At 65.0% G+C, this 99,425-nt stretch carries 74 protein-coding genes, 2 tRNA genes and 1 pseudogene; 28 read left to right on the top strand and 49 right to left on the bottom strand.

The window, feature by feature from the left end:
- Positions 1–686: dTDP-glucose 4,6-dehydratase (locus WMN78_RS19355; protein WP_340535381.1), on the bottom strand; the 686-nt coding region annotated here is incomplete at its 3' end.
- A 103-nt stretch (positions 687–789) separates the two neighbouring features.
- On the opposite strand from WMN78_RS19355, the gene rfbA reads away from it, so the two are divergent.
- Entirely contained in the window at positions 790–1,662 is an 873-nt protein-coding gene (gene rfbA, locus WMN78_RS19350; protein WP_340535380.1) for a glucose-1-phosphate thymidylyltransferase RfbA, read from the top strand.
- A gap of 18 nt (positions 1,663–1,680) precedes the next feature.
- On the top strand, positions 1,681–3,660 hold the full coding sequence (locus WMN78_RS19345; protein ID WP_340535379.1) for a DUF6541 family protein: 1,980 nt from the start codon (positions 1,681–1,683) through the stop codon (positions 3,658–3,660).
- Between the two features lie 14 nt (positions 3,661–3,674).
- On the opposite strand, the gene WMN78_RS19340 is transcribed toward WMN78_RS19345, so the two are convergent.
- A complete protein-coding gene (locus WMN78_RS19340; RefSeq protein WP_340535378.1) occupies positions 3,675–5,792 on the bottom strand; it encodes an acyltransferase family protein in 2,118 nt (705 codons plus the stop codon).
- A 183-nt stretch (positions 5,793–5,975) separates the two neighbouring features.
- Here WMN78_RS19340 and WMN78_RS19335 point away from each other — a divergent pair, with 183 nt between their 5' ends.
- On the top strand, positions 5,976–7,109 hold the full coding sequence (locus tag WMN78_RS19335; protein WP_340535377.1) for a polysaccharide pyruvyl transferase family protein: 1,134 nt from the start codon (positions 5,976–5,978) through the stop codon (positions 7,107–7,109).
- A 59-nt stretch (positions 7,110–7,168) separates the two neighbouring features.
- Here the strand turns inward: WMN78_RS19335 and WMN78_RS19330 are convergent, their stop codons facing one another.
- Genes WMN78_RS19330 through glf form a run of 5 tightly spaced genes read right to left on the bottom strand, consistent with a single transcriptional unit; the run spans position 7,169 to position 12,519 of the window.
- On the bottom strand, positions 7,169–8,071 hold the full coding sequence (locus WMN78_RS19330) for a glycosyltransferase family 2 protein (RefSeq protein WP_340535376.1): 903 nt from the start codon (positions 8,069–8,071) through the stop codon (positions 7,169–7,171).
- The gene (locus WMN78_RS19325; protein ID WP_340535375.1) at positions 8,068–9,693 is read right to left on the bottom strand and encodes a glycosyltransferase; all 1,626 of its coding nucleotides are present in this window, start codon (positions 9,691–9,693) and stop codon (positions 8,068–8,070) included. The genes WMN78_RS19330 and WMN78_RS19325 overlap by 4 nt, the downstream gene beginning before the upstream one ends.
- Before the next feature lie 44 nt (positions 9,694–9,737).
- Positions 9,738–10,469, bottom strand: coding sequence for an ABC transporter ATP-binding protein (locus WMN78_RS19320; protein ID WP_340535374.1), 732 nt, complete (start codon positions 10,467–10,469; stop codon positions 9,738–9,740).
- The gene (locus WMN78_RS19315) at positions 10,469–11,335 is read right to left on the bottom strand and encodes an ABC transporter permease (protein WP_340535373.1); all 867 of its coding nucleotides are present in this window, start codon (positions 11,333–11,335) and stop codon (positions 10,469–10,471) included. Before WMN78_RS19315 ends, WMN78_RS19320 begins: the two co-directional genes overlap by 1 nt.
- Positions 11,332–12,519 carry a UDP-galactopyranose mutase gene (gene glf, locus WMN78_RS19310; RefSeq protein WP_340535372.1) on the bottom strand — a complete coding sequence of 396 codons (1,188 nt, stop codon included), beginning with the start codon at positions 12,517–12,519 and terminating at the stop codon, positions 11,332–11,334. Before glf ends, WMN78_RS19315 begins: the two co-directional genes overlap by 4 nt.
- A 198-nt stretch (positions 12,520–12,717) precedes the next feature.
- Between glf and WMN78_RS19305 the strand changes: the two genes are divergently transcribed.
- Positions 12,718–16,773, top strand: a complete 4,056-nt coding sequence (locus tag WMN78_RS19305; protein ID WP_340535371.1) for an FtsK/SpoIIIE domain-containing protein — start codon at positions 12,718–12,720, stop codon at positions 16,771–16,773.
- Here WMN78_RS19305 and WMN78_RS19300 read toward each other — a convergent pair.
- A complete protein-coding gene (locus tag WMN78_RS19300) occupies positions 16,730–17,236 on the bottom strand; it encodes a hypothetical protein (protein ID WP_425341181.1) in 507 nt (168 codons plus the stop codon). The two genes, WMN78_RS19305 and WMN78_RS19300, sit on opposite strands and share 44 nt — an antisense overlap.
- Positions 17,237–17,476: 240 nt before the next feature.
- Between WMN78_RS19300 and WMN78_RS19295 the strand changes: the two genes are divergently transcribed.
- Positions 17,477–17,725 carry a WhiB family transcriptional regulator gene (locus tag WMN78_RS19295; protein WP_003804966.1) on the top strand — a complete coding sequence of 83 codons (249 nt, stop codon included), beginning with the start codon at positions 17,477–17,479 and terminating at the stop codon, positions 17,723–17,725.
- A 98-nt stretch (positions 17,726–17,823) separates the two neighbouring features.
- Here the strand turns inward: WMN78_RS19295 and WMN78_RS19290 are convergent, their stop codons facing one another.
- The 4 genes from WMN78_RS19290 to WMN78_RS19275 are packed head-to-tail and all read right to left on the bottom strand — an operon-like array spanning position 17,824 to position 26,190.
- Entirely contained in the window at positions 17,824–19,293 is a 1,470-nt protein-coding gene (locus tag WMN78_RS19290; RefSeq protein ID WP_340535370.1) for a PAS domain-containing sensor histidine kinase, read from the bottom strand.
- A 34-nt stretch (positions 19,294–19,327) separates the two neighbouring features.
- Positions 19,328–24,181 carry an NAD-glutamate dehydrogenase gene (locus tag WMN78_RS19285; RefSeq protein WP_340535369.1) on the bottom strand — a complete coding sequence of 1,618 codons (4,854 nt, stop codon included), beginning with the start codon at positions 24,179–24,181 and terminating at the stop codon, positions 19,328–19,330.
- A gap of 57 nt (positions 24,182–24,238) precedes the next feature.
- A complete protein-coding gene (locus tag WMN78_RS19280) occupies positions 24,239–25,549 on the bottom strand; it encodes a chromosome partitioning protein (RefSeq protein WP_340535368.1) in 1,311 nt (436 codons plus the stop codon).
- Positions 25,546–26,190 (bottom strand): SAF domain-containing protein, encoded by a 645-nt coding sequence (locus WMN78_RS19275; RefSeq protein ID WP_340535367.1) that lies wholly within the window; start codon positions 26,188–26,190, stop codon positions 25,546–25,548. Before WMN78_RS19275 ends, WMN78_RS19280 begins: the two co-directional genes overlap by 4 nt.
- A 154-nt stretch (positions 26,191–26,344) precedes the next feature.
- On the opposite strand from WMN78_RS19275, the gene WMN78_RS19270 reads away from it, so the two are divergent.
- The gene (locus tag WMN78_RS19270) at positions 26,345–26,560 is read left to right on the top strand and encodes a helix-turn-helix domain-containing protein (RefSeq protein WP_317780238.1); all 216 of its coding nucleotides are present in this window, start codon (positions 26,345–26,347) and stop codon (positions 26,558–26,560) included.
- Positions 26,561–26,619: 59 nt separating this feature from the next.
- On the opposite strand, the gene WMN78_RS19265 is transcribed toward WMN78_RS19270, so the two are convergent.
- Positions 26,620–27,192, bottom strand: a complete 573-nt coding sequence (locus WMN78_RS19265) for a hypothetical protein (protein WP_340535366.1) — start codon at positions 27,190–27,192, stop codon at positions 26,620–26,622.
- Between the two features lie 159 nt (positions 27,193–27,351).
- Between WMN78_RS19265 and WMN78_RS19260 the strand changes: the two genes are divergently transcribed.
- Both WMN78_RS19260 and WMN78_RS19255 read left to right on the top strand, forming a co-directional pair.
- Complete coding sequence (locus WMN78_RS19260) at positions 27,352–28,116, top strand: LysM domain-containing protein (protein ID WP_340535365.1); 765 nt, start codon at positions 27,352–27,354, stop codon at positions 28,114–28,116.
- 57 nt (positions 28,117–28,173) lie between these two features.
- A complete protein-coding gene (locus WMN78_RS19255; protein WP_340535364.1) occupies positions 28,174–28,722 on the top strand; it encodes an Rv3235 family protein in 549 nt (182 codons plus the stop codon).
- A 145-nt stretch (positions 28,723–28,867) separates the two neighbouring features.
- Here WMN78_RS19255 and secA read toward each other — a convergent pair whose 3' ends face one another.
- The 7 genes from secA to mtrA all read right to left on the bottom strand — a co-directional run bounded on the left by secA (position 28,868) and on the right by mtrA (position 39,294).
- Positions 28,868–31,606: a preprotein translocase subunit SecA gene (secA, locus tag WMN78_RS19250; RefSeq protein WP_340535363.1), complete on the bottom strand. Its 2,739-nt coding sequence runs from the start codon at positions 31,604–31,606 to the stop codon at positions 28,868–28,870.
- Between the two features lie 70 nt (positions 31,607–31,676).
- Complete coding sequence (locus tag WMN78_RS19245) at positions 31,677–32,924, bottom strand: winged helix-turn-helix domain-containing protein (RefSeq protein WP_340535362.1); 1,248 nt, start codon at positions 32,922–32,924, stop codon at positions 31,677–31,679.
- A gap of 49 nt (positions 32,925–32,973) precedes the next feature.
- Entirely contained in the window at positions 32,974–33,699 is a 726-nt protein-coding gene (hpf, locus tag WMN78_RS19240) for a ribosome hibernation-promoting factor, HPF/YfiA family (RefSeq protein ID WP_340535361.1), read from the bottom strand.
- Between the two features lie 178 nt (positions 33,700–33,877).
- Positions 33,878–34,591 carry a ComF family protein gene (locus tag WMN78_RS19235; protein ID WP_340535360.1) on the bottom strand — a complete coding sequence of 238 codons (714 nt, stop codon included), beginning with the start codon at positions 34,589–34,591 and terminating at the stop codon, positions 33,878–33,880.
- A gap of 365 nt (positions 34,592–34,956) precedes the next feature.
- Complete coding sequence (locus WMN78_RS19230; protein WP_340535359.1) at positions 34,957–36,678, bottom strand: LpqB family beta-propeller domain-containing protein; 1,722 nt, start codon at positions 36,676–36,678, stop codon at positions 34,957–34,959.
- Positions 36,675–38,522, bottom strand: coding sequence for an MtrAB system histidine kinase MtrB (gene mtrB / locus WMN78_RS19225; protein ID WP_340535385.1), 1,848 nt, complete (start codon positions 38,520–38,522; stop codon positions 36,675–36,677). Before mtrB ends, WMN78_RS19230 begins: the two co-directional genes overlap by 4 nt.
- A gap of 97 nt (positions 38,523–38,619) precedes the next feature.
- Positions 38,620–39,294, bottom strand: coding sequence for an MtrAB system response regulator MtrA (gene mtrA / locus WMN78_RS19220; protein ID WP_137323296.1), 675 nt, complete (start codon positions 39,292–39,294; stop codon positions 38,620–38,622).
- A 459-nt stretch (positions 39,295–39,753) separates the two neighbouring features.
- Between mtrA and WMN78_RS19215 the strand changes: the two genes are divergently transcribed.
- The 6 genes from WMN78_RS19215 to WMN78_RS19190 are packed head-to-tail and all read left to right on the top strand — an operon-like array spanning position 39,754 to position 45,935.
- A complete protein-coding gene (locus tag WMN78_RS19215; RefSeq protein ID WP_340535358.1) occupies positions 39,754–40,917 on the top strand; it encodes a glycerophosphoryl diester phosphodiesterase membrane domain-containing protein in 1,164 nt (387 codons plus the stop codon).
- Entirely contained in the window at positions 40,914–41,639 is a 726-nt protein-coding gene (locus tag WMN78_RS19210; RefSeq protein ID WP_340535357.1) for a DUF4129 domain-containing protein, read from the top strand. The genes WMN78_RS19215 and WMN78_RS19210 overlap by 4 nt, the downstream gene beginning before the upstream one ends.
- Entirely contained in the window at positions 41,636–42,871 is a 1,236-nt protein-coding gene (locus WMN78_RS19205; protein WP_340535356.1) for a DUF4350 domain-containing protein, read from the top strand. Before WMN78_RS19210 ends, WMN78_RS19205 begins: the two co-directional genes overlap by 4 nt.
- A complete protein-coding gene (locus WMN78_RS19200; protein WP_340535355.1) occupies positions 42,868–43,896 on the top strand; it encodes a MoxR family ATPase in 1,029 nt (342 codons plus the stop codon). Before WMN78_RS19205 ends, WMN78_RS19200 begins: the two co-directional genes overlap by 4 nt.
- A 4-nt stretch (positions 43,897–43,900) precedes the next feature.
- The gene (locus tag WMN78_RS19195; RefSeq protein ID WP_340535354.1) at positions 43,901–45,193 is read left to right on the top strand and encodes a DUF58 domain-containing protein; all 1,293 of its coding nucleotides are present in this window, start codon (positions 43,901–43,903) and stop codon (positions 45,191–45,193) included.
- A gap of 28 nt (positions 45,194–45,221) precedes the next feature.
- Positions 45,222–45,935, top strand: a complete 714-nt coding sequence (locus WMN78_RS19190) for a DUF4166 domain-containing protein (RefSeq protein ID WP_340535353.1) — start codon at positions 45,222–45,224, stop codon at positions 45,933–45,935.
- Here the strand turns inward: WMN78_RS19190 and WMN78_RS19185 are convergent.
- From WMN78_RS19185 to WMN78_RS19160, 6 genes are all read right to left on the bottom strand, one after another.
- Positions 45,932–46,957: a hypothetical protein gene (locus WMN78_RS19185; protein ID WP_340535352.1), complete on the bottom strand. Its 1,026-nt coding sequence runs from the start codon at positions 46,955–46,957 to the stop codon at positions 45,932–45,934. The two genes, WMN78_RS19190 and WMN78_RS19185, sit on opposite strands and share 4 nt — an antisense overlap.
- A gap of 3 nt (positions 46,958–46,960) precedes the next feature.
- Positions 46,961–47,404 (bottom strand): chorismate mutase, encoded by a 444-nt coding sequence (locus tag WMN78_RS19180; protein WP_340535351.1) that lies wholly within the window; start codon positions 47,402–47,404, stop codon positions 46,961–46,963.
- 135 nt (positions 47,405–47,539) lie between these two features.
- Positions 47,540–49,234, bottom strand: a complete 1,695-nt coding sequence (locus tag WMN78_RS19175) for an ABC transporter ATP-binding protein (protein WP_340535350.1) — start codon at positions 49,232–49,234, stop codon at positions 47,540–47,542.
- Positions 49,231–50,256 (bottom strand): ABC transporter permease, encoded by a 1,026-nt coding sequence (locus WMN78_RS19170; RefSeq protein ID WP_340535349.1) that lies wholly within the window; start codon positions 50,254–50,256, stop codon positions 49,231–49,233. Before WMN78_RS19170 ends, WMN78_RS19175 begins: the two co-directional genes overlap by 4 nt.
- 1 nt (position 50,257) lies before the next feature.
- Positions 50,258–51,349: an ABC transporter permease gene (locus WMN78_RS19165; protein ID WP_340535348.1), complete on the bottom strand. Its 1,092-nt coding sequence runs from the start codon at positions 51,347–51,349 to the stop codon at positions 50,258–50,260.
- Positions 51,350–51,480: 131 nt separating this feature from the next.
- A complete protein-coding gene (locus WMN78_RS19160) occupies positions 51,481–53,115 on the bottom strand; it encodes an ABC transporter substrate-binding protein (RefSeq protein ID WP_340535347.1) in 1,635 nt (544 codons plus the stop codon).
- 294 nt (positions 53,116–53,409) lie between these two features.
- On the opposite strand from WMN78_RS19160, the gene WMN78_RS19155 reads away from it, so the two are divergent.
- Positions 53,410–54,237: a caspase family protein gene (locus WMN78_RS19155; protein WP_340535346.1), complete on the top strand. Its 828-nt coding sequence runs from the start codon at positions 53,410–53,412 to the stop codon at positions 54,235–54,237.
- Between the two features lie 23 nt (positions 54,238–54,260).
- Here WMN78_RS19155 and WMN78_RS19150 read toward each other — a convergent pair whose 3' ends face one another.
- Together WMN78_RS19150 and mnmA are read right to left on the bottom strand one after the other, a co-directional pair.
- Positions 54,261–55,901 (bottom strand): hypothetical protein, encoded by a 1,641-nt coding sequence (locus WMN78_RS19150; protein WP_340535345.1) that lies wholly within the window; start codon positions 55,899–55,901, stop codon positions 54,261–54,263.
- Between the two features lie 161 nt (positions 55,902–56,062).
- Entirely contained in the window at positions 56,063–57,184 is a 1,122-nt protein-coding gene (mnmA, locus tag WMN78_RS19145; protein WP_425341182.1) for a tRNA 2-thiouridine(34) synthase MnmA, read from the bottom strand.
- A 252-nt stretch (positions 57,185–57,436) separates the two neighbouring features.
- On the opposite strand from mnmA, the gene WMN78_RS19140 reads away from it, so the two are divergent.
- Positions 57,437–58,687: an NAD(P)/FAD-dependent oxidoreductase gene (locus WMN78_RS19140; protein ID WP_340535343.1), complete on the top strand. Its 1,251-nt coding sequence runs from the start codon at positions 57,437–57,439 to the stop codon at positions 58,685–58,687.
- Here the strand turns inward: WMN78_RS19140 and WMN78_RS19135 are convergent.
- Positions 58,666–59,895: a cysteine desulfurase family protein gene (locus tag WMN78_RS19135; protein ID WP_340535342.1), complete on the bottom strand. Its 1,230-nt coding sequence runs from the start codon at positions 59,893–59,895 to the stop codon at positions 58,666–58,668. The genes WMN78_RS19140 and WMN78_RS19135 overlap by 22 nt on opposite strands.
- A 57-nt stretch (positions 59,896–59,952) precedes the next feature.
- Here WMN78_RS19135 and WMN78_RS19130 point away from each other — a divergent pair, with 57 nt between their 5' ends.
- A complete protein-coding gene (locus tag WMN78_RS19130; protein ID WP_340535341.1) occupies positions 59,953–60,831 on the top strand; it encodes a DMT family transporter in 879 nt (292 codons plus the stop codon).
- Here WMN78_RS19130 and WMN78_RS19125 read toward each other — a convergent pair.
- Positions 60,818–61,480 (bottom strand): helix-turn-helix transcriptional regulator, encoded by a 663-nt coding sequence (locus tag WMN78_RS19125; protein WP_340535340.1) that lies wholly within the window; start codon positions 61,478–61,480, stop codon positions 60,818–60,820. The genes WMN78_RS19130 and WMN78_RS19125 overlap by 14 nt on opposite strands.
- A gap of 88 nt (positions 61,481–61,568) precedes the next feature.
- Between WMN78_RS19125 and WMN78_RS19120 the strand changes: the two genes are divergently transcribed.
- Positions 61,569–61,988 carry a hypothetical protein gene (locus tag WMN78_RS19120; protein WP_340535339.1) on the top strand — a complete coding sequence of 140 codons (420 nt, stop codon included), beginning with the start codon at positions 61,569–61,571 and terminating at the stop codon, positions 61,986–61,988.
- 8 nt (positions 61,989–61,996) lie between these two features.
- Here WMN78_RS19120 and WMN78_RS19115 read toward each other — a convergent pair whose 3' ends face one another.
- Together WMN78_RS19115 and WMN78_RS19110 are read right to left on the bottom strand one after the other, a co-directional pair.
- Positions 61,997–62,650: a hypothetical protein gene (locus WMN78_RS19115; protein WP_340535338.1), complete on the bottom strand. Its 654-nt coding sequence runs from the start codon at positions 62,648–62,650 to the stop codon at positions 61,997–61,999.
- A 147-nt stretch (positions 62,651–62,797) separates the two neighbouring features.
- Positions 62,798–63,706 carry a diacylglycerol/lipid kinase family protein gene (locus WMN78_RS19110; protein ID WP_340535337.1) on the bottom strand — a complete coding sequence of 303 codons (909 nt, stop codon included), beginning with the start codon at positions 63,704–63,706 and terminating at the stop codon, positions 62,798–62,800.
- 124 nt (positions 63,707–63,830) lie between these two features.
- Between WMN78_RS19110 and WMN78_RS19105 the strand changes: the two genes are divergently transcribed.
- From WMN78_RS19105 to WMN78_RS19085, 5 genes are all read left to right on the top strand, one after another.
- Positions 63,831–64,778, top strand: coding sequence for a J domain-containing protein (locus tag WMN78_RS19105; RefSeq protein ID WP_340535336.1), 948 nt, complete (start codon positions 63,831–63,833; stop codon positions 64,776–64,778).
- A gap of 25 nt (positions 64,779–64,803) precedes the next feature.
- A complete protein-coding gene (locus tag WMN78_RS19100; protein WP_340535335.1) occupies positions 64,804–65,271 on the top strand; it encodes a tRNA (cytidine(34)-2'-O)-methyltransferase in 468 nt (155 codons plus the stop codon).
- 216 nt (positions 65,272–65,487) lie between these two features.
- Complete coding sequence (locus WMN78_RS19095) at positions 65,488–66,093, top strand: sigma-70 family RNA polymerase sigma factor (protein ID WP_340535334.1); 606 nt, start codon at positions 65,488–65,490, stop codon at positions 66,091–66,093.
- 1 nt (position 66,094) lies between these two features.
- The gene (locus WMN78_RS19090; protein ID WP_340535333.1) at positions 66,095–66,955 is read left to right on the top strand and encodes an anti-sigma factor; all 861 of its coding nucleotides are present in this window, start codon (positions 66,095–66,097) and stop codon (positions 66,953–66,955) included.
- 45 nt (positions 66,956–67,000) lie between these two features.
- On the top strand, positions 67,001–67,762 hold the full coding sequence (locus WMN78_RS19085; protein WP_340535332.1) for a MerR family transcriptional regulator: 762 nt from the start codon (positions 67,001–67,003) through the stop codon (positions 67,760–67,762).
- 18 nt (positions 67,763–67,780) lie between these two features.
- On the opposite strand, the gene WMN78_RS19080 is transcribed toward WMN78_RS19085, so the two are convergent.
- The 4 genes from WMN78_RS19080 to WMN78_RS19065 all read right to left on the bottom strand — a co-directional run bounded on the left by WMN78_RS19080 (position 67,781) and on the right by WMN78_RS19065 (position 72,261).
- Positions 67,781–68,557 (bottom strand): PIG-L deacetylase family protein, encoded by a 777-nt coding sequence (locus WMN78_RS19080; RefSeq protein ID WP_340535331.1) that lies wholly within the window; start codon positions 68,555–68,557, stop codon positions 67,781–67,783.
- Positions 68,558–68,561: 4 nt separating this feature from the next.
- A complete protein-coding gene (locus tag WMN78_RS19075; RefSeq protein WP_340535330.1) occupies positions 68,562–69,515 on the bottom strand; it encodes an electron transfer flavoprotein subunit alpha/FixB family protein in 954 nt (317 codons plus the stop codon).
- A 13-nt stretch (positions 69,516–69,528) separates the two neighbouring features.
- Positions 69,529–70,329 carry an electron transfer flavoprotein subunit beta/FixA family protein gene (locus WMN78_RS19070; protein ID WP_340535384.1) on the bottom strand — a complete coding sequence of 267 codons (801 nt, stop codon included), beginning with the start codon at positions 70,327–70,329 and terminating at the stop codon, positions 69,529–69,531.
- Positions 70,330–70,602: 273 nt separating this feature from the next.
- The gene (locus WMN78_RS19065) at positions 70,603–72,261 is read right to left on the bottom strand and encodes a trypsin-like peptidase domain-containing protein (RefSeq protein WP_340535329.1); all 1,659 of its coding nucleotides are present in this window, start codon (positions 72,259–72,261) and stop codon (positions 70,603–70,605) included.
- A 299-nt stretch (positions 72,262–72,560) separates the two neighbouring features.
- On the opposite strand from WMN78_RS19065, the gene WMN78_RS19060 reads away from it, so the two are divergent.
- Positions 72,561–74,597: a TPM domain-containing protein gene (locus tag WMN78_RS19060; protein WP_340535328.1), complete on the top strand. Its 2,037-nt coding sequence runs from the start codon at positions 72,561–72,563 to the stop codon at positions 74,595–74,597.
- Positions 74,598–74,708: 111 nt separating this feature from the next.
- Complete coding sequence (locus tag WMN78_RS19055) at positions 74,709–75,500, top strand: PspA/IM30 family protein (protein WP_340535327.1); 792 nt, start codon at positions 74,709–74,711, stop codon at positions 75,498–75,500.
- Positions 75,501–75,593: 93 nt separating this feature from the next.
- Here WMN78_RS19055 and WMN78_RS19050 read toward each other — a convergent pair whose 3' ends face one another.
- A complete protein-coding gene (locus WMN78_RS19050; protein WP_340535326.1) occupies positions 75,594–76,835 on the bottom strand; it encodes a hypothetical protein in 1,242 nt (413 codons plus the stop codon).
- Between the two features lie 208 nt (positions 76,836–77,043).
- Between WMN78_RS19050 and WMN78_RS19045 the strand changes: the two genes are divergently transcribed.
- On the top strand, positions 77,044–78,468 hold the full coding sequence (locus tag WMN78_RS19045) for a deoxyribodipyrimidine photo-lyase (protein ID WP_340535325.1): 1,425 nt from the start codon (positions 77,044–77,046) through the stop codon (positions 78,466–78,468).
- 63 nt (positions 78,469–78,531) lie between these two features.
- On the opposite strand, the gene WMN78_RS19040 is transcribed toward WMN78_RS19045, so the two are convergent.
- The 5 genes from WMN78_RS19040 to WMN78_RS19020 all read right to left on the bottom strand — a co-directional run bounded on the left by WMN78_RS19040 (position 78,532) and on the right by WMN78_RS19020 (position 84,641).
- On the bottom strand, positions 78,532–79,470 hold the full coding sequence (locus WMN78_RS19040) for a hypothetical protein (protein ID WP_340535324.1): 939 nt from the start codon (positions 79,468–79,470) through the stop codon (positions 78,532–78,534).
- Between the two features lie 339 nt (positions 79,471–79,809).
- A tRNA-Met gene (locus WMN78_RS19035) sits at positions 79,810–79,886 on the bottom strand.
- A 112-nt stretch (positions 79,887–79,998) separates the two neighbouring features.
- Positions 79,999–80,072, bottom strand: a tRNA-Met gene (locus tag WMN78_RS19030).
- 231 nt (positions 80,073–80,303) lie between these two features.
- Positions 80,304–83,321, bottom strand: a complete 3,018-nt coding sequence (locus WMN78_RS19025; RefSeq protein ID WP_340535323.1) for a UPF0182 family protein — start codon at positions 83,319–83,321, stop codon at positions 80,304–80,306.
- A 159-nt stretch (positions 83,322–83,480) separates the two neighbouring features.
- Positions 83,481–84,641: a YlbL family protein gene (locus WMN78_RS19020; RefSeq protein WP_340535322.1), complete on the bottom strand. Its 1,161-nt coding sequence runs from the start codon at positions 84,639–84,641 to the stop codon at positions 83,481–83,483.
- Between the two features lie 220 nt (positions 84,642–84,861).
- On the opposite strand from WMN78_RS19020, the gene WMN78_RS19015 reads away from it, so the two are divergent.
- The gene (locus WMN78_RS19015; protein WP_340535321.1) at positions 84,862–86,292 is read left to right on the top strand and encodes a zinc-dependent metalloprotease; all 1,431 of its coding nucleotides are present in this window, start codon (positions 84,862–84,864) and stop codon (positions 86,290–86,292) included.
- 20 nt (positions 86,293–86,312) lie between these two features.
- Here the strand turns inward: WMN78_RS19015 and WMN78_RS19010 are convergent, their stop codons facing one another.
- The 3 genes from WMN78_RS19010 to nudC all read right to left on the bottom strand — a co-directional run bounded on the left by WMN78_RS19010 (position 86,313) and on the right by nudC (position 90,286).
- The gene (locus tag WMN78_RS19010) at positions 86,313–86,948 is read right to left on the bottom strand and encodes a M48 family metallopeptidase (protein WP_340535320.1); all 636 of its coding nucleotides are present in this window, start codon (positions 86,946–86,948) and stop codon (positions 86,313–86,315) included.
- Complete coding sequence (locus WMN78_RS19005; RefSeq protein ID WP_425341180.1) at positions 86,948–89,128, bottom strand: ATP-dependent DNA helicase UvrD2; 2,181 nt, start codon at positions 89,126–89,128, stop codon at positions 86,948–86,950. Before WMN78_RS19005 ends, WMN78_RS19010 begins: the two co-directional genes overlap by 1 nt.
- A gap of 81 nt (positions 89,129–89,209) precedes the next feature.
- Positions 89,210–90,286 (bottom strand): NAD(+) diphosphatase, encoded by a 1,077-nt coding sequence (gene nudC, locus WMN78_RS19000; protein ID WP_340535319.1) that lies wholly within the window; start codon positions 90,284–90,286, stop codon positions 89,210–89,212.
- A gap of 200 nt (positions 90,287–90,486) precedes the next feature.
- On the opposite strand from nudC, the gene WMN78_RS18995 reads away from it, so the two are divergent.
- Entirely contained in the window at positions 90,487–91,713 is a 1,227-nt protein-coding gene (locus tag WMN78_RS18995; protein ID WP_340535318.1) for a macrolide 2'-phosphotransferase, read from the top strand.
- Here the strand turns inward: WMN78_RS18995 and WMN78_RS18990 are convergent.
- The 4 genes and pseudogenes from WMN78_RS18990 to WMN78_RS18975 all read right to left on the bottom strand — a co-directional run.
- Entirely contained in the window at positions 91,685–95,251 is a 3,567-nt protein-coding gene (locus tag WMN78_RS18990) for an ATP-dependent DNA helicase (protein WP_340535317.1), read from the bottom strand. The genes WMN78_RS18995 and WMN78_RS18990 overlap by 29 nt on opposite strands.
- Positions 95,248–98,607, bottom strand: coding sequence for an ATP-dependent DNA helicase (locus WMN78_RS18985; RefSeq protein WP_340535382.1), 3,360 nt, complete (start codon positions 98,605–98,607; stop codon positions 95,248–95,250). Before WMN78_RS18985 ends, WMN78_RS18990 begins: the two co-directional genes overlap by 4 nt.
- Before the next feature lie 116 nt (positions 98,608–98,723).
- Positions 98,724–99,140, bottom strand: coding sequence for an MGMT family protein (locus tag WMN78_RS18980; protein WP_340535316.1), 417 nt, complete (start codon positions 99,138–99,140; stop codon positions 98,724–98,726).
- A gap of 100 nt (positions 99,141–99,240) precedes the next feature.
- Positions 99,241–99,425 (bottom strand): annotated as a pseudogene (locus WMN78_RS18975) (IS110 family transposase); the annotation flags it as partial.

Below are 99,425 nucleotides of genomic sequence, written 5' to 3'. Positions count from 1 at the left end.
TCGATGATCGCCAGCACGGCCGAGGAGTGGTCGTTGGCGTGGATCCAGTCGCGGACGTTCTCGCCCTTGCCGTAGAGCTTGGGGCGGATCCCGTCGATCACGTTGGTGATCTGGCGCGGGATGAACTTCTCCACGTGCTGGTACGGGCCGTAGTTGTTGGAGCAGTTGCTGATTGTGGCCTGCAGCCCGAAGGACCGCACCCAGGCGCGGACCAGCAGGTCGGAGCCGGCCTTCGTGGAGGAGTACGGGCTGGAGGGGTTGTACGGGGTGGACTCGCTGAACCGTTCCGGGTCATCGAGTTCCAGGTCGCCGTAGACCTCGTCGGTGGAGATGTGGTGGAAACGCTTGTTGTGCTTCCGGGCGGCCTCGATCAGCGTGTAGGTGCCGATGATGTTCGTATCCAGGAACGGGCGCGGGTCATGCAGGGAGTTGTCGTTGTGCGATTCCGCGGCGTAATGGACCACAACGTCCGCGCCGGCCACGAGCGTGTCCACCAGTGCGGCGTCGCAGATATCACCCTGCACGAAGCGGAAACGGTCCTCGGGGAGCCCCCTGAGGGATTCCAGGTTGCCGGCGTACGTCAGCTTGTCCAGGACAGTGACGTGATCCTCGGTGTTCTCCAGAACGTAGTGGACAAAATTCGAACCGATGAAGCCGGCACCGCCGGTGACAAGGAGTTTCTGCATTCAGCCAGCTTAGCGCGGCACGCACCGGGACTTTCAGCGCCGGGCCTCCACGACAGGACTTACTGGTTTGCTGGCCGTGACAATGCACGCAATGATAGAGCGCATGCGTGGAATCATCTTGGCTGGCGGCACAGGCTCGCGGCTGCACCCGATCACCCTTGGCTCAAGCAAGCAACTTGTGCCTGTTTACGACAAGCCCATGATTTACTACCCGCTCTCCACCCTCATCCTGGCCGGCATCCGGGACATCCTGATTATCACCACGCCCCACGACGCCGAACAGTTCCAGCGACTGCTCGGCAATGGCTGGCAATTCGGCGTCAATATTACGTACAAGCAGCAGCCGAGCCCGGACGGCCTCGCGCAGGCGTTTGTCCTCGGAGAAGAGCACATCGGCAACGAACCGGTGGCACTGGTGCTGGGCGACAACATCTTCTACGGCCAAGGCATGGGAACCCAGCTGCGCCGTTTCAAGGACATCCAGGGCGGTGCAGTGTTCGGCTACTGGGTCTCGGACCCGACAGCCTACGGCGTTGTGGAGTTCGACGCCGACGGCCAAGCGATCTCCCTGGAAGAGAAGCCGGAAAAGCCGCGCAGCCACTACGCCGTTCCCGGACTGTATTTCTATGACAATGACGTTATTGACATAGCAAAGAACCTTAAGCCTTCCCCCCGCGGTGAACTTGAGATCACGGACGTCAACCGTACATACCTGGAGCGCGGTCAGCTGAAGGTTGAAATCCTTCCCCGCGGCACGGCGTGGCTGGACACCGGCACGTTCGACTCCCTCAACGATGCGTCGAACTTCATCCGCACGGTGGAGCACCGCCAGGGCCTGAAGATTGGCGCGCCGGAAGAGATCGCTTGGCGGCTTGGATTCCTCAGCGACGAGGAACTGCGCGAACGTGCCGAGCCCCTGGTCAAGAGCGGCTACGGATCTTACCTGCTGGAGCTACTCCGCAGCGCAAACAACTAAGAACAGGTATATCCCTACATGTCCTGGTGGAACACCCTGCCCGCACTTGCCGTCGCTCTCCTCATCACTTTCGGCCCCGGCGGGGTGCTCGCCTACTTCATGGGTGCCCGGAGGCTTCCCCTGCTCTGCCTTGCGCCCCTGCTCACCGTCGGCATCGTCGGCGTGGCCGGTATCGCAGCCGGCGCTGTTGGCCTCCGCTGGAACCTCACGCCGTTGCTGCTGACGACGGCGGGTGCCTCCGCGGCGGCATGGGCAATTCGGCGGTTTGTGTTCAAACCCGACTTTTCCGCGCCGCAGCCGGCACCTTTCCTTGCCTGGGCGGGAGCCGCCACGGGCATGGCCCTCGGCGGAGTCCTGACCGCGAGGCGGCTCACGGAGGTTATCGGCAGCCCGGAAAACTTCGCGCAGCGCTTCGATAATGTGTTTCACCTCAATGCCATCCGCTACATCATCGAGACCGGCAACGCGTCCTCGCTGACGTTGGGCGGCATGGCAGGAGGTGAAGGCGGCGGCGCGATCTACCCCTCCGCGTGGCACTCCGTCGCAGCCCTGATAGCCCAACTGTCCGCGTCGGATGTGGTTGTTGCTGAAAACGTCTTCAACATCACTATCGGCGCGGTGATCTGGCCGGCGGCGCTGATCCTGCTGGTGCACCAGATTGTCGGTCCCCGTCCCGTGGCACTGGCTCTCACAGGTGTCTTCGCCGCAGGGTTCACGGCATTCCCGATCTCGATCATGGACTTCGGCCCCCTGTACCCGAATATCCTGTCCTACGCGCTGCTGCCGGCGGCCCTGGCAGTCGTCATTGGACTGTGCCGGCTTGGGTTCGACCACCGTGAAGACCAGACCACGTTGTGGATGGCTCTCACCGTGGCCATCCCGGCGCTTGCCCTGTCACAGACCAACGGCCTCCTGTCCCTGGTAGCGTTCTCACTCCCCCTGGGCCTGTGGGTCGCAGGACGCGAGTTGTTGAGCCTCCGCGGCCGCCCGTTCCGTCCCATGCGGCCGCTGATCATCATCGGTGCAACCCTCGCGGGGCTTCTGGTGTTTGCACTGGTGTGGCGCGTATTGCGCCCCCTCGTGGATTACGACGGGTGGGCGCCGTTCACGGGCCTGACCGGTGCGGTGGGCGAAGTCATCTTGAATGCGCCCATCGGCCGGCCAGTCGCGTGGGCGCTCTCCATCCTCGCCCTCATCGGCCTTCAGCAGGTGCTTCGGAAAACCCGGAACTTCTGGATTGTCCTGTGCTGGCTTGTGCCGGTGATCCTTTACGTCACCACTGCCTCCACACCCAAGGGCTTTTGGCGGATGCTGCTGACCGGCGGCTGGTACCAGGACAGCTACCGCCTTGCAGCGCTCCTTCCCATCTTTACCGTGGTCCTCGCAGCCATTGGCAGCTTGTTCCTCTGGGACGTCCTTAAGGCTCCCGTGACCAAGGCCGCTGCCCGCGTCAGCGGGACGCTGGGCCGCAAGTTCCCGGCTGCGGCCCCGGCAGGACTGGCGGCACTCATCATTTTCGCGGCAGTCGTCGCAACCCAGACCGGAACCATGCGCGGAATCACGGAGGAGGCGTCACGGGCCTACGTTTTGGACTCCTCTTCGCCGATCGTCGACTCCGACGAGCTGGCCGTGATCAACCGCCTGCCGCAGACTGTTCCCGACAACGCGACCATCGCCGTGAACCCTTGGAACGGCGGATCTCTGGCCTATGCCCTCACGGGCCGCAAAGTGAGCACATACCATATGTTCTCCACTGACGACCCTGAGCTGGCGGCCATCAACAAGGACATCGGCGCCGCACTCCCGGGTTCCACCGTGTGCTCGATCGCCAAGTCGCGGCACGTCGAGTACATCCTTGACTTCGGATCCACTTATCTGGCCAACGCAGCGGCGGCCCAGGGCTTTAGAGGCGTCGTGGATGTCAAGGCATCACCGTCAGTAAAGGTTGTGGACAGCCAGGGGGACGCCAGGCTGCTGGAAGTTGTCTCCTGCGGCTAGGCCGTGGAATCCGCTTAGAGCCGATCTTCGATCATCGGCCCCAGGAGCCGGCTGAACTCGACGTTCAGGTGGTTGACGTCGAAATACACCACCACTCCCCCAACCACGCTGTAGCACCGGCTGTTGTCACAAAAATAGTCAGTCAGGTCCACGAGCTTTAGTCGTGGGTGTTCATTGGCGCGGGCCGCGTAGACCATAGGATCCGGCGGAGCAGCCGCGGCCCGGTCCACAGCGCACCGGGCCGGGTCTTCCACGTTGAGTAGGGCACAGTCCGGAGCCCGGACGTCGACGTTGTAGGGAGGATCCGCCAGGACCACCACCGTGCTGCCGGCGGAGGTCCAGGCCCTCCAGTACTTGCCGAAACCTTCGGCGTACTGTTCATTCTGGGACCGTCCCGAACCGTCCTCGACCCGTTCCCTTCGGGCAAAGGCAGAGGTGAAGACGTAGGCTGGCTTGTCTGCGGCCACGGCCTCGGACACCGCCTGTCCCCACGACCTGCAATTCTTGACGCTAGCCTGGTCCGCCACTGACGCATAGAAGCCCGCATACGTCACCGCAGCCGGCGGGCACCCGCCCAGGAAGCTGATTTTGAGCAGCCACTTTTTCCGTTTGGCCAGGTCGAACAAAGGCGCCTGCCACTGCTGGGCATGGGAGTCACCCACCAGCCAGACAGTCGGGGCGGCCGGTGCGCCGCCGCTGAAGTCGCAGATTCTGGTGGTCTTCTTGTCCCCGGCCATGAGGATGTCCAGATTATCTGTACATTCGGAAGCCGTCTTATGGTAGGCGTTAGCTTCGCTCATGGTCGGCACAAAAGCCGGACCGAACCTGTCGCCGCACTTGGCTGCGTGGTCCATGGCCCGCGGGCCGTAGCAGACGGACGTCTTCTGGTTGAGCATGATCTGTTCTGCCTCTGCCACCCGTGCTTGCTGGCCCAGGTAGACGCCGCCGGTGCCGGCAGCTATCACGGCCATTCCCAGCACCATGGCCATGACGGTCTTCACGGCAGGCTGGGACTTCGGCCGGAACTGCAGCCCCTTGTCCTCTACCCATACTTTGGTGGCCCACGCCAGGGGAACTGCTATCGCCAACAGAACGAGCTTGTCGGGGCTCCGGAGTTCGGCATCGATCAGGAACGGACCGACGACGATCAGCGGCCAGTGCCAGAGGTAGAGCGAGTAGGAGATATTTCCCAGAAACTGCACCGGCGGAAGTGAGGTCAGCCGGCTGTGCCACATGGCGTGGCCCGGGGTTCCGCCCGCAATGACCATTGCGGTAGCCATGACCGGCAGCAGCGCGGCCGTGCCCGGGAACGGTGTGGCGGCATCATAGAGGACGGCAGTGGCGATCAGCCCGCCGAAGCCCAGCAGGGCGAGTAGGTTTGCGGCGGCTGGGGTGAATTTGAGCCTGTTGACCATCAGTGCCAGCCCGGCACCAACACCGAATTCCCAGAGCCGTACATGCGTATAGAAGTAGGCCTCGTGGTGCCCCGCGCCGGAAAGGTAGGCGGAGAAGGCGAATGAGCCGGCAGCTGCCGCGGCGATCCCCGCCGCAACGACAACCCGGGGACGCACCTTGAGACGCACAGCCAGCGTGACCAGGCCTACCATCAGCAGGGGCCAGAGCAGGTAGAACTGTTCTTCCACGGACAGCGACCAGTAGTGCTGGGCCACCGTTGCGGATGCGGTTGATGCGGAATAGTCAACGGCGTTGGCCGCCAGCACCCAGTTCTCCGCATAGAGCGCACTTGCCAGGATCTGCTGAGCGGTGTCCGTCCATCTGGAGTACGGAAGGATCATCACGGCCGCAACGAGGGACACGGCAAGTACGGCGAATGCCGCCGGAAGGAGCCGCCGGATGCGCCTGGAGTAGAAGGCCGCCAGGCGCAGCTTCCCTGTCGCGAAGAGTTCCTTCGACAAGTGGGACGTAATGAGGAAGCCTGAAATGACGAAGAATACGTCAACTCCGACGTAGCCGCCGGTGAGCTTACCCGGCCAGAGATGGCTCAAGACCACCAGCCCCACCGCAATGGCACGGAGGGCTTGGATATCGGCGCGAAATCCGCTTTTCGTTCCGGTTGCGCGCCGCGGACGCCGTTCGTGCTGCTGGAACTGCGCCCCTTGCCCCAACGGCACAGTTCGACTAGTCGACAAACCCACCCAACTCCTCAGACCTTTGCATAAGTGGGTCGCGTAGAGCCGGGCCCATGGTAGCTTATGCCATTGTCAGCTACGGGCCCAAGTTGGCGGCCGCCGGGATGCCCGTTTAGGAGCTGTACCAATTGGGTTGGCGCCAACGGAAAGTGTTAACCTTGGCCGATGACTGAGAACCTCTATCTCGTTGCCTCCGGTGGAAATCCGAACTATGGCGATGAGCTGATCGTTGCTGCGTGGCTGCGGTTCCTGGCCCGCGTCCGGCCTGACGCCGCTGTCTGGCTGGACTGCCCGCAGCCGGGCACCGCAAGTGCCCTTTTCGCCGGGATTCATCCTGGGTTCCGCGCCACGAATACGCTCTGGCGGGCCTGCGCAGAGGCTCCGGATCAGTCTGCCCAGGGCGTATGGGAGCACGTGGGCAAGATGGTTGCCCACGGCGGCACCCCTATGTACGACGTCGGGCTGATGGTGCTGGGCCAGGCCGACTCAATCCACCTGCTTGGCGGTGGCTATGTCAATGGTGTCTGGCCGGACCACGTGGGACTCGTCGCAGGTATGGCGGCCACACGCAAGCTGAACGGATGCAGGCTGGTGGGTTCCGGGCTCGGCTTGATGCCGCTGCCTGAAAACGCCGAACTACTCGCGAAAACCTTCGCGGACTTCTCGGCGGTCAGCGTCCGTGACGACGCCAGCGCGGAGTTCCTCGGCCTCGAAACGGGGCTGGATGATGTCTTCCTGGGCCTGCTCCATGAGCTGCGCCGGAGCGCGGATTCAGAGCGTGTCCAGGCACGCGCCAAGGATGTGATGTTGTGCATCCAGAGCGACATGACCGATGAAGCGACGTTCTCCCGGCTCCGGGACAAGCTGCGGGTTGTTGTCGAAAACTCCCTCGCAAACGGTCTCTCGGTGGGCTACGTGGAGGCGATTCCGGGATCGGACCGTCGAATGTTCGATGCCCTTGAAGGACTAATCCCCGAGGAGAACTTCACCCCGTTCACACAGGTGTGGAGTGAAGGCCTGCCGGTCCGCCGGGGACAGCAGTGGTACACCTCCCGATTCCACCCGCACATGGTTGCGGCCGCCGCAGGCGCCAGGGGCGTCGCCATCGGCATCCTTGACGACTACTACGACATCAAGCACCGATCGCTGCTGGAACTCGGCTCCGGTTGGACCTATGCCGCTGCAGGCGGCGACGCGGAACTTCCGGAAGCAACCGGCTCGGCGGGCTTTGAAGCAAGCGCCATTCGGTTGGCGGGCAGAAAGAGGACCGAAGCGCTGGCTTTGTATCCGGTCCGCTAAGCCGGGGACAGAACAAAAGGGGGCCCGTCCGGGCCCCCTTTTGCTATGCCGTTGGCGCCTCAGCGGACGCTTCTGGCCATTTTCGGCTTGGGATCAAACTTCAGGCCTGCCAGGATCTGTTTTGCCACCCGAAGCTGCAAACGGCGCCCCACGCCGCCCTTGACCATCCAGGCGTACGTTGTGACCACAAACTGCAACCAGGCCAGCTTGTCATCGTGATGCCAGCGGTATGACGATTCGTTGCGCGCTCCATAGAGGAACTTCCAGGCATTCCCGGGGTTCAAGTCGCCGAAGTTCACGCCGCGGTTTGTCGGCATGTCGTGGGTCACCATGCTATCGAGGATCTGGACTCCGGGTCCCTCGGCGCTGATCCTGAGTGTGTACTCCATGTCGTCGAACCAGATGAAGTACTCAACAAGGGGCAGTCCATATTTGGCGATGGACCGGCGCGGAATGAGGACTGAAACGAAGGAACAGTTGGTGATCAGCACCGCACGCTGGCCTTTGGCGATCAGGCGTCCCCAGTCCCAGGTGGCGCCGGCGTTGTTCATCTCGCAGATCGAGCCGTCGGTGTAACGGACGACGGAGCAGCTGTACGGTACATGGCGTCCGAGTTCCTGTTCAGCTTCTGCATGCCCTGAAAGAAGCTTCTCCAGGGCATTTTCCTCGGTGTAGCAGTCATCGTCCATGATCCACACCCAGTCGGCGCCGCGCTCGTAAGCTCGCTCCATGCCGGCAGCAAAACCCCCGGCACCGCCCGTGTTGGAATCCAGGCGGACGATCTCCACCCGCGGATCGTCTTCGTAAACTGCCAGCAGTTGCGGCGTGGAGTCCGTGCTGGCGTTGTCGATGACAATCAGCCGGTCAACGGGCCGGGACTGGGAGAGGATCGAGTCGAGAACCCTTCCGAGCTTGTCAACACGGTTGTAGGTGACGACTACGGCTGCGACCTGGTCGGTCATGCTTTCCATCCTTCGTAAAGTTCTGTGGTCCATTCCCGTGCTTCCGGGAGTTCCTTCAGTGCGGCGATTTTCTGCCTTTGCTCTTCAACGATCTGTTCGCGCAGTTCCTCCGAGGCCATGATCGCCTTGGTGCGCTCGACAGCTTCCTTGATGAAGGCCAGGGGCTGCCTGGGTACCAGCACCTTGTCGGACACGAGCGACGCCTGGGAGCCAACGTCTGTGGACAGGACCGCGACGTCCTGGGCTGTCGCCTCAAAGGTCGTCAGGGTGAGTCCCTCATTGTCCGAGGAAATCACCAGCAGGTCCGACTCAGCCAAGGTGTCATCAACGGAACGCGGCGGCTGACGCAGCTCAAGGCAGTCCGACAGTCCGTACTTCGCAACCAGCCTCGACGTCTCTTCAGCCAGGGCCCCTGATCCGTGCAGGATGAACCGCACGTCCTGTTCCGTGGAGCGCCGGAGCTGGGCGGCGTACCGGAGGAAGAGGTAAGGGCGCTTCTGTTGGCTGAGCCGCCCGATGAAAGACACCGTGAAGGGACGCCCGGGGTCCTTTTCAACATGTTCCGCAGTCCCTACCTCGCTCAGGCCGTACAGCGGAGCGAGGGCGACCCGTTCCTTCGGCACATCCCGCTGCAGGACCATGTAGTCCCTCAGCTGTGGCGAGATGACATGGTGCATATCGATGGCATTGGACAGTTTGACTGCCACTTCGACGAAGCCTCCGGTCCTCCATTCGATGACGTGGAGCGAGTCAGCCGTCCGGATCCCCGGGTCCATGGCTTTGAACCACGCAAGGCGGTGGTAGAGCCACCCGTTGTGATGGACGTGGATGCCGTGGATCGAGAACTTCGTCAGCAATGCCAGCAGGAGTTCCGATTCCTCCTCGTCCGAAACGGGGAGCGTCAGCGGCAGGACCAGGGCGCCATCAAGTTCGGGGCGCACGATCCACGGGTGGGCCGACTCGCGGTCGGTCAGCACGATGGGCAGGAAGCCGGCCTCACGCGCCAGGGCGATGGTTTCAATGGCCCATCGTTCCGCCCCGCCCATTTCCAGCCAATGCAGCCCGAAGATAATGGCGGGTTCGCCTTGTTCGGACGGGCTGCGCAACGGCGCAGCGGATTCGATCGGGGCCATCCGCGGCGGCCGGCGATTCGGAGTGACACGCTTTTCGTAGTAGTCGGTCAGTCCCTGCCGTAGTGCGTCGAAGGCGATCGGCGCGCCAAACCGGGCGCGGCGAAGAATTTTCGCTTTGCGGCCCGGACGGTCATAGTAGGTCGCTCCGCCTTCTGCGCGCTCCCCGCCCAGATCGAGCACCAGGGGAACAAGGGCCGAGTCTGCGGCCACTGTCGATGGAACCGTGCTCTTGACCCCCACGGTGCACACCACAGTGCGGTTCGGCTCCCACTCGTGGCGGTGGCAGGCGTGGCCCGTCAGGTGCGGAAACTCGCCGTCCGGGGCGCGGAGGACGATGACCTTGAATTCACGGCCAGGCTGGATCAGTGAGTGGTAGTTCAACCCGCCAACGAGCAGGCCGAGTTCCCTATCGGAGAGTCGGCCCTCTCCGCCTGCCAGGCCTGAACCGCCGTCGTCTACAACTTCGAAGAGCTTACGGGCCCTACTCATCTAAACTCCCTACTGCAATCGTGTTCATATGCGTCAGCTCCGTCTCAGCCTTCCCGGAGAAGGCGTACTGCTTCCCCGATAGGCCCGTCTGCGACCTTTTTGCCCTGCCGCAGCACGACACCCCTGTCACAGACTTTGCTCACCATGTCGAGGTCGTGGCTGACGACAACAAGCGTGCAGCCTGACTCCCGGAGTTCCTGGATGCGCGCCAGGCACTTCTTCTGGAACGGTTCGTCGCCGACCGAAAGAATTTCATCAATCAGGAAAACGTCGGGATTCGTGTGAACGGCGACTGAAAACGCCAAGCGCAGGAACATTCCGGATGAGTAAAACTTCACCTCGGTGTCGATGAATTTTCCGATTTCGGAGAACTCAACGATCTCGTCAAAGCGCGCTGCTGTTTCCTTCTCGGTCATTCCCAGAAGTACACCGTTCAGGAACACGTTTTCACGGCCGGTCAGGTCCGGGTGGAATCCGGCGCCCACTTCAATAAGCCCCGCAACCTTGCCGCGCGTCCTGACACTGCCCGTGTCGGTGCTCATGACACCGGAGATGAGCTTCAGGAGGGTCGATTTTCCAGAACCGTTAAAACCCAGCAAGGCCACGGACTCGCCGACGCCTACCGTAACGTCCACATCGTCCAGCGCCATGAACGTCGAGGAAAGGTCCCCCCGGCGTCCCTTGAAAAGCCAGACCACGGTCTCCTTCAGAGACCGTGTGTGCCGGAGGTTAAATCGTTTGGATACCTTTTCTACGATGATTGCTTCAGCGGCCATCACAACTCCTGCGCGAATCTGCCCTCAAGGCGACGAAATACGGTCTGGCCAATTGCGAGGAGCACCAACGAAATCAACAGCCCGACCGGCAACCACAGCGAGATGAGGTTGTCCGGCATTCGGGCGCCTTCGGCGGCAGTCCGCACCGCCCCGGTCGGTGCCCAGAATGCGAAGTGGAACAGTTCGACGGCGATCGTCATCGGGTTGAGCTGGTAGAAGAAGTAGAACGTCTCCCCCAGAGTGTCCCTGACCAGGTACCAGGCATAGAGGACAGGCGAGAGCCACGTGGCCATCATGAGCATCAGGTCAACGATGTTTTCGGAGTCCCGAAACATCACATTGGCGGCTGCAAATAGGAGGCCCAGGCCAAGCGACAGCATCGAGACAATGACGAATGCACCTACGGCGCCCAGAAGCTGCACGATGCTTGGAGTCCACCCGAAGAAGAAACAGGCCACCAGCAGGATCAGGAACTGGGGCAGGAAGTGGACCATGGCCACCCAGACGGAGGCCACCGGGAACAGCTCCCGCGGGAGGAAGATTTTCTTGACCAGCGCACCATTGGCAACAATGGACCGTGTCGCGTTGCTGAAGGCCTCGGAAAAGAAGTTCACGAGGATGATGCCCGAGAACATGTAGATCACGAAGTTGGGCTGCTTGTTCAGGCCCAGGAAGACTCCGAGCGCGAAGTAGAAAACGATGAACTGCACGCCCGGCTTGACGTAGCTCCAGAGCAGGCCCAGCACCGAGCTGCGGTAGCGGACCTTGAGTTCCTTCCGCACGATGAGCCGGAGCAGTTCCCGGCGGCGGAGCACGTCGAGAAGGCCGCCGCCCTTGTCGGGAGCAGCCAAAAGCTCAGCGCTCATGCGTCCACTCCTCCACTTTCCAGCATGGCGCCAGCTTCAAAATGCGGCCGGATCTGGTTGTCGAACATGGTCAGGGCTGAACCGATCGCCATGTGCATGTCGAGGTACTTGTACGTTCCGAGCCGGCCGCCGAACAGGACATCCTTCTCCGCAGCCGCGAGGTCGCGGTACTTGAGCAGGCGTTCCCGGTCGGCTGCGGTATTGATCGGGTAGTACGGCTCGTCACCCTTCTCAGCGGCCCGGGAGAACTCACGCATGATCACGGTCTTCTCGGTCTGGTAGTCGCGTTCCGGGTGGAAGTGGCGAGGTTCGATAATGCGCGTGAAGGGGACATCGTCGTCGTTGTAGTTCACTACAGACGTACCCTGGAAGTCCCCGACGTTGAGGACTTCCTCTTCGAAGTCAATGGTCCGCCAGGACAAATCGCCTTCCGAGAAATCGAAGTACCGGTCAACCGGTCCGGTGTAGATCACCGGGATGTTGCCGACAACCTTGTTCTTGCTGTACTCGTGCGACTCATCGAAGAAATCTGTGTTGAGCCGGACCTCGATGTTCGGGTGGTCCGCCATCTTTTCAATCCACGCGGTGTAGCCGTTGGTCGGCAGGCCCTCGTAGGTGTCGTTGAAATAGCGGTTGTCATAGTTGTATCGCACCGGGAGCCGCGAGATGATCCCTGCGGGCAGGTCCTTTGGATCCGTCTGCCACTGCTTGCCGGTGTAATGCTTGATGAAAGCCTCGTACAGGGGCCGGCCGATCAGCTGAATGCCCTTGTCGTTCAGGTTTTGCGGATCAGTGCCTGCGAGTTCGCCGGCCTGCTCCTGGATAAGCGCCTGCGCCTCGCCCGGAGTCAGGTTGGAGCGGAAGAACTGGTTGATCGTGGCCAGGTTGATCGGCAGCGAGTACACCTCACCCTTGTGGACCCCGTAGACCTTGTGCACGTAGTTGGTGAACGTCGTGAAACGGTTGACATACTCCCACACGCGTTCGTTTGACGTGTGGAACAAGTGGGCCCCGTAGCGGTGCACCTCGATGCCGGTCTGCTCTTCCTTTTCGCTGTAGGCATTCCCGCCGATGTGGTGGCGGCGGTCGAGAACAACGACCTTCAAGCCCAGCTCAGTGGCGGCCTGTTCTGCGATTGTCAGGCCGAAAAAGCCCGACCCTACGATGACGAGGTCAGCGGTCACAAAATCTCCTGATTCGAATGCGGGCAGCCCAATGTTGTGCATTGGCTGCTGCTCTAGCCTACCCGAGGCTGCACCGCCACCAGTGAATCCCCGGCACAGGCCGGGCTTTTCCACATAGACCTTTTCGGGCGATGCCCCCGCAAGGTGCCCGCCGGTAGCTTGGGCAGAAACCGTCTCCGTCCCAAGGGAAAGCACCCGATGACGCTCCACTGCACGCTGGTCCGCGGACCCGAGGCCGGCAGCCCTGGTCCCCCGCTCGAACTCACGATCGAGGCGCGGCCGGGATGCGCCGGGTCCGCGCTGCAGCATGCTTTGGAGCGCGAATACGGCGCAGGCGAACTCTCGGTTGCCGGCCTTCCGCTGTCCTCTCTCGTACTCGGTGTACCTCCCCTCCTTTCCGGGGCCGTCATCGTCGACGGTGCCGGCGGACGATCTTCGCAGATCGGTGCGGAAAAGGCCGCCACCTTGCTGGTTGCCGTTCACAGCGGACCCGCTGCGGGGACACTGGTGCCGCTGCGGCGCGGTACGTACCGGATCGGCCGGAGCGGCACGGATATCGTCCTGCCGGACCCTGCCCTCTCGCGTGAACACGCCAGGCTGGATGTGACTGACACAGCTGTCACCATCGCCGACCTGGACAGCGTCAACGGATCGTTCGTGGACGGGAAGCGGGTGGCGCAGGCCGAGGTCTCAACGGACTCGGTCATCAGTTGCGGGAGTTCGACGCTGTCGGTCGTGTTCGGCCCCGCGCCCGCCGGACGGCTCCCGGAGTGGGACGCTGCCGGGTCCAGTGTGGCTGACCCAATCAAGATTCCGCATAGGCCGGAAGGCGGCAACAGGGGCCTGCTCCTGGTCACTGCGGTGCTGCCGCTGCTCATTGGCGTAGGCCTGGCTGTCATCACCGGAATGTGGATGTTCCTGGCCTTCACGGCAGTCTCTGCCGTCTCCATGCTCGTCCCCGTGATCGCCGGACGCCGCCAGCGGCGTCGACTCAAGTCGCTTGTGGCTGCCGCCGTCCGAGAAGACAGGGAACGACGACGACGCTCCGCACCGTCCGCGGCCGAACTCGCACTGAGAGGGCAGGCACCACATGCCAGCCGGCCGGCCACCCCAGCCGTACCCGACGACATCGGGCTGCGGCTCGGACGTGCGGAGCAACTGGCCAACATTCGCCTGGATCCGGTCGACCCCGATTTCGAGGCGCCGGCGGTCGGACTTATGCCGCTCATCCTGCAGCTTTCAGACCATACATTTGTCCGTGGCCCGCGGCAGGACGTCGCCGGTCTGGCGCGGTTCCTCATCATGCAGCTCACCAGTTACCGTTCTGCGGCACGGACCCGCGTCCTGGTGCACGGGTCACCCTGCACCCTGCCGCTGACCGCCCGGTACCTTGCACAGGTCATCCTCTCATCCAACCGACGGACGACGGCGACCCTTCTGGAACGTGGCATCGACCGGGCCCGGGAACGGGGCGTGCTCGTCCTGACTGGCAGCGTCGATGTCCCGGCGGAAGTTCCGGACCTGTCAGACGTCGCAGTCAGCCACGGCTGGCAGGTGCTTGACTGCACACTGGATGGTGCCGCGGAATCCGGCGATGTCATCGAACTGGGCGGAGCCACCGCCAGGGTATGCGGTACGAATTCCCCTACGGACTTCCTGCCTGACCTCGTTCCGGAGGGGGTCTTCGACCGGTATTGCCGGAGTATGGCGCTGCAGCTTGAGTGCAGTCCCCAGGCTGAACCTGCTGTGCCGCAGAACTGCTCGCTGGCCGACATCCTTCCCTGGTCCCCTGCAGACGTGTCGGCCCGCTGGCTCGCCGGAGACCTGAGGCCGGGGCTCTCCGTCCCTATCGGGATGGCCGCCCTGGGCCCCCGCACGCTTGACCTTGAGTCGGACGGTCCGCATCTGCTGGTGGCCGGAACCACCGGCTCCGGAAAGTCCGAACTTCTCCGGAGCCTGACCGCAGGCCTGGCTCTCAGCTACCCGCCGACCAGGATCACCTTCCTCTTCTTTGACTTCAAGGGCGGTTCGGGCCTCGGACCGCTGACCGGTCTTCCCCACTGTGTCGGAATGCTCACTGACCTCACCCGGAATGAACTGGACCGCGCACTGAGTTCCCTGCGCGCCGAAATCCGGTACAGGGAGGAAGTCCTTTCGGCCGCACAGGCACCGGATCTGGGCGGTTACAGGGCCGCGGGCTCCCCGGCCGGTCCGCTCGCCCACCTGGTCCTCATCATCGACGAATTCAGGATGCTCGTCGAAGACGCCCCCGAGGCCCTGAAGGAGCTCATGCGGATTGCGGCCATCGGCCGGTCGTTGGGAATCCACCTGATTATGGCCACGCAGCGACCCCAGGGAGCCCTCACGGCGGACATCCGCGCGAACGTCACCACCAGTATTGCGCTGCGAGTCCAGTCAGAAATGGAATCGGTCGACATCATCAACACCAGGGTCGCCGCAGGCATAGGGGTGGGCAGCCCAGGCCGCGCATACCTTGCCCGCGGAACGGAGGACCCGGTCGAGTTCCAAGCTGCCTCCCTGGCTGGCGCCAGTGGAGCGGTGAACTCTTCCACGGTCCGGGTCCGCCTCGCAGCGGAGGCCGCCGGCACGCCGGCGCCGGAGCGCGACGGACGAGACGTCGGCCTGCCGCTTTCCCCGGCCCAGGCGGCTGTTCCCCTTGTTGAATCGCTGGTGGACCTCTGGAACGGCATGGGAGGCGCTGCGCCCCGCCGCCCGGTGGCACCTCCGTTACCTTCGAAAGTCGTCCTCACCGGAACTGCAGGCACCGGCGGATCCACGTCCGGTGTCTGGTCAGTAGAGCTCGGATTAGTCGACGAGCCGGAGCAGCAACACGTTTCCCTGCTGACGTGGCTGCCGTCCGACCATGGCCACCTGGCTTTCGTCGGCGTGACGGGCAGCGGGGTGGACGAAGCCATGGACCTGGCGTTGCAGCAGCTGATCGGGCATGACGTGGAATCCCACATCTACCTGCTCGACGCGGGAAACTCATGGAGCTCCGTAAGTTTCCAGCCGCGGGTGGGAGCGTCCGCCGGCCTTCACGAACTCCGCCGCGCAGTTCGGATCCTTGAGCGCGTTGCCCTCGAAATCTCCCTGCGGCTCAACCGGCCGGCAGACGTAAGTTCGCCGCCGATTGTCCTGGTGCTTGGCGGCTGGGGCTCGTGGGTTTCGTCGCTCCGGGCGGGGCCGCTGGCCTGGGCGGAGGACCTGGTCCAGGACATCGTCCGGGACGGCGCCAAGGCAGGCGTGACGGTGCTCATTGGCGGCGACCGGGAGGTTGTAACAGCCCGCTACTTCGCATCCGTCCCCAATCGGGCCTACTTTCCCACGGGCTCCACCGACGAGGGCCGGCTTGCGTGGCCACGGCTGCCGGACGTCACGCGGCTCCGGGGACGCTCGGTGGTCTTCGGCCCGCTGACGGCCAGCCCGGGCTCGGTGGCCCAGTTTTATGATTCGGCCCCGGCTGGATTGGCCGACGCGGCCATGGCCAAGGAACCTGCTGTCAGGCCGTTCAGAATTGAAGCCCTGCCGACGCGCCTGGGTGTGTCCGACATCCTGTCGCGTGTAACGTGCCACCCGGTGTCATCCGCCGGCAGCGCGGCTCACGCCCGGGGCGGAAACAAAAACCGCAACATCATCGTCGGCCTCGGCGGTGACGAACTCATCCCGGCAACTCTCCAACTCCTGCCAGCCGGCGTCGTGCCGGTTCTGGGAGGCCCCTCGTCCGGCAAAAGTTCCCTGCTGGCAACTATTCCGTTCCTGAACCCTGACGTTCCAGGATGGCTCTTTCCCGGCCCGGAAGATGATGTCGCCAGCTACTGGGCGGAGGTTGTGGCGAGCGCTGATGCAGGCAGGCTCAACAAGGACTCGATACTGCTCGTGGACGATGCGGATCTGCTGTCACCGGAAACCGGCCGTCATCTCGCGACCCTCCACGGACTGGGGTTGGGGGGAATACTGACGGCGGGGTTCAGCCCGTCACTTGGCCAGCGCGTACCGCTGGCCGCCCAGGCCCGCGGCCAGGGAACCGGAATCCTGATCGCGCCGCGCAACGTGATGGACGGGGATTTCTTCGGTGTTCGCTTTGAGGTGGAGCCCAACCCGCCGCCCGGACGGGCCGTCCTCATTGCCGAAGGCCGGGGAACACCCGTTCAGCTGGCAGCCGCGCCGGGACCGCCTCTCACGCCGCCAATCACAGCGCCGGAGGCGCTCCCCCGGCACGGGAGGCATAACTGATCACGCCTTTGTTGAAAAGCAGGACCACGGCCACGAGCGCCGGAACCAGCATGGCGAATCCCGCAGCAACATAGCCACCCGTGAGTGTCGGAAATCCGATGGTCAGGACAAACAACTGAGCCACCAGGGCCCCCGCCCGTGGCCAGCGGTATCCACGGAACAGGAAATAAGCAACGGCGTATAGCCACGCTGCAAAAGAAACCAGGAGCACCAGGGTGAATACGGCCCCCCAAAATGAAAGGACGGGCGCTCCGGTGACCAGTTGGGTCGCGTACCAGGCCGCAGCCCCGAGAAGGGCTGTTGCTTCAGCGGCCACAATCAGCGACAAGACGGTGACCGCCGGTGGACGTGTGGCCCGGGCTTCCGGGGAAACAGGGCTCGGAGATGCACCTGAAGCGTCAGTGGAGCCGGGAAGTCGGGGCTCGGGGGTGGAGTCGGAGTGGTCCTCTGGGGGTCTTGACACACTGGCACCATACCGGACATAGTCGACACCGGGGAGAGCGCCGGCGAGCTATGTGACGTATCGCTCACGCTTAAGAGGCACTTCGTGGACGATTACCCCTTGTTTACACAGCGTTAACATGACACGCTTAATTCAGATGACCAAGGGGACCCGGCAGGGTCCCTTTCTTATGTAGCCTCTAGTGAATATTTTCACAAGAGGTCTTTTAACGAGTTCCCAGGAATGGAGTGACTGATCAGCATGGATTGGCGTAACCGCGCAGCGTGCCTCGACAAGGACCCGGAGCTGTTCTTCCCGGTAGGAAACACCGGGCCTGCTCTCCTGCAGATCGAGGAGGCCAAGAGCGTGTGCCGCCGCTGCCCGGTGGTGGATACCTGCCTCCAGTGGGCCCTCGAATCGGGACAGGACGCCGGAGTCTGGGGCGGAATGAGCGAAGACGAACGGCGGGCCCTTAAGCGCCGCGCCGCTCGCGCACGTCGGGCTTCCTGAACGAAGAATTCCGGCCTCAGGGCTAATAAAGGCGGCCGCGGACTTCACAGTCCGCGGCCGCCTTGTATTTTAAGCTGCCTTGTCTTGAGGGGCCGGCGTCACCGCTTTTGCAGGTTCAAGACGATCTGCACTGCAGTGCCGCCGCCCTCGCGGGGTTTCCACTGAATGCTTCCGCCGAGCTCGCTGGTGACGAGGGTCCTGACGATCTGCAATCCCAGGCCTTCCACGTGGGGAGTCTCCGGAAGCCCGACACCGTCATCGGCAACGGTCACGGTCAGGAATTCGTCGCCGTCGTCGCCCTCCGACCGGTCAGCCAGAAGCCAAACAGTTCCGGTTCTCCCTTCGAGTCCGTGTTCGACGGCGTTCGTCACCAGTTCGTTGATCACCAAGGCCAGCGGAGTGGCGAAGTCGCTGGGCAGCTCACCGAACAGGCCGGACCTGGCAGTCTTGACCTGCTGCGACGGCGAAGCGACTTCGGCGGAGAGCCGGAACTGACGGCCGATCAGCTCATCGAAATCAACGCTTTGGGTCAACCCCTGGGACAGCGTCTCGTGGACGAGGGCAATCGTTGCGACTCTCCGCATGGCCTGCTCGAGGCCCTGTTTGGCCTCATCGCTGACCATCCGGCGCGACTGCATGCGCAACAACGCAGCAACAGTCTGCAGATTGTTCTTCACCCGGTGGTGGATCTCCCGAATGGTGGCGTCCTTCGTCACCAGTTCCATCTCCCGGCGCCTGAGCTCCGAGACGTCACGGCAGAGCACCAGCGCCCCGAACCTCTGCTGCTCATCGCGCAAAGGGATGGCCCGGAGTGACAGGCTGACTCCGCGGGATTCAATTTCGCTGCGCCACGGCATACGTCCTGTCACTACCAGCGGCAGGGTTTCATCCACCATGCGGCGGTCCCGCAGCAGTCCCGCCGTGACTTCGGCCAGGGACCTGCCCTCGAGTGATTCGCCGTCACCCAGGCGCCGGAATGCGGAGACACCGTTCGGACTGGCGTACTGCACAATCCCGTCTGCATCGAGCCGGATCAGACCATCGCCCACGCGGGGAGCGCCGCGGCGGGAGCCGGTGGGCGAAGCGAAATCCGGCCACAAGCCGAGGGTTCCCATCCGCAGCAAATCGTAGGCGCATTGCCTGTACGTCAGTTCGAGCCTGGACGGCATCCGTGAACTCGACAGGTCCATGTGGGTGGTCACGACGGCCAGCGTCCGGCCGTTCCGAACCATGGGGACAGCTTCAACCCGAAGGGCCATGTCGCTGCTCCAGTTGGTTTCGCTGGAGCGCTCGATGGTGCGGCTGCTCCACGCCTTGTCTACCAGCGGTTGCAGGTCCGACCTGATCCCCTCCCCCACGAAATCGGCGTGGAACACCGTATGCGTGGTGGAGGGGCGGACGTGGGCCAGGGCCACATAACCGAACTCAGGATGCGGAAACCAGAGGGCCAGGTCGGCGAAGGCGAGGTCGGCGACCATCTGCCAGTCACCCACCAGGAGGTGCAGCCACTCGGCATCCCCCGGCCCGAAATCAGCATGTTCCCTGATGGGGTCCGTAAAGATTGCCACTACACCTCCAGATTCGGCGCTTGGAACGGGATCCCTAGCGCCGGACGATTGACCTCAAGAGCCTCAATGCTACCGACAGTGAGGCCATATCGTCCGCTTCAAGCGAGTTGACCTCGTCAAACATGCTCCTGGCACGGTCCAGCTGTTCGGCATTCAGGCCTTCCCAGTTCACAACGCGGTCCTCCGCCGAGGCTCCGGGCGACGTCGACTCAAGCACCGACGTCGTAATGTCCGAAATCGTGGAGTAGAGGTCATCCCGCAAGGCAGCGCGGGCCAGCGCCTGCCAGCGGTCCCGCCTCGGCAGCTTGGTGATTCGTTCCAGGAGGGAGTCCACGTGGAAGCGGTCGAAGACCGTGTAGTAGACATGCGCAATGCTTTCCACGGGCTCCGGGTTGGCGTGGGCGATCTTGGCAATGTCGAGCAGCACGAAACTTTCGAACAGTTCCGCCCAGCGATGGGCGAGATCCTCAGGAAGGTCCCAGCTGCGGGCCTTTTCCAGCCACGCAGCCACGCGGACACGGTCATCGCCACGCAGGTAATCGAGAAGGCGGGCTCGCATCGGATCCATCAGCGGCTTGAACTCGTCCACGATCTCCGAGATGGGCCGGGAGGCACCACCCTGGCCGAGGACCCACCGGACAGCCCGGTCCAGCAGCCGTCGAATGTCCAAGTGGACGGTGCTCCAGTGCTCGGTGGGGAAAGATGCCGGCAGTTCATTGAGTTCGCCCACCATGATGTCCAGCTCGTAGACTTCGCGGAGGGCCACGAACGCCTTGGCCACGGCGGCTTCATTAGCTGATGTCTCTTCAATGGTGCGGAACGCAAACGTGATGCCGCCCAGGTTGATCATGTCGTTGGCCACGACAGTGGCAATGATCTCGCGCCGCAGCGGATGGGTGTCGAGCTCGGCGTCGAACCTTTCCCGGAGCTGCTGGGGGAAATAGGACCGGAGTGTCTGCCTGAACCACGGGTCGTCGGCGAGGTCGCTCTCCCGCAGTGCCGTTGCAAGTTCGATCTTTGCGTAAGCCGCGAGCACTGACAGCTCCGGCGAGGTCAGCCCCTGACCCTGGGCCAGTCGTTCCCTCAGCGTCTCAGTGGTGGGCAGGGCTTCGAGGTCGCGCTTAAGGTCGGCGGATTTCTCCAGCCAGTCCATGAGCCGTTCGTAGCTGGGGCTCCACTCCGCCACACGGATGCGGTCATTGAGCAGCAGGATGTTCTGGTCAATGTTGTCCTCCAGCACCAGCCGCCCTACTTCGTCCGTCATGGATGCCAGGAAGTCCGCCCGCTCTGCGGCGTCGATCTTGCCCGCCGCGACCATCCGGTCCACAAAGATCTTGATGTTGACTTCATGGTCCGAGCAGTCAACGCCGGCCGAGTTGTCGATGGCGTCGGTATTCAGGATGACTCCCTGCAGTGCGGCTTCAATGCGTCCGCGCTGGGTCATGCCCAGGTTTCCGCCTTCTCCAACCACCTTGACGCGAAGGTCGCGCCCGTCGACGCGGATGGCGTCGTTGGCTTTGTCCCCCACCTCAGCATGCGTTTCCGTGCTTGCCTTGACGTAGGTGCCGATGCCGCCGTTGTACAGCAGGTCCGCGGGCGCCAGGAGAATGGCACGAAGGAGTTCCGGCGGGCTCAGTTCGGTGGTGCCGTCCGGCAGGCCGAGGGCCGTACGCACTTGCTCGGAGACGGGAATGGATTTTGCCTGCCGGCCGAAGACGCCGCCGCCTTCGCTGATGAGGCCCTTGTCGTAGTCGTCCCAGGAGGACCGGGGCAGATCGAAGAGCCTCTGCCGCTCTGCAAAGGACGCGGCCTCATCGGGATTCGGATCGAGGAAGATGTGGCGGTGGTCAAACGCTGCCAGCAGCCGGATGTGCTGCGAAAGCAGCATCCCGTTGCCGAAGACGTCCCCGGACATGTCGCCCACGCCCACCACGGTGAACGGTTCCGACTGCGTGTCCAGGTCCAGCTCGCTGAAGTGGCGCTTGACCGATTCCCACGCGCCGCGGGCGGTGATCCCCATTGCTTTGTGGTCGTAGCCCACGGAGCCGCCGGAAGCGAAGGCATCCCCCAGCCAGAAGCCGTACTCCGCCGAGAGCCCGTTCGCGATGTCCGAAAACGTTGCGGTTCCCTTGTCCGCGGCGACAACAAGATAATTGTCGTTGTCGTCATAGCGGACGACGTCGGACGGCGGAACCACGGCTTCGCCGTCGGGAGTGGTGATCAGGTTGTCCGTCAGGTCCAGCAGGCCGCGGATAAATGTCTTGTAGCTTTCCACGCCCTCCGCCATCCAGGCTGTCCGGTCAGCGGCAGGGTCCGGGAGCTGTTTGGCGAAGAATCCGCCTTTGGCGCCCGTGGGGACAATAACGGCGTTCTTGACGGTCTGCGCCTTAACAAGGCCAAGGATCTCGGTGCGGAAATCCTCCCGGCGGTCAGACCAGCGCAGTCCGCCGCGGGCCACCTTGCCGAAGCGCAGGTGCACGCCCTCGACCCGGGGCGAGTAGACCCAGATCTCGAACATGGGCCGGGGGAAGGCCAGTCCGTCGATCGCGGCCGGATTCAGTTTGAAGCTCAGGTACGGCTTCTGCTGGTAGAAGTTCGTCCGGAGTGTGGCCTCGATGAGGTTGGCAAAAGTACGGAGCACGCGGTCGGCGTCGAGGGTGGCGACCTGTTCGATGGCAGCTGCCAGCTCGGCGCGGACGGTTGCTTGGCGCGCCGCACGGACGTCATCCTCGAGGGCGGGGTCAAAGCGCGCCGCGAACAGGGCGCCCAGCGAACGGGTCACCTCGGGATTGGCAAGCAGCGTGTCGGCAATGAATCCGAATGAATTCGTGTTGCCCATCTGGCGCATGTACTTCGCGTAGGCGCGGAGGACCACAATCTGGCGCCAGTGCATGCCCTCGCGCAGGACCAGCCGGTCAAAGCTGTCCGACTCGACGTCGCCGGAAACGGCGGCGCCGAAGGCTTCCGCCAACAGCTGGCCCGTTGCAAGGGGAGCCACGCCTGCCGGGTACTTCAGTCCCAGGTCGTACAGGAAGAAGTCCCGTTTGTCCGCCGTCTCGATTTCAAAGGGCCGTTCATCGAGCACTTCAAGGCCAAGGTTATGGAAGTACGGCAGGATCTGGCTGAGGCTCTTCGGCTCCAGCATGTAGAGCTTGACCCGGGCGTCCTCTTCAAGAGTGGCTCCTGCCCCCTCGGGAAGGTAAACGTGGACGCCGGGCCTCTCGTGCAGGCCCTTTTCAGCCAGTTCAGCAGACGACCCGTACTTCTCGAACCGCTCAATGTCCGCCAGTGCGTCTTCGACCTCGTAGTCCACGCGGTAGCTGACCGGAAAGGCTTCGGCCCAGGCCGAGGCAAGTCCCTTGTTGTCGCCACCGGCGCCGCTGTCCCGCAGCACTTCCGTGATGCCTTCGCTCCACGAACGCGCAGCCCGGACGAGCCGCTTCTCCAGCTCTTCGACGTTGACGTCGCTGACGTCTGCATCCTTCGGCAGCCGGATCCGGAAGAACAGCCTAGCCAGCGCCGATTCGGTCATCCTGGCTTCGTAGTCGATGGAGACGGCGTGGAAGGTCTCGCGGAGTTCCTGCTCGATGCGGAGGCGCACGTTCGTTGTATAGCGGTCGCGGGGAAGGTACACCAGCGCGGACATGAACCGGCCGTAAATATCGGGCCTCAGGAACAGCCGGGTGCGCCGCCGTTCCTGCAGCCGCTGAATTCCGGTGGCTGTCGCGGCGAGGTCGGAAACCTCGATCTGGAACAGCTCATCGCGGGGGTAGGTCTCAAGGATACCCAGAAGGTCTTTGCCCGAATGGGAGTGCGGCGGGAACCCGGCGCTGCGCAGGACAGCCTCCACCTTCTCGCGAACAACAGGGATGTTCCTGACGGATCCCGCATACGCGCTGGTGGCGAAGAGCCCAATGAACCGCTGCTCACCGTTGACGTTTCCGGCAGCGTCGAAGCTCTTCACCCCGATGTAGTCGAGGTACGCCGGGCGGTGCACCGTGGAGCGGGAGTTGGCTTTGGTGATAACCAATGCGCGCTTTTCACGCGCCTTCTTGCGTCCCGCGACGGTGAGGTGCTGGACGTGGTGTCCTTCGGCGCCGCTGCGGAGCAGTCCAAGGCCGCTTTCTTCCCGCAGCTCCAGGACGTCCTCGCCGGACTCGTTAACGAGGTCGTATTCACGGTAGCCAAGGAATGTGAAGTTGCCGTCGTCGAGCCATCGCAGGAGCTCCTGTGCCTGGCGCAATTCCTCGATCTGTGAGGGGTTGGCCACATTGTCCAGGTCCTGTGCGATCTGCAGCGCCTTGTTGCGCATCTTAGGCCAGTCTTCTACAGCCGCCCGGACGTCCCCGAGGACACGTTCAATGCCTTCGACGAGCCGCCCGTGTGATTCCTCGCTGGCGGGGCCGATTTCGACCGCTATCCACGATTCCATGTGCGAGGCGTTGTCACCCTGGGCAATCAGGTGTGACAGGCTCGGCATCGCCGCAGTGTCACCGCTGGAAATGCCGATGCTGGACGGGACCCTGTCCACTTTTGTCATCCGCGCGCTTTCGCGGTTGCGGGTGACAACAAAAAGCGGGTGGAGGACAAGGTGGATTGCAGAGTGCTGCCGAACAAGCTCGGCATTGACGGAGTCCACCAGGAATGGCATGTCATCCGTGACGATGTACACGACGCTGCAGTCCGCTTCGTCCACAATCCTGATGTTGGCCGTGCCGGGAACTCGGACAGTGGCAACGTCGCGGTGGGTTTCCGCGCGGGCGGCCAGGACGTCCGGTGAATAGGCCCGGAAATCTTCCTCCGGAAGGTGCTCGTAGTAGTCTCCGAAGTACCCTTCACGGGCTCCGAGTAAAACGGACTGATCCTCCACGCTGGACCCAGACGACATCGACAAACGCCTCCATCACAAGTTCATAGCTGCCTCTTTGCAGCCCTTATGGTGAGCCTAGCCCTTTAGATGACGCTTCGCTGTGGAAGAAAAGATAGAGGATCGGCGCTTTTGCTGGACAGGTGCACAAACCAGTTCGCCAATTGCCAGGCGCAACCCGGACTCGGGGGCGGCCTCCAGCAAAAGGCTCCCGGACAACAGCGCTGCGTCGCTGGCCGCACCGTCGAAGGGGAGGAATGCGGTAATGCCCTCCGCAGGTCCGTACCTTTCCCACGCGTCCCGGAGCTGGCGCTCAGGAAAGCGTCCGGCGGCCGAAGCACGGACCTTGTTCAGGATCACCCGCGGTGACGCCTGGGGAACCGCTGCCTCAAGCTCGGAAAGGCCCCGGACGAGCCGGGGAACGCCGATGGAGTCGGCCGATCCCACGGCATAAACAGTGTCCGCCAGTTCGAGGCTCCGGAGGGTGGCGGCGTTCCTGCGCGGAGCCATGGTGTCAAAGCTGAGTTCCTCGTCTGCCTCCAGGCAGAATCCGGTGTCCACGACCACGTAATCCGCCACCTCCCGGGCCTTCTCAAAAACCACGCCGAGGGCAGACGCGCGCAACTCGGTCCACCGGTCCGCGCGCGTGATCCCGGTAAGTACGCGGAGCGTTCCCGACTTGAGGGCGACGGGCGTGGCAACCTTGAGCAACGCCCCGGCGTCCAGTTGTCCGAGGTCGGCCAGTCGGCAGGCCTGGGCCAGCCCTGCGGATTCGTCCAACAGCCCCAGTAATCCCGCAATGCTTGCTCCGTAGCTGTCAGCATCGACCAGGAGCACTGAGTTGCCTGCGGCAGCCAGTTCACCGGCCATGTTGGCTGCCACCAACGTCCGGCCGGGAGAGCCCGCGGGACCCCAGACGGTGATGATCTGTCCGGTTCCGGCCGGCTCCGCCGGGATGTCATCCTCTTCCCCTGGCAGGGTCCGGATCGCGGCACCGGTGTCTGCATAGTCGCTGCCCCGTGCCTGAAACGACCCGGGACGGGCCCGCTGGGCAACCGCGCCCGAGATCCTGCCCGCGAGTGCTGCGGAGTCCACGCCTGCCGGGGCAACCGTCACGCCGATCGCCGTCAGCCTCGCCGATTCGGTTGCACTATCTGTCAGTGCAACGATCACGACGCCCACGGCGGTGAGCCGATCGACCAGCGAAGCAGTCAGCTCGTCGCTCCCTTCCGCGACGACGGCTGCCCGCGCAAGGCCGCTCTGGCAGGCGGCCAGCAGTTCAGTCAGTTCGGAGCACCTCCTCACCACGGTGACTGGTCCGTGGAGGCGTTCCAGGCCGCCCACCAGGTCCTCCCGGGATTGCCCGACTGTCACCACCGGAATACTCATGGTGTTCCACCTCCCGGGTTCCAGACCACGGAGATCTTGGCCTTGTTCGCCTGGGCACCCAGCAGCCTTGGCATTTGCTCGTCCGTGACAAGCACCATGACCACTGTGGACCGCGAGGATCCGAGCGTAGTCGAACCAGGGGTGACTTCAGCGATCTCGGCGCCTGGAAGCAGCAGCGTCGGCTCACTGAACCCGTTGCGGGCATCTGGCAGCGCCACCCAGGCGTCCACGCGCGAACCGGCGGCTGCCTGCTCCGGCAGGGCTTCGTCGATGGTGATGGCCACCGGCTTGCGGTCCAAGGCGTCAGGCTTGCCAAGGCTGTCCCGTGGCACCAGCTGGTCCGGGCCTATCCGCTGGACTGCAACCAGGCCTTCCGGAAGTCCGGCCTCAGCGGTGACATAGTGCGGTTCCACGTCGCCGAGCCTGACTTTCACCCGGTTGACGTTCTCGGCCGTGAGTTTCTCCCCTACGGCTATCGGCCCTTTTGCGGCGTACACCTCGGTAGTCCGGTCGGCTGCACCGACCAGCGACACAACGCCGGCAACGGACGCCAGAACCAAAAGGAATCCGAGCAAGAGCCGCGGATCCTTCCAGGACGGCTTCTTCAGCCTGGCTGCCGTAATCGTCGTTCCTGCACTCACGTACCGCTCCCCCCATCGGTGCCGACGGAACTGGTTTGTGCGCCGGGCTCACTCATTCTTACGGCAAAACGACCGGACCGAAAGTCACAACATCAAACAACGCCAAACTGTGGATAACCTCATCATTCGACAACAATGGTGGCAAAATAGAACCATGCCCCGATTCCTAACCCTCGCAGACGTAGCTGAACAGCTGCAGATCAACTCTCCGGCGGCTTATGCGCTGGTGCGAAGCGGAGAACTCAAGGCCATCCAGGTGGGTGGCCGCGGGCAGTGGCGCGTTGAAGAAAAGATGCTGGAGCAGTACATCGAAGAGCGTTATGCCGAGGCAGACCGCATGATCCAGGAAGCGAAATCCAAGTCGGTCTGAGCTCGCCCGCCTGAAAGAGTCCGCCCAGCTGCGACGGCGCGAATGCACCCGGGGTGCTTTTAGAATTCCGTGCCGCGAACGGACCGGAGTGCACCGAGCGAGGAAAAGGGCACGGACGCGACCTGGCTGACGTTTGCTGCGCGACGGACTTCTCCCGGCCGGGTCAGGGCCAGATCGAAATAATCCCGGCCCACCCGGTCGATAACGCCGCTTAGCCCCGCCACCCCTTGCGTGGCACCAGCAAGAGTAACCGCCACATCAGCCCTGTCACGCGCCAGGCCACGAAGTGCGCTGGCCAGCCCCAGTTTCCGCCTGACTGATGATGGCTCCGCCAAGGCGAACCTCCCCAGACCGTGGTAACGGGACACGGCTGCAAACGGAATCAGAACCTGGTGACGATGATCGTTGAGCACCAGGCTCTCCGCTCCCACGTGGCCCAATGTTCCTTCAAAGACGGTTCCCGATCCCAGATGGACCGCCACCATGAGGCCTAGGGATCCGCGCAGCCTGTCCGCCACATCCACGCCCGCGACGTCCGCCCGCGACCGCTCGCCGATTTCCGACTCAAGCTCCAGCCGGCCCACCGAGGCCAGCTGCGCCTCCATGTCCTCAAACAACGCATCCCAACGCATCCCGCAAATCTAGGCCCGCACCGGTCCGGGGTCAATTCGCGGACCCCCACCGGGGGACAAAAAACAAAACACTGGACAAAAGGCTCACAATGGGATCAAACTGGACTCAGGTGTATCAAACAACATCAAAATGCATCAAACAGTCTTAGGGGCCGAATCATGGATGTTTCACGCGGCAGGCTGCTCGGCTCGGACGCAACGCTGGCTGTGGCAATTCTCCTTCTTGGCACTTTCCTGGCGGCGACGGGGGCGGCGCAGGTCGAGCGCTGGCAACGGTCATCTGCGCGGGCGCAGTCGTTGGCCTTCGAAGACCTTCTCGGGTTTGTCGTCAACACCACGGGACTCATCATCGTGGCGTGGTGGGTTTTGTCGATGTTGATCGCATTCACGTCCGCCGCCCTCGAGCAGGCGGGAAACAGCCGGGCAGCGGAAATCACCGGAAAATTCAGCCCGAATTTCATGCGCCGGCTCGCCCTGGCCGCAGTGGGACTTCAGCTCCTCGGCGCACCGCTAGCCCATGCCGCTACGGACACTACGGACCCGCAATGGCATCCAACGTCCGGCCCAGCCGTTGCAGCGGATTGGGCACCATCGGATCAGGCGGCTCCACGAGCCAAGCCGAGTCCCGGCGGCATGGATCCTGGGTGGAAACCGAATGCCCTTGTCGTGAGCCCGGGTCCATTGGCCGCACAACCTTCAAGGTCTGCCCGCCAGCAGCCCATTGACGAAAACGGAAACGTCACCGTGATGGCAGGGGACTCGCTCTGGAGCATTGCGGCAAGGCATCTGGGCGGCTCCCCCGCCTCTGACCTGGACATCGCGGTGGAGTGGCCGCGCTGGTATCAGGCCAACCGGGCAATCGTGGGAGAGAACCCCGATGTCCTGCTGCCGGGACAAATCCTCAAGCCCCCATCCGCAACCTGATCCGCAGCCCGTCCCCGGAAAAATCTCAGAAATCCGATATCAATCAGAGGAAACGTCATGAGCGCATTGCATCTGGTCCCCGCATCACCGGCAGCGGAACGCCCCGTCGCCGGCCCCTCACCGGTCCGCAGGCTGGCAGCGGTCCCGGCCACCGATACTTCCTCCCCGCGTCCGCGTCAGCCTGACGCGGAGCCGGCGTCCCGGCCGGCCACCCGACAAGCAGCCGCTGACGCCCGCCGCGTCCTTCAGATAGCGGGCGAGAACAGGGAAGTCTGCGCGATCACGCGAGGGACCGTGCAGGCCGCCGTCGAAGTGTTGGCCGGAACGCGTCCTATCCAGCAACTTTCACGGCGGCTTGACCAACGCTGCCTGGCCTCGCTGCAGCACCGAGCTGCGCTGACCCGCCGGCTTGCAGCAGGGTCCTCGCCGACAGCAGGACGCCTACACCGAAACCCTGCCGTCCGGTCAGTCCGCGCCTGCGAAGTCGCCGACGGAATCTATGAGGCAAGCGCCGTCGTGGTGGATGAGCTGAGGGTCCGGGCAGTCGCCGTGCGGCTGGAACGCAGCAACCAGGTGTGGCGGATCACGGCTCTGGAGATCGGCTGACAGGTGTCACGAAGGGCATGGTCCCGCCACCCCCTCATGCGGAATGCTTCGGGAGCGTTCAGACGCAAATACAGGTGAGGACCGGAACCTGGTTCCGGTCCTCACCCGTCTTCACGGTGCTGCCGCTCGGGCAGCCGTCAGTTTACTACCGCTTTTTCTTCTTCGGGGCCGGCTTCCGTCCGCCGTCCTGGGCCGCCTTGGCCGGATTGCCTGAACGTCCCGAAGACCTGCCCTCGACGCGCGTCTGGCTGGCGCCGTCTTCGCCCGGTGCCGTGTACTGCAACTGGGCAGGCTTCTCCGGGGCTTCCAGGCCGGCCGCCCGGATCTGCGGCTCGTGGTGCTCCGTGTGTTCCCCGGCGCCGTCGGCAACCACGACGTCCTCCGCGGGAGTCACCTCGACCTCCAGGTTGAACAGGAAGCCCACACTTTCCTCGCGGATGGCCTCCATCATGGCCTGGAACATAATGAATCCCTCGCGCTGGTATTCAACGAGCGGATCACGCTGTGCCATGGCCCGGAGGCCGATGCCTTCCTTCAGATAGTCCATCTCGTAGAGATGTTCCTGCCACTTCCGGCCGATCACGGACAGCACGACGCGGCGTTCCAGTTCGCGCATGCTCTCGGACCCGATGGCCTGTTCCCGGGCCTGGTAGACCAGGCGGGCGTCGGAAAGAATCTCTTCCTTGAGGAAATCCACTGTGATGCGGGACTTGCCGCCGGCCTCGTCGATGACGTCGTGGGATGTGACGCTGACTGGGTAGAGCGTCTTCAGGTTCGTCCAGAGCTGGTTGAAGTCCCAGTCGTCCCCGGTGCCTTCGGCGGTCGCTTCGTCGATGAGGGCCGTGATGGTGTCCTCCAGGAAGAACTGCACCTTCTCGTGGAGGTCGTCACCCTCAAGGATGCGGCGGCGGTCACCATAGATGGCTTCACGCTGGCGGTTGAGGACATCGTCGTACTTGAGGACGTTCTTGCGTTGTTCCGCGTTGCGGCCTTCAACCTGGCCCTGGGCCGATGCAATGGCCCTGGATACCAGCTTTGATTCCAGCGCGACGTCGTCCGGAACGGAACTGTTCATGAGCCGTTCGGCTGCACCGGAATTGAACAGGCGCATCAGGTCATCCGTCAGGGACAGGTAGAACCTCGACTCGCCGGGATCGCCCTGGCGTCCGGAACGTCCCCGGAGCTGGTTGTCGATGCGGCGGGATTCGTGGCGTTCGGTGCCCAGGACGTAGAGTCCGCCGAGGTTCAAGACTTCCTCGTGCTCGTCCTTGACGGCCTGCTTGGCCGCTTCGAATGCCGCAGGCCACGCGGCCTCGTACTCTTCCGAATTTTCTTCCGGATCCAGACCCTTGGACGCCAGTTCGGCTACGGCTGTGAATTCAGCGTTTCCGCCCAGCATGATGTCGGTGCCGCGACCGGCCATGTTCGTGGCGACGGTCACGGCGCCCTTACGGCCGGCCTGCGCGACGATCGCAGCTTCCCGGGCGTGGTTCTTCGCGTTCAGGACCTCGTGCCGGATGCCTTCCTTGGCCAGCAGGCGTGAGAGATACTCGCTCTTTTCCACGCTGGTTGTTCCCACCAGAACGGGCTGGCCCTTTTCATGCCGCTCAGCAATGTCCTTGACGACGGCGTCAAATTTGACGGCCTCATTCTTGTAGACGAGGTCCGACTGATCGATGCGCTGCATGTCCCGGTTGGTGGGAATGGCCACCACCCCGAGCTTGTAGGTGCCCATGAACTCTGCGGCCTCGGTCTCCGCGGTACCCGTCATGCCGGAAAGCTTGTCGTACATGCGGAAGTAGTTCTGCAGCGTAACGGTGGCGAGGGTCTGGTTCTCCGCCTTGATCTCGACGCCTTCCTTGGCCTCGATCGCCTGGTGCATGCCCTCGTTGTAGCGCCGGCCTGCCAGAATGCGGCCGGTGTGTTCATCAACGATCAGCACTTCGCCGTCGAGGATGACGTAGTCCTTGTCCCGTTTGAAGAGTTCCTTGGCCTTGATGGCGTTGTTGAGGAAGCCGATCAGCGGAGTGTTGGCTGACTCGTAGAGGTTGTGGATGCCGAGGTAGTCCTCAACCTTTTCGATGCCTGCTTCGAGCACACCTACAGTGCGCTTCTTCTCGTCAACCTCGTAGTCGATCTCGGGCTTGAGCCGCAGGACCACCTTGGCGAACTCGCTGTACCAGCGGTTCGTGTCGCCCTGGGCCGGACCGGAAATGATGAGCGGGGTGCGGGCCTCGTCGATGAGGATGGAGTCCACTTCGTCAACAACCGCGAAGTGGTGGCCACGCTGGACGAGTTCCGACTTGTCCCAGGCCATGTTGTCGCGCAGGTAATCGAAGCCGAATTCATTGTTGGTGCCGTAGGTGATGTCGGCGGCATACTGCTCGCGGCGCACGGCAGGGTCCTGGTTGGACAGGATGCAGCCGCTGCTCAGGCCCAGGAAGCGGTAGACCCGGCCCATGAGGTCCGACTGGTATTCAGCGAGATAGTCGTTCACGGTGACGACGTGGACGCCCTTGCCGGCGAGGGCGTTGAGGTAGGCCGGAGCAGTGGCCACGAGCGTTTTGCCTTCACCGGTCTTCATTTCGGCGATGTTGCCCAGGTGCAGGGCAGCGCCGCCCATCAGCTGGACGTCGAAGTGGCGCAATCCCAGAGTTCGCGAGGAGGCCTCCCGGACGGCGGCGAAGGCCTCCGGCAGGAGATCGTCCAAGGTTTCGCCGTCCTGGTGGCGTTCCCGGAGCCGGTCGGTTTCTTCGCGCAGTTCGGCGTCCGTGAAGGTCTGGAAAGAGCTCTCCAGGGCATTGATGGAATCGGCATAGTTCCTCAGTTGCCTCAGGGTTTTTTTGTCACCCGTACGGAGAAGTTTTTCGATAAGTGATGCCACGTGAAGTTGCTCCCAGTCTCAAGCTGCCGAATTCTGGCGTGTTCAGTCTACGGGAGACACGCACGGCACGTTACGCCTGTTCCCTGAGAGCTGATAGTCCCGTTCCGTAGGCGGCGACCGCCTCGGCAAGGGCTGGCGCCAGGTCTCCGGCGGGCGAAACAACCACTTCGTCGAGCCCCAGCCATTCGGCCATGAGGTGTAGTTCCGCTGCGAGTTCGACGGCGGTGTCAGCGGGGGCGCCCGGTTCGGCGTGCGCAGCCCTCGCCAGCAATTGCCCGGCCGCCCTGTCAGCTTTGAGGTCCACGCGCGCCACAATGCCGTCCCGCAGCAGGAACGGAAGGACGTAGTATCCGAAACGCCGTTTGGCTTCCGGTGTATAGATCTCAATCCTGTAGTGGAAGCCGAAGAGCTCCTCCAACCGCCGGCGCTCAAACACGAGCGAGTCGAAGGGGCTCAGGAGCGCCCGTCCGGTTGCCTTCCGGGGAAGCCGTGACTCGACGTGACGGTAGACCGGCCTGTTCCAGCCCCGGACCGAGACGTGTTCAAGGGCGCCGAGGTTCACCAGGTTCTCCACCGCGATGGCGGCGGCCTTCATGGGCGTGCGGAAGTAGTCCGCAAAGCAGCCGACGGTGCCAATGCCGTGGGCCCTGGCAGCGGCATCGATGAGCCGGTCCATCGCCGCGGCGGGATCAGCGTGCGTTCCTCCCCCGCCGTCGAACGTTGCATAGACCTTCTCGGTCAGCGTGTAGCGGCGCTCAAACTGATCCGTCCGGGAGGAGGCCGAGACGAGCCCGTCTTCGAAAAGGTGCTCCAGAACGCGTTTTACGGCATTCCAGTTCCAGCCCCAGTTGTCCGTCCGGCGGTCCTCTACGTGCCCGATCCGTGCGGTGATCTCGGCGGCGGTGAGGGGTTTTCCCTTCGCGAGCTCGTCGAGGATCTTAGTGGCAACGCCGGTGCGCAGCTCCGGGTCCATGCCTGCCGCGCCGACCCATTTCCGGTTCTGCCACAGCAGCAGGTCCGGAAAGTGGTCGGGCCGGATGAAGCTGGCTTCGTGTGCCCAGTACTCCGTCATCCGGCGCGGGTGCGAGGAGGCCATCCGATGCAGAATGGCGCGGTCGTAGTTTCCCAGCCGGGAAAAGAATGGCAGGTAGTGGCTGCGGGCGAGGACGTTGACGGAATCGATCTGCACCAGGTGGAGCCGGTCAAAGGTCCGGCCCACCGCCCGTGCAGTCACGGGTCCGGCGGGCCGTCCTTTGTCCAATCCCTGGGCTGCCAATGCGATCCGCCGTGCCTGGTCGAGGCTCAGCGATGCGCCCATGTCAGTCCTTCCCTTGGCTGGTCAACACCAGCTGAGACGGACGCGCAGCTCAGGCGCGCGCAGGTTCATCCTCCGAGCGGTAAGCGAGGATCTTCTCCTCCACGGCTGCTTCACCCGGTTCGCATGTCTGGTCAAGGCTGATGACGCCGTAGGTCCATCCGTCGCGACGGTAGACAACGGAGGGCGCCTTGGTTTCCTTGTCCACAAACAGGTAGAAGTCGTGGCCCACGAGTTCCATGTTGTCGACGGCGTCGTCGAGCGTGAGGGATGCCGCCGGGAACACCTTGCGGCGGATCAGGACCGGCGAATCCCCTGCAGGGATGTCGTTGTCGACGTCGTACGGCGACCTTTCGACCGGTGCGGGCCGGGGCTCCTGGTGATTGCTTGCCTCGACGTAGAGAGGCTCGGTGGCGCTTGCGGGCTCAAGACTGGCCGTCGCCTCGCGGACGGCTTTGGGTGTGTGCCGGCCGTGGTGGACCTTCTTCCGGTCCTTGGCCCGGCGCAGGCGCTCAAGAAGCTTGTTGTAAGCGAGATCGAACGCGGCGAACTTGTCGGCGGCGCTGGCCTCCGCACGGATGACGGGGCCGCGGCCCAAGACAGTCAGCTCAACCGTGAGCAAGTCTGCGGTCTGGCGGGCCTTGGTCTCCTTGGAGACCTTCGCGTCCACCCTTTGGACCTTGTCTCCCAGCGATGCGATCTTTGAGATCTTCTCGTCGGCGTATTCGCGGAAGCGGTCTGAAACCGTCAAATTCCGTCCGCTGATCATGAACTCCATGGTGCCCTCCAAATGACTTCGGTGACACGACGGCGGCACTTCCCGGGGGCCGATCTGACTGACAGTCGAGCCCCTTTCCGAGCCGCTATCGACAGGTACAACTGATCTTGGTACCCACAACCGACGTTAGTTCATCGCTACCCGTTATTCACCTTTTCTTCGTTTATTTTTTTCCAAGTCAGCCGCCCATCGCTGCCCTGGCGCCGGGAATAGACGGCGGATCGGCGACGTCGGGCGGGCGTGTCGCCGCCAGGACAACGGCACCCACCACGACACCTCCCGCCTGGTGCACAGCCCGCGCCGCTTCCGCCAGCGTGGCGCCGGTGGTGAGGACGTCGTCCACAAGGATGCACCGGCGTCCCGTGATGTCCGGCGCAAGGAGCGGGCGCCTTACCCGCATGGAGCCACGGACGCGCCTAACGCGGGCGCCGCGTCCCAGGCCTTTCTGCCCTCCGGCCATGGCGTGGGCTGGAACCAGCGACTGGAGGCGTTCGGACAACCCGCCGGCGGCCCGCGCTCCCTGTGTGAGGATGCCTCCCTTGCGGAGTGCGTTGGCGACGCTTCCCGCATCCAGGGTCCCGCTTCCGGCCAAGTTCCGCAGCATGAGATGCACAGGGCTGAAACCACGCCTCCTGAACGCGCTGTTGGTAGTGGGAACGGGCACCAGGCAGAATCCGGCCATAGTCCCGGCCGCCGCTTTGATGGCCCTTCCCAGCGCTTTGGACAACACCGACTCGAGCTGGCCCTGGCCGTGTTTCTTAAAGGAGAGCACTGCCTGTGCGAGCTCTTCCCGGTAAACCCCCGCCGCCACGACGGGCAGGATCACCGAACCGTTCACGTCCATCAGGGCGGGAGCCTGCCCTTCAGCCCGGAACGGAGTCCTCGTGAGCACACGCAACGCCCGCTCACAGTGGCCGCAGAGTGAGAAGTCTTCCGTCCCGCAACAGACGCATTCCACCGGGGCGGCAAGTGACAGTAGCTCGCGGCCGGCGTTCGCTGCACCATCCGCCGCCCGTGCCCACCACCGTGCATAGTCGCTGCGGTGCTTTGCCTGCGTTGGTGCGGGCGGTTCGAGATCCGGGTCGGAGCTTCTCATGGCATCATCAAGGCTGCCAGACGGGATACCCACGCGGCAGCTCCCCATCCGCTTATGTGGACGGGTCCGCCCATGTGGACAGGTCCTGCTATGTGGACAGGTCCGCTTACCTGGACAGCGCAGCTAGGCGGACAGAGCCCTGTGGTGGAGGTGCCGCGGCGTCAGCCGGGGAAAGACGGATCCACAGGCCCTTGCAGCTGGGGCGACCAGCCGTTTCCGAGTCGCTGGAAAATGCCGTCAGCAGACTGTCCGAAAATTTCTTCCGGCCCGTTGCCTGCACTGATTGCCGTAAGCCCTGGCCAGGGTGCCAGCTGCTGGGTCTGCGTTGATGCCAGGGAGAGCAGTTCCGGTGTGACGTTGTCAGTGGCCGATGCCTTCATAACCACCACGGTGGTGTCGCTGACCCACACACCCTGGTCCGGCTGCCGGTCCGTCAGCAGAGTCGTCGGCGCTGTCAGGTCCCGGGGCGTGCCGTCGGCATTGCGCACGATGCCCGTCACCTGTACGCGGGTCTTCCCGTTCTGCTCCGAAATAACCAAGGCACGCACCCCTTCACGCGATATGCGGAACTCCTTGACTGTGCGTCCGGCAAGCCAGGCAGGGGCCAGCGTGACTGTAGGCACGGCGGCTCCTTCCGTCACGCCTGCGGGACGGTAGGCAAGTACTTCCGTGGCACCGTTGGCTCCGGGGCCGGCCGTCCAGACCCAATCCTGCTGGCCGAACGACGGATGAGTCAGGGTGGACCGTGTGGTCAGCGCACGCGCGGGCTGGCCAGGCACGATCGAGTACAGCGTGGTCCGGCTGCCGTTGAGGAACGCCACCGACTGTGAAACCGGCGATTCAGCAGGGGAAACGGGGCCGAGTGCCCCTACCGGCTGGATATCCGGCAACGGCGAGATTCGGTTGTTCTCGTACCGGACCAGCTGGCCGTCGTTCACGGCAATCTGCCGGGCCGGGACGTTCTTGTCCCGGACCGGAGGCAGCACGGACCCGTTGTCCTCGACACGGACGAGGTCCTGGTTTGCCCGCAGCTCCACGTTGACGACATCCGGCTGGCCTCGGAAGGTGAGAGCCAGTTGGGTCTGCATCCTCAGCCTGTCCTCGTTGGAGGCTTCCACGAGTTCTTTTGCCGAAAGGTCCACCTGGGCTGCGCCGGAGACGACGGGAACGGACTCCCGTGTGAGCTTCATCCCCGACGGGAAGGCACTGACCACGGCGCCCTTGAGGTAGGGGGCCGGGCCGCTGAGCAACGCGCTGGTCATCGCCTTGACCGTTTTTTTCTTGTTGAACCATCTGATGTCGGGCACGGCATAGGTGAAGCCGGGATCGTAGAAATAGATGGGGTAGGCGCCGTAAATCACCTTGAAGGTCTGCTCGGGGATGGCGATTCCGTCAGGAACCGCCGAAATACGCCATTCGCCGTCAACCTGCGTGAGCGTGACGGGGATGTTCTCCTTGGTGCCTTCGGGGAACTGCGTGGCGATCCCGTCCGCGTCGACCGAGTAGGCGACGTCCAGTTCGTAGTTGAAGACATTTTCGACTCCGGTCCGGACCACCCTCGTTGAGCGGAAAACCAGGGTGCGCTGGTCCGGTTTCCAGGCTACTGAGGCCGCCTGTGTCAGGTATTCCCGCGCCACGGCGTAGTCGTCCTCATAGCCACTGCCGGCGAGGTAGAAGTCTTCGATGACGGAATCAGGTCCGGCGCCCTCGCGCGGCGCCACCGGAAAGAACACGGGGGCGTTGTTTGGCTTGCCGGCACTCTCATCCGTACTCTTACCGACGGGCCCGGAGCGCGGAATCTGGGCGCACGAGGTCATCACCAGGAGCAAGGCTGTCATCAGGGCCGCGACGAGGGCGCGCAACCGAGGTGATCCGCCGGTCATTTCGTTTCTTCCCGGCCCGCGGCGGGCTTCGGCGCGGGGGCGCGGACCGCCGGCGCGGCTGGCTTAGGCTCAGCCGGACCAGGCTCGGTGCCGTTCCCTCCGTGCTCTGGCGACGCGACACTTTCAAAAAACAGCATGGTGCCCTGCCCCGATCCACCTGGCAATTCGACGTCGGCAGGTTCCAGCTGCAGCGGTGACTTGGAGATGGCCTCGCCCTGCCTCAGCGGAAGCGTCAGCCTGAAGTTGGATCCCGTTCCTTTGCTGCCCCATGCCTGGAGCCATCCATTGTGGAGTTTCGTATCTTCCGCGGCAATGGAGAGGCCCAAACCGCTGCCCCCTGTGGTCCGGGCTCTGGCGGGGTCTGCACGCCAGAACCGGTCGAAAACCCTGGCAGCCTCGGCCTGCGTCATTCCGATGCCGTGGTCACGGACGGCGACGGCGACGGCGGTCTCGTTGGCAGCTACGGAAATGTTGACCGGTTTCCCTTCACTGTGTTCGAGGGCGTTAAGGACGAGGTTGCGGAGAATCCGTTCGATGCGCCGGTCATCCATCTCCACCACGACGCTCTCTTCCCGCGAATTGATGGTGACTTCCGAGCCGTACTCCGCCGCGACGGGCTGAGCGTCTTCCACGACATTCGCCACGAGCTGCAGGATATCGGTAGGTTCGGCGTCGAGTACGGCCACGCCTGCGTCGAAGCGGGAAATCTCCAGGAGATCAGCCAGCAGGGACTGGAACCGCTCCACCTGGTTGTAGAGCAGCTCGGCCGAGCGCTTGTTGATGGGGTCGAAATCATGCCGTGCGTCGTACAGGACTTCCGCGGCCATCCGCACCGTGGTGAGGGGCGTGCGCAGTTCATGGGACACATCCGAGACAAATCGCTGCTGCATCTGGGACAGCGTTGCCAGCTGGGTGATCTGTTCCTGCAGGCTGGCGGCCATGTGGTTGAATGATGCGCCCAGCCGCGCCACCTCGTCTTCGCCCTTGACCACCATGCGTTCCTGGAGCTGCCCGGCCGCCAGCTTCTCCGACACCACCGCCGCGTGGCTGACCGGGCTGACCACGTTCCGGGTCACATACCACGCGATGGCGCCGATAATGAGCACCAGGACCGCCCCGCCGGCCAGCAGGACGTTCTGGATTTCATCCAGGGTTTTCTGCGCGGTATTCAGGTCGTAGATCAGGTACAGCTCGTACACGGTGCCGTTGAAGGTGACCTTGTTGCCCACAGCGATACCCGGCCGGTCTTCCGTACCCACCGGGAACTCAGTGGACGCCCAGAACTGGTCTTTCCCCGATTCCTGTACGGCCTTCCGCAACTCCGGCGGGATCACACTGATAGTGAGCTGGTCCGAGGCCCGCGATTCCACCCAGCGGTTGCGGGGCTTCGTCTGTTCCGGCATCGCTTCGAAAACATACCGCCGCTGGATGACGTTTCCGCGCCCCTCGACGGCATTGAGGGTGTCGTAGACCAGCGTAATGACACTTGACTGGTCGGTGACCTGGGCGCCGTCGAAGGTGTCCTGGACCTGTTTGACGTGGTAGAGCGTCTCCGACTCCGCTTGGGTCAGCCGTTCCTGGAAGAGGTTATTGGCGATCTGGTTCGACAGATAGGCCCCGACCACGGCGAAGGAGCCGATCGAGAGCAACAGGGTGGTGAGGACCGTGCGGAACTGCAGGGACCGGCGCCAGCGCCGGTGCAGCGCGCGCAGCAGGAACCGGACACCGGGCAGGAGCCGGATCAGGCCGGTCCGGACGAGCCGCAGGACCCGCAATCCCACGATCCGGGCGCGGCGGAACCAGATGCGGGTCCGGAACGGCAATTCAGAGAACACTCCGGCCATGGCGTCGGTATGCTCCGGAGCGCTGTGGACGTGGGCGTGTTCCGTTTTGTGGGGCCGGGCTACCTCCGGCTCATGGCCGGCTTCGCCGCTGGACGGTTCAGGAACCTGCTTTGTAGCCGACACCACGGACCGTCAAAACTACTTCGGGGGCTTCGGGGTCGCGCTCGATCTTCGACCTCAGCCGCTGGACGTGGACGTTCACGAGTCTCGTATCCGCTGCGTGCCGGTATCCCCAGACCTGTTCCAGCAGGAGCTCCCGGGTGAAGACCTGCCACGGTTTGCGCGCCAGGGCTACCAGCAGGTCGAACTCGAGTGGTGTCAACGAAATGCGTTCGTCGTTCCGGCTCACCAGGTGGCCGGCCACGTCAATGGTGATGTCGGCAATGCGCAGTGTTTCGGGCGCCTTCTGATCGCCGGGCCGGAGCCGGGCCCTCACCCGTGCCACCAGCTCCGCGGGCTTGAAGGGTTTGGGAACGTAGTCGTCAGCACCCGATTCCAGGCCGCGGACCACGTCCGAGGTATCCGACTTGGCGGTGAGCATGACGATGGGCGAATCCGACTCCGCACGGATCTGCCGGCATACCTCGATGCCATCCGTGCCGGGGAGCATCAGGTCCAAAAGCACAAGATCCGGTTTGGAAGAACGGAAGACTTCCAGCGCCTGCCCGCCGTCTGCGCAAAAGACCGGCTCGAAACCGTCATTGCGCAAGACAATCCCGATCATCTCGGCCAACGCCTCGTCATCGTCCACTACCAGAATGCGTGCCTTCATAGTTATATATTCGCCTATTGAATGGGCTTTGTCCCGTTGAGCGCCGACACGGCATGGCGCGGCAACCGCCGGCCAGAACGCGGTCAAGGCCGCGGACCGGCGCCACAGCGGGAAGAATCAGCCGGAAGCTATGAGGCCTGCGGGCAAAACTATAGGCTGGGAGCGGGCCGGACAGTGCACGACACTGCCGATCCTGGGTCATCGGCCGGGAGATCCCGCCGGGCGGCTCGCGGACAGCGTCTTTTGGGGAGGAACAGGTTGTCAGAGCAGGATCCGAACGCGTGGCCCGGGGAGGGCCGGCAGCAGCCGGTGCAGCCACTCCCCTGGGACGCCCCCGCTCAGTGGAACGCACCGCCGCCCGCCTACGGGAGCCAGCCGGCGTGGGGCTCTTCCCCCTACTCCGGGCAGCAGACCGGGCCCCTTCAACCGCAGTATGTAGCCCCGCCCAAGCCCGGAATCGTGCCCCTGCGACCGCTGTTGTTCGGCGAACTCCTGGACGGCTCATTTCAGACCATCAGGCGCAACGCGGCGGCAATGTTGGGTGCGGCGCTTCTGGCACAGACCCTGGCAACCGTCGTCGGGGAGGTCTTTTCGGCGAATGCCGAATCCCGCGGAGAGTCGATCGGCCTTTGGCTGGCAGGACTCGCTCCCCCGGAAGTTATCGACGTCGGCGGGGGACTCGTCATTGGCGCAGCTTTCCTGGCACTGGTGTCCTTCTTCATTTCCATTGTGCTTCAGGGTGTGATGGTGGTTCCGGTGGCCCGGTCCGTCCTCAACCGGCGTACCGGCTTCAAGGAGATGTGGCGGCTGTCGAGGTCAAGGATCGGCTCGTTGCTTGCGTTGGGCGGGATGCAGATCCTCACCGGCGTCACCCTCGGCGTCGTCCTCGTGGGCGGTACCTTGCTGCTGGCCGATGCCATGGGCGGAACGTCGGCGCTGATCCTCGTCCCCTTGTTCCTGGGAACCGTGGTGACCGTGGTGTTGGTATCCGTCCGGCTCGCCGTGACACCGGCGGCGATGGTTGTCGAGGAGCAGGGCGTCATTGACGGCGTGCGGAGGTCCTGGCACCTCACCCGGCACAACTGGTGGCGTATCTTCGGCATCCTGCTCGTCACGTCCCTCCTCGTGGGCATCATCAGCCAAATAGTCCTGATCCCCCTCGGGCTCGCGTCCCAGGGCCTCTCCTCAGTCCTCGCGCCCCACGGCGGCGACGGGGAGCGCGCCCTCGACGCGGGCATCGAGATCGCGTCGATCATTGTTACTGCCCTCATCGCTGCAGTCGGATACGCCTTCCAGACTTCAGTCATGGGCCTCTTGTACATGGATCTCCGGATGCGCAAGGAAGGCCTGGATCTTGCCCTTCAGCGGCAGCTCGAATCAGGCAAGGACGCCGACGGCGTTCCCGGACGCGGTGTGGCACCGGAGGCGCACTTTGGCGGCCGTCCTACCTTCACCGACCGGCCCGGTCCCGCTTACGGCCCGCCACCGGGTTACGGAACGCCACCGGGTTACGGAACGCCACCGGGTTACGGAACGCCACCGGGTTACGGAACCTCACCGGGATACGGCCAGCCGCCCCCTTACGGTCCGCCACCGGGCTATCGGCCACCGGGCGCCGGATGAGCCGCCTTTCCACATTCGATGCGGCATCCCTGCCGGGAACGGTGCTTCATGGGACCGCAGGCCGCGCGCAGGGCGGGACTCCGGTGGACCCCGACAGGCAGGAAGCCCGCCGGTGGGCCGCCGAGGAGCTCGCCAAGCCCGTTTACCAGGATGCGCAGCCCGACTGGCTGACCGATCTGTGGCGGCAGTTCTCTGAATGGCTTGGATCCCTGGGCAGCGGCGACCCTGCGGTAGACAGCGGTGTGGCCGTACCGGTTATCGGGGTGACAGTTGTGGTCCTCATCGCTGTGGCCATCCTCGTCGCGCGCCCCCGGCTGAACGCCCGGCGCCGCCGCACGGCCGTGGACGACGTCGACGTCGACCCTTCGGTCACCCCGGCCGAGTACCGCCAGCTGGCCGCAGCTGCGGCAGCACGTGCTGACTGGCGCGCCGCCGTCGTCGAACAGTTCCGCGCCATCGTCCGGTCCGCGGAGGACCGCACGGTGATCGACCCGCTGCCCGGCCGGACGGCGGACGAAGTGGCCGGACAGTTGGCCGGCGCCTTCGGCAGCCATGCCGCTGAGCTCCGGCGGGCCGCCGTTGTCTTCGACGCCGTGAGGTATGGCAGCGCCGGGGCTTCCGCCGCGGACCATGCCGGAATGCTCGCCCTGGACCAGCTCCTCGAAACAGCGAAGCCCGACTTCGGCCGGCCGGCTGCGGACCGACTGGCTCTGCCGCGATGACCCCCGTACTCGAGTCTGAGAACCGGCCGGCTCCGGGCGGGCTCCCCGCCGCGGCCGGACGCACGGGGCGACCCCTGACCGCATGGATCCGACGGCACCGGACGTGGACCGTGCTCATTCTGGTCTTCTCCCTTGGAGTAGGGCTGACATTCCTGGCCCAGCTCTCGCCCCGGGGGGACAGCAATCCCCTCTCTACGCGCAACGCCGCTCCCGAGGGTGGAAGGGCTGCTGCGGAAATCCTCAGAAACCAGGGTGTGGACGTCCGCCAGACGGACAACCTGGCCGACACACTATCCGCGCTGGACAATGCCGAACCCGGGCTCAGCGTCGAACCCGGCGGGAAGGGGGCCACACTGCTGCTTTATGACCGGAACGGCTACCTGGACCGCGAGCAGTTGCAAGCGTTGCAGCAGGCCGCAGACAAGCTGGTAGTGATTACGCCCCGGCTCAACACCCTGAGTGCCTTCGGCGACGGTATCCGCCCGGCCGGGGTGGTTCCGGCCGGACTGGCAACCCTGGATCCGGGCTGCGAGCTGGACGATCCAGCAGCCGCCGGGTCGGTCACGGCGGAGTCCGCCTATCTTTACGAGGCGGACCGTGCCTGCTATGAACCCGCTGAAGGCCTGGGCGGCCTGTACGCCAGCAGTGACGATGGCCGCCTGGTGGTGCTGGGAAGCACACGGATCGTCAGCAACCGCGCGCTTGACGAACACGGCAATGCAGCACTGGCGCTCAGGACGCTTGGGGCCTCGGACACCCTGGTCTGGTACCTCCCCGGCATCGCCGACGTCACTGTTGAGGACCGGCCGAAGACCCTGGACGAACTTGCCCCGCCGTGGGTGGCGTTCCTCGGCCCCTGGCTGGCCCTGGTGGCGGTGCTGGCCATGGTCTGGCGGGGACGGCGGCTGGGCCCCCTGGTCTTCGAACCGCTTTCGGTGGTGGTCAAGGCCGTCGAGACCGCCGAGGGCCGCGCCCGCCTGTACCACGACGCGCACGCCGTGGACCGCGCAGCCGATAACCTCAGGGCGGGAACCCTGGTCCGGCTCGCGCGCTTCCTCCGGCTGGGACCGGACGCTGAGTCCACGGCAATTGTCCACGGCGCCGCACGGCACCTTGGCCGCACTCCTGAGGAGATGGCCCAGGTGCTGGAGGCCCGTCCCCGAACGGAAAGCGAGCTGGTCCGTTGGGCCCAGCAGCTGGAATCACTAGAGAAAGAGGTAACCGCCCGATGAGTGAGCAGACCAACGGATTCACGCAGGGCGGCCCCGGCGGTCCGGCGCTGGCGACGGCGGAAGCCACGCCCGGCACCGATCCCGTCCGCCAGGCCCTGCTCGATGTGCGGCACGAGGTTGCCAAAGCGGTAGTGGGCCAGGACTCAACCGTTACCGGGCTGCTGATCGCGTTGCTGTGCCGCGGGCATGTCCTGCTGGAAGGTGTCCCCGGCGTGGCCAAGACCCTGCTGGTCCGCACGTTGTCCGCCGCCCTGAGCCTGGACACCAAGCGCGTGCAGTTCACTCCCGACCTGATGCCCGGGGACATTACCGGTTCGCTGGTCTTCGACTCCCGAACCTCTGAGTTCAGTTTCCGCGAGGGCCCCGTCTTCACGAACATCCTGCTCGCCGACGAGATCAACCGGACACCGCCAAAGACGCAGGCATCCCTGTTGGAGGCCATGGAGGAACGCCAGGTTTCGGCGGACGGCGTCTCGCGGCAGCTTCCCGTGCCGTTCATCGTCGCAGCCACGCAGAACCCGGTGGAGTACGAGGGCACCTATCCCCTGCCCGAAGCCCAGCTGGACCGTTTCCTCCTGAAGCTCGCAATGCCGTTGCCCGGGCGGGCCGACGAAATCGAGGTCATCCGCAGGCATGCGGCCGGCTTTGACTCGCGGAACCTGGCCGCCGCCGGCGTCCGCGCGGTGGCGGGCGCAGCCGAGCTGGAGCAGGCGCGACAGGCAGTGGCTGCTGTGACGGTGGCACCGGAGGTGGCCGCCTACATCGTGGACATCGCGATGGCCACGCGGGCGGCACCGTCGTTCCAGCTCGGTGTATCCCCGCGCGGCGCAACAGCCCTGCTGAGCGCCGCCCGCGCGTGGGCATGGCTGTCCGGCAGGGAGTTCGTGACACCGGATGATGTGAAGGCCCTGGCGCTCCCCTGCCTGCGCCACCGCGTAGCCCTGCAGCCGGAAGCGCAGATGGACGGCGTGAACGTTGACGGGGTCCTTGCCAGCATCCTGGCGACTGTTCCCGTGCCGCGCTGACGACATGGCCATTTCCGGACGGTTCGTACTTCTGGCGCTTGCGGGGCTGGTGCCCGTATTGCTGTATCCCGGGTGGGGCACGGTCCTGCTGGTCTGCCTGGTGCTGTGCGCTTTCCTGCTGCTGGATCTCGCCCTGGCGGGATCGCTCCGGAAGGTCACCCTGGACCGCGCGCTGCCCGGCAACGTCACGCTGACGGGCAATTGCGAATCCGTCCTGACCATCGGAAACACCGGTTCCCGCCCGCTCCGCGCCCTGGTGCGGGACGCCTGGCAGCCGTCCGCCGGTGCGCAGAATCCACGCCAGCGCATCGACGTTCCGGCCGGTGAAAGGCGGCGCATGAAGGTGATGCTGAAGCCTGCCCGGCGGGGTGACCTCAAGGCACCGCACGTGACCCTTCGCGCGTTTGGCCCGCTGCAGCTCGCCGCGCGGCAGCGGACGCTCCCGTGCCCCGGCGCCGTGCGCGTGCTCCCGCCGTTCCACTCACGCCGCCATCTTCCGTCCAAGCTCCGCAAGCTGCGCGAGCTCGATGGAAAGGCGGCGGTCCAGATCAGGGGGGCCGGCACCGAGTTCGATTCCCTCCGCGACTACGTCCGCGGGGACGACGTGCGTTCCATTGACTGGCGCGCCAGCGCGAGGCGGTCCGCCGTCGTCGTCCGTACCTGGCGTCCCGAACGGGACCGGCGCGTGGTGATCATGCTGGACACCTCACGGACTGCGGCTGCGAGGATCGACGACGAACCCCGCCTCGACACCGGGATCGAGGCGGCCCTTCTGCTGGCCGTCCTCGCGGAACGCGGCGGAGACCGCGTGGATTTCTTCGCCTTCGACCGGCGAACCCGGGGACGGGCCGGATCCGCGTCGAAAGGAAACCTGCTCGGACAGCTCGTGCAGGCCATGGCGCCGCTGGAACCGGAACTCATTGAGCTGGACTGGAGCCAGGTACCGGCCCAGATCCGGCAGATCTCCGCGCACCGCTCGCTGGTGGTGCTGCTGACCACGCTGGACGGCGGTGCGCCCGAAGAGGGACTGCTGCCGATGGCCGCGCAGCTGGCGCAGCAGCATGTTGTGGTGGTTGCCTCCGTGCGGGACCCCATGCTCGGTACGATGCAGAAGGAACGCACCACGGCGGCACAGGTGTTCCGCGCGTCGGCCGCCGAGCGGGCGCTGCTGGAGCGCGAGGCAGTGGCCATCCAGCTGCGCCAGATGGGCGTCGAAGTGGTGGACGCCGAGCCCCATCAGTTGCCGCCGGCGCTGGCCGACGCCTACATCCGCCTGAAAGCGGCGGGAAAACTATGACCGATGTGTCGAAAACCGGGAGGCTACCGTGAACACGCCCATCTACGAACGTGCCCTGGGCAGCGACTTCGCCCGCCTGCAGCCCGAGCTCCAGGAGTACTTCTCGCTGGCTCCCGGCTCCGGTCGCTTTGGCGTGGGCGAGGGTGTGTTCGACGTCGTCGGGTGCCGGCAGCAATGGCTGCGTCCGCTGTTACGGCTTACCACCGGGGAGGAGGCGTTCTTCCCGGAATATGGTGAGGGCGTTCCGTTCCGGATCGAAAACCACGCGCACCTCGACCCGTTCGGACGATCGAGCCTCACCGCCAGGCGCGAAATCCACTTCCCCGGCCGCACACGGTTGTTCCATGACACCACAAGCTTTGACGACTCCCGCAGCACCCCGGGGCTGGTGGACTACGTCGGCCGTTACCGGCGCCTGGTCACGGACCTCAACCTCAGCGTGACCGCCGAAGGCAGGCTGCGCGGCGTCTCCGAAGCGTCCCGGCTGTTCCTGGGTCCCTTGCGTATACCGCTGCCGGCGGCTCTGGATGCCAAGGCTTACGCGGAGCAGTGGTGGGAACCGTCCGCCGGAACACAGGGCAAGCACCGGATCCAGGTCAAGGTGATCCAGCCCCAGCTGGGACTCGTGCTGGTTTACGCCGGGAGCTTCGATTACAGGCTCCGCTCCTATCCCGGCGGCGCAACGGCGCCGGGCCACCTCCCGGGCTACGCCCGCCCGGACAGGTGGGAGAGCCGCCTCTAGCCGAGCGTCAGCTGGTTGAGCCCGTCGGCCACCTGGGTGAGGCGGGTCAGCACGGCGGTCGCAGACGACGGCGTGTACCCGGCCAGCCCCTCGGACGGCGTCACCCGGATCGAGCCGAGCGAGGAAGCCGGAAGACCCAGCTGGCGCCAGGGCCGCCACACATTCTCTACCGCATCCTGCACGCGCGGCAGGGCGGCGGAGGGGTTGCCAACCGGCAGCACGCCGGCCCACAGGCTCTTTCCTGCCTCTACCGCACCTGCAAGCTGTTCCCATTGGCGGGAGGTAAGCGCCTTGAGCGGGACCGCTATCCCGTCGGCCCCTGAAGAGAGAATGCGTTCGAACGGCGCCTCAATTTCGGCCACCGCGATGACCGTTTCGGCGGCACCGGCGTTCCTGACCGCATCGATGACCAGACGCCACGCCTCCGTCACTTCCTGACCGGGAACGGCGCGCAGGGTCCGGTAGCCGCTGGAGGTGGGAATCGTGCCGGCCAGGACAGCAGCAATATCAGGTTCATCGATCTGGACCACCAGCCGGGCACCGGGAACGGCAGTGCCCACCCGGGCCAGGAACTCCCCGACGCCGGCCGCCAGCGATTCGGCGATATCACGCCGGGCGCCGTAGTCGAGCAGCGCCCGTTCACCGCTGTGCAGGTGCAGTCCTGCGGCCAGGCTGAGCGGTCCGCGCAGCTGCACCTTGAATTCCCGTGCCGGACTTTCTTCCGTCCCGGCGACGTCGGCAAGGACGTTGATATCCGTGGACAATGCCGACTTGGCCCGCATGACGTCTTTCCCCGGACGATCGACGATCCGCCATCCATGGGGCTGGACATCGACGGAAAGGTCCACCAGGAGGGACGCAGTCCTGCCGAGGGCATCGGAGCCGACGCCGCGTTCCGGCAGCTCCACCAGGAAAGGCAGGTGGGGACTGCCGAGTTCGCCGCGGACTATCCGGGTTGCTTCCACCGGGTCCTCACCGGGCCACGGCCCGAGGGCGGTGGCAGTTACCTGTGATTCCGGCATGGCCTAGGCGTCGACGGCGGTGGACGGTGCGGGCGAGGAAAGCAGCGGCTGGTTTGCACCTGGTCCGTTGTTCTCCGCGGCCTGGTGATCCTCGGCAATGGCTTCGTGGTGCCGGATGACCTCGCCGATGATGAAATTCAGGAACTTCTCCGCGAAAGCCGGATCCAGGTGGGCCTCCTCGGCGAGGCGGCGCAGCCGTGCAATCTGGGCGGTCTCCCGGCCCGGATCCCCTGCGGGCAGCCGGTGCGCGGCCTTGAGGAAACCGACCTTCTGGGTTGCCTTGAACCGTTCGGCCAAGAGGAAGACAAGCGTGGCGTCGATGTTGTCGATGCTGGACCGGATGGACAGCAGTTCCGCCATCACCGATGGGTCAACCTGTCCGGCCAATGAGCTGGCTGAGGGGTCGTAGGATTCGGCGTCCGGAAAATCTTGGTTCTGCTCGGTCATGGTTCCAGTCTATGGGCACCCCGCCGATTCCCTGTGGCTGTTAAGCGTCCGCGAAATCTTGCCCAGGGGCGGGACCTCCTACGAAAATGCCCGCTGCCCGGAAGGGGCAACGGGCATCTTCACGACCGAATCGGGCTAACCGGCCAGGAGCGCACGGTTCGCTTCCCGGCGCTTGGCCTGTTCGTCCGGGTCAGGCACGGGCAGCGACGCGATCAGCCGGCGTGTGTAGTCATGCTGCGGCGCCCCCATCACCTGGGTTCCCAGCCCCTGTTCCACGAGCTTGCCCTTGTAGAGCACCCCGACCCAATGCGACAGGATGTCCACGACGGCGAGGTCGTGGCTGATGAAGAGCGCCGCGAACCCGAACTCTTCCTGGATGTCCTTGAACAGTTCCAGCACCACGGCCTGGACCGAAACGTCCAGCGCCGAGGTCGGTTCGTCGGCAATCAGCAGCTTCGGGTTCAGGATCAGGGCCCTGGCCAGTGACGCACGCTGGCGCTGTCCGCCGGACAGTTCGTGCGGGAACCGGTCAGCGTACGACGCCGGCAGCTGGACCGACTCGAGCAGCTCACCGACGCGCTTCCGCGCCTGGGCCGGCGTGGGATTGCTGTGGATGATGAGCGGTTCGGCAACGCAGTCGCCGATGGTCAGCTGCGGGTTGAAAGACGCCGCCGGGTCCTGGAACACGAAGCCGATCTCCTTGCGGAGTGGCTTGAACGTCCGCTCCTTGAGGTTCAGCATCTCGTAATCCAGTACCTTCAGGCTGCCGCCGGTGATGCGGTTGAGGCCGGCGATGGCGCGTCCGATGGTGGTCTTGCCCGACCCTGACTCACCGACGAGGCCGAACACCTCGCCTTCAGAGAGCGTAAAACTCACGCCGTCCACGGCCTTGAAGCCGGGGCTGCCCAGCCTGCCGGGGTATTCGATGGTCAGTCCCTTGGCTTCCACCAGGACCTTCCGGTCCTGGTGGGCCCGCGCCGTCATTCCCTGGGAAGCGGAATTCCTGCCCAGGTGTGGCACGGCGGCCAGGAGTTTCCGCGTGTACTCCTGCTTCGGCTCGGCGAACAGGACCTTGGCTGTAGCCTCCTCGACCACGTCGCCTTGGTACATCACCACTACCCGGTCGGCCAGATCCGCCACCACGCCCATGTTGTGCGTGATCAGCACGATCGAGGTGCCGTACTTGTCCCTCAGGTCCCTCAGGAGCTGGAGGATCTCCGCCTGGACCGTGACATCCAGGGCTGTTGTGGGTTCGTCGGCAACGATCAGGCCCGGGTTGAGTGCCAGCGCGGCGGCAATAACGACACGTTGCTTCTGACCCCCGGAAAACTGGTGGGGATAGTAATCCACCCGCTTTTCGGCGTCAGGGATCCCTACTTTCCGGAGGGCTTCGACGGCACGGGACTTGGCTTCCTTGGCGGATACACGGCCGCCTTTGCCGTGTGCATGCGCGCGGATCCCTTCGGCGATCTGCCACCCGACGGTGAAGACGGGGTTCAGCGCGGTGGACGGTTCCTGGAAAACCATGGCGACATCCCTGCCGCGGATTTGCCGAAGCTTGGCCGGGCTGACGCTGATCACGTTGTTGCCGTTGATCAGGACCGCTCCGGAGCTGATGGCCGTCTCCGGAAGGAGTCCGAGGATTGTTTTCGCCGTGACGGTTTTGCCGGAGCCTGACTCGCCGACGATCGCCACCACTTCGCCCGGGTTGACCTCGAGGCTGACGTCCTTGACTGCATAGACGTCTCCAGCGTCGGTGGCGAAAGTGACCTTGAGGTGGTCAATATCGAGGACCGGGCCCGCGCCGCGCTTGTGGATGTTGGTGGTCATGAACTGCTCACTTCTGCTTGGATTCCTGCCTGCGCGGCGACGTTCGAATCAGGCCCGCCCTTGCCGGAAGCGGCCTTCTTGCGTCCGCGAAGCCGCGGGTCGTTGAGGTCGTTGATGCTCTCACCCATGAGGGTGAGGCCGACGACGGTCAGCACCATGGCAAGGCCGGGGAAAACGCCCGTCCACCAGATTCCGGACGTGGTGTCGGCCAGCGCCTGCTTCAGGTCGAAGCCCCACTCGGCGGCGGAGCTTGGTTCGATGCCGAAGCCCAGGAAACCCAGGCCGGCCATCGTGAGGATTGCTTCGGAGGCGTTCAGTGTGAAGATCAACGGCAGGGTGCGCGTGGCGTTCTTATAGATGTGCCGGCTCATGATGCGGACGTTCGAGGCACCCACTACCTTGGCGGATTCCACGAAGGGTTCGGCCTTGAGGCGGATGGTTTCGGACCGGATCACCCGGAAGTACTGAGGAATGAAGACCACCGTGATGGAGATTGCCGCGGCCATGATGCCGCCCAGCAGGCTGGACTGGCCGCCGCTGATGACGATGGCCATGACGATTGCGACCAGCAGCGAGGGGAAGGCGTAAATGGCGTCCGCGATGACGACGAGGATCCGGTCCAGCCAGCCGCCGATGTAGCCGCTGACGAGTCCCAGAATGACGCCGATGAAGATCGACATCAGGACAGCCACAACGATCACCATGATGGCCGTCTGCGTTCCCCAGATAACCCGGGACAAAACGTCGTAGCCGCCCACCGTGGTCCCCAGCAGGTGCTTTCCGCCCGGTGCCTGTTGGGCGGGGAAGCTTCCGTCGGCGTCGGAGAGCTGGGAGTACCCGTACGGCGCCAGGAGCGGCGCGAAAATGGCTGTCAGCACAAAGGCGCCGGTCAGGACGAGTCCTGCCACCAGCATTCCGCGCTGCAGGCCCACGCTCTTGTTGAAGTGCGAGATGACCGGCAGCCGGCGGAAGAGCGAAGCGCGGGGATCCGCTGCGGGTTCAACAGTTGTAGGGGAGCTCATATCAGTACCTCACGCGGGGGTCGATCAGCGCAGCAGCAATGTCCACGATGAAGTTGGTCACGGCCACGATGACGGCGAGGAGGACCACGATGCCCTGGACCGCGACGAAGTCGCGTGCCGTGAGGTACGTGGCCAGCTGGAACCCCAGCCCTTTCCATTCGAAGGTTGTTTCAGTCAGCACGGCGCCTCCGAGCATCACGGCGATTTGCAGGCCCATCACCGTGATGATGGGGATCAGCGCAGGCTTGTAGGCGTGCTTGGTGACAAGTCGGAATTCGCTGACGCCGCGGGAGCGCCCGGCCTCCACGTAGTCCCTGCCCAGGGTTCCGATGACGTTGGTGCGGACCAGCCGGAGGAAGATGCCTGCGGTCAGCAGGCCCAGGGCGACGGCCGGCAGGACCGCATGGGCCGTGACGTCGGCGAGTGCTGCCATGTTGCCGCTGCGGATGGCATCCAGCCAGTAGATGCCTGTTGGCGACTGCAGCGAGGTGAGCGCCAGTTCGCTGGAGGTCTTGGCGCGGCCGGCCACAGGCAGCCACCCGAGCCAAACGGCGAAAGTGAGTTTCAGGAGCATGCCGGCGAAGAACACGGGCGTGCCGTAGCAGACGATGGCGAAAACGCGCAGCACGGCGTCGGGGGCGTGGTCCCTCCGGTAGGCGGCGACCATGCCCAGCGGAATGCCCACCAGCAGGGCCACCAGCAACGCGTTGATGGTCAGTTCCAGAGTGGCAGAGCCGTAGGTGGCCAGCATCTCCGTGACCTGGCGGTTGTCCGAGAGCGTAGTGCCGAAGTTGCCTGTGGCCAGTTGTCCCAGGTACTCGAAGTACTGCACGAGGATCGGACGGTCATAGCCTGCCGCAGTGATCCGCTCCGCCAACTGCTCCGGCGGCAACCTGCCGCCCATGGCCGCAGTGATGGGATCGCCGGTGATGCGCATCAGGAAGAACACCAGCGTCACAAGAATGAAAATTGTAGGAAAGATCAGGAGGAACCTGATCAGGATGTATTGGCCCAGTCCCCCGCCGGACGACTTCTTCTTTGACGGCAGGAGGCCGTCGGCGTCGGTTGGCGGCGCCTCGATAAGTGTTGTCATTGGTACCTAAATGTGTGCTTCCGGCGGCCTCGTGAGCCCCGGAATCTGTTGCCCTGCTTCCGCACGAAAGGCGGGACGCCCTACAGGCGCCCCGCCTCCGCGGCCGGTCAGGACCGGATGGAGAACTGGACCTACTTGGAAATTACGCCAAGACGGGTCTTGAACGAAGCGTCGAGGGTCTTTTCAACGCCCTTGACGTCCGCACCGGCGACCATCAGCTGGGCACCCTGGAGCAGCGGTAGCGTGGACAGGTCCTTGGCGACGGCGGTCTGGGCTTCGCCGAGCACCTTTTCACGCTCTGCCTTGTCAACCGTGGTGAGCTGCTTCTTGATCAGCTCGGTGACAGATGCATTTTCATAGTGGTTCTTCAGGAAGTTGCCCGGAACAAAGAACGGGGTCAGGTAGTTGTCCGCGTCCGAGTAGTCGGGGAACCAGCCGAGCTGGTACACCGGGTAGGCGTCGGCCGTGCGGTCCTTGGAGTAGGTGACCCATTCGGTGGACTGCAGGTCAACCTTGAAGAGGCCGGACTTTTCCAGCTGTTCCTTGATCATGGCGTACTCGTCACCGGAGGACTTGCCGTAGTGGTCCGGGTTGTACTGCAGCTTGATGTTGACGGGTGCGGTGACGCCTGCGTCGGCAAACGCCTTCTTGGCCTTGTCCAGGCTGGGCTTGCCGTTGCCGTCGCCGTACATTTCCTTGAGGGGCTGGATTGCGCCGACAAAACCGTCGGGGACCACCGAGTACGCCGGCAGGTAGGTGCCTTTGTAAACCTGGGTTGCGATGGCGTCGCGGTCCACGACATTGGCCATGGCCTGGCGGACGGCCAGGGCCTTGGCGGGATCAGCGTCGGCAGACTTTGCACCAAAAGGCATGGTGTCGAAGTTGAACACGATGTATCGCAACTCGCCACCGGGACCCTTGTGGACCTTGACCTTGGAGTCCTTCTCAAGGTCAGCGGCGTCGGTTGCGGTGAGGCTGCGGCCGGCGACGTCGATGTTGCCCTGCTGGACGTCCAGCTTGAGGTTGTTTGAATCGGCGTAGTACTTAATGGTGGCGCCGTCATTCGCGGGCTTGCCGAGGAGGCCCTTGTAGTCCGCATTGACCTTCAGGCTGACTAGCTCGTTCTTCTTGTAGCTCTCGATGGTGTACGGGCCTGCGAACGGCTTGCCCTTGACGATGTCGTCGTCGGTCATCAGCTTGTCCGCCGGAAAGACCTCTTCATCGATGATCGGTCCGGAGTTGGCGGCGAGGACGCCCGGGAAGACCTGGTCGTTGCCGGCCTTGAGAGTGAAGACCACCGTGGTGTCATCCTTTGCGGTCACGGTCTCGAGGTTGCCCAGGAGGGAGGCCGGACCATTCGGATCCGCGATGCTGACAACGCGGTCGATGGAGAACTTCACGTCTGAGGACGTCAGTGCGTGGCCGTTGGCAAATTTGAGGTCCGACTTGAGCTTGACGGTGTACTCCGTGGGGCTCGTGAATTCCGCGGATTCCGCGATGTCAGGCGTGGCGTCTGCCGTGCCGGGCTTGGCGTTCAGGAGGAACGGATAGATCTGGTTCATCACCATGAAGGAGCCGGCATCGTAGGAGCCAGCGGGATCGAGGGTAACGACCTTGTCCGTGGTCCCGTAGGTGATAGTTCCGCCTCCGGCAGCGCCGGTGGTAGTTCCGCCGCCGCCGGACGGGCCTGTGCAGGCTGTCAGTGCAAACGCGGAAACACCCGCGAGCGCGATAGCGCTGTGCAGGGCCTTTTTATTCATTGCCATCTGTGGACTTTCTGTTCGATGAGTACACGCGCGCCGCCTCGCAACTGGATCAGTTGGACTCGGTTGGCGGACGGTGTCCTGATCACCCGATTCAACCAGACAGCCAGCCGCTGAATCGTTGCAAAGAGTGAGTTGAGACACAAAATTTATCTGATTGGGGCAAAACTATCGTTTTCTTCAGCGTTCCGGCCGGATCAGGGCCCGGCGGAATGATTGCAGAAGGCTTGGGCGGTTGCCATTGAAGAGGCTCAAACACGGGAATAGAGTTGCCCTACCTGGCCGAAGGAACACATCATGAGCAAAGCCGCCCTCTGTGTGGGGATCAACGAATTTGAACATCTGCCGAAATCCAGCTGGCTCCAGGGCTGCGTCAATGACGCCCGCGACCTCGCCGGACTGCTGCAGGCCGGATACGGCTTCGCCCCAGCGGATATCTCCCTGCTGCTCGATTCCCAGGCCACGAAGAAGCAGGTCATGGCGCAGCTTGATTCAATGCTGGACCGCGCCGCCGCCGGCGACCTCCAGCACATCGTCTTTACGTTCTCCAGCCATGGAACGCAGATTCCGGACAGCAGCAACGACGAGGCTGACCGGCTGGACGAAGCCTTCGCCTGCTACGACATCAACAACACGGGCGACTCGTGGGATCCGGCCACCGTCATTTCGGACGACGAATTGTTCGCCCTCTTTGCGCGGCTACCTGACGGGATACTCATGGACGTTGTCCTCGACACCTGCCACAGCGGTACCGGCCTGAAATCGCTGGACCTCCTCCCCGGGAGGCGGCCACGCTTCCTGCCGGCACCGACGGCGCGCGGCGTTGCCGCCACCGAATTCAGCGACACCAGGGCGCTCCGGGATCTGGTCAAAGCCGGGCGGGGCGTCAAACCGGTCCTTCTGGCTGCCTGCCGGGCCGACCAGACCGCCGCCGATGCCTTCCTGGAAGGCCGCTACAACGGCGCCTTCACGTACAACTTCATCAAGGCCGTGACGGGAGACGGCACTCTCGGCCGGGCGGACATCCTGAAGCTGGTCAGCAAGGGCCTCCGCGCCGGCGGTTTCGACCAGGTGGCGCAGCTGGAGGGCTCGACGGCGGCGCGGAAAGCTCCCTGGGGAAGCTGACACAGGGGGCCGCTGACGGAGGCTCACTCCTGGCGTTCGTCCTCCGGGTGGAACGTTGCAGCGGGCATTCTGATCCCGGCTTCCCTTTTGATGGTTTCGAGCTTCTCCTGCTGCCACTCCGCGTCCATCACCGGCTTGAGTGCGGCGAAACACAGCCGTCCGCCCTCATCAAACCGCAACAGGCCCCCGCCACGGACGGTGTAGTAATCGGTGTCCACCCGAAGGCCCAGCTTGTTCCTTGCTTCTGATTTGGACAAGGTGACTGACTGCACGTACGAGGCTCCGATTTCGGAGACGACGAACCCGTCCGGTCCTACGCGCGTACTGGGGCGCACCCGGTTCACAACAATGCTGGTGTTCTGATCGATGCCGGACGCCTCGATAAGCCGCGGATTCTCCCAGATGAACCGGTTGACCTCCTCAGGGTCGGCGGCCAGGGCTGACAACCTGACCGGATAGCGCAGGTCGCGGAGGTGCTTCAGCCCGTCCAGGAGTTCATCGGGTTCCGTGGACAGGTCGATGTCCCAAAAAGCGTCGCGTACAGCCTGCCTGAATCCCATCATGTCCGTCGGCACCAGCACCGCGTCGGCCGCGAGGATTCCGCGCAGCAGGTCCTCCCAGCCCGGGTCCACCGGCGGCATATAGGCAAGGCCCCGCAGCACCATCCCCAGCATCTGATGCCCAAGATGCGCCCCGGCTTCGGCCACCTGGTACCGGCTGGAGCGCCCGCCTGGCCTTTCCAGCCGCTGCAGCCAGAGTTTAACGACGGCGTCCAGCACCGCCTTCACGGCAATTTCGCCTCGCCGGTGGGGTTCAGGATCCAGCCGCCACTCGAAGGGCACGTCCATGGCGAGCGGCCGTCGGGCGGCGCCGCGGGAGAACAGACCGTCAGCCAGGCCGAACAGCCCGGACGCCAGGACTTTCTGTTCCATGTTCCGGGCGGGCACGATTCCCCGCCTGCCGTCGATGCCCGGAACGGCCACTGACAACTGTTGCTCCACCCGCTCAGGCGACGAAAACACGCTCAGCATTGCCACGAGATCCGCGATGCATTCGTGCAGGGCATAGCCGTCGAGTAAGGCATCGCTGTCCGTCCACAGCCGCCGGTAGCCGTCCAGGACTGCGTGCGTCACCTCATGGGCCACGAGGTCGTGATACAGGGCCAGCGGCACGGAACGCTTGGAACGGTCGTCGGTCCTGTGGCCAAAGCGGATCAGCCCGCGCTCGCGGTCGTACCCGGTGGAGGTGTAGGGGATCTTGTCGTACACACTGATGACCAGCCGGTGGCCCGAGGCCCAGCCCATCCGGCGTCCGAGGGTGGCTTCAAAGGCCTGAAGGGTGGCCGTCGCCACCGCATAGACATGCTGCGCCAGGAACCGGCTGTCTGCCAGCAACTCGTCGAGCCCGGAAGGTGCGGCCTGGTCGTCAATGCACCATTCGTTGCGGTCTACGGACAGGGAGATAGGCCGGGGCCCGTCAGCTCCGGGGGCCCGCACCCGCAGCGCCAGCCGTGCCCCGACCGGGCCGTTGGCAAGCCTCTCCACGGGAACCCGGATGCTGGTGGTGAGCGGCTTTCCTGACTTGCGGGTGAAGGGGCCCTCAGCGAGCGCAGTCAGCGCGACCATCTCAAGGCCATGCCCGATTCCGAGCGCTGCAGAGACCATAGCGGGCCCGCTTTCCTCAACTGTGCAGAGCCGACCTGGCAAGGCGTCGGTCTGCATCAAGTCTGGTTCCCCAGGCCTCAATTATTGCGGTCGCAGGCCTCATTGACTATGGCCCGCTGCGGCGGCGCCCTTTTTTCGGTTAGAGTGCTGCGCGTTTTCGGCTAGAGTGCTGCGCGCTGCAGCGACCGCGCCGCGTCGATGGTGGCCTGCCCCAGGACCCTGCTTCCCTGGTAAAGCACCACGGTCTGCCCGGGAGCCACTCCGCGCAGCGGGGCGGTCAGCGTCACCACAAGGTTCGTCCGCTCCGCGCCGTCGTCGTCCGTCAGCAGTTCCGTATGGGCCGTCGCGGGGACGGGATCCCCGTGGGCGCGGACCTGCGCGTGGCAGTCGAACTCTTCACCGGTGGCAATTTCCGCAATGGGCAGGCCCGCCCACGAGACTTTGATGCCGCGGATCTCGTCGATGGCCAGGAGCGCCTCAGGCCCGACTACCACCTTGTTTTCCTTGGGCCGGATCTCCAGGACGAACCGCGGTTTGCCATCGGCGGCCGGAGTGCCCAGCTTGAGGCCGCGGCGCTGGCCGACGGTGAACGCGTTGGCGCCGGGGTGCTCACCCACCTTGGACCCGGTTTCGTCCACAATGTCGCCGGTGGTCATGTCGATCTTTTCCGCCAGCCACCCGGCAGTGTCGCCGTCCGGAATGAAGCAGATGTCGTGGCTGTCCGGCTTGTTGGCCACGGACAGCCCGCGGCGTTCGGCTTCCGCGCGCACTTCAGCCTTGGAAGGAGTGTCCGCCAGCGGGAACATGGAGTGCTTGAGCTGTTCGTGGGTGAGCACACCGAGCACGTAGCTCTGGTCCTTGGCCCAGTCGGCCGCGCGGTGGAGTTCCGGGTTTCCGTCCGCGTCCGTGATCACTTTGGCATAGTGGCCGGTGCAGACGGCGTCGAACCCCAGCGCGATTGCCTTTTCCAGCAGCGCCGCAAACTTGATGCGTTCGTTGCAGCGCATGCAGGGGTTCGGGGTGCGTCCGGCGGCGTACTCGTCGATGAAGTCCTGGACCACGTCCTCCTTGAACCGTTCTGAAAAGTCCCACACGTAGTACGGGATGCCCAAAACGTCGCAGGCGCGCCAGGCGTCGCGGGAGTCCTCGATGGTGCAGCAGCCGCGGCTGCCGGTCCGGAGCGTCCCGGGCATCCTGGACAGCGCCAGGTGGACACCGACGACGTCGTGTCCCGCCTCGACGGCGCGGGCGGCTGCTACGGCGGAATCGACTCCGCCGCTCATGGCTGCAAGAACTCGCATGCTGGCTTTCTTTAGGGGAAGGTGGGGTTGTGCGGCTGCAGCGCATCCCGGGCCGGCGCGTGGCACGCCGGCTGGACACACTGCATGCCCGTCTATTCTACTGCCTTGGCAAAGAGGGACCGGAAATCGCCTCCGCGCCCTTGACTGCCCGCCCCGCGGATTCTATTGTCAAGATTACTATTTTTAGAACCCCCCGGCCCTCAGCGCCGGAGCTTCCAGGAATCGAGCGTCACCATGACTGTGGAACGCAGCATCCAGAGCATCGTCATCGCAGGAGCCGGCCTGGCGGGCGCCACTGCGGCCCGCACCCTGCGCGGCGAAGGTTTTTCCGGCCGGATCACCCTCGTCGGTTCCGAGCTGCACCGCCCGTACCTTCGCCCGCCGCTATCGAAGGACTACCTGCTGGGCACAGCGGGCGAAGACGCCGTGCCGGTGGCACCGGAGGCCTGGTACGCCGAGAACGACGTCGACCTTCGGCTGGGCGTGCCCGTCGCCGCCGTCGACCCCGGCCCGCACACGGTGCATCTCCGCAGCGGCGATTCTGTGGAGTACGACGCGCTCCTGCTGGCTACGGGCGCCCTCCCCCGGCGCATGCAGCTGCCAGGGAGCGGGCTGGACGGCGTCACCACGTTCCGGACCCTGGATGACAGCCGCCGCCTCCGGGAACAGATCTCGCCGGGCGGAAAGAACGTGGTGATGATCGGCTCCGGCTGGATCGGGATGGAACTCGCGGCTGCGGCCACCACTTACGGCAACCATGTGACGCTGCTCGGACTTGAGGATATTCCGCTGGCAGCCGCCATCGGACCGGAACTGGGCGCTTTCTTCCGCTCGGTTCACGTAGCAAACGGGGTCAGGTTCCGGCTGGGCACCACGGCGTCTGAACTCCGTGGCGACGCCGGCCGCGTCACCGGCGTGGTTACCGGTTCGGGCGAAGTGCTGCCGGCCGACATCGTGGTGATCGCCGTAGGCGTGGTTCCGGACACTGCACTGGCGGAGGCGGCCGGTCTTGCCGTGGACAACGGCATCGTGGCGGATGCCTCCTTGCGGACCAGTGCGCCGGACATCTTCGCCGCCGGGGACGTGGCCAACGCCCTGCACCCGTTCACCGGGCAGCAGCACCGCAGCGAGCATTGGTCCAATGCACTCAACGGAGGAAAGATCGCCGCTAAGTCGATGCTCGGCCAGGACGCGCAACTGGACACAATTCCGTATTTCTATACGGACCAGTACGACGTCAGCATGGAGTATTCGGGGTTCCCCATGCTGGCGGCGGGCGCCGAACCGGTCATCCGTGGCTCGCTGGCCAGCAAGGAATTCATTGCGTTCTGGCAGCAGGAGGGTCGGGTGGTGGCAGGCATGAACGTCAACGTTCCCCGCACCCAGAAAGCCATCAAGGCCCTGATCTCCAGCCGCGCCACTATCCCGGCCGACCGTTTGGCCGATCCCGCCGTCGCGTTGGATCAGCTCCTGGCAGAGGACTGACGCGCCGCAGTGGCCGCGGTCTGGATGGACGATTCATGCCCGGCCATCCCCGCCTGGCGGGCACGTTCATAGGCGCCGGGCAGCGCAGCCAGCAGGGCATCGACGTCGGAGTCCGTGGAAGCGTGCCCCAGTGAGAAACGCTGTGCTCCCCGGGCGGCCTCCTCATCGAGCCCCATGGCCAGCAGTACGTGCGAGGGCCGCGGTACGCCGGCGGTGCAGGCGGAGCCCGTGGACGATTCGACGCCGGCCAGGTCCAGCAGGAACAGCAGGGAGTCACCCTCGCAGCCCGGGAAGGTGAAGTGCGCGTTTCCGGGCAGGCGTCCGTCCCCCGGCGCGCCGCGCAGCACAGCTTCGGGGACGGCATCCAGCACGCCGGCAATCAGCCGGTCCCGCAGCCCGGCGATGCGTGCCGCTTCCCCCGGAAGGTCCCTGGTCACGGCTTCTGCCGCGGCGGCGAAGGCGGCAATCGACGCAGTGTCCAGCGTCCCTGAACGGACATCGCGCTCCTGGCCCCCGCCGTGCTGCACCGGCGTCAGCTTGACGGAGCGGCCGAGCAGCAGTGCGCCGACGCCCACCGGCCCGCCGATCTTGTGACCGGAGATGGACATGGCGTCCAGCCCGCTTGCCCGGAAGTCGACTGGCACGGAACCGAAGGCCTGGACGGCGTCGGAATGGACCGGAACGCCCACGGCGTGGGCCGCTTCAACCACTTGGTGCACTGGCTGGATGCTGCCAACCTCGTTGTTGGCCCACATCACCGAAACGAGTGCGATGGACTCCGGATCCCGGGAGAGCTCGGACTTCAGCACATCAAGGTCAACAACGCCGCTGGAATCCACGGGCAGCCAGGACACTTCCGCCTGCTCGTGACGTTCCAGCCACTCAACAGTGTCCAGGACAGCATGATGTTCGACGGCGGAGCAGAGGATCCGCGTGCGTCCCGGATTTTCGGCGCGGCGGGACCAGTAGAGGCCCTTGACAGCCAGGTTGTCAGCCTCCGTGCCGCCCGAGGTGAAGATGACCTCCGACGGATGGGCACCGGCTGCGGCGGCAATGGCTTCCCGGGCATCCTCCACCGAACGGCGCGCGCGGCGCCCGGAGCCGTGCAGCGACGACGGGTTTCCGGTCCTGGCAAGCTCACGCGTGAGTGCCGCCAGGGCCTCGGCGGCGATGGGCGTGGTGGCGGCATGATCGAGGTAGACGGACACAAGCCAATTCTAGCCGCGGACACACCGCACGCTCCGGCCCCCGTGTAGATTCGAGCGGTGAAAGCCTCGATTTACCTGGTTCTGGCCACCCTGTTCTGGTCCGGCAACCTTGCGGTGGGACAGGCAGCCGTGAACACCCTGACGCCGCTGGAACTCACCTTCTGGAGGTGGGCACTGGCGGCGCTTCCGCTTGTGGCGCTGGCCCACTTCGTGGAACGTCCCGACTGGCGCGCCGTCCTGGGCCGCTGGCGGGTGCTGCTGCTGCTGAGCGCCCTGGGCATGGGCTGCTACACCCTGCTCCTCTACACGGCCCTCCAGCACACCTCCGCACTCAATGCCTCGCTGATCACCGCCGCCAACCCGGCGCTCATCGTGGTGATGGCCATTTTCATCCTTGGAGAAAAGCCGGGCATTTTCGGCTGGCTGGGCATAGCACTGGGCCTGGCGGGCGTACTCCTGGTCCTGACCCGCGGCGAATTGCACCGGGTGTTCAGCATTACGTTCAATGTCGGTGAGCTGCTGATGCTCGGGGCCATCACCGTGTGGGGCTTCTACACCATCATTTCCCGCAGGCTGGGGCTGCCGGCCATTGCGTCCACGGCCGTTCAGGTGGTGATGGCCACTGCCCTGATGGCTCCGGCCGCCATCGCCGCGGGAGCCGGATTTCCCTCGACAGCAGCCGAAGGATGGTCGATCGCCTACATCGCCGCGTTCCCGTCGCTGGGGGCATACTTGTGCTGGAACCTCGCACTCAAGACGACGCCACCGGCGACCGCCGGCAATTACCTGAACCTGATCGTGGTGTTCACGGCGGTCATCACGGTGATGATGGGCATTCCGGTCACCCTGCCCCAGGCCATCGGGGGCCTGCTTGTCATAGCGGGCGTCCTGCTGGCCGGCCGGACCCATAAATCCCCGGAGATCAGGGCGGCGTAACCCGGGCGCAGCATTGGCCTGGCGTTGTGTTACCCACGATGCGGCCTTCTTCAACACCACAGCCGGCCGCGGCGCCGCTGAGGAAAGCACCGTTCATGGCGCAGACCACTTCCGCATGTCCGTCCGCGAGGCGGTGGAACGGGCAATTTTGCAAGGCAAAGCCTCCGGCGCCGTCGGGAACCGGCATGTAGCCCTCCGCCGCGAGGAACTCCTCGAGGCTTCGGCTCCCCTCAGCCATTGCCAGGCCCTTTGCATGTGAGGTGGCCAGCAGCGCGCTCCGGACTGGCTCTCCGGCTGCAGTGGAATGTTCGATGGCGGTGGCCATGAGTTCACCGGCGAGGTCGTAATTGCGGTCAGGCACGGAGGCTCCCACCTCCGGTTGGGCCGGCCGGTACATTTTCGCCGGCCTGCCCGAACCGGGCCCGGCCTTTCCGCCCAGCTTGCGGAACTCTACGGTGAGCACGCCGTCCTGCACCATTCTGTCCAGGTGGAACGACGCCGTGCTGCGCGGGATTTCCAGCGCAGCGGCCGCTTCGTCCCGTCCTACCGGCCGGGCCGATGATGCAACGAATCCGAAGAGATTTCTGCGGGTCTCGTCGCCAAGCGATGCCACGGCCGCGAGCCGGCGGGCCCAGGAAAGTCTGCGCATGGAACACCCTAACTCTAAAAGCAAGATTCATTGCTTAATGCTGTCACGCTCTCTAAAATTAGGATACCTACTTTTAGAAGGAGTCGTCATGAAATCGTCCTCGGTGTTGAGTCCGTCCGGCCGTACGCTGGCTTCTGAACCGGGCAGGCAGGCCTTCCTGCTGCTGCGCACGGTCTTCACGGTCGCCCCGATCCTCTTCGGCCTCGACAAGTTCACGAACCTGCTCACCGACTGGACCATGTATCTGGCCCCGGTGGCGACGGCGGTGGTTCCGCTCCCGGCCCAGACCATCATGTACGTCGTGGGCGCCGTGGAAGTTGCCGCCGGTATCGCGGTTGCAGTCCGGCCACGCTTCGGATCGATGCTGGTGGCCGTGTGGCTGCTGGGAATCATCATCAACCTGCTGATCCTGGGCAGCTTCTTCGACGTCGCGCTTCGCGACTTCGGCCTGCTCGTGGGCGCGCTGGCCCTCAACCGGCTGTCACCCCGGAATTCCCGTAACCAGTAGCGGCTAACTCAGTTTGTTGGCGGAACAACAATCAGGCGTTCCGCCACGTCCGCCCGGGCCGCTGTGAGAGCGGCCGGGTCCGGGCACGAGAGAGAAACATATACGGACGAACCCGCTTTGCCAAAGAGCCTGGCCAGCACTGCGGTCGACTTTCCGCCGGGCGCAGATCCGCCCTCGTAGATCAGCACCTCGGTCCTGGGCCCGGGCTTGTCCGGCTCACCGCCCCAGCGCATGGTGTCAGTCTTCAGGTAGCCGGGGAGGATGGTGGGGTCCAGGTATTTGAACAACTCAACGGTGGAGGCCTTGTCATCGCCGGTGACGGCCAGTGGCTCCTGGTTCACGCTGACCCGGGCGGAGGCAACGCATCCGTCGGCTTTGAGGTAACGGTTCTCCCCCGCCACGTCCTCCTTGACTGCCTTCCAGCCCGGTGCCTCCCGGAGCCCGTCGGACAGGCCGACGGGGACTCCTGCGGCCAGCGAGTCTCCGGCCGTAAAGGGAAGGTCCTTGGCCGCCACCGCCGCAGCATCGTGGCCCGGCGTAATGGTGGGCGTTGCGAGCGCGGGCGTGGTTTGAACGGTACGCGGGGCGGCGGGGTCCGGGATGCCCACGCTGCAGCCGGCCGCGCCGGCAAGCACCAGGGCCAAGGTCAGGGGCCACGCCATCCGCCGGGTGGCCCCCGGTACGCATCGCGGCCCGCCCGCACCGGGTCTCCTGCCTATAGACTGCACTTTGCCCCCAGATACCCTCTGCCGGCGGCACTGCGCCGGCCGGTCCTCCGCAAGAGTTTAGACGGTTCGGCAGGCACGCCGTCACGGCGCGGCCAGAACCCTGATCGCGCCAGGCACCACCTCTACGGTCAGCGGCAGCGGGCCTACTCTCTCGCCGTCGGCATAGGCAACAACGTTCGCGGCAGAGAGCTCAACCCGGCGGACCTGCCTGATGTGCACTGCCCGGTGCCCGGTGTGCCGGCCGGAAAAGACCTTCGGGAAGACGGCAAGGAACTGCGCGCGGGAGAGCGGCTTGACGATGAACAAATCCAGGAATCCGTCGTCCAGCAGGGCGTCAGGTGTCACTTTCATGCCGCCCCCAATTGACTGGCCGTTCGCTACCGAGATGAGCATGGCCCCCTGCCGCCAGGTCTCGCCGTCGGCCGTCACGGTGTAGTCGATAGCCCTGAAGGTGGCCAGTTCACGGAGCATGGCCAGGTTGTACCTGCTTTTGCCGCGGGGCCAGCGCCAGCCGTTGGCCCGTTCATTGACGGCGGCGTCGAAGCCGGCGGAAACCACTCCGGCAAACCAGCGGGTGGTGCCGACGCCTGTAACCCGTCCCGCGTCAATAAAGCGCCCGCCGGACTTCAATGCCTCCCGGATCAGTTCACAGGCGGCAACAGCATCGTTCAAAGGAAGCCCGAGTGCACGGGCCATGTCGTTCCCCGTGCCGCTGGGAACGATCCCCAGCGGCACAGTACCGTAAGGGGCACCTGATCCGGCGAGCGCGTTGATGCCCAGATGGACCATGCCGTCACCGCCCACTACAACCAGGGCGTCGCAGCCTGCCTCCAGCGCCTCACGCACCGCAGATTCCAACCGGTCATAGTTGGCCTTCCTCAGCACCACGACACGTGCACCGGCGGCGCGGAAATACGCCACCACGGCGTTGCCGGTGTGCTGCCTTCCGCCGAACGACGCCCGGGGGTTGACGGCGACGGCGATGATCATGCGCTGAATTATGCCAGCCGCCGGGAACCTGGGCCGCGGGCACGGACGTTGAGCCTTTACACGGTTAAACTGGGCGGACCGGACTGCCTGAGTGGACTGGAACCGACAAGAAAAGGATCAGTGCTTGACCCAGGGCAGCAGCTCCCATTACCAGGTCCTTCGCCTTCCTGTGACGGCGACCGACAAAGAGATCAAGGTGGCATACCGCAAGGCTGCCCGGCGGGCACATCCCGACCACGGCGGGGACGCCGCCGTTTTCCGGCAGGTGACGCTGGCCTACGAGACACTGATAGATCCGAAGCGCCGGGCTGCCTATGACCGCTCCTACGCACACGGGACCACGGGCGCGGCAACGGCGGAAGGCGCCCATTTCGACGCTCCTGCCGCTGGCAGCCGCGCTTCGGCGACCGTCCATCGGCCCAACACCCCGCGCAACACCGCAGGGGACCCGCCGGTTTACGTGCCGCCATTCGAGCACCCGGAGTCCGGCACCGTCCCGCTGATTCCGGAAGAGATCGCCGGCAGGCAGGTCCACGGCATGCCACGGAAGCGGGGTATCTTCGGAGCCGAAGCCCGGATCCAGCGGGAGATGCGGACCGTCCAGCTGATCAGCAGGCAGATCCTGCCCGCCATTCCCGCGGCCAGGTTGATCAACGGGCTGCAGTCCCCTGCGGACAACAGCCACATCGACCACGCGGTGTTGTCCGGCTACCGGCTGGCGCTCATCGGCTCGATGCTTTTGCCGAAGGGAGCCTACGCCTGGAACGGCAGCACCCTGACGCACGGCGGCCGGGCCATTGCACCGCCGCAGCTGGCTCATATTGTCCGGCGCATGCAGGACATCTTTCCTGAGCTCAACGTGACCGGCTGGACCGTCATTCATAGTCCCGACGGCAACCTGCATGAACCTGTCATTGACCACCACCGGCGTGCACAGCGCGGCCATGAAACCGTCCAGGTGGTCAACGGGGCAGGGCTGGTCCGCGGACTCAAGGAGTTCCTGAGCTCCGGTCCAGCCCCGAATACTGTCAACGTCCCCGCCCTGGCCAGGCTGCTGCGAGGAATGCACTAAGGCCGGCGGTGGCTAGGATGGGACGGTGTTCCGCATCCTTTTCCACACCCCTGAAATTCCCGGCAATACGGGCAACGCCATCCGGCTGGCTGCCATCACAGGCGCCGAACTGCACCTGGTGGAGCCGCTGGGCTTTGATTTTTCCGACGCCAAGCTCCGCCGCGCCGGGCTGGATTACCACGACCTCGCCGTCGTGACGGTGCATAAGAGCATCGAGGCCGCCTGGAAGGCTCTTCAGCCCGAGCGCGTTTACGCGTTCACGTCCGACGGCGAGACCTCCTACACCGACATCAGTTACCTCCCCGGCGACGTGCTCCTCTTCGGCCCGGAATCCGTGGGCCTTCCGGAGGAACTCAAGCACGACCCGCATGTAACGTCCCGGGTGCGGCTGCCGATGCTGCCGTCCCTGCGGTCCTTGAACCTTGCGAACGCGGCGTCAATTGCGGTTTTTGAAGCCTGGCGCCAGAACGGCTTCGCGGGCGCCAAGCTCTAGGCGGCACCCATCCCTCCGCGCATCCGCTCCGAATCACCCGTGAAGGCCAATCCGGGCCATTAACAGGATCGTGAGGAGCGGCAGGTGACTACATTGCAGGTCCGCAGGTCCCCGGGCCGGAACAGTGAGACCCAAGGCGACATTCCGGTCGCTCCTGCCGCCATAAGACCCGCTGCTGCGAAAAGTACGGCCCGAGTCGACTTATGCTTGGGAGTGATGGAAACTCCCAACGCCTCAAATCCGGAGGCCACTGCTTCTCCTGGCACTTCAGCCGACGTGAACCGGCGGCTCGGTGACCTGTTGGCGCGTATCGCCAACGGAGACCAGGAGGCCTTCGCAGAGTTCTACGAACTCACGTCCCGGCGCGTTTTCGGCATGGCCCGCCGCGTCCTGATCGATCCCGAACTCAGCGAGGACACCACGCAGGAAGTATTCCTCCAGGTCTGGCAGAATGCAGCAAAGTTCAACCCTGAGGCCGGCAGTCCCCTGGCGTGGCTGATGACCATTTCCCATCGCCGGGCAGTGGACAAGGTCCGGTCCTCCCAGTCGTCCACCGACAGGGAGGCCAAATACGGGGCCAGCAGCCAGGAGATCGACCATGACTCGGTTTCAGACGAGGTGGGAAGCAGGCTGGAAGCCGAAGCTGTCGTCAGATGCCTGGACACCCTCACCGAGACGCAACAGCAATCCGTCCGGCTGGCATACTACGGCGGGCTGACGTACCGCGAAGTCGCCGAGAAACTGAACGCCGCCGTGCCCACCATCAAGTCCCGCATCCGCGATGGACTGATCCGCCTGAAGACCTGTCTGGGGGTGAGTTGAGATGACCGACATGAACCAGCCGAACAGCAGCAGTTCCTCCGGGACGTTTGCCCACGCTATCGCTACTGACCTGGCCTCCGGCCGGGCCGTGGAGCTGGCGGAGGTGTACGCACTCGACGCCGTGAGCCCTTCCGAGCGGACGGCCATAGAAGACTACATCTCGGCCGCGCCAAAGCCGGAACGGGATGCTTTCGATGAGCGCGTCCGGCAGGCGCGGGAAACGCTGGCCGTTACGTTTACCGCAGAGGAGGAACCGCCTGCGGGGCTCTTCGACCGCATCGTGGCGCAACTCCCGGCGCAGCCGGGCACGATTCCCCTCGCCTCTCCCCCGGTCCACGGACATCCTCAGGAACCGGGCCGGACTCCCGGCACCGATGAACTCGGTGCAGCGCGCCTGCGCCGGGAAGAACGGCGCCGGGCACCGGGACTCCGCAACTGGCTCGTGGGCGTGGCCGCTGCCGCCGTCATCGCCTTGGGCGGCGTGGGCGTGGGCGCCTACGTAGCCAACCAGAACGATCCACTCAACCAGGTACTCCAGGCCCAGGATGTCCGGGAGGCAACCGTCGACGTCAGTGGCGGAGGCACGGCCACCGTCGCCATTTCGACATCCAAGGACGCAGTCGTGGTCAAGATGAACGGCGTCCCGGCTCCTCCTGCAGGGAAGGTGTACCAGATGTGGCTGATCCCCAAGGACGGCTCCGCTCCGGTTTCGCAGGGGCTCATGGACGCCGAGGCGCTGTCCAAACCGGCAGTGGTAAAGGGGATTCACTCGGCGGCATCGCTGGGTATCACCGTTGAGCCGGTGGGCGGTTCCGCTTCGCCCACGCTGCCTACAGTTGCCGCGGCCCCTCTCGGAGCCTAACGCGACTGTTGACTTTGACGTTGCGTCAACTTCTACGATGAAGGAATGAAGCAGGAGCAACCCCGCAGCTGGTCCATTGCCGAAGTGTCCCGGGAGAGCAATGTCTCGTCCCGGACCCTGCGGCACTACCACCAGCTGGGCCTCCTTGTTCCTGCCTACACGGGGCACAACGGCTACCGCTATTACGGCCACGCGGAGCTGCTCAGGCTTCAGCGGATTCTCCTGCTGCGGGAACTGGGGCTCGGGCTCGAGACCATCGCCGGTGTACTGGCCGGACAAACCAGCCAGCTGGAGGCCCTCGGTGTGCACCGCAGATGGCTACTGGCCGAACGCGACCGCCTCGACCGGATGGCCGCCACCGTGGACGCCACCATGACAGCGCTCAGACAAGGAGACACCATGTCCGCCGAGGACATCTTCAAGGACTTCGACAATAATCCCTACGAGCAGGAGGCCCGGCAACGCTGGGGCGACCGGACCATTGAGGACAGCAAGGGACGCCACGCCGCGATGACTGACGCCGAGAAAAAAGCGTTCCTTCAGGAAGCCCGGGACATCAACGAGGAACTGGCCCGCTGCTTCGACGCCGGCCTGAAGGCTGACGCGCCGGACGTCCAGGCCGCCGTCGACCGGCACTACAAGTGGGTGTGCGCCAGCTGGACCCCGGACGCCGAAAGCTACGTCGGCCTTGGCCGGATGTACGTCGAGGACCCGCGGTTCACCGCCTTCTACGATAAGAGCAGCGCAGGCCTGGCTCCCTACCTTTTCGAGGGGATCAAGGCTTACGCGACGTCACGGCTCACCTAAACCGGGGCAGGGCGGCCCCTAGAAGCCGGCAATGGTCGTTGGACCGTTCACGGTAACGACGTGGAAGGCCTCGGCACTGTGTCCCCGGGGCAGGCCGGCCCGTTCGCCGGTGGCCAGCATGAGGCTGCGGACCGTGCGGTCCATGGCCTCAAGGTCCGGGTGCTGGCTGGCGTGCACGTGGATGGCCTCGAGTTTGGTGTCCACGTGGGCGGTGATGTCCACAAAGTGGTTCTCCCGTTCCTCCGGCCCGGCAAACAGCCACAGCCACGGGAGCTTGTAGGCCGCGAGCCCGGCCTCGGCGAGATCCGGGTAGGCGAAAGGGTTTTCCAGGGCGGGATATACTGCCCGGGTCACTGCCTCGCCTGCGGCCAGGTGGTCCGGATGGCTCTTCTGGATACGGTTCCAGTTGCGTTCGGGATGCATGGAAAGAACGACGTCGGGCCGGATCTCGCGGATCAGCTTCACCACTCCCCTCATCACTTCGTGCGTGGGTTCCAGATGGCCGTCACGTTCGTGCAGGTAATGGATGTCCGTGACGCCCACCAGCGCAGCAGCCCGGCGCTGCTCTTCGGCCCTCGTAGCCACTATCTCCTCGCGCTGCGCGGGATCGAAGCCGCCGGCATCGCCGTCGGTCATGATGCAGTAGCTGACCTCAACCCCTGCCTCGGTCCAGGCGGCGATGGTGCCGGCGGCCCCGAAGTCGATGTCGTCCGGATGGGCGGTAAAACAAAGGACCCGCTCAACCCGGTGGTGGTCCGGGTTGAACGGGCTTTGCGCCGTGGCGTTGGTGCTCAACTCATCAGCCTTTGCGCTTCTTGATCTCTTCGGTCGCCTGCGGGAGGACCTCGAAGAGGTCCCCGATGATCCCGAAGTCGGCGATTTCGAAGACCGGCGACTCGGCGTCCTTATTGATGGCGACAATGACCTTGGCGGTCTGCATGCCTGCCTTCTGCTGGATGGCGCCGGAGATGCCCGCGGAAATGTACAGCTGCGGGGAAACGGTCTTGCCTGTCTGGCCCACCTGCGCATCGTGGCCGATCCAGCCGGCGTCCGTGGCGGCACGTGACGCACCGACGGCGGCACCGAGGGCGTCTGCGAGTTCCTCCACCGGGCCGAAGTCGCCGTCGACGCCGCGGCCGCCTGCCACCACGATCCGGGCCTCGGTGAGGTCCGGACGGCCGCTGGCGGGCTTGTCCTTGCGGCCGGTAATGCGGGCCGCGCCGGCTGTAGCGGATTCCGGGACGTCAACGGTGAGGACCTCGGGGGTCGCTCCTGCGGCTGCGGGTTCCGGGGTGACGCTGTTCGGCTTGACCGTCAGCACGGACACCGCCGTGGTGGCTTTGGCCGTGGTGGTGTAGGACCCTGCCAACACGGACTTGTGGGCGGTGCCGTCTGCTTCTACGCCGACGACGTCCGTGATCACGCCGGCGCCGAGCTTGATGCCCAGGCGGGCCGCGATCTCCTTGCCGTCGAAGGAGTTTTCCAGGAGAACGGTGGTGGCACCTGAGGCTGCAACGGCCTCGGCAAGGAAGGAGGCTTTGGGACCGACCAGGTACGCGTCCAGGTCGTCGGACGAGGCCCGGAAGATGGCCGTGGCTCCGTTGGCACCGAGGGCGCCGGCGGCGTCGTCGGTCAGGGGGCCGTTGACGGCGACAACCGTCTCACCCAGCGAGCGGGCGATCGTCAGCAGTTCCAGGCTGCTCTTTTTGAGGGCAGCGCCGGGGTTGTCTATGAATACAAGTACTTTTGCCATGTCGGGGTTCCTCTTAGAGCAGCTTCTGGGCGGCCAGGAAGTCCACCAGCTTGATGCCGGCGTCGCCTTCGTCGGTAATGATGGTGCCGGCGGTGCGCGGCGGGCGGGCCGCTGCCGTCTGTACCTCGGTCCAGGAACCGGCTTTGCCCACCTGCGCGGGGTCTACGCCGATCTCCGCAAGGCTGAGGGTGGTGATGGTCTTGCGCTTGGCCGCGATGATTCCCTTGAAGTTGGGGAATCGGGGCTCGTTGATCTGGTCCGTCACGGACACAACGGCGGGCAGCGGTGCCTCCACCGTGTCGTAGTGGGTGTCGCTGTCGCGCCGGGCGATGACGCGGCCGCCGTCGACCTCAAGTTCGGAGGCGAACGTGACCTGCGGGAGGCCGAGCCGCTCCGCGAGCTGCGCGGGAACCAGGGAGGTCTCGCCGTCGGTGGACGCCATGCCGGTCAGGACCAGGTCCACGGGGCTGTCCGCCCCGAGGTGGCGAACGGCTGCTGCCAGCGCCAGGGAGGTGGCGGCGGCATCAGATCCGGCCAGGGCGTCGTCCCGCAGGTGGACGCCTTCGGTGGCGCCGATCTGGAGGGACTTCTTGATGGCATTGACGGCGCCGGCGGGACCCATGCTCAGGGCGATGACCTGGTTGCCGGCTTTCGCTCCGCCGCGGGCCTCGATCAGCTGCAGCGCAGCTTCCAGGGCGTACTCGTCCAGCTCGGACAGGATGCTATCGGCGCGGTCCGTGGTGTTGTCCTCGCCGCTGAGGTGACGGTCCAATTGCGCGTCTGGTACATGCTTGACCAGAACGATGATCTTCAATGTCTCTTCCACTTTCTGTACAGCAGCCTTCCATGCGTGTGGATAGCCAGCCGGGTGAGGTTATGGCCGCGGATCTCCCCCGGGGTGCGGGTAGATCCAAGCTAACCATATAGCGGGGTGCCGGCGTCGTCCCGTTAACGCCTGTGTCAGGCAGTGCGGTCAGGCTGTGCGGTCAGGCAGGGCACAGCACCACGGGTAAGGCAGCAGAGGCGGGCCACCTTCCCGGTGGTCCCGCCTCCGCTGCCGGATGTGCCGATGGAACTGAGCAGCCGTTTACTGTTCTGCCGCGGCGCCGAGCGTCACGTCGACCTGCTGTTCCTGGCCGCCGCGAAGGATAGTGACCTTCACGGACGCGCCCGCCGGCTGCTCCCGAACCGCTGCAGTCAGCTGGTTGGGATCGCTGATGGCAAGGTCGTTGAACTTGGTGACGACGTCACCCACCTTGAGGCCGGCTTTGGCAGCAGCCGACCCGGACTCCACGGTGGCCACTTCGGCACCTACCGAGAAGGACGAACTCGACGACGTGGATGACTTCGCCTTGACGCTAACGCCGAACTGGCCGTGCGTGGCCTTGCCGGTATCGATGATCTCCTGTGCCACTCGCTTGGCATGGTTGATGGGAACGCTGAAGCCCACGCCGATGTTGCCGCTGGTGCTGGAGCTCGAATCGCTGCCGGCCGAGGCGATGGCCACGTTCACGCCGATGATCTCGCCCTTGCTGTTGACCAGGGCACCGCCGGAGTTGCCGGGGTTGATGGCGGCATCGGTCTGGATCACGTTAATGGCGATGGAGCCCTGGTTCGACGTGCCCTGGCTCTGGCCGCCGTCCGGCGGCGCAAACTGGAAGCCGCCCTCATCGTCGCTCTGGGAATCATCCGCGCCTTCCTTCGGGGCAGCCGAAGAAGCAACGCTGATGGTCCGGTTCAGGGTGGAGACAATGCCGTCGGTGACCGTGCCCGTCAGGCCAAGGGGCGATCCGATGGCGATGGCGGTGTCGCCCACGTTCAGTTTGCTGGAGTCACCAAGTGTTGCCGGCGTCAGCCCGGAAGCGTTGTCCACCTTGATGACGGCCAGGTCGCTCAGCGGGTCGGTGCCGACGATTTTCGCAGTGAGCACCCTGCCGTCGCTGGTCCGCACTTCAATAGTGGCGTTGGCCGTCTTACCGTCAAGGGTCACCACGTGGGTGTTCGTGAGGATATGGCCGTCCTCGTCCAGGATGATTCCCGAGCCGGTGCCGCCGTCGCTGCCGCTCGTCGCCTTGATGGTCACAACACTCGGCGAGGCCTTCACCGAAGCTGCGGTGATGACGTTCACGTCGTCTTTGTTGTTGACGATGACGGTGCTCGGCTGGCTGCCGGTACTGCTGACGGACGACGTGGAGCCGTCGTTGAGGAAGGCGTCACTGGCGGCCACCACTCCCCCGCCCACCAGGCCGGCGGCAAGGATGCTGGCCACGAGGGTACCCACACCGAAGGCCGCTTTCCGTTTCGGCGTGCTGGCAGGGTCGGAGGCGTACATGCTTCCCTGGTACTGGCTACCCTGCCCCGTATAGGGGCCGGTGCCCTGGTAGTTGCCGTGGGACTGGGCTGCGTACTGGGCTGCATTGGACTGGGGTGCGCCGGCACCGGAGTAGCTGCCGTCTTCCGGGTGCGTACCGTTCTGGGCGTATGGAGCTGCCTGCTGGCCGTAGAACGGCTGGTGCTGCGGGTACACGGGCCGAGGAGCATCGTCCGCGCCGGCCTGCTGGTGTTCGTCTCCGGAGTGGCCCTGCGCATCGCCGGAGGAGGCCTGGTCGAGCCGGATGGTCGGGTTGTCCTGAACCGTAGGATCATGATGGGCTGAGTCTCCGGGAGGCTGCGCCGGCCAGCCTTCCCGGGGCTTTTCAGGACCCCTGTTCTCAGGCGATCCACCCTGCGCTGGGTTCTCAGTCATTAGACTTCCTTTCATCCTTGTCTGCCTTTAACTATGGACCCTCAGACTGAAGCTAAAGCGGACGTTGGCTGGGAGGTTCCTGAACGCCGTCGGAACCGGTTTTGGGGGCGCCCCGTCCCTGCGTGAAGCGCTTTTCGCTGGTGGCATATTCCCCGTTGTGGACGGGCAAATTGGTGCACCATAGAATCAAATGGAATTGCCACAGCGACCTGCGGCTTTACACATGCGTGGGGGCGCTGCTGCATTCTGTGACGACTGGCTCGGCCCGAATCAGTCGCAGAAGTGCTGAAGGGTTGCACATGCGGTCTAAGTTCAAACGTCTCCTCGCCGTGATCGGCCTCGTCGGGTTGCTGGCGGTTCCCGCCACCTCAGCCTGGGCCGAGCCACCGGTGACGCTCGATCCAACGACCAAGGTCGTTGACTCCGCAGGCGTGCTGGGCGGCCAGAAGTCCGAGGTCCAAGACGCCATCAAGAAGCTCGGCACGGACCACGCCACGGTACTGCACGTCGTCACCGTCAAGAAGTTCGAAAACCCGACTGATCGAGAAGCCTGGACGGACGCGGTGGCTGAAAAAGCCGGTCTTGGCCCTAACGCTTTGATTCTTGCGGTTGCCACCGATACCAGGCAATACATTCTGAATAAAGGTGGAAGCAAGATCACCGCGGCTCAGCTCGAAAACATCAAGAGCACCGCCATCGGCCCGGAGTTGGCTAACGGCAACTACGCCCAAGCGGCAATAAACGCCGCGGAGGCCATCGGCGACGCAGCGGGTGGCGGCAGTGGCAAACTTTCCTCCGACAACGGCGCCGGCACTGCCGTCCTGGTCGGCACCGGTGTGGTTGCGGCCGGCGGGGCAGGCGCTTACCTCTACTTCCGAAACCGCCGGAAGAAGGCTGCAGCCGCTTCGAGCGCCAGCTACGGACCGCAGGGCGCAGAGCTGGACCCGCTCGCTTCCCTGAGCGTGGACGAGCTGCGCAAAAGGAGCGGTTCACTGCTTATTGAGGCGGATAACGCCATCAACTCGAGTGAGCAGGAACTCGGCTTCGCCCAGGCACAGTACGGCGATGCCGCCGTCGGGAACTTCACGAAGGCGCTGCAGGAGGCCAAGAGCCACATGTCCGAGTCGTTCAAACTGCAGCAGCAGCTTGACGACCATATCCCGGACACTGAAGAGCAGCAGCGGAGCTGGCTCGGTGAAATTATCCGCCGCTCGGAAGCTGCCATGGCGTCCCTCCAGGAACAAAAAGCGGACTTCGATTCACTCCGTGAACTGGAGAAGAACGCACCGCAGGCCCTCGCCGCGGTGAACGCCGGCGCCCAGGAAGCCGACGCCCGGATAGCCACTGCAGAACAGACCCTTGCGTCGCTCCGGGCCAAATACGCGGACAGCGCCCTGCTCCAGGTCTCGGACAACATCGGCCAGGCCAAGGAGCGGCTCGCCTTCGTGCAGAATGCCACCGCAACGGCCCAGGACAAGCTGGCGTCCGGCGAGGGCAGCCTGGCTGCCGTGGCCGTCCGCGCCGCGGAGGAAAGCCTGCACCAGACCAAGGTTCTGCTCGACGCCATCACCAAGGTGTCCGGAAGCCTGGACGAAGCACGCAACAGCCTCGAAGGTGCAGTAGTGGACACGTCCCAGGACCTTGCGCAGGCCAAGGCGATGATCCAGTCCGGAGCCCATCCCGAACTTGCCGGACCGGTGGCCAAAGTGGAAGCTGCTTTGGCACAGGTCAAGGCGGAGATCCAGGGCGGAAAGATCGATCCGATTGCCACCCTGGAGCGGGTGGAAACCGCCCACCAGGCGCTGGACCAGTCCCTGACCGGCATCCGCGACCAGCAGGAACAATCCCGCCGGGCGCAGGCGTCGCTGCAGCAGACCATCATGTCGGCGCAGGCGCAGATCAGCGCCACCTCGGACTACATCACGGCGCGCCGCGGCGGAGTCGGGACCGAGGCGCGTACCCGCCTGGCTGAAGCCCAGCGGAATCTGGATTATGCCTTGTCCATCTCCCGCAATGATCCCGTCACGGCGCTGACATATGCCCAGCAGGCGCACGCCCTGGCAGCCCAGGCCGCGCAGCTCGCCCAGGGCGACGTGGACAGCTTCGGCTACGCAAACCAGGGCTACGGCCGCGGCGGCATGTTCGGCGGCGGCGGGGGCGGCGGCCTCGGCGGCGCCATCCTGGGCGGCATCCTCATCAACTCCATCCTCAACGGCGGAAGCGGCGGCGGCTGGGGCGGCGGCCACAGTGACGGCGGCGGCTGGGGCGGCGGCGATTTCGGCGGCGGCGACGGCGGCGGCTGGGGCGGCGATTCCGGAGGCGGCGGCGACTTCTAGCCGATCCACAGACTAGGCGGCGGCCGGTCCCGCCGGCCGCCGGGTAGAAGCGGTACATCAACTGTTCACTGAATTCAGTGGCGACCACTGAGCAGGATGAAAGGCAACACCATGGTTAAGCAGTCCATTTTCGGCCGTATGGCCCAGCTGGCGAAGGCGAACATCAATTCCTTGCTGGATCAGGCCGAAGACCCGCAGAAGATGCTGGACCAGATGGTCCGGGATTACACCAACAACATTGCCGAAGCTGAATCTGCCGTGGCGCAGACCATCGGCAATCTGCGGATGCTCCAGGACGACTACAATGAGGACGTCAAGAACGCCCAGGACTGGGGCAACAAGGCCCTTGCAGCTTCCCGTAAGGCCGACGAGTACCGCAGCAGCGGCGACACAGTGGACGCCCAGAAGTTCGACAATCTGGCCAAGGTGGCCATCCAGCGCCAGATGGCAGCCGAGAACGAAGCCAAGGCGGCCGAGCCCAGCATCGCCTCGCAGACCGAGGTTGTGGACAAGCTCAAGACCGGCCTGGACCAGATGAAGGGCAAGCTGAACGAGCTGACCAGCAAGCGCAACGAACTGGTGGCGCGTTCCAAGACGGCAGCTGCGCAGTCGCAGGTCCACGACGCCCTCAAGAGCATCGACTTCATGGACCCCACCAGCGAGGTGGGCCGCTTCGAAGAGAAGATCCGCCGCGAAGAGGCCAAGGTCCGCGGCCAGCAGGAGCTCGCCGCGTCCAGTCTGGACGCACAGTTCAACTCGCTCGAAGACCTCGGCGAACAGACCGAGATCGAGGCACGGCTCGCGGCCTTGAAGTCCGGCGGCGCGAAGCCGGCCATCGGCGCCTCGACCAGTTCATCGGCTGCCGGCTCCACTGTCGAAGAAGCAGATTTCGACAAGCTCTAGGCAGCCGCTCCGGTTTCCGGACCGGGCGACAGAACGGCCGGGGTCCCCTCAAGGGACCCCGGCCTTTTCGTTTCAGGACTATCGCTGGCCCTGCTAGCTCAAGCTCACCGCCGGCTCCCCCGCTGGCGTCAGCCCGGCCCCTGCCGTGCAGCTCCCGGAACGAACATCGCCGTCGTTATAAACCTGGCGCAGGCAGTTACGGAGTGCCAACTGGCCCCAATAGTTAGGGTGCAACGATTCCTGGATGGAGTAATCGCTGAAGGCCGTGCTGGCAGTCCGGACCTCATTAATCCATTCACTGATGTCCGCGGCGCCAGCGCTCCGCCAGTCCGCCAGTGAGGTGCTGTTCAGCTTCTTGGTGGTTTCCGCGCACAGTTCATGGCCGCTGAAGAGTGAGGCCACGTTGAGCGTGTGAACACCGGGTACGCCGGAAGCAGCGATTCCGGCTGAAATAGTGGAGTTGATCGCGGGGACGGCGGTGCCCGTAGCCCAGTCCAGGTCCGCGTTCCAGAACCCGCAGCCGTAAGTGCTCTGCCTGCTGAATCCGGCTTCGGAATAGGAAATATCCGAACTCCGCGGCAGGGGCGAGACGTAGTTCTGCACCACCAGGCTGTACTCCCCGGGCGCGTACCCGGCACCGCCCATGGCCTTGGCCACGTTAGCGAGGGAGGCACCTATCCGGGAGGCCACAGCTGCCCGGTTGGCAGCCGAGAAGTTCGTGGCCACCGTGGCGGAGTCCTTGCAGTAACTCGGCGCCCACGACGGACTGGTCATGAACTTCGAGACACACGTGGCGATGATGCCGGCAAACCCCAGGTCGTTGCCGCCGATCGAGACCACCACCATGCTGACCCGGTGGGATGATGCGAAGTTCTGCAGCGCCAGCGCCTGGCCCGTGTTGCCGGCCGCGTCCTTGTAGAAGTCCAGCCCCGGTTTGAACTCACCGGAGGAGTTCCAGGACGTCCCCGTCTTGGCGCCGGAACATGCCAGGTTGAGTGCCTGCGCCTGCCCGATCCTGATCTCCGCCGAGGACGAGCGGTGGCAGCCCGCCGTGCTTTCGGATTGCCCGGCGTCAAGATAGGCGGCGTCGCCCAGTGCATCGGCCTGGGCGGGGTCACTCGAGTTGCCCGCCCAGCGGCCCGCTTCCCCTGAAATATACGAATCGCCCACGCTGACCACCCAGTCATCGCCGCCAATGGGCGCGGCGTGGGCGGTCGGCGCAATCAATGCCGAAACTGAGACGGCCGCGGCAAGTCCGGCCAGGAGCGACCGCGTGACCGGCACGCTGCGGCGTTCCGTTCGCGGCCATTGGTTGGATGGAAGGAATAGCTTCATTGGTCATCCTTTTTCCTGGCGCGGCAACATCGCGGCGAGCAGGTGGACGGCATCCGGCCGCCTCCAGCCGTGTGCCGTTGTCGACAGGAAAAGCCTGATCCGAACGGAACCGTCCCTGCGGAAGTGTGGGCGCAACGGACGGCTGGAGCGAGTCTACGGCCAAGTTACCGGCCGGTAAATAGCAGAGGCTGCCGTGTACCGTGGAATCATGCCTTCCACCATTGTCTGGCTTCGTGATGACCTCCGCCTGGATGACAATCCGGCCCTTGCCGACGCCGCCGCCTTGGGCCACCCCCTGACGGTCGTCTACGTCCTGGATGAAGAGTCACCAGGGGTGCGAGCACTGGGCGGTGCAGCCAAGTGGTGGCTGCACCATTCGCTGGAGTCCCTGGCCGGCGGATTGGAATCCGCGGGCGCCCGGCTGGTGCTTCGCCGAGGTAACGCGGCCGCGATCATCCATGAACTGGCATCCGAGACCGGGGCCACGCACCTGAGATGGAACCGCAGGTACGGCGGCCCGGAACGCAGCATCGACGCGGGCGTCAAAACCTGGGCCGGGGAACATGACCTTGACGCCGCAAGTTTCCAGGCAAGCCTTATGTTTGAGCCCTGGACCGTGCGGACCGGAGCAGGGGGACCGTACAAGGTCTTCACGCCCTTCTGGCGCGCCTGCCTGGAGAGCGGCGAGCCGCGGATGCCCTCCGATGCCCTTCGGAACCTGCCGCCTCTGGCCCGGGGCGACGACGGCGCGCTGCCCCACAGCGATGACCTGGACGCCTGGGGGCTGCTCCCCCGCAGTCCGGACTGGAGCGCCGGGCTCGCGGACGAGTGGACGCCGGGCGAAGCGGGCGCCCACAGCCGCCTGCAGGATTTCCTTGACGGCCCTGTCGAAGACTATGGAACCGGCCGTGACCGGCCGGGCGTCGAGGGCACCAGCCGCCTCTCGCCCCACCTTCGCTTCGGTGAGATCAGTCCCTTCCGTGTCTGGCATGCGCTCCGTGAGCGCTTCCCGCGGCAGGCCCCCGCCGACGTCGGGATCTTCCGTTCAGAACTGGGCTGGCGTGAGTTTTGCTGGCAGCTGCTGTATGAGAACCCTGAGCTGGCCACCCGGAACTACCGCCCGGACTTCGACCGCTTCGAGTGGCAAACGCCGTCGGATGCTGAACTGGAAGCCTGGCAGCAGGGCCGGACAGGGTATCCGCTGGTGGACGCGGGAATGCGTCAGCTGTGGCAGACAGGCTGGATGCACAACCGCGTCCGCATGGCGGCAGCGTCGTTCCTGGTGAAGAACCTGCTCGCTGACTGGAGGCTGGGTGAGGCCTGGTTCTGGGACACCCTGGTGGACGCCGATTCAGCCAGCAATCCTGCCAACTGGCAGTGGGTTGCCGGATCCGGCGCGGACGCTTCCCCCTATTTCCGGATCTTCAACCCGGTGACGCAAAGCAAGAAGTTCGACGCCGTGGGCCGTTACCTGCGGCAGTACATCCCGGAAATCGCCGGCATGGATGACAAGGCCATCCACGAACCCTGGAAAGCGCCGGAACAGGCTGCCGGATACCCGGAACCGGTGGTGGGCCTGCCGGAGTCGCGCGAGCGGGCCCTGGACACCTATCAGAAGCTGAAGGACAGCTGAACCGGGGCCGCCTTCAGCGGCGCCGGTCAGAGCCCCCCGGCCGGCGGCCGCGGGGCTGCCTGCTTAGCGGCTGCTGACCTTGCCCATCAAGGAGGCAAGGGGACTGAGGAAGACCGGCCGCGCCAGGAACCATGCGGCGACCATGACGGCGACGGACGCAGCGAAGATGCCGAAACCGACCCAGCTGACTTCGTCGCTGCCACCATACATATGGTTCAGGTTTCGGAGCGCGCCGGTGGCAAGCACGAGGAACACATGGACCACGATGAAGGCAACGAAGTAGATCATCACCGGAAAGTGCACGGCGCGTGCAGCCTCGATCGGGTAGGCCTTGTTCAGCGCCTTGGCGTTTTTGGGCCATGCCGAGGACATCCGCAGACCGGTGATGAACGCCAGCGGGGCTGCGATGAAGACCGTGATGAAATACGTCAGCAACTGGAGGGCGTTGTAGTTCACCCAGCCGTTTTCCGTGGGCCAGTTCAGCGAGGCGTATTGCAACGCGGCCGAGAGCGCGTTGGGGAAGACGTCCCAGCTGGTGGGCACGATGCGCGCCCATTGGCCGGTGGCGAAAATCAGGACGGCGAATACGATGCCGTTGAGAATCCAGAGTGCGTCCAGCAGCAGGTGGAACCACAGCGCCAGGCTGATCTTGGCCGGAGCATTCCGCGTGCGGATCAGGCCCTTGTTGTTCCGGGTCCAATAGGCAGCCGGACGGGTCTGCGTGCGCACCTGCCACCCGGAACGGATGATCAGCAGCAGGAAGAAGCCGTTGAGGAAGTGTTGCCAGGCCAGCCACGCCGGGAACCCCTCCGGAGTGCCCTCGGGGAGCTCAGAGTGGCCCGGGTAGGCCGCCAGGAAGTCCTTCACACCGGCAAGCCCGGTAGCCCATTTAGCAACCAGCACCACGAGAACCAGGGCGACCAGCACGGCCGGCACTGCCCAGTACAGTCTGGCCCACTTGCTCTTCGCGCTTCCAGGCTTCTTCTTGGTTGGTAATGACATCGAACAGCATTCCTCTCGAGAATGATCGACTAGTGACGTGGGCGGATCCACCCGGCCGGCTGCACCGGCAGGAGCGCCGGCCAGGTTAACTGCGCCTTAATAGCTTGGATCATGAACAGCGGAAGAGCGAACCCGTGCATGGCCACGGTCATCCCCCGCAATATAAGATCCGCTTCCCGGAAGCGACGGCCTGCCAATGCGGTGTTCGTCGTTGAACACCACCTGGCACCGCGGCACGTTGCCCCCGCGAATGAGAATACTAGGAAATGCTAGTAGTTGGTGTCCTGCGGACAAAAAAGAGGCCCTGACCGGCACATTCCCGGTCAGGGCCTCTCTTGGTGGTTGCGGGGACAGGATTTGAACCTGTGACCTCTGGGTTATGAGCCCAGCGAGCTACCGAACTGCTCCACCCCGCGTCGCTTGATCAACACTACCCTACTTTTGCGGCGGCCCCGACCACTGCCCGCCACCCGGCGACAAAGCAAAAGGCCCGGAATCCCTTGGGGGAATTCCGGGCCTTTCCTTCAGTTGCGGGGACAGGATTTGAACCTGTGACCTCTGGGTTATGAGCCCAGCGAGCTACCGAACTGCTCCACCCCGCGTCGCAAGAACAACATTACCCGCCGGTGAACTTCAGACCAAATTGAGGGGACGTGATCTGCGTCTCCGCGGACAAGGGCGCCTGCAGTCTCCGTCGATACTGCCCCGACAACAGTGCGTTCGCCGGAGACGGCAAAGGCCGGCTTCCCCGTCCCTGCGGATGGGGAAGCCGGCCTGTTCCGGCCGGGCCGGCTGCTGTGCGCAGCCTGCCCGCCTGATTAGCTGCCCGCCTGTTAGCTGCTCGGTGAGGGCGACGGCGTCGCGGCCGCCGACGGGTCCCCCGTGGGGGCCGGGGTGGGCGCCGGCGTCGGCGACGCACTTTCGGTGGCGAGCTTCGCTTCGGCGTCGATCGCCTTTTGCAGTGCCGCGGACAGTTTCTTCTGCTGCTCGCCGTAGGCGGCGAAGTCACCCTTGGCGAGGGCTTCCTGGCCGGCCCGGATGGCAGCGTTCGCTTCCTCCAGAGCCGCCCTCAGCTCCGCCTTGGCGTCGGTGCCGCCGGTGGGCGGCGGGGTGGTCCCTCCGGTAGCGGGAGGAGTCTGCCCGTTGTTGTCCGAGTCCCCTGCCGCGGCGCCGGAGTCGCCGCCGAACAGTTGGTTCAACGCCTGGTCCAAGGTTGGGGCAAAGCCGATCTTGTCACCGAAGGCCACGAGTACGCGCTGTAGCGTGGGGTAGGACGTTTCGCCCGTGGACCGGAGGTAGACAGGCTGCACGTAGAGGAGACCGCCGCCTACCGGGAGGGTCAGGAGGTTGCCGTTGAGGACGTCGGAGGCGCCCTGGCGCAGCAGGTTCAACGCCTGGGACACCGTGGGGTCCGAGTTGAACTTGTTCTGGGCCTGGCCCGGGCCGGGAACCTGCGCTTCCGGCGGAATCTGCAGGAGCCTGAGCTGACCGTAGCTTTCGGCCTTCACACCCTTTTGATTGCCGGCATCGGAATCCGCGGCGAGGAATCCGTAGAGCACGTTACGCGCCGTGCCGTTGACCACCTGCGGGATGAACGATGACGTGAGCTGGAACGCGGGCTTCTCCTGGTCAGGCATCTGCAGCGACATGTAGAACGGCGGCTGCTTGACCGGCTCGCTGACCGTGGGATCGTTCGGCACGGACCAGGCGTCGTTGTTCGTGTAGAAGTTGTCGGCCTGGGTGACGTGGTAGCGGCCCAGCAGTTCGCGCTGGACCTTGAACAGGTCCTCCGGGTAGCGGACGTGGCTCATGAGCGCGCCGGACATCTCCGAGTAGGGCTTCAGGGAACTGGGGAAGACCTTCTGCCAGGCCTTCAGCACCGGATCCTGGTCGTCCCAGGCGTACAGCGTTACAGAGCCGTCGTAGGCGTCAACCGTTGCCTTGACGGAGTTGCGGATGTAGTTCACCGAGCTGTTGGGCAGGGCAACAGTGCGCCCGGCGGTCGTCTGTGAGTCGGCGGTGGCCGACGACAACTGTTCCTGCTGGGAGTACGGGTAGTACTGGCTCGTGGTGTAGCCGTCCACGATCCATTTCACCCGGCCGTCCACCACCGCCGGGTAGGCGTTGCCGTCGACCGTGAGGTACGGGGCGACTTTTTCCACGCGGTCGCGCGGGTTGCGGTCGTAGAGGATCTGCGACTCGGGGTTCACGCCGTCGGACAGCAGGAGGTCGGAAGACTGGAACTTTATCGAGTAGAGAACCTTGTTGAAGAAGCTGCCAACGTTCGGCCCGCCGTTGCCGGTGAACGTGTACTGGGTTTCGCCGTCGCCTTCCTTGCCGGCAGGACGGTCCTGTTCACGGTTCGGAGCGCCGTCCGGCGCTCCGACGATCGAGTATTCGGGAGAATTCTCACCGAAGTAGATCCGGGGCTGGTAGCTCGTGTCGTTGCCGAGGACACCGGTGGACGGAATGCCGGACTGCAGGAACTCAGGCTTGCCGTCGGCGGTGAACTTGTTGCCCTTGGCGGCCACGACGCCGTAGCCGTGGGTGTAGACCACGTGACGGTTCAACCAGGACTGCTGGTTGGCGCTGAGGCCGTCCGGGTTCAGCTCGCGAACCGCGATCACAGTGTCCTGGACTTTGCCGTCAACTTCGTAGCGGTCCACGTTGAGCGCGCTGGGGAACTGATAGTACGGCCGGTACTGCTCAAGCTGGGAGAAGGCGTCCGAAATCAGGTTCGGGTCCAGGAGCCTGATATTGGCAGTCGTCTGTGCGTCCGGGGCCAGCGCACCCGTGGTGGCAGTTGTGGTGGCGTTGTACCGCTCCTCCTGGATCTTGTCCAGGCCGTAGGCTGCGCGGGTCATGCTGATGTTCCGCTCGATGAACGGCTTCTCAAGGGTCTGTTCGGACGGGCGCACCTGGAACTGCTGGATGACCCACGGGTAGACACCGCCGGCAAGGATGGACGTAATGACCAGCATGGCCGTGCCGATGACAGGCAGGCGCCATTTGCCGATAACGGCCGCGACGATGAACAGGATGGCCACCAGCGCGGCGGCGACAGCCAGGATGGACTTGGTGGGGATGACGGCGTTGACATCCGTATAGAGGGCGCCGGACCAGCGTCCGTTGCTGTTCTGCACTGCGGAGTAGCGGTCCAACCAGAAGTTCACGCCGAGCAGCAGCAGGAATGCCGCGCCCGTCACGGCAAGGTGGATCTGGGCGGCCCGGCTGGTGAAGATGCCACGTTCCATGATCCGGATGCTGCCGTAGAGATAGTGCGTGAGGATTCCCGCGATGCCGGCGACCACCACCACGCTGATGAGGAAGCCGGTGACGAAGCCGAGGAACGGCAGGGTCATCAGGTAGAAGCTGATGTCGAGGTTGAACTGCGGATCGTTCTGCCCGAACGGTTCCTGGTTCAGGAAGAGCATAACTTTCTGCCACTGGCTGGCGGCGGCGCTGCCGGCGAACAACCCGAAGAGTATTGGCAGGCCGATCATGACCACCCGGCGGACCGGTTCCAGCTGCGCCTGGTAGCGGTTCAGGTTGTCCCTGATCTCCGAATCCGGGGCGTAGACGGGACGGGCGTGGTAGGCGATGCGGATGGCATAGAACATCGCAGCGAACATGAGCGCGAAGGCGACCAGGAAGATGACGATCCGGGCCAGGTTCTCCGTGAGGAAAACTTCAAAGAACCCAAGCTGCTGGTACCAGAGAACATCGGTCCAAACGTTGGCGAAGAAGATGAATCCGACCACAACCAGTGCTACGACGATCAACGTCGGCGTCAAGGCACCTCGCCTTGGCTGGGGTCTTCCGGGCGGAGTGGAGCTGGCGGGACGGGACAAACTCGGTACCTCATAGCTGGTTGTCAGTTACTGGTCTTGTCAAAAATCAAGGTGCGCGTGAAGATGTGATGCTGCGACTGCCGTGTCGCCCCGGAAAGAAGGCTCGACGTCAATCATTATTGCCACGAGTGGCGGTGGTGCTTAGTTCCTGCAATTAGTCTAGTTGCTGGTGCACGCCGGAAGGCCGGATGTGTCGCCGCCTGAGGCGACCACTGCGACGGCTTCCCGGGCCTCAGCCAGACTTTCGACCTTGACCACCTGCAGCCCGTCCGGGATGTGCCCCACCACTTCCGCGCAGTTGGCGGCCGGGGCGAGGAACACCGCCGCACCGTCGGCCCGGGCCCCGTACATCTTCTGTCCTATGCCGCCGATGGATCCCACCACGCCGTCGGGCGTGATGGTGCCGGTCCCGGCGATGTGTTTACCGCCGGTCAGGTCCCCCGGGGTGACGGTGTCGATGATGCCCAGGGCGAACATCATGCCCGCGCTGGGACCGCCCACCTTCTCGAGGGAAATCTTGACATCAAAAGGGAACGTGAATTCGTACTGCAGCAGCACGCCGAGGATGAACTTGCCGGCGGCGTTCTCCGACGGAGTGATGGTCTCCGTGACTTGTGCGCCGTCACGCGTGACGATGACGGTGGCGGGTTTTCCCTTTCCGGCGGCAAGTTCCTCCTGCACCACGCGGAGCGACGTCACGGGCTTGCCGTTCACGCTGGAGAAAACATCGCCGGCCTGAAGCTTGCCTGCGGACGCCGACTGGTCGGCAAGGTCCGCCACCAGCAGTTTCTGTTCAAAGGGAATGTCCAGTTCCTTCAGGGCGGACGCCGTCGCGTTCTCCTGGGAGGTGGTCATCGCCACGGCACTCTCCTGCTGGGACTCTTCTTTCGTGACCCCGGTCGGAAAGATCAGCTCCTCCGGATAGACAGCCTTGGACTTGTCCAGCCAGGCCGAGAAGGCTTCGAAGACGCTGACCGGGCCGTTGGGTCCGCCGTCAACATACACAGTGGTGAGGTCCAGGTTCCCCTTGGCCGGAAACGTCTCGCGACCGGTCACGCTGATCACGGGTTTCCCGTTGTCGTTAGCCAGGGTGTTGAAGGTGGGTCCCGGCGATTCCACCACATACGGCACGGGAAGGCTGGCGGCGGTAATTCCCAGCGCGAGTGCCATCAATCCGGACGCCACCATGGCTCCGTAGCGGTTATCGGGCGCTTTGGCACGGCGCGACGTCGGCCGCCCCGAACGCCTGCCGCGGGTGGTTCCGCCGCTTCCGGAATCCGCGGGATCCCCTGGAACGTGGTCACCCTGAATGATTGTCAATGAAGGACCTCTTCTGTACCTGCGCCCGCGGACGAGGCAGTGTGGCTGAACCCGATCGTGGTGACGGCAGCCTGCAAATATTCCGATTACTAACACTACGCGGTGAGCAGGCGTGGACGCTCTTTGCCTACAGCGAACGGGGCCGGATTCGGCAGACAGCCGCCGACGCCCCGGGGTACCGTGAAGGTGATCAACAGTCACACCGACGATCGGCGGGATCATGACCTCCAACCCACTCAATCCGTCCAATGGCGACGACGACACCCCCAAGGATCCGCTTGCGGAAATGCTTCAAAACCTCATGGGCGGCAAGGGCATGGGTGACATAGACCCCGCTGAACTGGCCAAAGCAGCAGGACTTCCGGACGACCCGAACCTCCTGGCCCAGATGTTCTCGCAGGTGCAGGCCATGATGAGCGCGACCTCCGAAGGCCCCGTCAACTGGCAGCTTGCCCACGACAATGCACGGCGGGTGGCTGCGAGTGGCTCCGACCCCTCTGTCACGGCGCAACAGTCGCGTGAAATCGACGAGGCCCTGCGCCTGGCCGAGCTGTGGCTTGACCAGGTCACGGAGCTACCCGCGACAGGCCTGATCGGCCGGGCATGGTCCCGCGCGGAATGGGTCGAGGAGACTCTCGGCACGTGGAAGCGGCTCACCGAACCGGTGGCGAACAGCATTGCCAATGCGCTGTCCACCGCCATGACAGAGCAGATGCCCGAGGAAATGAAGTCCATGATGGGCGGAGCCTCCTCCATGCTGCAGAACATGGGCGGTGCCATCTTCGGCATGCAGTTGGGCCAGGCAATTGGTGCCCTTTCGGCGGAAGTAGTCAGTTCAACGGACATCGGGGTTCCGCTGGCCGACCTCGAGATGGCCCTCCTCCCGGCCAACGTGGCCAAGTTCGGCGAAGGCCTGAGCCTGCCCGAAAACGACATCCGGCTCTTCCTGGCCGTGCGCGAAGCGGCTCACGCCCGTCTTTTTGTCCAGGTACCCTGGCTCCGCGGCCACCTCCTCGGTGCCATCGAGGCGTATGCCCGGGGCATCCACATTGACACTTCCAAGATCGAGGAGTTGGCCCGGGAGATCGACCCCAGCAATCCTGAAGGCATTCAGGAGGCGCTGTCCCAGGGTGTCTTCATGCCGCAGCGGACCCCTGCCCAGGAACAGGCACTGGAAAAACTCGAAACCGCGCTGGCCCTGGTCGAAGGCTGGGTGGACGAGCTGACCGCAGCAGCCACGGAGAAGTTCCTGCCCTCGGCATCCGCGCTGCGCGAGACAGTCCGGCGGCGCCGCGCCACCGGGGGCCCTGCCGAACACGCCTTCTCATCCTTGGTGGGACTGGAACTGCGTCCGCGCCGCCTCCGCGAAGCTGCCGCCTTGTGGGCATCCCTCAAGGAAGAACGCGGCACCGCGGGCCGGGACGCCATCTGGCAGCACCCCGACCTCCTGCCCACGGGCGAGGACCTTGATGATCCCCAGGGATTCAGTGCGCGGCGCCAGCTCGCCGAAGCGAGCGACACTGAGGTGGATGATGCCCTGCAGAAACTGCTGAACGGCGGATTCGATGAACCTGCCAAAGACGAAGAAGGCTCCGGACCGGACGAGGACGGCTTGGGCAAGGACGACGACGGCGGGACGCCGAAGGCCTGACCCGCCGGCTTTGCGGTCGGCTAGCTGAGCACTGACGGGACTTCGGTTCCGTCAGTGCTCTCGCCTTGTCCGTCGGCGTCCGGCGACATGCCCCGCGACGTCGCGAAAGCCACGCCCTCCAGGAACGCCTTGGCCCGCTGCGTCTCGGGGTAGGCCTCCAGGAGGCGCCAGAACGCGGCGTTGTGCCCGGCGACAAGCAGATGCGCGAGCTCGTGAAGCAGCACGTAGTCGATGACCCATTGCGGCATGCTCCGCAGCTTGTCGGAGAGCCTGATGGTTCCGTCGGCAGGAGTAGCCGATCCCCAGCGGGAATTCTGGTTGCTGACCCAGCGCACTGACGACGGCACGGAGCGTCCGCCAAGGTACTTCGCCGACAGTTCGGCTGCGTGCGCCGCCAGGGCGGCATCCGTGGCCGGCCGACGCCTGCCTTCACCGCGCGAGCGCCGCACTCCCTGCAGCCGGAGCTTCTCGAGCATCCGGTGGACCCATTCGCTTTCCTGCGCCTTGCTGAAGTGCGCCGGAATGGCCACCACAGCCGTGCCGTTCTCCCAGAACGCGGCGACAGTCCGGCGGCGGCGCGCGGAACGCCGTACCACCACCGGGGCGCCGTCGGGGGTGGTCAGCGGTATCGCCCGGGCCTGCGCAGCTCCGGCCATCAGGCGCTGCTGCTTTCCGTGAGGACCTCAAGCACGGCTTCACCGTATTTCTCCAGTTTGGAGGGGCCTACTCCGGCCAGCCGGGCCAATTCCTCGAGGGAGGCGGGCCGTGCCTCCGCAATCGCCGTCAGCGTCGCATCGGTAAACACCACAAACGCCGGGACTTCTGCGGCAAGGGCAACTTCCTTCCGCCACTGGCGCAGCGCGTCGAAGGTCTGCTCCTCGTAGCTAGGCGGGCACTGGCTGCATCGGCCCACCTTGCGTTCAGCGCCGGTGGACAGCATGCTTCCGCAGACCCGGCACATCGCGGGGGCTGCTGCCTTCCGCCGCGGGGCAGGGCCCTTGCCGCGCGCCGTCGAACTGGCCACCGAATCCGGCCGTAGGCCGTCCAGGAAGCGTGAAGGCTTCCGGTTGGCCCTGCCCCCCGGGGTCCGGGCCAGGGACCAGGACAGCGACAGATGCTCGCGGGCCCGGGTGATGCCCACATAGAGCAGGCGGCGTTCCTCGTCCACGTCTTCCGGGGAGTCGGCGAAGGAGATCGGCATAAGGCCTTCGCAGAGCCCCACCAGGAAAACTGCGTCCCATTCGAGGCCCTTGGCCGCGTGCAGCGACGCCAGGGTGACCCCTTGGACAGTGGGTGCATGCTGGGCCAGTGAACGCTCCTGGAGTTCGTTGACAAAGTCCGCGAGGGTGAACTGCGGACCCCGGCTCAGGACCAGCTCATCAGCCAGTGCAACCAGTGCGGCCAGCGATTCCCAGCGTTCCCGGAGGGCTCCGCCGTTGTGCGGCGCGGACTCCGTGTAGCCAAGGGATGCCACGATGTCACGGACCAGCTGGCCCAGGGGCTCGGGCTCAGAAGTTTCCGCAGCGGCCCGTGTGGCCGCCCTGAGCTGGAGGATTGCGTCCCGGACTTCCTTGCGGGCGAAGAACCGCTCTCCCCCGCGCAACTGGTAGCCGATTCCGGCTGAAGCCAATGCCTGTTCATAGGCCTCCGACTGCCCGTTGGTCCGGAACAGCACGGCGATCTCGCTGGCCGGGGTGCCGGCGTCGAGCAGTTCCCGGATCTTGATCGCAACGGTGGCAGCCTCGGCTTCATCGTCCGCGCACTCCGTGAACTGCGGCGGCGGTCCGGCCTGCCGCTGTGCGACCAGTTTGAGCGGCGCCGCCCAGGCGGCGTCCGCTACGGGGCCTCCGCTGCGACGGCCGGCGAGCAGGTCATTGGCCAGCTTGACCACCTGCGGCGTGGAACGGTAATCGCGGATCAGCTTGACCACGTTGGCGCCGGGGTACATGGCCTTGAAACCGAGCAGGTGCTTGGGTGAAGCCCCGGTGAACGAATAGATGGTCTGGCTGGCATCGCCCACGACGCAGAGTTCGTCGCGTCCTCCCAGCCAGAGTTCCAGGAGCCGCTGCTGCAACGGCGAAACGTCCTGGTATTCGTCTACGACGAAATGCCGGTACTGCTCCCGGACTGTGGCTGCCACCTTTGGGTCCTCCTGCAGGATCCCGACGGTGATCAGGAGGACGTCCTCGAAGTCGATGACGTTGCGGTCGGTCTTGACGTCCTCGTAGGCCTGGAACACGCGGGCGACAGCGGTGAGGTCGAAGCCGCCGGGATTGCCCCGAGCCTGCGCATTCTCAAGGTAGTTTGCCGGCGTCAGCATGGACACTTTGGCCCACTCGATCTCAGAGGCCAAATCCCTGATGGACGCACGGTCCGTGCTGAGCCTGAGGCGGCGGGCAGCTTCGGCGATCATCTGGGCCTTGTGGTCCAGCAGGTTCGGGAGCGCACCGCCGACGGCCTGCGGCCAGAAGAACTGCAACTGCCGCAGCGCAGCGGCGTGAAAGGTACGCGCCTGGACGTTGCCGACGCCGAGATCGCGAAGCCGGCTTCGCATCTCCGCCGCCGCGCGCGCGGTGAAGGTCACTGCCAGCAGCCGCTGCGGGCTGTAGACACCCGAGTGCACTCCGTAGGCAATCCGGTGGGTGATGGCGCGCGTTTTGCCGGTGCCTGCACCCGCGAGCACGCACAGGGGCCCGTTCAGAGTGCTGGCAACCTCCCGCTGCTCGTCGTCAAGTCCGCCGAGAATGCGGTCTTCCAGGGACCGGCTGTCCAGCGGGCCGGGTTCGGAGGACGCGCCGGAGCCGGGGGCGGTGCGTTCAAAATTGTCAGTTGTCACTTGATGCTCATGTCACTTGGTGCTCGGTCACTTGTCATGGGTGGCTCGATGTGGCGGGTGGGGAGGTTCGCTGCGGGGAACTCAGGCGTCGGCAGGACGATCCTGGATGACGCCGCCGTACCAATGCTCGATCAGTGACCGGGCAATAGACAGCCGGCTGGAGATGACGATCTCCCCGCTCAGCACGGCGGCCTGGAGTTCTGAACGGCTGAACCAGCGCGCCCGGGTGACCTCCACGCCGTCGGGCGTTGCCTCGGTGTCCAGTGTCCTGGCCGTGAACCCGAGCATTAGGGATGCAGGGAAAGGCCAGGACTGGGAACCCAGGTACTGGGTGGCGGTAATCCGCACGCCCACTTCCTCCTGGATCTCGCGGACGACGGCCTGCTCAAGGGACTCGCCCGGCTCCACGAATCCGGCCAGGGTGGAAAAGTTCTTCGCATCGAGCGGTCCGCCGCCACCGAGGAGGAGCCGATCATCGGGTCCGACCACCGTCACGATAATGGCGGGGTCCGTCCGGGGGTAGTGTTCGGAGTTGTCTGCGGGACACCGGCGGACCCAGCCCCCTGCCTCAACAAGTGTCGTGGCACCGCACCGCGGACAATGAACGTGGGTGGCATGCCAGTTGGCAATGGCACTGGCCTCGATGAAGAGGGCGGTATCAGTGGCATTCAAGCGGGCCGCCACGTCCCGGAACCCCGTCCAGACGGCGTCCGACGGGATTCCGGCGATGCCGCGTTCAAACTGTTCCGCCCGGACCTCGAACGGTTCCGCCAGGACAAAGAGGACTATTTCCGTGCCCTCGTCCAGGTGCGAACCGGCCAGGGCAGCACCGAGGTAGATGGTCATGGCCGGCGGCGACCCCGCCTCGGCAAGGCTCTCCGCGAGTCCGGCCGCGTCTGTCAGCAGGAGGCTGTCGCCGCGGACCAAAGCCTGCCGGTGGGACAGAACCATGGCCAGCGCCCGCCCGGAGCTAACGACGGCGTCAACCATCCCCGGCTTCATCCTGGCGCCGGAGCCCCTGTCAACGAGGGCGGGACGGACAGGAAGGACTGTGTCCATCAGGTGGTTCGCCGGCAGCCGCTGCACCGTTGGTGTGCTGCCCTGGGACACATTTTCGGGTACCTGATTTTTGGATGCCGGGGACTCCGCAAGACTCATGTACCCACCGTACTGACTCCGGCAGACAATTGACATTTGCTCCCGCCGCGACGGCCTCCCTCCAAGCCCTCCGTGATGCCTCCTGTGATGCCCCGCCGTGGGCGGGATCACGGGCCGGATGCGCGAGGGAAATCGCCCCGATCTGGAGACTCGCCGTAGTACATCGCCATCTTGGGCGCCAGTCAATCTACCGTGGATGGGTGAGAAGAAAACCGATCGAACTGGCAGCTGTAGCAACTGCGGCAGTCCCCGGGCTGACGCCGACCGCCGTGAGTTCCGCCCCGGACGATCCGGCGGACTTCGATTCGGCACTCCTCCTGGACTCCGAAGGGAAGCAGTGGCGGGTGCGTTCGCCCCGCCACGCGGAGGCCAGCGCCCGGCTGGAAACTGAGTTCATGGTGCTGCGCGCATTCGCCCCGGGAATCAGGGCCGAACTGCCCTTCCTGATGCCCACGGTGGCGGGCACCGTGCGCCAGGGAGCCCTGAGCACCTTCGTCTACTCGCACCTGGCGGGCACTACCCGCAGCGTCGAAGAACTGACTGCTGGTCCGGAAGGGCTCGCGAGGGAAGTGGGCGGGGCGCTGGCTGCGATTCACGACCTGCCCCGGTCTTTGGTCAGCAACGCCGACCTCCCCAGTTACACACCCAACGAGTTCCGGCAGCGCAGGCTCAATGAACTCGACCAGGCCGCAACCACCGGGAAGATCCCTCCAGTGCTGCTGCGCCGCTGGGAACATGCCTTGGAAGATGTGTCGCTGTGGCGCTTCAATCCCTGCGTTGTCCATGGCGACCTGCACGAGGACAACATTTTGGTCGACGGGGAACGTGTGACCGCCATAACCGGGTGGACCGATCTACGCATCGGCGATCCTGCCGACGACATGGCGTGGCTGGTGGCCTCCAACGAACAGGGCTTCGTCGACGCCGTCCTGCGCCACTACACGTCGAGCCGCCGGGACGCCCCGGACGCCCACCTGCTCCGCCGTGCGGCGCTCTCTGCTGAGTTTGCGCTGGCGCAGTACTTGGTCAAGGGCCTGGCCGCCGGCGACCAGACCATGATCGGTGAAGCTGAAGAAATGCTTGCCTCGCTGGCCGACGACATTGCGGAGCACGGCGGCCAGCCCATCAGCGTGGAGCCTTTGCCGCAGGCCGTCCCGGCTGTGCATGTGGAACCTGTGCCGCAGGCCGGACCGGCCGTGCATGTGGAACCTGTGCCGCAGGCCGGACCGGCCAGTGCCGCCGCCATGCCATCCGTGCACGTGACGCCGATCCCGGTCGAAAAGACCGCCGACGCCGATGCCGCCGCTCCGGAAGAAAATGCTCCGGCCGAAAAACCTCCGGCAGCAACAGGCACGCCCCCGGCACCGACTGCAGCGGATGACACGTCCACTGCCGCGCTCAAGATTGTGGACGCAAAGTCCCACTAGCCGGGCCGGCAGCAGCCTTGGCCAGTGCGGTGGTTCCGCCGAGGGCGGCTGTCACGATATCTTCCAGTTGCTCCGCCGTGCCGAGGTCGTGGGGCCGGACAACCTGGTTTTCCCCTACGTAGTAGAAGGCCGCCCGGACACTGTCCAGGGGAACTCCCTTGAGTCTGGCCCAGGCGAGACGGTAGACGGCCAGCTGGACAGCCTTGACCTTCAGCTGCCCGGCGGCTGGACGGCGGCCTGTCTTCCAGTCCACCAGGTCCCAGCCGCCGTCTGCGTCCCGGAAAACGGCATCGATCCGGCCACGCACCACGACGTCACCGATGCGCGTCTCCACCGGAACCTCGACATGGGCAGGAGCACGGTGCGCCCACTCTGAATTCCGGAATGTTTCCACCATGGAATCCAGCCCGTAGGCCTCGTCAATATGGTTGTCCGAACCGGGTGCCTCGTCCAGCTCCAGCATGCCTGCCTTGCCGAAGTACTCCTCCACCCAGGCATGGAACGCCGTGCCCTTGCGGGCCGACATGCCCGGCTCCCGGGGAACCGGCCGCCGCAGCCGCGCAAGCACGGATCCGGGGTCGTCACCCAGGTCCACGAAGGTTGACGCCGAGATATGGCCGGGCAAGTGGACATCCTGCACTGTGGCCCTGCGGAACCGGCGCTCCAGCAGCAAGGTTGCCTCCTGCGCCCAGTTGGCGGCAACGCTCCGGAGGGGCCGCGTGCCCTCCCCTGCAGTAGAAACCGGCGCGGCGCCGCCGGTTGGGCCGGCGGCCATGGCTTCGCGGACCCGCCCGGAAGCTGTTTCCATCGCCGCCCGCCTCCCCGGAACCAGCCTGAGCCTTGCACCGGTGCGCGGATCGGCAGGTCCTTCCAGCGGGTCGTACGGCCACAGAGCCAGTTCGAGGTCCTGGGTCAACGGGCTTTCTGCGGGCAGCGATGACTCCTCCACCGACGCGGGGTGTACGACGGCGGCAAGCTCCTCTGCCCCTCCCGTCGCCTTCCCCGTCCGCTCAGCAGCCGGCTCGACGGCCGGTGGGGTTTCGCCGGCCACCGTCCCAATACCTGCAAGGTGCGCCAGTTCCGAAAGGAATGGCGACATCTCCGCCATGCCGGCCCGGGAACCGACCCAGGCGGCACTCGAAATCCACAGCACGAATTTCGCCCGGGTATAAGCCACGTAGGCCAGCCTGCGTTCCTCGGCTTCGCCGTGCGCCTGGACCTCCGCCTTGAAATCCTTTTCGGCCTCAAGCCAGCCTTTTTGATCCGGCTGGTCCGTGTCCCACTGGGGCAGGTCTGCACGGTCTCCCCGCAACGGCCAGGGCAGGGCGGCACTTCCGCTGCTCCAGCGCGAATCCCGGCTACTGGGAAACGCGCCGGCGTTCAGGCCTGGAACGAAAACAACGTCCCATTCCAGGCCCTTGGACGCGTGCACGGTCAGCAATTGAACGGCTTCATGGTTGACGTCCGGCGCGGCGACGTCCAGCCCGCCCTCCTCCATGGCCGCGGCTTCCAGCCAGGCCAGGAAAGCCAGCACATCAACGCGCTGGGAGGTGTGGAGGAACCCCGCCGCCGCATCATGGAATGCGTCCAGGTTTCTCCGGGCCTGATGAATGCTGATGCCGGGACGGGCCGCCACCTCGATATCCAGGAGCATGGCCCGTTCCACTTCGCCCAGCAGCGTAGTGAGGTCATCGCCCATGAACCCGCGGAGCTGCCGGAGTTCGGCCGAGAAGGCGTGCAGCCGGTCCAGCGCTTCAGCGCTGAGGGACCTGCCGTGGGCCGACGTCCAGCCTTCCCGGGGCAACCAGTCCAGCGCTTCCACCAGGCTGGGTGAATCGGTGATGTCGCTCTCGATAACAGCGGCATCGGCGTCGTCACTTTCATCCGTGTCCCTCGACGGGTGCTCCCGGCGGCGGGCGAGGAATGAGGACCAATCCCGGAAGGCCATGAGGTCTGCCGGACCTATGCGCCAGCGCGCTCCCGCCAGGAGCCGCATGAGTGAGTCCGACCGGCCCGGATCCGCGAGGACGCGCAAGGTGGCGACCAGGTCCACGATCTCCGGGGTGTCCAGGAGTCCGCCGAGGCCCACTATCTCGTAGGGGATTCCGCGAAGTTCGAACTCACGCCGGATGCATTCCATCTGTGCGCGCCGGCGGCACAGGACCGCCATCGCAGGGGGTACCCGCTCCGCTCCGGCAGTGTCTTCGAAGTTTGTGACGCGGTACCGCAAAACGTCCCCCGCAATGGCCCGGGCCTCGTCTTCGTCCGTGGCAAAGCGTCCGATGACAACGTTGCCCCGGGCAGCCGCGGGACTGGGTTGCAGAGGCGGGACCTCCACGGAGTCCGCGGATCCCCGCTCCCCCGCCGGACCGCTCTGCAAAGCAGCGGCACTGAGCGGAGCCGAGATGACGTTGGCCGCGGAAAGGATGTTCCGCCCGTTGCGCCACGCGGTTGTCAGGTAGGAGGTGGGTGCCACCGCGAACGAATTACGGACAAGGACCGGGAATTCCCGGACAAAATGGAAGAGCTGGCCGGCGGACGCACCCCGGAAACCGTAGATCGATTGGTTGGGATCACCCACGGCCGTCACCGCATGGCCGCCGCCGAAGAGCCTGGAAAACAGCACCAGCTGGGCATGCGAGGTGTCCTGGAATTCATCGAGCAGCACCACTTTGAACCGCTGGCGTTCCACTTCGGCGGCGAGCGGAATCTCGCTGGCGACCCGAGCGGCGAGCGCTACGAGGTCTCCGAAATCCAGCGCCCCGCGTGCCCGCTTCGCTTCGGAGTACCTGCCCACCATTTCGGCAACGCTGGCCCGGGTGCGCAGCATGGCGCCAAGCTCTCCCGCGGCCTGGGTCGGGTTCTTTTTTGCTCCGGCCACATACGGCAGTGCTTCAAATTCGGCGACGCGGTGCAACAGCCATTCCTGCACTTCGTCCGGATCACGAAGGTGTTCAGCGCACTCGCCCGCGAGCTGGATGACGGCCTTCACAAGGGTGGATTTGGCAGCACGGAAGTGCTCGTATTCGCCGTCGAAGGCCTCAACAACTTCGCTGGCCAGCTGCCATGCCTGCGCTCCGCCCAAGAGCACAACGTCGCGTTCGACACCGAGGCGCAGGCCGTAGTCGGATACGATGCCGCTGGCGTAGGAGTGGTAAGTGGAGACCTTGGGTTCCAGGGCATCCTCGCTGAGCAGGCCCTCGGGAAAAATCCTGTGTCCGGTGTCCTCCGCCGCAATCCGCTGCAGGGCAGCCAGCTTGGCCCGGATGCGGCTGGCCAGCTCGCCGGCAGCCTTGCGCGTGAACGTCACACCCAGGACTTCTTCGGGCCTGACCCAGCCGTTGGCAACGAGCCACACGACGCGGTCGGCCATGGTGGCGGTTTTGCCGGATCCGGCACCGGCGATCACCAGCCGCGGCGTGAGCGGCGAGGAAATGATGGCGGACTGCTCTGCGGTGGGGCTGTTGCGTTCGCCCAGCATGCTGGTCAGCTCCTCCGGGGAAAACCGGGGTGCCGGGACATTGAGGGGCGTCGTCATTCAGTAACCTGCTTTCCGCGCGGACAAAGGGGACAGACCTCCGGCAGGCGGCAGCCGTGGCCACCGTGTCCCGATTTTGCCGGATCGTGGCGCGCCTCGAAAACGCTGCCGGACATCAGCCGTGCGGCCTCGTTCACCATTTCGAGCGCCCAGTTGCCATCGGAGCCGTCCAGCGGCGCCTGGACCTGGATGCCCGGGCTTTTGTTGCTTGTGCCGAGCTGTGCCAGCACGGCCCCACCCGGCTGAACATCTCCCGGCTGAACGTCTCCCTGCTGAACGTCTCCGACCGATACGCCTGGACCCGTGAAGCCCCCGGCGAGTACCGCGGCCTGGTAGGCGCCCAACTGCGGGTGGCGGGCCAGATCGGCCTTCGACGGCTGGCGTTTGCCGGTTTTGAGGTCCACGATCACCAGCCGGCCCTCGGAATCGATCTCCAGCCGGTCGACTTGTCCGCGGAGGACGGCGGACCGGACCTCGGGTTCAGCTTCAGTGGCTGCCGGCACCGGGGTTCCTGACTGCGGTGCGTCAACGATGTCCGGCAGCCTCACGTCGAAGTCCCGTTCGACCCCCACGAGGCTCCTGCCTTCGCTGCGCATGACCAGGATGTACTGGGCGAGCTTCCGGACCATGCCTTCGGCCCGCTGGAAATCCAGCTTGCCTTCCCAGTTGTCCTTCATGCCGAGCGCGGGCCACCGCCGGACGAGTTCCGCCACGTACTCCCCGCCCGACGCATCAGGCAGATCCTGCGCGATGGCATGGACCAGGGTTCCCAGACTTCTGGCGAAGTCGGTGGCGGCTTCTCCGCCGGCAGCCTGGATGAACCAGTCGAGCGGCGACTTGTGGACCGTCTCCACTTTGGACGGGGAAACGAACACTGTTCCTCCGGCCGGAACAATCCGTTCACCGGAAGACAAGGGCGCGAGTCCCCACCAGGAGTCGGGACTGGCTCCCGGGACGGTCGGTTCGGCAACGGCCAGCCGGGCCAGGACCCTGGCGGCTTCGACAGATTCAGCCGCGGACCTGCCGTCCAGTTGCGCGTGCTGCCGGAGTTCAGCCACAAGGGCCCGGAGGGTCATTGGCCGTTCCACCGGAGTGAACGTCCGCCGATCCTGCCCGGGGTGCAGCGGTGCCACGTAGTCCAGGAAGGAGGAGGGCTGTTCGTCCTCTGATGAAACGGCGGTGCAGATCAGCACTTCGCGGGCGCGCGAGACTGCCGTGGAGAAGCTGCGGAGTTCGTCGTACCGGATTTCCCGCAACCTGCTGACGGGCCCCAGCTGAAGGGCATGTTCCACCCCGTGCTCAACGGCGTCGGCGAAGAGTGTGCTGCCGAGGAGCTCCCCGCGGAGCCGGGTGTTGGGCCACACTCCCTCCTGCAGCCCGGCAATGATGACGACGGGCCATTCACGTCCGGCAGCACTCGCCGGGGTCATGAGTTCCACGGCGTCCTCCAGCTGGGCCCGGGCTGCCAGCGTGTCCATGGGCAGTTCCTGGCTGAGCAGGTACTCAAGGAACTGGTCCGGTCCCGACCCCGGCAACTGGTCCACATAGCGTTCGGCGGTGTGGAACAGTGCCATCATGGCGTCCAGGTCGCGGTCTGCCCTGGCCCCCGCCGCTCCACCGGCCAACGCCGCGTCAGTCCAGCGGGCGGAAAGCCCCGTGGAGTTCCAGAGGGCCCAAAGCACTGTTTCCGCGTTGGCCCCCGGTGCACACGCTGCCGCCCGCCCGGCCTCAATCATGCAGGCGACCCGGCGCGCCGAGCGGCCTTCGATGCCCGTGGTGGCCAGGGCTCCTGGTTCAAGCAGCGACTCGACGAGCAGCGCATCGCTGGTGCGGCCTCCTCCACCGAGGATCTCCTCGCGGCGCAGTGACTGGCGAAGCCGGCGCAACTCGATGGAGGTCGCTCCGCCAATCCGGGAAGTCAGCAGCGCGACCGCAGATTCCGGGGTCAGTACCGCGGGATCCAGCGCCACAGCATAGGCATCAAGCAGGGGCCGCACTGCGACTTCGTCCCGGACCGCAGATTCGGCCACCGGAACGCGCACGGGAATGCCGTGGCCGGCAAGGTGACGCTGCAGCTGACTCAGCTGACCGCCGTTCCGGACGATCACGGCGATGTCGCCGAGCTCACGTCCGTGGTTCAGGTGTGCGTCGAGGATTCGCTGCGCCACGTAGCGCAGCTCCTGGACCGCCGAGGGGAGGACGTGTCCCTCAACCGTGCCCCTGCCGGGGGCACGGGAGGGAGAAGAGCCTCCCGTCGGATGACCGGGCATCGGCGCGGCATTCTCCAGCCTTCGGGCCGACTGGCCGCCTGCCCGTTGCGAGATGCGCCCTGCCACCGAAAGCCATGCCTCGGCGACAGCGGGAGTGTGGCGGTGTGTCACCCGGAGCGGGCGTTCCAGGACGGTGTGCTTCCCGGACGGTTCCCGGGAACCGTCTCCGGCGGCGCCGGCAGGAGCCAGCAGGTGCGGCAATTCTGCCGTGAGGTCCGGCCTGGCGCCGCGGAACCCCTGGACCACGGTGTCCGGGGACGACGTCACGAAGGCGTCCTTGCCCGCCGCGATGTCCGCCAACAGCTCGAACACCGCCGGATTGGCTTCCTGGATATCGTCCACCAGGATCAGCTGGAGGCGCTCCCGCTCCGCCGCCAGGAAGTCGGGGGCGTCCTGGAAGATCTGCCGGGCCGCTGTAATGATTCCCGCGGGGTCGAAAGCTTCCGGCATCCGCAGGTCCAGGACGTCGCGATACTCGGCATACAGTGCGGCGGCGGCGATCCAGTCCGGCCGGTTGCACTGGCCGGCCAGGACCACCAGGTCATCGGGCGTCCGGCCGGACTCGATGATCCGGTCAAAGAGCTGGCGGACTTCCTGCCGGAACCCGCGGGTTTCCAGTGCGGCATCCAGGTCATCCGGCCAGGGCAGCTCGAGGCCCGGCAGGGCGTGGCCCTCCAGGAGTTCCTTGATGATCAGGTCCTGCTCAGGCCCGGACAGGAGCCGCGGCGGCCGCGCCAGCGGCAGGATGCCTTCCGCCTTGGCACGCCGGATCAGATCGAAGGCATACGACGCCCAGGTGCGCGCCGGCGTCGTGCTGAGGCTCCGGTTGAGCCGGGCCGTGAAGCGGTCCCTCAGGGAGTCGGCAGCCAGCCGGCTCGGCGCCAGCACCAGCATTCTTTCAGGGTCCAGGCCGTCGCGCTCGGCCCGGCGCACCGCGGCTTCGATGAGGACGGTGGATTTTCCCGTCCCCGGAGCGCCCGGCACCAGAACAGGCCCAGACCCGTGCGGGACGTCCACGGCCGCCTGCTGGTCCGGTGACAGCACCGGAACGATGCTGTGGACCTGACGGGGAGGAAGGAGCCTCAGCCCGGCGGCCGTGCCGGCAGGTTTCGCAACCGATAGCTGGCCTGAATGTACCTCTGATCGCTGGCCGGCGCGGATCCGCTGCTCCGACTGGATATCGGGGGTATCGCTGGTAAGTGTCACACAGTCATTTCATCATCGGGGGCGGACAATTTATGGAGCCGCCGCTCCAGCCGGTCTGCAATCAGGTCAATGAGGTCAAAGTCACCCTCCGCGGGGGCCCACCGCGCCTCCGTCAGGTCGACGCGCCAACGCCCCTCGCCGGACCTGAGGAAGTCCTGGTAGCGGCCAAGAAGCGGAGTCCCTTCCTGGAGGTAAAAAGCCAGGGCTTCGGCCTCCAGGCCCTGGGGTGCCTCGCCGTTTGCCCTCAGGACCCGCCACCAGGGAACGGAACTTCCGTGGTGGCTCATGACGGAGCCCACCTGCCGCGCACCGCCGGACCCGAGGAGCTCGGCAATATCCCCGTAGGCTACGGCTGTTCCCGGAGGCACGAGCCGGACCAGGGACAGCACGGCCTCTACATACTCCATGCGCATGCATCCAGCGTAGCGGTTCGCTGCTGTCCGGACTTGTCGGCCCGAACCACTGTGAAGCGGCACGCCCGCAGCCCGCACAAAACTGATGCTCCTATAGGTGTCAATGTTCGTTGAGCCAGTTTTCGTAGCGTTGGTGCAAGACGTCGTCGCGGGTGAGTCCGCGTTCGAGCCGGGATAGCCTGGTGGGCCAGAGCTGGAGACTGTCTGCGGCGGACTGGAGCGTGATCTTCTTGGTTTTACGGAGAGCCCGAAGGGCGCCGGCGTCCGGGGCGGGCTGCGGGTGCA

Source organism: Arthrobacter oryzae, assembly GCF_037911235.1.
GTDB lineage: Bacteria > Actinomycetota > Actinomycetes > Actinomycetales > Micrococcaceae > Arthrobacter > Arthrobacter oryzae_E.
The sequence above is the reverse complement of the archived record's forward strand: the minus strand, read 5'-3'. Positions and strand labels throughout refer to the sequence as shown.

What these genes read in the sequence shown, in the direction of transcription:
- rfbA (WP_340535380.1), top strand. Translation starts at nt 790, where the DNA reads ATGCGTGGAATCATCTTGGCTGGCGGCACAGGCTCGCGGCTGCACCCG.
- WMN78_RS19345 (WP_340535379.1), top strand. Translation starts at nt 1,681, where the DNA reads ATGTCCTGGTGGAACACCCTGCCCGCACTTGCCGTCGCTCTCCTCATC.
- WMN78_RS19335 (WP_340535377.1), top strand. Translation starts at nt 5,976, where the DNA reads ATGACTGAGAACCTCTATCTCGTTGCCTCCGGTGGAAATCCGAACTAT.
- WMN78_RS19330 (WP_340535376.1), bottom strand. Translation starts at nt 8,071, where the DNA reads ATGACCGACCAGGTCGCAGCCGTAGTCGTCACCTACAACCGTGTTGAC.
- WMN78_RS19325 (WP_340535375.1), bottom strand. Translation starts at nt 9,693, where the DNA reads ATGAGTAGGGCCCGTAAGCTCTTCGAAGTTGTAGACGACGGCGGTTCA.
- WMN78_RS19320 (WP_340535374.1), bottom strand. Translation starts at nt 10,469, where the DNA reads ATGGCCGCTGAAGCAATCATCGTAGAAAAGGTATCCAAACGATTTAAC.
- WMN78_RS19315 (WP_340535373.1), bottom strand. Translation starts at nt 11,335, where the DNA reads ATGAGCGCTGAGCTTTTGGCTGCTCCCGACAAGGGCGGCGGCCTTCTC.
- WMN78_RS19305 (WP_340535371.1), top strand. Translation starts at nt 12,718, where the DNA reads ATGACGCTCCACTGCACGCTGGTCCGCGGACCCGAGGCCGGCAGCCCT.
- WMN78_RS19295 (WP_003804966.1), top strand. Translation starts at nt 17,477, where the DNA reads ATGGATTGGCGTAACCGCGCAGCGTGCCTCGACAAGGACCCGGAGCTG.
- WMN78_RS19285 (WP_340535369.1), bottom strand. Translation starts at nt 24,181, where the DNA reads ATGTCGTCTGGGTCCAGCGTGGAGGATCAGTCCGTTTTACTCGGAGCC.
- WMN78_RS19280 (WP_340535368.1), bottom strand. Translation starts at nt 25,549, where the DNA reads ATGAGTATTCCGGTGGTGACAGTCGGGCAATCCCGGGAGGACCTGGTG.
- WMN78_RS19270 (WP_317780238.1), top strand. Translation starts at nt 26,345, where the DNA reads ATGCCCCGATTCCTAACCCTCGCAGACGTAGCTGAACAGCTGCAGATC.
- WMN78_RS19265 (WP_340535366.1), bottom strand. Translation starts at nt 27,192, where the DNA reads ATGCGTTGGGATGCGTTGTTTGAGGACATGGAGGCGCAGCTGGCCTCG.
- WMN78_RS19260 (WP_340535365.1), top strand. Translation starts at nt 27,352, where the DNA reads ATGGATGTTTCACGCGGCAGGCTGCTCGGCTCGGACGCAACGCTGGCT.
- WMN78_RS19255 (WP_340535364.1), top strand. Translation starts at nt 28,174, where the DNA reads ATGAGCGCATTGCATCTGGTCCCCGCATCACCGGCAGCGGAACGCCCC.
- WMN78_RS19245 (WP_340535362.1), bottom strand. Translation starts at nt 32,924, where the DNA reads ATGGGCGCATCGCTGAGCCTCGACCAGGCACGGCGGATCGCATTGGCA.
- hpf (WP_340535361.1), bottom strand. Translation starts at nt 33,699, where the DNA reads ATGGAGTTCATGATCAGCGGACGGAATTTGACGGTTTCAGACCGCTTC.
- WMN78_RS19230 (WP_340535359.1), bottom strand. Translation starts at nt 36,678, where the DNA reads ATGACCGGCGGATCACCTCGGTTGCGCGCCCTCGTCGCGGCCCTGATG.
- mtrB (WP_340535385.1), bottom strand. Translation starts at nt 38,522, where the DNA reads ATGGCCGGAGTGTTCTCTGAATTGCCGTTCCGGACCCGCATCTGGTTC.
- mtrA (WP_137323296.1), bottom strand. Translation starts at nt 39,294, where the DNA reads ATGAAGGCACGCATTCTGGTAGTGGACGATGACGAGGCGTTGGCCGAG.
- WMN78_RS19210 (WP_340535357.1), top strand. Translation starts at nt 40,914, where the DNA reads ATGAGCCGCCTTTCCACATTCGATGCGGCATCCCTGCCGGGAACGGTG.
- WMN78_RS19205 (WP_340535356.1), top strand. Translation starts at nt 41,636, where the DNA reads ATGACCCCCGTACTCGAGTCTGAGAACCGGCCGGCTCCGGGCGGGCTC.
- WMN78_RS19200 (WP_340535355.1), top strand. Translation starts at nt 42,868, where the DNA reads ATGAGTGAGCAGACCAACGGATTCACGCAGGGCGGCCCCGGCGGTCCG.
- WMN78_RS19195 (WP_340535354.1), top strand. Translation starts at nt 43,901, where the DNA reads ATGGCCATTTCCGGACGGTTCGTACTTCTGGCGCTTGCGGGGCTGGTG.
- WMN78_RS19185 (WP_340535352.1), bottom strand. Translation starts at nt 46,957, where the DNA reads ATGCCGGAATCACAGGTAACTGCCACCGCCCTCGGGCCGTGGCCCGGT.
- WMN78_RS19180 (WP_340535351.1), bottom strand. Translation starts at nt 47,404, where the DNA reads ATGACCGAGCAGAACCAAGATTTTCCGGACGCCGAATCCTACGACCCC.
- WMN78_RS19175 (WP_340535350.1), bottom strand. Translation starts at nt 49,234, where the DNA reads ATGACCACCAACATCCACAAGCGCGGCGCGGGCCCGGTCCTCGATATT.
- WMN78_RS19170 (WP_340535349.1), bottom strand. Translation starts at nt 50,256, where the DNA reads ATGAGCTCCCCTACAACTGTTGAACCCGCAGCGGATCCCCGCGCTTCG.
- WMN78_RS19165 (WP_340535348.1), bottom strand. Translation starts at nt 51,349, where the DNA reads ATGACAACACTTATCGAGGCGCCGCCAACCGACGCCGACGGCCTCCTG.
- WMN78_RS19160 (WP_340535347.1), bottom strand. Translation starts at nt 53,115, where the DNA reads ATGGCAATGAATAAAAAGGCCCTGCACAGCGCTATCGCGCTCGCGGGT.
- WMN78_RS19155 (WP_340535346.1), top strand. Translation starts at nt 53,410, where the DNA reads ATGAGCAAAGCCGCCCTCTGTGTGGGGATCAACGAATTTGAACATCTG.
- WMN78_RS19150 (WP_340535345.1), bottom strand. Translation starts at nt 55,901, where the DNA reads ATGGTCTCTGCAGCGCTCGGAATCGGGCATGGCCTTGAGATGGTCGCG.
- mnmA (WP_425341182.1), bottom strand. Translation starts at nt 57,184, where the DNA reads ATGAGCGGCGGAGTCGATTCCGCCGTAGCAGCCGCCCGCGCCGTCGAG.
- WMN78_RS19140 (WP_340535343.1), top strand. Translation starts at nt 57,437, where the DNA reads ATGACTGTGGAACGCAGCATCCAGAGCATCGTCATCGCAGGAGCCGGC.
- WMN78_RS19125 (WP_340535340.1), bottom strand. Translation starts at nt 61,480, where the DNA reads ATGCGCAGACTTTCCTGGGCCCGCCGGCTCGCGGCCGTGGCATCGCTT.
- WMN78_RS19120 (WP_340535339.1), top strand. Translation starts at nt 61,569, where the DNA reads ATGAAATCGTCCTCGGTGTTGAGTCCGTCCGGCCGTACGCTGGCTTCT.
- WMN78_RS19115 (WP_340535338.1), bottom strand. Translation starts at nt 62,650, where the DNA reads ATGGCGTGGCCCCTGACCTTGGCCCTGGTGCTTGCCGGCGCGGCCGGC.
- WMN78_RS19110 (WP_340535337.1), bottom strand. Translation starts at nt 63,706, where the DNA reads ATGATCATCGCCGTCGCCGTCAACCCCCGGGCGTCGTTCGGCGGAAGG.
- WMN78_RS19095 (WP_340535334.1), top strand. Translation starts at nt 65,488, where the DNA reads ATGGAAACTCCCAACGCCTCAAATCCGGAGGCCACTGCTTCTCCTGGC.
- WMN78_RS19090 (WP_340535333.1), top strand. Translation starts at nt 66,095, where the DNA reads ATGACCGACATGAACCAGCCGAACAGCAGCAGTTCCTCCGGGACGTTT.
- WMN78_RS19085 (WP_340535332.1), top strand. Translation starts at nt 67,001, where the DNA reads ATGAAGCAGGAGCAACCCCGCAGCTGGTCCATTGCCGAAGTGTCCCGG.
- WMN78_RS19075 (WP_340535330.1), bottom strand. Translation starts at nt 69,515, where the DNA reads ATGGCAAAAGTACTTGTATTCATAGACAACCCCGGCGCTGCCCTCAAA.
- WMN78_RS19065 (WP_340535329.1), bottom strand. Translation starts at nt 72,261, where the DNA reads ATGACTGAGAACCCAGCGCAGGGTGGATCGCCTGAGAACAGGGGTCCT.
- WMN78_RS19060 (WP_340535328.1), top strand. Translation starts at nt 72,561, where the DNA reads ATGCGGTCTAAGTTCAAACGTCTCCTCGCCGTGATCGGCCTCGTCGGG.
- WMN78_RS19055 (WP_340535327.1), top strand. Translation starts at nt 74,709, where the DNA reads ATGGTTAAGCAGTCCATTTTCGGCCGTATGGCCCAGCTGGCGAAGGCG.
- WMN78_RS19050 (WP_340535326.1), bottom strand. Translation starts at nt 76,835, where the DNA reads ATGAAGCTATTCCTTCCATCCAACCAATGGCCGCGAACGGAACGCCGC.
- WMN78_RS19045 (WP_340535325.1), top strand. Translation starts at nt 77,044, where the DNA reads ATGCCTTCCACCATTGTCTGGCTTCGTGATGACCTCCGCCTGGATGAC.
- WMN78_RS19040 (WP_340535324.1), bottom strand. Translation starts at nt 79,470, where the DNA reads ATGTCATTACCAACCAAGAAGAAGCCTGGAAGCGCGAAGAGCAAGTGG.
- WMN78_RS19015 (WP_340535321.1), top strand. Translation starts at nt 84,862, where the DNA reads ATGACCTCCAACCCACTCAATCCGTCCAATGGCGACGACGACACCCCC.
- WMN78_RS19010 (WP_340535320.1), bottom strand. Translation starts at nt 86,948, where the DNA reads ATGGCCGGAGCTGCGCAGGCCCGGGCGATACCGCTGACCACCCCCGAC.
- nudC (WP_340535319.1), bottom strand. Translation starts at nt 90,286, where the DNA reads ATGAGTCTTGCGGAGTCCCCGGCATCCAAAAATCAGGTACCCGAAAAT.
- WMN78_RS18990 (WP_340535317.1), bottom strand. Translation starts at nt 95,251, where the DNA reads ATGACGACGCCCCTCAATGTCCCGGCACCCCGGTTTTCCCCGGAGGAG.
- WMN78_RS18980 (WP_340535316.1), bottom strand. Translation starts at nt 99,140, where the DNA reads ATGCGCATGGAGTATGTAGAGGCCGTGCTGTCCCTGGTCCGGCTCGTG.